The sequence below is a fragment of the Pseudomonas nitroreducens genome (assembly GCF_014204515.1).
Taxonomy (GTDB): domain Bacteria; phylum Pseudomonadota; class Gammaproteobacteria; order Pseudomonadales; family Pseudomonadaceae; genus Pseudomonas; species Pseudomonas nitritireducens_A.
In genome coordinates this window covers 57,175-169,897 of record NZ_JACHLI010000015.1, presented here as the reverse complement: position 1 = coordinate 169,897, position 112,723 = coordinate 57,175, and the positions used below count along the sequence as shown (strand labels likewise).

At 67.4% G+C, this 112,723-nt stretch carries 74 protein-coding genes (1 of these 74 cut by a window edge); 37 read left to right on the top strand and 37 right to left on the bottom strand.

Annotated features, from left to right (window positions below; translation table 11 throughout):
- Positions 1 to 586: 586 nt before the first annotated feature.
- Positions 587 to 1,648, bottom strand: a complete 1,062-nt coding sequence (locus HNP46_RS19070) for an ABC transporter substrate-binding protein (RefSeq protein WP_184591972.1) — start codon at positions 1,646 to 1,648, stop codon at positions 587 to 589.
- 257 nt (positions 1,649 to 1,905) lie between these two features.
- Between HNP46_RS19070 and HNP46_RS19065 the strand changes: the two genes are divergently transcribed.
- The 4 genes from HNP46_RS19065 to katE all read left to right on the top strand — a co-directional run bounded on the left by HNP46_RS19065 (position 1,906) and on the right by katE (position 8,461).
- Positions 1,906 to 3,507, top strand: coding sequence for an ABC transporter permease (locus HNP46_RS19065; protein ID WP_184591970.1), 1,602 nt, complete (start codon positions 1,906 to 1,908; stop codon positions 3,505 to 3,507).
- Positions 3,504 to 4,331, top strand: a complete 828-nt coding sequence (locus HNP46_RS19060; RefSeq protein ID WP_184591968.1) for an ABC transporter ATP-binding protein — start codon at positions 3,504 to 3,506, stop codon at positions 4,329 to 4,331. Before HNP46_RS19065 ends, HNP46_RS19060 begins: the two co-directional genes overlap by 4 nt.
- Before the next feature lie 166 nt (positions 4,332 to 4,497).
- Positions 4,498 to 6,108 carry an arylsulfatase gene (locus HNP46_RS19055; protein ID WP_184591966.1) on the top strand — a complete coding sequence of 537 codons (1,611 nt, stop codon included), beginning with the start codon at positions 4,498 to 4,500 and terminating at the stop codon, positions 6,106 to 6,108.
- A 181-nt stretch (positions 6,109 to 6,289) separates the two neighbouring features.
- On the top strand, positions 6,290 to 8,461 hold the full coding sequence (gene katE, locus HNP46_RS19050) for a catalase HPII (RefSeq protein WP_184591964.1): 2,172 nt from the start codon (positions 6,290 to 6,292) through the stop codon (positions 8,459 to 8,461).
- A gap of 298 nt (positions 8,462 to 8,759) precedes the next feature.
- Here katE and HNP46_RS19045 read toward each other — a convergent pair whose 3' ends face one another.
- Both HNP46_RS19045 and HNP46_RS19040 read right to left on the bottom strand, forming a co-directional pair.
- Positions 8,760 to 8,912, bottom strand: coding sequence for a hypothetical protein (locus HNP46_RS19045; RefSeq protein WP_184591962.1), 153 nt, complete (start codon positions 8,910 to 8,912; stop codon positions 8,760 to 8,762).
- A gap of 16 nt (positions 8,913 to 8,928) precedes the next feature.
- Positions 8,929 to 9,288 carry a DUF3509 domain-containing protein gene (locus tag HNP46_RS19040; protein WP_184591960.1) on the bottom strand — a complete coding sequence of 120 codons (360 nt, stop codon included), beginning with the start codon at positions 9,286 to 9,288 and terminating at the stop codon, positions 8,929 to 8,931.
- Between the two features lie 397 nt (positions 9,289 to 9,685).
- On the opposite strand from HNP46_RS19040, the gene HNP46_RS19035 reads away from it, so the two are divergent.
- Together HNP46_RS19035 and HNP46_RS19030 are read left to right on the top strand one after the other, a co-directional pair.
- On the top strand, positions 9,686 to 9,916 hold the full coding sequence (locus HNP46_RS19035) for a hypothetical protein (RefSeq protein ID WP_184591959.1): 231 nt from the start codon (positions 9,686 to 9,688) through the stop codon (positions 9,914 to 9,916).
- A gap of 225 nt (positions 9,917 to 10,141) precedes the next feature.
- On the top strand, positions 10,142 to 10,522 hold the full coding sequence (locus tag HNP46_RS19030; protein WP_221455037.1) for a phosphotransferase system, HPr-related protein: 381 nt from the start codon (positions 10,142 to 10,144) through the stop codon (positions 10,520 to 10,522).
- A 225-nt stretch (positions 10,523 to 10,747) separates the two neighbouring features.
- On the opposite strand, the gene HNP46_RS19025 is transcribed toward HNP46_RS19030, so the two are convergent.
- Positions 10,748 to 11,074: a DUF883 family protein gene (locus HNP46_RS19025; protein ID WP_184591957.1), complete on the bottom strand. Its 327-nt coding sequence runs from the start codon at positions 11,072 to 11,074 to the stop codon at positions 10,748 to 10,750.
- 43 nt (positions 11,075 to 11,117) lie between these two features.
- Positions 11,118 to 11,495, bottom strand: a complete 378-nt coding sequence (locus tag HNP46_RS19020) for a Rho termination factor N-terminal domain-containing protein (RefSeq protein WP_184591956.1) — start codon at positions 11,493 to 11,495, stop codon at positions 11,118 to 11,120.
- Positions 11,496 to 11,741: 246 nt separating this feature from the next.
- Between HNP46_RS19020 and HNP46_RS19015 the strand changes: the two genes are divergently transcribed.
- Complete coding sequence (locus HNP46_RS19015) at positions 11,742 to 14,201, top strand: glycogen/starch/alpha-glucan phosphorylase (protein ID WP_184591954.1); 2,460 nt, start codon at positions 11,742 to 11,744, stop codon at positions 14,199 to 14,201.
- A gap of 131 nt (positions 14,202 to 14,332) precedes the next feature.
- The gene (locus HNP46_RS19010; RefSeq protein ID WP_221455036.1) at positions 14,333 to 14,779 is read left to right on the top strand and encodes a GNAT family N-acetyltransferase; all 447 of its coding nucleotides are present in this window, start codon (positions 14,333 to 14,335) and stop codon (positions 14,777 to 14,779) included.
- Positions 14,780 to 14,868: 89 nt separating this feature from the next.
- On the opposite strand, the gene HNP46_RS19005 is transcribed toward HNP46_RS19010, so the two are convergent.
- A complete protein-coding gene (locus HNP46_RS19005) occupies positions 14,869 to 15,273 on the bottom strand; it encodes a hypothetical protein (RefSeq protein WP_184591950.1) in 405 nt (134 codons plus the stop codon).
- A 207-nt stretch (positions 15,274 to 15,480) separates the two neighbouring features.
- Here HNP46_RS19005 and HNP46_RS19000 point away from each other — a divergent pair, with 207 nt between their 5' ends.
- From HNP46_RS19000 to glgB, 4 genes are all read left to right on the top strand, one after another.
- The gene (locus HNP46_RS19000) at positions 15,481 to 15,966 is read left to right on the top strand and encodes an MgtC/SapB family protein (protein WP_184591948.1); all 486 of its coding nucleotides are present in this window, start codon (positions 15,481 to 15,483) and stop codon (positions 15,964 to 15,966) included.
- A gap of 104 nt (positions 15,967 to 16,070) precedes the next feature.
- Complete coding sequence (locus HNP46_RS18995; RefSeq protein WP_184591946.1) at positions 16,071 to 18,053, top strand: alpha-1,4-glucan--maltose-1-phosphate maltosyltransferase; 1,983 nt, start codon at positions 16,071 to 16,073, stop codon at positions 18,051 to 18,053.
- Between the two features lie 23 nt (positions 18,054 to 18,076).
- On the top strand, positions 18,077 to 21,403 hold the full coding sequence (gene treS / locus HNP46_RS18990; RefSeq protein WP_184591944.1) for a maltose alpha-D-glucosyltransferase: 3,327 nt from the start codon (positions 18,077 to 18,079) through the stop codon (positions 21,401 to 21,403).
- Positions 21,400 to 23,577, top strand: coding sequence for a 1,4-alpha-glucan branching protein GlgB (gene glgB / locus HNP46_RS18985; RefSeq protein WP_184591941.1), 2,178 nt, complete (start codon positions 21,400 to 21,402; stop codon positions 23,575 to 23,577). The genes treS and glgB overlap by 4 nt, the downstream gene beginning before the upstream one ends.
- A 198-nt stretch (positions 23,578 to 23,775) precedes the next feature.
- Here the strand turns inward: glgB and gstA are convergent, their stop codons facing one another.
- Complete coding sequence (gene gstA, locus HNP46_RS18980) at positions 23,776 to 24,393, bottom strand: glutathione transferase GstA (protein ID WP_184591938.1); 618 nt, start codon at positions 24,391 to 24,393, stop codon at positions 23,776 to 23,778.
- A gap of 106 nt (positions 24,394 to 24,499) precedes the next feature.
- On the opposite strand from gstA, the gene HNP46_RS18975 reads away from it, so the two are divergent.
- Entirely contained in the window at positions 24,500 to 24,832 is a 333-nt protein-coding gene (locus tag HNP46_RS18975) for a winged helix-turn-helix transcriptional regulator (protein WP_184591936.1), read from the top strand.
- Between the two features lie 719 nt (positions 24,833 to 25,551).
- Here the strand turns inward: HNP46_RS18975 and HNP46_RS18970 are convergent.
- From HNP46_RS18970 to HNP46_RS18950, 5 genes are read right to left on the bottom strand one after another with little or no spacing between them, the layout of a single operon-like run.
- On the bottom strand, positions 25,552 to 27,651 hold the full coding sequence (locus HNP46_RS18970; RefSeq protein WP_184591934.1) for an HlyD family efflux transporter periplasmic adaptor subunit: 2,100 nt from the start codon (positions 27,649 to 27,651) through the stop codon (positions 25,552 to 25,554).
- A gap of 18 nt (positions 27,652 to 27,669) precedes the next feature.
- A complete protein-coding gene (locus HNP46_RS18965; RefSeq protein ID WP_184591932.1) occupies positions 27,670 to 29,010 on the bottom strand; it encodes an efflux RND transporter periplasmic adaptor subunit in 1,341 nt (446 codons plus the stop codon).
- Positions 29,003 to 29,797 carry an efflux RND transporter periplasmic adaptor subunit gene (locus HNP46_RS18960; RefSeq protein ID WP_184591930.1) on the bottom strand — a complete coding sequence of 265 codons (795 nt, stop codon included), beginning with the start codon at positions 29,795 to 29,797 and terminating at the stop codon, positions 29,003 to 29,005. Before HNP46_RS18960 ends, HNP46_RS18965 begins: the two co-directional genes overlap by 8 nt.
- Positions 29,781 to 31,364 carry a TolC family protein gene (locus HNP46_RS18955; RefSeq protein ID WP_184591928.1) on the bottom strand — a complete coding sequence of 528 codons (1,584 nt, stop codon included), beginning with the start codon at positions 31,362 to 31,364 and terminating at the stop codon, positions 29,781 to 29,783. The genes HNP46_RS18960 and HNP46_RS18955 overlap by 17 nt, the downstream gene beginning before the upstream one ends.
- Positions 31,365 to 31,402: 38 nt before the next feature.
- Positions 31,403 to 41,962, bottom strand: coding sequence for a VCBS domain-containing protein (locus HNP46_RS18950; protein WP_184591926.1), 10,560 nt, complete (start codon positions 41,960 to 41,962; stop codon positions 31,403 to 31,405).
- Positions 41,963 to 42,310: 348 nt separating this feature from the next.
- On the opposite strand from HNP46_RS18950, the gene HNP46_RS18945 reads away from it, so the two are divergent.
- The 6 genes from HNP46_RS18945 (at position 42,311) to HNP46_RS18920 (ending at position 48,381) form a co-directional block, all read left to right on the top strand.
- Positions 42,311 to 43,960 carry a mechanosensitive ion channel family protein gene (locus tag HNP46_RS18945; protein WP_184591924.1) on the top strand — a complete coding sequence of 550 codons (1,650 nt, stop codon included), beginning with the start codon at positions 42,311 to 42,313 and terminating at the stop codon, positions 43,958 to 43,960.
- Positions 43,961 to 44,105: 145 nt separating this feature from the next.
- Entirely contained in the window at positions 44,106 to 44,702 is a 597-nt protein-coding gene (locus HNP46_RS18940) for a paraquat-inducible protein A (protein WP_184591922.1), read from the top strand.
- Positions 44,699 to 45,343, top strand: coding sequence for a paraquat-inducible protein A (locus HNP46_RS18935; RefSeq protein WP_184591920.1), 645 nt, complete (start codon positions 44,699 to 44,701; stop codon positions 45,341 to 45,343). The genes HNP46_RS18940 and HNP46_RS18935 overlap by 4 nt, the downstream gene beginning before the upstream one ends.
- Positions 45,327 to 46,967, top strand: coding sequence for an intermembrane transport protein PqiB (locus tag HNP46_RS18930; protein ID WP_184591918.1), 1,641 nt, complete (start codon positions 45,327 to 45,329; stop codon positions 46,965 to 46,967). The genes HNP46_RS18935 and HNP46_RS18930 overlap by 17 nt, the downstream gene beginning before the upstream one ends.
- 17 nt (positions 46,968 to 46,984) lie before the next feature.
- Complete coding sequence (locus HNP46_RS18925) at positions 46,985 to 47,509, top strand: PqiC family protein (RefSeq protein ID WP_184591916.1); 525 nt, start codon at positions 46,985 to 46,987, stop codon at positions 47,507 to 47,509.
- A gap of 83 nt (positions 47,510 to 47,592) precedes the next feature.
- Positions 47,593 to 48,381 carry an SDR family NAD(P)-dependent oxidoreductase gene (locus HNP46_RS18920; RefSeq protein WP_184591914.1) on the top strand — a complete coding sequence of 263 codons (789 nt, stop codon included), beginning with the start codon at positions 47,593 to 47,595 and terminating at the stop codon, positions 48,379 to 48,381.
- A gap of 1 nt (position 48,382) precedes the next feature.
- Here the strand turns inward: HNP46_RS18920 and HNP46_RS18915 are convergent, their stop codons facing one another.
- Together HNP46_RS18915 and HNP46_RS18910 are read right to left on the bottom strand one after the other, a co-directional pair.
- Positions 48,383 to 48,673 (bottom strand): putative quinol monooxygenase, encoded by a 291-nt coding sequence (locus HNP46_RS18915; RefSeq protein ID WP_184591912.1) that lies wholly within the window; start codon positions 48,671 to 48,673, stop codon positions 48,383 to 48,385.
- A 279-nt stretch (positions 48,674 to 48,952) separates the two neighbouring features.
- Positions 48,953 to 50,386 (bottom strand): PLP-dependent aminotransferase family protein, encoded by a 1,434-nt coding sequence (locus HNP46_RS18910; RefSeq protein ID WP_184591910.1) that lies wholly within the window; start codon positions 50,384 to 50,386, stop codon positions 48,953 to 48,955.
- Positions 50,387 to 50,535: 149 nt separating this feature from the next.
- Here HNP46_RS18910 and HNP46_RS18905 point away from each other — a divergent pair, with 149 nt between their 5' ends.
- Positions 50,536 to 50,976 carry a carboxymuconolactone decarboxylase family protein gene (locus tag HNP46_RS18905; protein WP_184591908.1) on the top strand — a complete coding sequence of 147 codons (441 nt, stop codon included), beginning with the start codon at positions 50,536 to 50,538 and terminating at the stop codon, positions 50,974 to 50,976.
- Positions 50,977 to 51,108: 132 nt separating this feature from the next.
- Here the strand turns inward: HNP46_RS18905 and HNP46_RS18900 are convergent, their stop codons facing one another.
- Complete coding sequence (locus tag HNP46_RS18900; protein ID WP_184591906.1) at positions 51,109 to 52,314, bottom strand: YbfB/YjiJ family MFS transporter; 1,206 nt, start codon at positions 52,312 to 52,314, stop codon at positions 51,109 to 51,111.
- Entirely contained in the window at positions 52,311 to 53,183 is an 873-nt protein-coding gene (locus HNP46_RS18895) for a LysR substrate-binding domain-containing protein (RefSeq protein ID WP_184591903.1), read from the bottom strand. Before HNP46_RS18895 ends, HNP46_RS18900 begins: the two co-directional genes overlap by 4 nt.
- Positions 53,184 to 53,296: 113 nt before the next feature.
- On the opposite strand from HNP46_RS18895, the gene HNP46_RS18890 reads away from it, so the two are divergent.
- Positions 53,297 to 54,364 (top strand): NAD(P)H-dependent flavin oxidoreductase, encoded by a 1,068-nt coding sequence (locus HNP46_RS18890; RefSeq protein WP_184591901.1) that lies wholly within the window; start codon positions 53,297 to 53,299, stop codon positions 54,362 to 54,364.
- Between the two features lie 245 nt (positions 54,365 to 54,609).
- Here HNP46_RS18890 and HNP46_RS18885 read toward each other — a convergent pair whose 3' ends face one another.
- On the bottom strand, positions 54,610 to 55,503 hold the full coding sequence (locus tag HNP46_RS18885; protein WP_184591899.1) for a DMT family transporter: 894 nt from the start codon (positions 55,501 to 55,503) through the stop codon (positions 54,610 to 54,612).
- 277 nt (positions 55,504 to 55,780) lie between these two features.
- On the opposite strand from HNP46_RS18885, the gene HNP46_RS18880 reads away from it, so the two are divergent.
- Positions 55,781 to 56,578, top strand: coding sequence for an AraC family transcriptional regulator (locus HNP46_RS18880; protein ID WP_184591897.1), 798 nt, complete (start codon positions 55,781 to 55,783; stop codon positions 56,576 to 56,578).
- Between the two features lie 3 nt (positions 56,579 to 56,581).
- Here HNP46_RS18880 and HNP46_RS18875 read toward each other — a convergent pair whose 3' ends face one another.
- A complete protein-coding gene (locus tag HNP46_RS18875) occupies positions 56,582 to 57,118 on the bottom strand; it encodes an RNA polymerase factor sigma-70 (RefSeq protein WP_081516992.1) in 537 nt (178 codons plus the stop codon).
- Positions 57,119 to 57,467: 349 nt separating this feature from the next.
- On the opposite strand from HNP46_RS18875, the gene HNP46_RS18870 reads away from it, so the two are divergent.
- From HNP46_RS18870 to HNP46_RS18845, 6 genes are all read left to right on the top strand, one after another.
- Positions 57,468 to 57,686 (top strand): MbtH family protein, encoded by a 219-nt coding sequence (locus tag HNP46_RS18870; protein WP_184591895.1) that lies wholly within the window; start codon positions 57,468 to 57,470, stop codon positions 57,684 to 57,686.
- A 3-nt stretch (positions 57,687 to 57,689) separates the two neighbouring features.
- Positions 57,690 to 58,412 carry a thioesterase II family protein gene (locus tag HNP46_RS18865; protein ID WP_184591893.1) on the top strand — a complete coding sequence of 241 codons (723 nt, stop codon included), beginning with the start codon at positions 57,690 to 57,692 and terminating at the stop codon, positions 58,410 to 58,412.
- A gap of 22 nt (positions 58,413 to 58,434) precedes the next feature.
- Entirely contained in the window at positions 58,435 to 59,421 is a 987-nt protein-coding gene (locus HNP46_RS18860; RefSeq protein ID WP_184591891.1) for a TauD/TfdA family dioxygenase, read from the top strand.
- A 553-nt stretch (positions 59,422 to 59,974) separates the two neighbouring features.
- Positions 59,975 to 72,742 carry a non-ribosomal peptide synthase/polyketide synthase gene (locus tag HNP46_RS18855; protein ID WP_184591884.1) on the top strand — a complete coding sequence of 4,256 codons (12,768 nt, stop codon included), beginning with the start codon at positions 59,975 to 59,977 and terminating at the stop codon, positions 72,740 to 72,742.
- Positions 72,742 to 80,634, top strand: a complete 7,893-nt coding sequence (locus HNP46_RS18850; RefSeq protein ID WP_184591882.1) for a non-ribosomal peptide synthetase — start codon at positions 72,742 to 72,744, stop codon at positions 80,632 to 80,634. Before HNP46_RS18855 ends, HNP46_RS18850 begins: the two co-directional genes overlap by 1 nt.
- Positions 80,631 to 81,593 (top strand): alpha/beta hydrolase, encoded by a 963-nt coding sequence (locus HNP46_RS18845; protein WP_184591880.1) that lies wholly within the window; start codon positions 80,631 to 80,633, stop codon positions 81,591 to 81,593. Before HNP46_RS18850 ends, HNP46_RS18845 begins: the two co-directional genes overlap by 4 nt.
- 377 nt (positions 81,594 to 81,970) lie before the next feature.
- Here the strand turns inward: HNP46_RS18845 and HNP46_RS18840 are convergent, their stop codons facing one another.
- The 3 genes from HNP46_RS18840 to HNP46_RS18830 form a co-directional block, all read right to left on the bottom strand.
- Complete coding sequence (locus HNP46_RS18840; protein ID WP_184591878.1) at positions 81,971 to 82,303, bottom strand: hypothetical protein; 333 nt, start codon at positions 82,301 to 82,303, stop codon at positions 81,971 to 81,973.
- A 159-nt stretch (positions 82,304 to 82,462) separates the two neighbouring features.
- Positions 82,463 to 83,728, bottom strand: coding sequence for a carbohydrate porin (locus tag HNP46_RS18835; RefSeq protein WP_184591876.1), 1,266 nt, complete (start codon positions 83,726 to 83,728; stop codon positions 82,463 to 82,465).
- A gap of 92 nt (positions 83,729 to 83,820) precedes the next feature.
- Positions 83,821 to 86,256: a glucose/quinate/shikimate family membrane-bound PQQ-dependent dehydrogenase gene (locus tag HNP46_RS18830; protein WP_184591873.1), complete on the bottom strand. Its 2,436-nt coding sequence runs from the start codon at positions 86,254 to 86,256 to the stop codon at positions 83,821 to 83,823.
- A 351-nt stretch (positions 86,257 to 86,607) separates the two neighbouring features.
- Here HNP46_RS18830 and HNP46_RS18825 point away from each other — a divergent pair, with 351 nt between their 5' ends.
- Together HNP46_RS18825 and HNP46_RS18820 are read left to right on the top strand one after the other, a co-directional pair.
- Positions 86,608 to 88,605: a TonB-dependent receptor family protein gene (locus HNP46_RS18825; protein ID WP_184591979.1), complete on the top strand. Its 1,998-nt coding sequence runs from the start codon at positions 86,608 to 86,610 to the stop codon at positions 88,603 to 88,605.
- A 298-nt stretch (positions 88,606 to 88,903) separates the two neighbouring features.
- Positions 88,904 to 89,527: a hypothetical protein gene (locus HNP46_RS18820; RefSeq protein ID WP_184591871.1), complete on the top strand. Its 624-nt coding sequence runs from the start codon at positions 88,904 to 88,906 to the stop codon at positions 89,525 to 89,527.
- Between the two features lie 28 nt (positions 89,528 to 89,555).
- Here the strand turns inward: HNP46_RS18820 and HNP46_RS18815 are convergent, their stop codons facing one another.
- From HNP46_RS18815 to HNP46_RS18795, 5 genes are all read right to left on the bottom strand, one after another.
- Positions 89,556 to 89,822 (bottom strand): YgaP family membrane protein, encoded by a 267-nt coding sequence (locus tag HNP46_RS18815; RefSeq protein ID WP_184591869.1) that lies wholly within the window; start codon positions 89,820 to 89,822, stop codon positions 89,556 to 89,558.
- Between the two features lie 175 nt (positions 89,823 to 89,997).
- Positions 89,998 to 90,927 (bottom strand): sulfonate ABC transporter substrate-binding protein, encoded by a 930-nt coding sequence (locus HNP46_RS18810; protein WP_184591867.1) that lies wholly within the window; start codon positions 90,925 to 90,927, stop codon positions 89,998 to 90,000.
- A gap of 4 nt (positions 90,928 to 90,931) precedes the next feature.
- Positions 90,932 to 91,975 (bottom strand): L-glyceraldehyde 3-phosphate reductase, encoded by a 1,044-nt coding sequence (gene mgrA / locus HNP46_RS18805; RefSeq protein WP_184591865.1) that lies wholly within the window; start codon positions 91,973 to 91,975, stop codon positions 90,932 to 90,934.
- 63 nt (positions 91,976 to 92,038) lie between these two features.
- Positions 92,039 to 93,361 carry an LLM class flavin-dependent oxidoreductase gene (locus HNP46_RS18800; RefSeq protein ID WP_184591863.1) on the bottom strand — a complete coding sequence of 441 codons (1,323 nt, stop codon included), beginning with the start codon at positions 93,359 to 93,361 and terminating at the stop codon, positions 92,039 to 92,041.
- A 104-nt stretch (positions 93,362 to 93,465) separates the two neighbouring features.
- Positions 93,466 to 95,724: a TonB-dependent receptor gene (locus HNP46_RS18795; RefSeq protein WP_184591861.1), complete on the bottom strand. Its 2,259-nt coding sequence runs from the start codon at positions 95,722 to 95,724 to the stop codon at positions 93,466 to 93,468.
- Between the two features lie 233 nt (positions 95,725 to 95,957).
- Here HNP46_RS18795 and HNP46_RS18790 point away from each other — a divergent pair, with 233 nt between their 5' ends.
- Positions 95,958 to 96,998, top strand: coding sequence for a LacI family DNA-binding transcriptional regulator (locus tag HNP46_RS18790; RefSeq protein WP_184591859.1), 1,041 nt, complete (start codon positions 95,958 to 95,960; stop codon positions 96,996 to 96,998).
- 87 nt (positions 96,999 to 97,085) lie between these two features.
- Here the strand turns inward: HNP46_RS18790 and HNP46_RS18785 are convergent, their stop codons facing one another.
- On the bottom strand, positions 97,086 to 97,727 hold the full coding sequence (locus HNP46_RS18785; RefSeq protein ID WP_184591857.1) for a phosphoribosyltransferase: 642 nt from the start codon (positions 97,725 to 97,727) through the stop codon (positions 97,086 to 97,088).
- A 300-nt stretch (positions 97,728 to 98,027) separates the two neighbouring features.
- On the opposite strand from HNP46_RS18785, the gene HNP46_RS18780 reads away from it, so the two are divergent.
- The 4 genes from HNP46_RS18780 (at position 98,028) to HNP46_RS18765 (ending at position 101,810) form a co-directional block, all read left to right on the top strand.
- Positions 98,028 to 100,583 (top strand): bifunctional diguanylate cyclase/phosphodiesterase, encoded by a 2,556-nt coding sequence (locus tag HNP46_RS18780; protein ID WP_184591855.1) that lies wholly within the window; start codon positions 98,028 to 98,030, stop codon positions 100,581 to 100,583.
- Positions 100,584 to 100,845: 262 nt separating this feature from the next.
- Positions 100,846 to 101,052, top strand: coding sequence for a hypothetical protein (locus HNP46_RS18775; RefSeq protein ID WP_184591853.1), 207 nt, complete (start codon positions 100,846 to 100,848; stop codon positions 101,050 to 101,052).
- Positions 101,053 to 101,217: 165 nt separating this feature from the next.
- Positions 101,218 to 101,610 (top strand): response regulator, encoded by a 393-nt coding sequence (locus tag HNP46_RS18770; RefSeq protein ID WP_184591851.1) that lies wholly within the window; start codon positions 101,218 to 101,220, stop codon positions 101,608 to 101,610.
- A gap of 26 nt (positions 101,611 to 101,636) precedes the next feature.
- Positions 101,637 to 101,810, top strand: a complete 174-nt coding sequence (locus HNP46_RS18765) for a hypothetical protein (RefSeq protein WP_184591849.1) — start codon at positions 101,637 to 101,639, stop codon at positions 101,808 to 101,810.
- Between the two features lie 110 nt (positions 101,811 to 101,920).
- On the opposite strand, the gene HNP46_RS18760 is transcribed toward HNP46_RS18765, so the two are convergent.
- Positions 101,921 to 102,088 (bottom strand): general stress protein, encoded by a 168-nt coding sequence (locus HNP46_RS18760; RefSeq protein WP_184591847.1) that lies wholly within the window; start codon positions 102,086 to 102,088, stop codon positions 101,921 to 101,923.
- Positions 102,089 to 102,234: 146 nt separating this feature from the next.
- A complete protein-coding gene (locus HNP46_RS18755; RefSeq protein WP_184591845.1) occupies positions 102,235 to 102,495 on the bottom strand; it encodes a hypothetical protein in 261 nt (86 codons plus the stop codon).
- Between the two features lie 262 nt (positions 102,496 to 102,757).
- Here HNP46_RS18755 and HNP46_RS18750 point away from each other — a divergent pair, with 262 nt between their 5' ends.
- Positions 102,758 to 102,994, top strand: a complete 237-nt coding sequence (locus HNP46_RS18750; protein WP_184591843.1) for a hypothetical protein — start codon at positions 102,758 to 102,760, stop codon at positions 102,992 to 102,994.
- Between the two features lie 779 nt (positions 102,995 to 103,773).
- Positions 103,774 to 104,202, top strand: a complete 429-nt coding sequence (locus HNP46_RS18745) for a hypothetical protein (RefSeq protein WP_184591841.1) — start codon at positions 103,774 to 103,776, stop codon at positions 104,200 to 104,202.
- Positions 104,203 to 104,259: 57 nt separating this feature from the next.
- Here the strand turns inward: HNP46_RS18745 and HNP46_RS18740 are convergent, their stop codons facing one another.
- From HNP46_RS18740 to HNP46_RS18705, 8 genes are all read right to left on the bottom strand, one after another.
- Positions 104,260 to 105,231 (bottom strand): aliphatic sulfonate ABC transporter substrate-binding protein, encoded by a 972-nt coding sequence (locus HNP46_RS18740; protein WP_184591838.1) that lies wholly within the window; start codon positions 105,229 to 105,231, stop codon positions 104,260 to 104,262.
- Positions 105,232 to 105,483: 252 nt separating this feature from the next.
- A complete protein-coding gene (locus tag HNP46_RS18735) occupies positions 105,484 to 106,440 on the bottom strand; it encodes an ABC transporter substrate-binding protein (protein WP_184591836.1) in 957 nt (318 codons plus the stop codon).
- A 10-nt stretch (positions 106,441 to 106,450) separates the two neighbouring features.
- The gene (locus tag HNP46_RS18730; RefSeq protein WP_184591834.1) at positions 106,451 to 107,446 is read right to left on the bottom strand and encodes an aliphatic sulfonate ABC transporter substrate-binding protein; all 996 of its coding nucleotides are present in this window, start codon (positions 107,444 to 107,446) and stop codon (positions 106,451 to 106,453) included.
- Positions 107,447 to 107,558: 112 nt separating this feature from the next.
- Positions 107,559 to 108,707: an acyl-CoA dehydrogenase family protein gene (locus tag HNP46_RS18725; RefSeq protein ID WP_184591832.1), complete on the bottom strand. Its 1,149-nt coding sequence runs from the start codon at positions 108,705 to 108,707 to the stop codon at positions 107,559 to 107,561.
- A 4-nt stretch (positions 108,708 to 108,711) separates the two neighbouring features.
- Positions 108,712 to 109,794 carry an LLM class flavin-dependent oxidoreductase gene (locus HNP46_RS18720; protein WP_184591830.1) on the bottom strand — a complete coding sequence of 361 codons (1,083 nt, stop codon included), beginning with the start codon at positions 109,792 to 109,794 and terminating at the stop codon, positions 108,712 to 108,714.
- 27 nt (positions 109,795 to 109,821) lie between these two features.
- Positions 109,822 to 110,766 (bottom strand): ABC transporter substrate-binding protein, encoded by a 945-nt coding sequence (locus HNP46_RS18715; protein WP_184591828.1) that lies wholly within the window; start codon positions 110,764 to 110,766, stop codon positions 109,822 to 109,824.
- 11 nt (positions 110,767 to 110,777) lie between these two features.
- Positions 110,778 to 111,845 (bottom strand): LLM class flavin-dependent oxidoreductase, encoded by a 1,068-nt coding sequence (locus tag HNP46_RS18710; protein ID WP_184591826.1) that lies wholly within the window; start codon positions 111,843 to 111,845, stop codon positions 110,778 to 110,780.
- Positions 111,846 to 112,301: 456 nt separating this feature from the next.
- Positions 112,302 to 112,723 carry the 3' end of a LysR family transcriptional regulator gene (locus tag HNP46_RS18705; RefSeq protein ID WP_184591824.1) on the bottom strand. It continues 475 nt past the right edge of the window, so the window shows 422 of its 897 coding nt (coding positions 476-897); its start codon lies off the right edge, out of view — the gene reads right to left on this strand; the stop codon is at positions 112,302 to 112,304.

The following is a 112,723-nucleotide window of genomic DNA, read 5'->3' as shown; positions in this document are numbered from 1 at the left end:
GGCGACCTCCTTTGGCAAACGCCCCAAAGGAGGCAAAGGTCTCGCCCCTGCCATCCGGCTTTTCGCTTCGCGAAAAGTACCCTCGGTTCCTCGGACTTCCAGGGGCCCGCCACGAAGGGCCATCCCTGGCCCATCGTGGCTCTCGCGACATCCATGTCGCTCGACCCCTGGAACTCCGATCACCTTCGGCCTCCTGAAAGGGGCACATCGGCGCGTGCGGATGTTTCTCTGGAAGACTTCAAAAGCCAGAGCTAGAGCCAGCGGCAACGGCAACGGCAACGGCAATCTGCGAACGTAGGGCGAATAACCCGGAACGGGTTATCCGCCGATGACACCACGGCGGATAACGCTGACGCGTTATGCGCCCTACGGTCATGAATTCTCATCGACATCAAGATCACGGCGAAGCACGAACGTAGGATGGCGTGGAGCGCAGCGATACCCATCGATTTTCGCGAATCGACAGCATGGGTATCGCTGCGCTCCACCCATCCTACGTAGACATCCGCCGGAGAATGCGGCGTACGGCCAACCCTGTAGGAGCGAGCTTGCTCGCGAACCGCGCCGGGAGGCGCGGCGAGGCAAATCACTGAATCGCCGCCACCGGCTGCGCTGCCACCTGCCGCGTAGCCGCTTCCAGCGGCGCAGGATTCGCCCAGTCGGCAGCCTTGAAATCTCGACGGATCAAGCCGTAGCTCTTCGCCGCATTGATCGAGGCATCCAGGCGGCCGAGGAAGTCGGCATCCAGCTTGGGTGACAGGACTTCCACCAGCGCTCGGTTCTGGAATTCGCTCTTGAAGATCACCGACGGATAGTTGGCCTGCTTCGAGACCAACTCGATGTACGCATCGCGGTTGGCCTCGGCGCTGGCCCACTGCACCGCCTGCAGCTGCACCTTGAGCAGACGCTCGGTGATCTCCGGATGGGCGTCGACGAATTCGCCGTTGCCAACCAGCAGCGCCTGAAGAGTGCCGGCGCCGCCCAGGTCATGGGTGCTCAGCGGGATTTCGGCCAGACCCTTGTCGCGCAGGGCGAACAGCCCAGCCAGGCCCCAGGTGGCGTCGATCTGCCTGGCGGCCAGGGCGGCGAGGGCGGCGCTGAAGTCGAGGTTGATCACCTTCAGGTCCTTCTCGCTCAGGCCGGCGCTGGCCAGGGCGTTGTCGAACGACAGCTGGCTGGCGGTGCCGCGGAAGATGCCGACGCGCTTGCCCTTGAGGTCGGCCAGGGTCTTGATCCCCGAGCCCGGCTGCACGCCCAGGTAATGATTCACGCCACGGGCGGTGGCGGCCAGCACGCGGCTGTCCAGACCGCTGGATTTGCCAATGATCGCCGCCAGGTCGCCGAGGTAGGCGAAGTCCACCTGGCCGTTGGCGAAGGCCTCGTTGACCACCGGGCCGGCGCCCTTGAAGAAGCTCCACTTCACCTGGATGCCGTCCTGGGCGAATTCCTTCTCCAGCAGTTGGCGGGTGTAGAGGATGTCCACCACGCCGCCGCCGGAGTGGTTCTGCCCGGCGCTGACATCCGGCACGGCGATGCGGATTTCCTTCAGCGGCTCGGCGGCCTGGGCCACCAGCGGATAGGCGCCGAGCAGGCCGGCCAGCACGGGCGCGGCGAAGAGGGACAGCAATTGAGTAGTGAGGGCCTTCATGGCGCCTGCCTCCTGCAATGGGGGAGCGCGTGTGGCTCCGGCGCCCGCACTAAAGGCACGGGGCTGTCCATCAACAAAATAATAAAAAGTGATTTTTTAATCATTATTCGAGCTAAGCGAGCAATCACCGGGCTTCGCGGGCAGATGCCCGCAGGGCATAAAAAATATTCGGCGAATGCATTGGATGAGCGCCGGAGCCTTCCCTTAAATGGCCTGTGTTAGCTCATAAATGCATTGATATAACTATTTATATTCCAATGAAGAATATTACGAAGCCGTATCGCCTTGCTCTTCCCGGCCCGCGCCTGACGCCTTCCGCGCTCAGCTGGCGCGGCCTCGAACCGATCCTGCCGTGGCTGGTGCCGCTGGCCATTGCCGTGCTCTGGTGGACGGCCAGCCACCGCCACTGGATGTCCGCGCAGATCCTGCCCACCCCCGAGCTGGTGCTGCAGGCGGGCCGCGAACTGCTTGCCGGCGAGCTCTGGCAGCAGCTGGGCGTCAGCCTGAAACGACTGCTCTGGGGCCTGCTGGCCGGCATCCTCAGCGGGCTTGCACTGGGCGCCTGGCTCGGCTTCAGCCGCCGCGCCGAGCGTCTGGTGCTGCCCACCTTCAGTGCCCTGGCGCAGGTTCCGACCCTGGCCTGGATTCCGCTGTTCATGCTGTTCTTCGGCATCGGCGAGCTGCTCAAGCTGGTGGTGCTGATCAAGGCCATCATCGTACCGGTGACGTTGCATACCCTGGTCGGTGTGCGCGACGCCCAGCCGCGTCTGCGCGAGGCCGCCGCCGTACTGCGCCTGCCGCGCCGGCTGCTGCTGTGGCGGCTGATCCTGCCGGCGGCGCTGCCGGCGTTCCTCACCGGCGTGCGCCTGGCCCTGGCCCAGGGCTGGACCTCGCTGCTGGCGGTAGAGCTGCTGGCCTCCAGCGAAGGCATCGGTTACCTCATGGTGCAGGCGCGCCAGCTGTTCATGCTCGACATCGTGTTCGTCTGCATCCTGGTCATCGGCCTGGTTGGTGCGGCCATGGACCGTGGCATCCAGGCTGTCGACCGGCGCCTGGTGCACTGGCCGCAACAGGCCGCGGGAGAGTTCCGCAGAAGCAGGACGGGGCAGGGCTGGGAGCGCCTGCAACCCTGGCTGCTGTCGCTGGCCCTGTTGGCGATCTGGCAGGCGGCGAGCGCTTTGGAGTGGGTCGATCCGGCAATTCTTGCCAGCCCAGCGTCCGTGGCCGTCGCGCTTTGGGACGGCCTGCTGGACAACAGCCTGACCACCGCGCTGCTGGCCAGCCTGCAGCGCACGCTTGGCGGATTGCTGCTGGGCGGCTCGCTGGGCTTCCTGCTCGGCCTGGGGCTGGGGTTGTGGCGCCCGGCAGAACGACTGCTCGGCCCATCCTTCGCGGCATTGCGCCAGGTAGCGATCTTCGCCTGGGTGCCGCTGCTCACCGCCTGGTTTGGTTTGGGCGAGCTGGCGAAAGTGGTGTTCGTCGCCCTCGCCGCGTTCTTCCCGCTGCTGCTGGCGACCCAGCGCGGCATTGCCAGCCTGCCGGCGCAACTCACTGAAGCGGCCATCGCGCTGCGTCTGTCGCCCTGGCAACGCCTGCGTCGACTGGTACTGCCGGGGGCCGCGCCCTCGGTGTTCGCCGGCGTGCGCCTGGCGCTGATCTACGCCTGGCTCGGCACCATCGGCGCCGAGTACTTCATGCCCTCGGACGGCGGCATCGGCAGCCTGATGATCGGCGCGCAACAACTGTTCCGCATGGACCTGGTCGGCGCCGGCATGTTGCTGGTCGGCCTCACCGGAGCCCTGCTGGCCGCCCTCGGCCAGCGCATCGAAGCGCGGGTAACGCGCTGGAGACACGCATGAACGCTTTCGCATCCCCGGCGCTGGTGAGCTTTCGCCAGGTCGCCAAGAGTTTCCCCGTGGATGGCCGCGAGCTGCAGGCCATCGAACGCTTCGACCTGGAAGTCGCCGACGGCGAGTTCATCGCCATCGTCGGCGCCAGCGGTTGCGGCAAGTCCACGCTGCTGCGCCTGCTGGTAGGGTTGGACCGCGAGTTCCAGGGTGAAATCCGCATCGACGGCGCGCCCATCGATGGCATCGGCGGCGAGCGCGGCATCGTGTTCCAGGAGCACCGCCTGTTCCCCTGGCTGAGCGTGGAGCAGAACGTCGCGCTCGGTCTGGTCAATGAGCCGCTGAGCGACACCGGCAAGGCTGCCAGGGTCGCCGATTACCTGCAGCTGGTGGGCCTGAGCGCCTTCGCCCGTGCCTATCCGCACCAGCTTTCCGGCGGCATGGCGCAGCGCGTGGCGATTGCCCGTGGTCTGGTGGCCAGCCCGCGCATCCTGCTGCTGGACGAGCCCTTCGGCGCGCTGGATGCGCTGACCCGCCAGCAGCTGCAGGAAGAGCTGCTGCGCATCCGCCAGCGCGAACGCATCACCACCGTGCTGGTGACCCACGACGTGGAGGAGGCGCTGTTCCTCGCCGACCGCGTGGTGGTAATGGCGCCGCGGCCGGGGCGGATCAAGCGCATCGTCGCGGTGCCGCTGGCGCACCCGCGCGAACGCGGCGGCTACGACTTCCTGCGCCAGCGCGAGGCGCTGCTGCACGAGCTGACGGGCGAGGGCGACTACGTCGCGCCGCAGCTCAAGCGGGTGGAAGACCTGCCGTTTGAATTCATTGCCTGCTGATGAAGAGCACCCTCACCCTAACCCTCTCCCAGGGGGAGAGGGGACTGATCGGAGCCGGCTGAAACCACGGTTTCAGCCGGCACGGACTGCTCCCTCTCCCTCTGGGAGAGGGCTGGGGTGAGGGTTCGTCGACAACACCGAACCATCCCATCCTGCGAGCCCAATCATGAGCAAACGCCCCAACTTCCTCGTCATCGTCGCCGACGACCTCGGCTTCTCCGACCTCGGCGCCTTCGGTGGCGAGATCGCCACGCCCCACCTCGACGCCCTGGCCCTGGAAGGCCTGCGCCTGACCGACTTCCACACCGCGCCGACCTGCTCGCCGACGCGCTCGATGCTGCTCACCGGCACCGATCACCATATCGCCGGCATTGGCACCATGGCCGAGGCGCTGACGCCGGAGCTGGAAGGCAAGCCCGGCTACGAGGGTTATCTCAACGATCGCGTGGTCGCACTGCCCGAGCTGCTGCGCGAGGCCGGCTACCAGACGTTGCTGTCGGGCAAGTGGCACCTGGGCCTGAAGCTGGAGCAGGCGCCCCATGCCCGCGGCTTCGAGCGCTCCTTCTCGCTGCTGCCGGGCGCGGCCAACCACTACGGCTTCGAGCCGCCCTACGACGAAAGCACGCCGCGCATCCTCAAGAGCACGCCGGCGCTGTATGTGGAGGACGATCAGTTCATTGACGAACTGCCGGCGGATTTCTATTCCTCCGATGCCTTCGGCGACAGGCTGATCCAGTACCTCAAGGAGCGCGACCAGAACCGCCCGTTCTTCGCCTACCTGCCGTTCTCCGCGCCGCACTGGCCGCTGCAGGCACCCAAGGAGGTGGTCGACAAGTACCGCGGCCGCTACGACGCCGGCCCCGAGGCGCTGCGCCTGGAGCGCCTGGAGCGGCTCAAGCAGCTGGGGTTGATCGATGCCGACGTGAAGGCACACCCGGTGCTGGCCATCAGCAAGGAATGGGCGCGCCTGAACGACGAGGAGAAGGCCAAATCCGCGCGGGCCATGGAGGTCTATGCGGCGATGGTCGAGCGCCTGGACTGGAACGTCGGCCGCGTCGTCGAGTACCTGCGCCAGCAGGGCGAGCTGGACAACACGTTCGTCCTGTTCATGTCCGACAACGGCGCCGAGGGCGCGCTGCTGGAAGCCTTCCCGCGCTTCGGCCCGGACCTGCTGAGCTTCCTCGACCAGCACTACGATAACAGCCTGGAGAACATCGGCCGCGCCAACTCCTACATCTGGTACGGCCCGCGCTGGGCCCAGGCGGCCACCGCGCCGTCGCGCCTCTACAAGGCCTTCACCACGCAGGGCGGCATCCGCGTGCCGGCGCTGGTGCGCTACCCGGCGCTGCAGCGCCAGGGCGAGGTCAGCCATGCGTTCTCCACGGTGATGGACATCACCCCGACCATCCTCGACCTCGCCGGCGTGCGCCATCCGGGCACGCAGTGGCAGGGCCGCGAGGTCGCCGAGGTGCGCGGCAAGTCCTGGCTGGGCTGGCTTTCCGGCGAGACCGAACAGGCCCACGACGAGAAGACCGTCACCGGCTGGGAACTGTTCGGCATGCGTGCCATCCGCCAGGGTGACTGGAAGGCGGTGTACCTGCCCGCGCCGGTCGGTCCGGCCACCTGGCAGCTGTACGACCTGGCCAACGATCCGGGGGAAACCCGGGACCTGGCCAAGAGCGAGCCGGCGAAGCTGGAGACGTTGATCGAGCATTACAAGCAGTACGTCAACGAGACCGGCGTGATCGACGCGCCGCCGCCGTTCCTGGCGCGCTGATTCTGCTTCACTGGTGAAACCCCGGCACTCGCTGCCGGGGTTTCGTCGTTCCGTACCGTCGGTAGAAAAGCCTGAACTCCTCAGGACGCTTCTGTCCCAACGGATAGATGCAAGTCCGAGGTTGCCCGCGCAGCGCTAGCGCGCGAGGTGGCCCTTCACCTGTGATGAGGAGTGAAATTTCATGGCCCAGAAACTCGGAAAAGATCAGCCTGGAAAAGAGCAGCAGGGCAAACAGAAAGCCGGCAAGCGCAGCGACCTGGCCGGCACCGACACCACCGACCGCGGCAACAGCAACGCCAAGCTGGAGCAGCTGGAACGCTACCGCGAGGACGCCACCGGCGAGGCGCTGACCACCAATACCAACGTGCGCATCGCCGACAACCAGAACAGCCTGCGCGCCGGTGATCGCGGCCCCTCGCTGCTGGAGGACTTCATCCTGCGGGAGAAGATCACCCACTTCGACCATGAGCGTATTCCCGAACGCATCGTCCACGCCCGTGGTGCGGCGGCCCACGGCTACTTCGAGTCCTACAAGGACTGGAGCGGGCTGACCAAGGCGTCCTTCCTCGGCAAGGCCGGCAAGCAGACCCCCGTGTTCGTGCGCTTCTCCACGGTGCAAGGGCCGCGCGGCTCGGCGGATACCGTGCGCGACGTGCGCGGCTTCGCCGTGAAGTTCTACACCGACGAGGGCAACTACGACCTGGTGGGCAACAACATGCCGGTGTTCTTCATCCAGGACGCCATCAAGTTCCCCGACTTCGTCCACGCGGTAAAACCCGAGCCGCACAACGAGATGCCCACCGGCGGCTCGGCCCACGACACCTTCTGGGACTTCGTCTCGCTTACCCCGGAGTCGGCGCACATGGTCATGTGGGCCATGTCCGACCGTGCCATCCCGATTTCCCTGCGGCACATCCAGGGCTTCGGCGTGCATACCTTCCGCTTGATCAACGCGGCCGGGGAGAGCTCGCTGGTGAAGTTCCACTGGCGGCCGAAGTCCGGCGTCTGTTCGCTGGTCTGGGACGAGGCGCAGAAACTCGCCGGCAAGGACCCGGACTTCCACCGCCGCACCCTGTGGGACGACATCGAGAGCGGTGACTACCCCGAGTGGGAGCTGGGCGTGCAGGTGATCCCCGAGGCTGACGCGGACAAGTTCGACTTCGACCTGCTCGACCCGACCAAGCTGGTCCCCGAGGAACTGGTGCCGGTGCAGCTGCTCGGGCGCATGGTGCTCAACCGCAACCCCGACAACTTCTTCGCCGAGACCGAGCAGGCCGCCTTCCACCCCGGCCACATCGTCCCCGGCATCGACTTCAGCAACGACCCGCTGCTGCAGGGCCGGCTGTTTTCCTACACCGACACCCAGCTGTTGCGCCTGGGCGGGCCGAACTTCAACCAGATCCCGATCAACCAGCCGCTGTGCCCGTTCCACAACAACCAGCGCGACGGCCTGCACCAGCACATGGTGCACAAGGGCCGTGCGGCCTATGAACCGAACTCCATTGATCGCGGCTGGCCGAAGGAAACCCCGGCTGCTGCGCGCCAGGGCGGCTTCAGCAGCTACCCCGAGCCGATGACCGGGACCAAGCTGCGGGTGCGCGCCGAGTCCTTCGCCGACCACTTCACCCAGGCGGCGCTGTTCTACCACAGCCTCAGCGAGGCGGAGCAGGCGCACGTGGCCTCGGCCTATGTGTTCGAACTGTCGAAGGTAGAACGCATGTCGATCCGCGAGCGTGAGGTCAACGAGGTCCTTGCCAATATCTGCCCGACACTGGCGGAGAAGGTCGCCAGCCAGATCGGCGTGAAGGTCAGGAACAAGGCCGCCAGGGTGCCGCAGCCCAAGCCGTCGCCGACGCTCAGCCAGGCCAACCTGCTCGCCGGCGACATCCGCTCGCGCAAGGTGGCGATCCTGATTGCCGATGGGGTGAACGAGGGCGATGTGAACGACCTGCGGGACGCCCTCAAACAAGCCGGCGCCGTCGCCAAGCTGGTCGCGCCGAGCACCTCGCCGGTGAAGGCCAAGGGCGGCGCGAAGCTGACGCCCGATGCCAGCTGGGACGGCCTGCCTTCGGTGGCCTTCGACGCGGTGTTCGTGCCCGGCGGCGCCAAGTCCACCGCGCAGATCGGCGGCGATGGCCGCGCGCTGCACTACCTGCTGGAAGCCTATAAGCACCTCAAACCGCTGGCCTTTGCCGGAGATGCGCAGGCATTGCCGGGGCAGCTTGGCCTGGCGGGAGACGAGGGAGTTGTCCAGGGAGCTTCGGCGGCGGAAGTGTTCGGCGGTTTCGAGAAGGCGCTGAAGCAGCATCGCATCTGGGCGCGGGAGGCCAAGGCCGGGAAGATTCCCGCATAGGTTCGGTTCGGCAGGGCGCATGGCGTATCAGCGTCATGCGCCGCCCGCCGAGGTATCGGCGCATAACCCGTTCCGGGTTATGCGCCCTACGTGGCGGAGCTCCAGGGCACACCGAATCGTTCTGTCGAATTCTCTACCGGGATAGGCATCCGTAGGGCGCATAACGCGCCAACGTTACCCGCCGCGGCAGCATCGTGCACGGAGACTGACAGGGGCGCTGGTCGAGGAAAGAACAGAGCCGGTGGCCGCCCGACTGCTCGGACTGACGGCGGCCACCGGAAAACCTGGAGGTATCGAGTTACGCCGGCCCTTCCTTGAGACCATCCTGGTGGGCGGCGGAGAGGTGCGGCTCCTGCCGGCTGTCATCGGGTTCGATGTCCACCCACGGTTCCAGCGATTCTTCGCTGGTTACCTGCGGATCGGGGTCGGGCATATCCCTGGGCGTTTTCATGTTCATCCTCGCCGGGCTACTTGCCTGACTGCGCGCGCAGCCGGGCGCCGGCCACCACCACCTTGCGCGGTCGGTGGGTCGGGTTGACCGGGACGAAGGTCTGCAACTCGATGCGCTTGAGGAACCAGTCGACGTTCTCCTGCCCCAGCGGGCCCTCGATGGTCATCAGGTCGCGGCGGATGCGTTCGACCAGGTTGTTCAGCAGGACGCTGCTGGCCTGTTCCTCCTGCTGCACGACGCGGGACATCAGACGCTTGCCGCGGGCATTGCGCAGGGTGATCAGCACGGTGCCGTCGGGCCGGTCGCAGAACTGCGGACGGTAGTCGGTGAACAGGTGGCTCAGGTGCTCGATGGCAGTCTCTTGGCTGCTGGACATGGCAATCCCTCCCGAAGTGGGCCAGGCCAGGAAGGCCGTGGCAGAGCAGGTAGCGCTGCATCAGCCGTTCCACTTCGGGCGCAACTGTCTCAACGGCTTAACAGGTTGAAATGCCAGGGAATCGCCAGGTGGGTACTGGCGCATCGACATGTGCAAAGTGCAAGGCCGCCGTGCGGCAGCGCCGGATAATGCACGGCGCAGTGCCAGCGCCGGCAACGGGCTGACCTCCCGTCCGAAACCCCGGCCTGGGCAAATCTTTCCGAGCAACGGTCCGCCTTCCCATGGTCACTGGCTATGCGGGCGCCGCTGCGTTGCGCGGAGGTCCTGCGGGGTAGCGGGCGGTCTTTCGCCGTTGCGTAAACCGGGGCAGGGTGGACGTGGGGGAAGAGAGGTGAGCATGACTCAATTCCGACGCCTGGATGTCGAGGCGGTGCTGCATGAAGCCTATCCGCTGTTCAGTTTTTCCTGCTTCCGCGAAGCCGGCGGGCGCTATTCCATCCGCCTGGGCAGCCAGCTGGCGGCGATGCCGCACACCACCGTGGTGGGCATCCACGGCAGCGAGCTCAGCTCCGCGATCCGCGTGCGCGGCCTGGGGCTGGAGCTGATCAACTGTTTCATCGACCCGTGACGGCGTGCCCCCGGCGCGCCGCCTGCCGGCAGAAAAGCTGAACTCCAGCCCGTGCCCCGGTTCAACCGGCCTGAGTGCACCAGACTGGAGACAGACGCCATGAGCCATTCCGACGCGCGCCGTGATGAAAAGCCTCGTCAAGAAAAGCCCTCTCAGGAAAACCCTGTTCGGGAAACCAGCCGAACCGACCCGCAGAATATCGAGATCGACGATACCGAGGACCGCATGGGCAGCGTGCGCGAACTGGACTTCGAACCATCGCCCCAGGGCCGCATCGGCGATGAGCGCTCGCCCGCGGAAGTCGAACGGGAATTCCCGCCGCAGCGTCGGCGCGAGATGGGCCTGACCGGCGGCGAGACGCTGGGCGACAGTGCCGTCGAGGATGGCGTGAGCATGGATGACCTGGCGCCCGAGACGCTGATCGATGAGGAGGGCACCGAATCGCCGCTGGACCCTTCCGATGGCAGCGCGGCGGACCAGCAACTGCATATCGTGCGCGGCAGCGAGATCGGTGCCGGCACTGGTCTGGACGAAGCCGAGGAGGGCCGGGTGCATCCACTGGATGGCCGTCCCTGGGATGACTCCGATCCCGACGAGGAACAGTGATCCAGCGTCAGGCTCTGTTCGTACGGGGCCTGGCGATGAAACCCGGAGGCTCTGCCTGTCGCCAGGGGTATGGCTACGGCTGCCAAGCCTGCGCCAACGGCCGCCCGGCGGGCGAAAAAAGCCGCACTGCCATAAAGGCGAAAGCAGACTGCCGAAGGGGTGATCGGGTGCAGGTCGGCAGTCTGGCTGCCGACCTGCATGCTATTTCACTGCCTCCCCGTCAGCTCACCGATCGTGCCGGCTCAGGGCGCAAGCCGCGACCAGCAGGCCGGCCGCGGCGGCGAGCACTGCCGCCGTCTGCCAGGGGTGTTCGCCGACGTATTCGCCGCTGGCCTGGATGGCGCGGCGACTGCGTTGCACCAGGTGCTCGCTGGTTTCGCGGCTCTCGTCCACCAGGTGACGCAACCTGGCCTTGAAGGCCGGTAACTGCTCGGCGGTCAGGTCGCGGCCACTCTGCAGCAGGCTTTCCAGATCGTTCACCAGCGCTTGCAGTTCTTCGACGCCACTGTGACGCGAAGGATGGATGGACGGGAACCAACGATAGCTGCCCATGGAATGTCTCCTCGATTGCTTGTAGGGATGGTGACGCTGAGATTCAGGCGGCCTGGCGCAGTGCGTCGATCAGCTGCTGCTTGCGCATGCGGGAACGGCCGCTGATGTGGCGGGTGCGGGCGCGGTTGAGCAGTTCCGCCTTGCTCATCGACTCCAGCGGCTGGTCCGGGCGCGGCACGCCATGTTTGGTGGCGACGGCGCGTTGCGCCGAGCTCCTGCGGGCGGCGGCCTTGGCCGGCGCGCTCTTCTCCTGCCCGGAGCCGCCGCTGCGCTCGCCGCCGCCGGACTGCTTGTTCACCGTGGCCCAGGCACGGGCCTCGGCCTCGTCCTTCGGCACGCCCCGGTTCTCGTAACTCTGCTCGATATGCTCGGCCTTGCGCTTCTGCTTGTCGGTGTACTTGTCTTTGTCGCCGCGTGGCATGGCGGTTCTCCTCTCTCTGCAAAGGCTGCAAGTGACTGCAGCTGCTGCGTGCTGCGGGCGCTGTCGCCCGTTCGACCCGCAAACGCGGGGCACACAGGGGAGAAACCGCTCGTCGCCGAATGTTCGGCGTTTCTGATGAACGGGCCGCGCCGCTGGCAGAAAAGGTCTGAACTACCGGTTTTCCGTGTGGACAGAAGCACTGGGCGCTCTGCGCCGTGCAGTAACCGGCAACCACAGGAGACGGCAATGGCCCTGGACAGCACACCTGATCAGTCGGACGTGGAAATCTTCAAGCACGCCGTGCTCACCCGCCTGCGCTACGCGGTGGGCAAGGACCCCGCCGACGCCTTCGACCACGACTGGTTCGAGGCCGTGGCGCTGGCCGCGCGCAAGTACCAGGTGGACAACTGGGAGGAGACCACCCGCGCCATCGACCGCAGCGACCGCAAGCACGTCTACTACCTCTCCCTGGAGTTCCTCATCGGCCGCCTGCTGGTCGACAACCTGAGCAACCTCGGCCTGCTGGAAGTGGCGCGCCAGGCCCTCGCGGAGCTCGGCGTCGACCTGGAGCGCATCCGCCTGCTGGAGCCGGACGCGGCGCTGGGCAACGGCGGCCTGGGGCGGCTCGCGGCCTGCTTCATGGAAAGCATGGCGACCCTCGACATCCCCGCCCACGGCTACGGCATCCGCTACGAGCACGGCCTGTTCAAGCAGGTCATCGGCGATGGCTGGCAGCAGGAACACACCGAGACCTGGCTGGACTTCGGCAACCCCTGGGAGTTCGAACGGCCCGAGTCCGCCTACAGCGTCGGTTTCGGCGGCAGCGTGCACAGCGAGCCGGACGCCAACGGCGTCGACCGCCAGCGCTGGGAACCGGCGGAGCGCGTGCGCGCGGTGGCCTACGACATGCCCGTGGTCGGCTGGCGCACCGCCAGCGTCAACACCCTGCGCCTGTGGCGCGCGCGCGCCGAGGAGACACTCAAGCTCGACCGCTTCAATGCCGGCGACCACCTCGGCGCGGTCGCCGATACCGTGCGCGCCGAAAGCATCTCCCGCGTGCTCTACCCGGCGGACAGCACCGAGGCCGGCCAGGAGCTGCGCCTGCGCCAGGAATACTTCTTCGTCGCCGCCTCCCTGCAGGACCTGATGCAGCGCCACCTGGGCCAGGGCGAGGATGTCTACGGCCTGCCCGAGCGCGTCGCCATCCAGCTCAACGATACCCACCCGGCCATCGCCGTGGCCGAGCTGATGCGCCTGCTGCTGGACGAACGCGGCCTGGACTGGGACGACGCCTGGGAACTCACCGTGGCGACCCTGTCCTACACCAACCACACGCTGCTGCCCGAGGCGCTGGAGTCCTGGCCGGTGGGGCTGATGGAGCGCCTGCTGCCGCGGCACATGCAGATCATCTACCTGATCAATGCCTTCCACATCGACGCCCTGCGCGCCAAGGACATCCATGACTTCGGCCTGCTGCGCTCGGTGTCGCTGATCGAGGAGGACCACGGCCGCCGCGTGCGCATGGGCAACCTGGCGTTCCTCGGCTCGCACAGTGTCAACGGCGTGTCCGCGCTGCACACCGAGCTGATGCGCGAAACGGTATTCCGCGACCTGCACCGGCTCTACCCGAACCGCATCAGCAACAAGACCAACGGCGTGACCTTCCGCCGCTGGCTGTTCCAGACCAACCCCGAACTCACCGAGCTGCTGGTGGACAGCCTGGGTGAAGACGTGCTCGACAACCCGGAAGGCCGCCTGCGCGACCTCGCCGCCCTTGCCGAGAAGTCCGCGGTGCGCCAGCGCTTCGCGCAGCAGCGGCGCAACGCCAAGCAGCGCCTGGCGGCGCTGATCGAGGAGCGCCTGGGGCTGCGCGTCGACCCGGATGCGTTGTTCGACGTGCACGTCAAGCGCATCCACGAGTACAAGCGCCAGCTGCTCAACCTGCTGCACACCGTGGCGCTGTACCAGGACATCCGCAACGACCCGACCAGCGAGCGCGTGCCACGGGTGAAGATCTTCGCCGGCAAGGCCGCGCCCAGCTACGTACTGGCCAAGCTGATCATCAAGCTGGCCAACGACATCAGCCGCACGGTCAACGCCGACCCAACGGTGCGCGGCCTGCTCAAGGTGGTGTTCATCCCCAACTACAACGTCAGCCTGGCCGAATCGATCATCCCGGCGGCGGACCTCTCCGAGCAGATTTCCACGGCGGGCCTGGAAGCCTCCGGGACCAGCAACATGAAGTTCGCCCTCAACGGCGCGCTGACCATCGGCACCCTGGATGGCGCCAATGTCGAGATGTGCGAGCGCATCGGTCCGGACAACATGTTCATCTTCGGCCTCAAGGCGCAGCAGGTGGAGGCGCGCAAGCGCGCCGGGGAGCTGGCCATGCACCACGAGATCGCCGCCTCGCCCAGGCTGCAGGAAGCCCTGGCGGCGGTCGCCGGCGGGGTCTTCTCGCCGGATGATCCGCAGCGCTACGCCGCCCTGGTGGACAGCCTGCGGCACGACGACCGGTTCATGGTCTGCGCGGATTTCGACGCCTACTGGGACGCCCAGCAGCGCGTCGAGCAGCTGTGGCGCAAACCCACGCGCTGGTGGAAAGCTTCTATGCTCAACACCGCCCGGGTCGGCTGGTTCTCTTCCGACCGGACCATCCGCGAGTACGCCCAGGACATCTGGAAGGTGCCCGCCGGAACGCAATAGACCGCTGGATTACAACAAGAAGGTGCGACGATTGGTGGCAGCGCAGGGGCAAGCGCGGCAGCAGGCGCTTGTGTAGGATGCCGCCCGCCACGCCATGAGCACCACCACGAACCGGGAGATTTCTGCCGATGCTGATCCGTGACCTGCGCGACGACGATATGGAACGGGTGCTGGATATCTGGCTGCGCGCTTCGCAGCAGGCCCACGCCTTCATCGAGGCCGACTTCTGGCAGCGCCGCCTGGGCGACATGCGCGACGTCTACCTGCCTGCCGCGGCCTCGCGGGTGGTCGAGGACGAGGGCCGGGTGATCGGTTTCTACAGCCTGCACGATGGCGCACTGGCGGCGCTGTTCGTCGACCCCGGCCACCAGGGCCGGGGGCTCGGTTCGCGGCTGATGGACGATGCCAAGATTCACCTGCCGATGCTGGAGACGGCGGTCTATTCGGCCAATGCCGGCGCCCTGGCGTTCTACCGGCGCCACGGCTTCGAGGTGCTGGAAGAGCGCCGCGACGAGCACACCGGCCATGCCGAAACGCTGATGGGCTGGAGCACCCGGCCCGTGGCCTGCGGCTGCTGAGGCACGGCGCAATTGCCGTCGCGCTGTTGGCGAGTGCCAGCCAGGCCTGCGCCTTCGCCTGCGCCGACTGAGCCGCGACGACAGCCGGGTTACCAGAACCCTCCGGCATGGCGTTCGGAGGCGTAGTCAAGGTGCAGGGCGAAGGAGCTCTGGAAGAACTCCAGCAGGCGCGTGTCCAGCACCATTTCATTGAGCGAGGCGAGGGAGCCGATCACCTGTTGCACGTCGGCTTCGGTCTCGCCGCAGCGGTTCTCGTGGCACAGCCGCTGGGTCTGCGGGTCGGCGCTGATCCGGCAGATGCATTCGGCGTCGTGGCAGGAGTGGCGCACCTTCAGGCTCAGTTCCGGCAGGTCGCGGCGGCCGTCGAGCAGCTCGACGCTGCATTCCAGTCCGTGTTCGCGGGCGAATTCGCTGGCGCGGGCGAAGGCCGGCAGGGCCACCTCCACCAGGGCGCTCTGGTAGGCGTTGGCGAAATTCTCGGGGTCGTCGCTCATCCATGCTCTCCTGTGCTCGTTGCACGATTCCCGTGCCTGCGGCCGCGGGGGTTCAGTCATGGACCACGGCATTCGCGACTTGCGCGACGCAATGGGGGATTTTCCGCCGAGCGGTTGCGCCGCGCGAATCAGCAAATAGAACAAACCAAACCGTCCCTGCGCAGGTCTTGATCTGTATCGCGGCACCTTGCAGGGGCGGACCAGGCCATGGACATACTCGCGCGTATCTGGACGACGCTGGTGGCGGAGTTCTCCGACCTCAGCGAAGTCGAGCAGATCACTCGGGCCACCCTGCGCCTGAGCCTGGCAGTGCTGCTGGGCGGGCTGGTGGGCTACGAGCGCGAGAGCCAGGGCAAGGCGGCCGGGCTGCGTACCCACATGCTGGTGACCCTGGGCGCGGCGCTGTTCGTCATGGCGATCCGCGAAGGCAGCGGCGAGGCCGATGCGGTCAGCCGGGTGATCCAGGGCATCGCCGCCGGCATCGGCTTCCTCTGCGCCGGCACCATCCTCAAGGGCAACGGCGTCCACGACGTGAAGGGCCTGACCACCGCCGCCGGGCTCTGGCTGAGCACGGCCATCGGTATCAGCGTCGGCCTGGGGCACTCGGCGACGGCGGTACTGGGTACCGTGCTCGCCGTGCTGGTGCTGCATTGCCTGCCGCGCCGCCTGGAGCACAACCGCTCGCGCAATTAGCCTGAACTTGCCTGCCCACTGCCGTTCCGAACCCCTGTAGCCAGCCGATCCACCCCATCAGCCGAGCGCGCGGGTGCGCGCACCGCAGCGAGGAGGGCGCCGCGATGCAACAGGATAATCCGACCAGCCGGGCCGAGGCCGCCGCCAACCAGGCGCGCATCGTCATCGAGGACGTGGAGCCGCGTCTGGAGGGCGGGCGCTTCGCCGCCAAGGCCATTGCCCAGCGGGCATCGCGCATCCACGCGCGAATCTTCAGCGATGGCCACGACAAGCTGGCCGCCGAGGTCGCCTGGCGCGAGAGCCAGGGCCAGCCCTGGCAGAAGACGCCGCTGCAGGCGCTGGGCAACGACCACTGGGAAGCCCACATCACCCCGCGCCAGGTCGGCCGCACCGAGTTCATCGTGCTGGCGTGGATCGACAGCTTCGCCAGTTTCCGCTACGAGCTGGAGAAGAAATACGCCGCCGGGCAGGGGGTGGACCTGGAGTTCCGCGAGGGCATCGAGCTGCTGCAGAGCGTGCTGCAGACAGCGCCCGAAGACTGCGCGGCAGAGCTGGGCGAGATCGTCCGTGGCCTGCAGGACAACGCCGGGCGCGAGGAGCGATTCGCCCTGTTCATGGCGCCACGCACCCTGGAGTTGATGCAGCGTGCCGAACACCGCCCGCACCTGACCCGCAGCCTGACCTTCGAACTGGACGTGGAACGACCGCTGGCGGAGTTCGCCAGTTGGTACGAGCTGTTCCCGCGTTCGGAAAGCACGGTCCCCGGCCAGCACGGCCGCTTCGCCGACGTCCACCGGCGCCTGCCGGAGATCGCCGCCATGGGCTTCGATGTCCTGTATTTCCCGCCCATCCATCCCATCGGTCGCCAGCACCGCAAGGGCCGCAACAACAGCCTGCAGGCCGGCCCGGACGATCCCGGCAGTCCCTATGCGATCGGCAGCGAGGAGGGCGGGCATGACGCCGTGCACCCCGAGCTGGGCACCCTGGAGGATTTCCGCGAGCTGGTCGACGCCGCCCGCGAGCATGGCCTGGAGATCGCCCTGGACTTCGCCATCCAGTGCTCGCCGGACCATCCCTGGCTGCGCGAGCACCCCGGCTGGTTCAGCTGGCGCGCCGACGGGACCATTCGCCATGCGGAGAACCCGCCGAAGAAGTACGAGGACATCGTCAACGTCGACTTCTACGCGCCCGATGCCGTGCCGGACCTCTGGCTTGGCCTGCTGCAGGTGATGCTGGGCTGGGTGGAGCAGGGCGTCAACCTGTTCCGTGTCGACAACCCGCACACCAAGCCGCTGCCGTTCTGGGAATGGCTGATCGCCGAGGTGCGCCGCGAGCATCCGCAGGTGATCTTCCTCGCCGAAGCCTTCACCCGTCCGGCGATGATGGCGCGCCTGGGCAAGGTCGGCTTCAGCCAGAGCTACACCTACTTCACCTGGCGCAACAGCAAGCAGGAACTGGAGGAGTACCTCACCGAACTCAACCAGCCGCCGCTGCGCGACTGCTACCGGCCGAACTTCTTCGTCAACACGCCGGACATCAACCCCTACTTCCTGCAGCGCTCCGGCCGCGCCGGCTTCCTCATCCGCGCAGCGCTGGCGACCATGGGCTCGGGCCTGTGGGGCATGTACTCGGGTTTCGAACTGTGCGAGGCCGACCCGGTACCGGGCAAGGAGGAGTACTTCGACTCGGAGAAGTACCAGCTGCGCCAGCGCGACTACCACGCCGCCGGCAACATCGTCGGCGAGATCACCCGGCTCAATCGCATCCGCCGCGAGAACCCGGCGCTGCACAGCCACCTGGGCTTCCAGGCCTACAACGTCTTCAACGACCACATCCTGCTGTTCGGCAAGCGCACCGCGGACCTGGCCAACTTCATCCTGGTGGCGGTCAGCCTCGACCCGGATAACGCCCAGGAAGCCGACTTCGAACTGCCGCTGTGGGAGTTCGGCCTGCCCGACGATGCGCCCATGGGCGGCGAGGACCTGATGAACGGCCACCGCTGGACCTGGCACGGCAAGCGCCAGTGGCTGCGCATCGAGCCCTGGCACCTGCCGTTCGGCATCTGGCGCCTGCACCCCGAACAGTGACCGTCATGTAGAGGATTGCGACCATGGCCAAGCGCAAGACCCGCGCCTTTCTCGACGACCCGCTCTGGTACAAGGACGCGGTGATCTACCAGTTGCACGTGAAGTCCTTCTTCGACGCCAACAACGACGGCATCGGCGATTTCCGCGGGCTGATCGAGAAGCTCGACTACATCGCCGAGCTGGGGGTGAACACCCTCTGGCTGCTGCCGTTCTACCCCTCGCCGCGGCGCGACGATGGCTACGACATCGCCATGTACAAGGGCGTGCACCCGGACTACGGCACCCTGGCCGACGCCCGCCGCTTCATCGACGCGGCCCACGAGCGCGGCCTGCGGGTGATCACCGAGCTGGTGATCAACCACACCTCCGACCAGCACCCGTGGTTCCAGCGTGCGCGCCGGGCGAAGAAGGGCTCCCAGGCGCGCAACTGGTACGTCTGGTCCGACGATGACACCCGCTACGACCAGACGCGGATCATCTTCATCGACTCCGAGCAATCCAACTGGACCTGGGACCCGGTGGCCGGGCAGTACTTCTGGCACCGCTTCTACTCGCACCAGCCGGACCTCAACTTCGACAACCCGCAGGTGCTGCGTGCCGTACTGGGGGTGATGCGCTACTGGCTGGACATGGGCGTGGACGGCCTGCGCCTGGACGCCATTCCCTACCTGATCGAGCGCGACGGCACCAACAACGAGAACCTGCCCGAGACCCACGTGGTGCTCAAGCGCATCCGCGCCGAGCTGGACGCCCACTACCCGGATCGCATGCTGCTGGCCGAGGCCAACCAGTGGCCGGAAGACACGCGCCCCTATTTCGGTGGAACGGACGGCGGCCCCGGCGACGAATGCCACATGGCCTTCCACTTCCCGCTGATGCCGCGCATGTACATGGCCATCGCCCAGGAAGACCGCTTCCCGATCAGTGACATCCTGCGCCAGACCCCGGCCATCCCGGACAACTGCCAGTGGGCGATCTTCCTGCGCAACCACGATGAGCTGACCCTGGAGATGGTCACCGACGACGAGCGCGACTACCTGTGGAACTACTACGCCGCCGACCGCCGTGCCCGCATCAACCTGGGTATTCGCCGGCGCCTGGCGCCCCTGGTGGAGCGTGACCGGCGGCGCATCGAACTGCTCAACAGCCTGCTGCTGTCCATGCCCGGCACGCCGACCCTGTACTACGGCGACGAGATCGGCATGGGCGACAACATCTACCTAGGCGACCGCGACGGCGTGCGTACGCCGATGCAATGGTCGATGGACCGCAACGGCGGCTTCTCCCGCGCGGACCCGGCCAGCCTGGTGCTGCCGCCGATCCTCGATTCGCTGTATGGCTACCCCAGCGTCAACGTCGAGGCCCAGGCACGCGACCCGCATTCGCTGCTCAACTGGACGCGGCGCATGCTCGGCGTGCGCAAGCAGCAGAAGGCCTTCGGCCGTGGCAGCATCAGCATGCTGGCGCCGCCCAACCGGCGCATCCTCGCCTACCTGCGGCAGTACCGGCCCGAAGGCGAGGGCGCCAGTGAAGAGAGCATCCTCTGCGTGGCCAACCTGTCCAATGCCGCCCAGGCGGTGGAGCTGGACCTCTCGGCGTTCGACGGCCGGGTGCCGGTGGAGATGCTCGGCGGCTCGTCCTTCCCGCCCATCGGCCGGATGACCTACCTGCTGACCCTGCCGCCCTACGGCTTCTACTGGTTCTACCTGGCCGACAGCCAGCAGATGCCGGCCTGGCACGTGCAGCCGGTGGAGCGCATGCCCGAGCTGCCGACCCTGGTGCTGGCCCAGCGCCTGGGCGAAATCATGCACGGCGCACCGCGCGAGCTGCTGGAGAGCGATTCACTGCCGCGCTACCTGCCCAAGCGCCGCTGGTTCGCCGGCGGCCGGGTGGAGGCCGGCAGCGCGCACCTGCTCTACGCCATGCCGCTCACCGGCGATGACGCCGCGCCGATGCTGGCGGAAGTCGAGGTCAGCGGCGCCGAGGGCGCCGAGCATTACCAGCTGCCCCTGGCCGCCGTGCCGGAGAAAGGCAGCGCCGGCAACGACCTGCCGCAGCAACTGGCCCTGGCGCGCCTGCGCCGTGGGCGCAAGGTTGGCCTGCTCACCGACGCCTTTGCCTTGCCGGCCTTCACCCGACTGATCCTCGGCCTGCTGCGCGAAGCGGCGACGATGGCCGGCCCGGCCGGCGAGCTGCAGTTCCTGCCGCAGCCCGGCCTGACGGCCTTCGCCGAAATCGGCGAGGACGCGGAGGTACGCGTGCTCAGCGTCGACCAGTCCAACAGCTCGGCGCTGATCGGCGACCGCCTGCTGCTCAAGCTGCTGCGGCGGGTCTTCCCCGGCGTGCACCCGGAGGTGGAAATGGGCGGCTACCTGAGCCGGCGCGGCTTCGCCAATATCGCGCCGCTGCTGGGCGAGGTGCGGCGGATCGACGCCCAGGGCCAGCCGCATACGCTGATGCTGCTGCAGGGCTACCTGAGCAACCAGGGCGACGCCTGGAGCTGGACGCTGAACCAGCTGGAGCGCGCCATGCGTGACGGCGCGCTGCCCTCGGCCGAACCGGCTTTCGATGCGATGGAGGAACTGCGCCTGTTCGCCGGCAAGCTCGGCCAGCGCCTGGGCGAGATGCACCAGCTGCTGTCCGAAGCCTCCGATGTGCCGGACTTCGGCCTGCACCGCAGTGCGGCGGCCGACAGCTCGGTATGGGCCAGCAGCATCGGCGAGCAGATCGACCAGGCGCTGCAAGCCCTGCAGCACGGACGCCAGCAACTGGATGAACACGGCGCGGTGATGGTCGACTGGCTGCTGGAAAAACGCGGCGAACTGCTGCACGCGGTGGGCAACCTGGCGCAACTGGCCGAAGGCGGGGTGATGATCCGCGTTCACGGTGACCTGCATCTGGGCCAGGTGCTGGTGGTGCAGGGCGATGCCTTCCTCATCGATTTCGAAGGCGAGCCGAACCGCCCGCTGGCCGAACGCCGCCGGCGCCACAGCCCGCTCAAGGACGTCACCGGCGTGCTGCGCTCCTTTGACTACGCGGCCGCCATGGCCTTGCGCAGCGCCCAGGGCACCGAGGCGCCGGCGCAGGTCCTGGCGGCCCGCGCCGAACTGGCCCTGCGCTATCGACGCGAAGCCCGCGATGCCTTCCTCGAAGCCTACCGCGCCGCCGCCGTCGACCTGCCCCACGAATGGCGTGGCCGCGAAGGCGAGGGCGCGGCACTGGCGCTGTTCAGCCTGGAGAAGGCCGCCTACGAAGTGCTGTACGAGGCCGGGCACCGTCCCGACTGGCTGGAAGTCCCGCTGCAGGGACTCTTCGAACTCGCAAGGCATCTGCTGGGAGGAAAGCAATGACACCGCGTAGCGACCTGGACCATCTGCAGCGTGCCGATCACGCCGACCCCTTCGCCTTCCTCGGTCCGCACCGCGATGAGGACGGCGAGCTGGTGCGCGCGTGGCTGCCCGGCGCGCTGGCGGTGGAGCTGCTCTCGCCGCAGGACGAGTTCCTCGTCGCCATGGAGGCCCTGGATGCCAGCGGGCTGTTCCTCGCCCGGCTGCCGCAGAAGACCCCCTACCGCCTGCGTATCCACTGGCCCGAGGATGAACAGGTCAGCGAAGACCCCTACGCCTTCGGTCCGTCCATCAGCGAGCTGGACCTCTACCTGTTCGCCGAGGGCAACCATCGCCAGCTGGGCAAATGCCTCGGCGCCCAGGTGATGGAGATCGACGGCGTGCCCGGCGTGCGCTTCGCCGTCTGGGCGCCCAATGCCCGGCGGGTGTCGGTGGTGGGCGGCTTCAACGGCTGGGACGGCCGCCGCCATGTGATGCGCCTGCGCTACCCGGCCGGAGTCTGGGAGCTGTTCATCCCGCGCCTGCAACCGGGCGAGGTGTACAAGTACGAACTGCTCGGCCAGGACGGCCTGCTGCCGCTCAAGGCCGACCCCATGGCCCTGGCCACCGAAATGCCGCCGGCCACCGGTTCGCGGGTGCCGGACCCGACCCCCTTCGCCTGGAGCGATGACGACTGGATGCTGCAGCGCGGCGAACGCCAGGGCGTCAACCGGCCGCTGTCGATCTACGAACTGCACGCCGGCTCCTGGCAATGGGTGGAGAACCGCGCACCGAGCTGGGACGAGCTGGCCGACCGGCTGATTCCCTACGTCAGCGACCTGGGCTTCAGCCACATCGAGCTGATGCCGATCATGGAGTACCCCTTCGGCGGCTCCTGGGGCTATCAGCCGCTGTCGCTGTTCGCGCCCACCGCGCGCTATGGCAGTCCGGCGGACTTCGCCCGCTTCGTCGACCGCTGCCACCAGGCCGGGATCGGCGTGATCCTCGACTGGGTGCCGGCGCATTTCCCCACCGACGCCCACGGCCTGGCGCACTTCGACGGCACCGCGCTCTACGAGTACGCGCACCCGTTCGAAGGCTTCCACCAGGACTGGGACACCTACATCTACAACCTCGGCCGCAACGAGGTTCACGGCTTCATGCTGGCCTCGGCGCTGCACTGGCTGCGCGAGTACCACATCGACGGGCTGCGGGTGGATGCGGTGGCCTCGATGCTCTACCGCGACTATTCGCGCAAGGACGGCGAGTGGATTCCCAACCGCCACGGCGGCCGTGAGAACCTCGAAGCCATCGAGTTCCTCCGCCACCTCAACAGCGTGGTGCCCAGCGAAGCGCCGGGCGCCCTGGTGATCGCCGAGGAATCCACCGCCTGGCCGGGGGTCAGCAAGCCGACGCAGGAGGGCGGCCTGGGCTTCGCCTACAAGTGGAACATGGGCTGGATGCACGACAGCCTGGCGTACATCCGCGAGGACCCGATCAACCGTGGCCATCACCACCACAAGCTCACCTTCGGCCTGCTCTATGCCTTCTCCGAGCATTTCATCCTGCCCATCTCCCACGACGAGGTGGTGCACGGCAAGGGCTCGCTGCTGGGCAAGATGCCCGGCGATCGCTGGCAGCAGTTCGCCAACCTGCGGCTGTTCCTGGCGATGATGTGGACCCATCCGGGCAAGAAGCTGCTGTTCATGGGCTGCGAGTTCGGCCAGTGGCGCGAGTGGGACCATGACGGCCAGCTGGACTGGTACCTGTTGCGCTACGCCGAGCATTTCGGTGCCCAGGCGCTGGTCCGCGAGCTGAACCAGCTGTTGCGCGAGGAACCTGCGCTGCACGCCTTCGACGACCGCGCCGAGGGCTTCCACTGGCTGATCGGCGATGACCAGAACAACAGCGTCTATGCCTGGCTGCGCCTGGCCGGCGACGGTGCGCCGCTGCTGGTGGTGCACAATTTCACTCCACTGCCGCGCCCCAACTACCGTATCGGCGTGCCGCTGGCGGGGCACTGGCAGGTGCTGCTCAACAGTGATGCCGACAGTTTCGGCGGCTCCGGCGCCGGCAGCCGCGGCTCGCTGGATTGCGATCCGCTGGAGGCCCACGGCCAGGCCCAGTCCCTGGCCCTCGACCTGCCGCCGCTGGGCTGTCTGATCCTGCGGCCGGCGGGGGATGGCCTCGATCTGTAGGGTGAAGCGGTGGCCTGGGAAGCGCCGGCGTTGATGGAGATCGATCGCGGACGGAGTCCGCTCCTACGCTGCCCGTCAGTTCGGCGCTGGGTCGACCGTAGGAGCGGACTCCGTCTGCGATTGTCCCGGAGCCGCTCGGATCGCGAGCAAGCTCGCTCCTACAGGTTCGACTCCTGTGTTGCGTTGCAGGACGAACATTCACGCCACCGCCGCGGACTCGGCCTCCGCACGCAATGCCTCGATGACCGCTGGACGCGCGCCGATCACCTCGCGGAAGCGGCCGATGGCGGGGTAGGCCGACAGGTCCACCCTCAGGTAGTCCGACCAGCCGAGCACGGTGAACAGGTAGGCATCGGCGATGCTGAAAGCGTTGCCGAAACTGTGGCCGTCACGCGCCAGCACCTGCTCCAGGTAGCCCAGCCGCTTCGCCAGCTTGCCGCGCAGCACTGTCTTCACCTCATCCGGAATCTCGCTGCTGAACAGCGGGCTCATCCCCGCATGCAGTTCGCTGCCGATGAAGTTCAGCTGCGCCTGCAGCTGCACGCGGGCGAGTGTGCCATTGGCAGGAGCCAGGCCGGCCTCGGGCCGCAGGTCGGCGAGGTACTGTAGAATCGCCGCGCCCTCGGTCAGCACCGTGCCATCTTCCAGCTGCAGCGCCGCCACGTAGCCCTTCGGGTTGATCTGATGGAAGTCGTGGCCATCGGCGGTGCGCTTGCTCTGGTTGTTCACGCGGATCAGCTCGAAGGGCAGGCCCAGTTCGCGCAGGACGATATGCGGGGCAAGGGAGCAGGCATTGGGGGCGAAATAGAGTTTCATCGGGTCGGGCCCTGGGGAATGGGCGACCAGTATTGCCGACGCGGATGCGCCGCGTAAGAACGCACTTTTTTGTGGCCAGGGCAGGAAAAGGTTACCGGTAGGCAGGATGAAGAAGAACGTGTCGGGCTGTTCGGTGGAAGAAGCCATGCGGGTGATCGGCGGGCGCTGGCGGTTGTTGCTGGTGTCCTATCTGCTCGATGGCAGCAAGCGCTTCAATGAGCTGCGCCGGGACATGCCGGAGATTTCCCAGCGGGTGCTGACGGCGGAGCTGAGGTTGCTGGAGGAGGAGAGGCTGGTGGTACGCACGGTTTACCCGGAGGTGCCGCCGCGGGTGGAGTATTGCCTGAGCGCCGAGGGCGAAAGGCTGCGGCCGGTGGTGCAGGTGGTGAAGGAGTTCGGGTTGTGGCTCAAGGGGCGGGAGGTTCCTTCGCGCGGGTAGAAGTCGGGTTCTTCGAGGGCGTCAAGCCGGGGCTCTTGACCTTGTAGGAGCGGAGCTTCTCCGCGAAGCTTTTGTTTGGTTGTTTGGTTGTTTGGTTGTTTGGTTGTTTGGTTGCCTGGATGTGGGGGTTTCTGCGTCGCTTCGGTGCGCGCGCAGGCTCTGTGTTTCGCCCCCTCGGGCGAGTTACTTTCTCAAACGCCAGAAAGTAACCAAAGGGCTTGCCCCTGCCATCCGGCTTTTCGCTTCGCGAAAAGTACCCTCGGTTCCTCGGAGTTCCAGGGGGCCGCCGCGAAGGGCCATCCCTGGCCAGTCGCGGCTTGCGCGGCATCCATGCCGCTCTCCCCCTGAAACTCCGATCACCTTCGGCCTCCTGAAAGGGGCACTCCGGAGCGTGCGGATGTTTCGCTGGAAGACTTCAAAAGCCAGAGCCAACGGTAACGGCAACGGCAACGGCAATCTGCGAGTGTAGGGCGCATAACCCGGAACGGGTTATCCGCCGCCTGCTTTCCCGGCGGATAACGCTGGCGCGTTATGCGCCCTACGAAGTCGAGGCTTTCCCGTTGGCGTAGGAGCGGACTCCGTCCGCGAAGCTCTCCAGCGGTGGCGGGGCGATCGCGGACGGAGTCCGCTCCTACGAAAGCCTTGGGCTCGGAGCCGTGGGGCCATCCGGGATTGCTGCGGTGGCGGATAACATCCGCCCTGCAAGGGCCCGCTGAACGCTAGAACCCGCTCTCGCGCAGGGCCACTGCCAGCAGGCGGGTGAAGCCTTCGCCCAGCCAACTGCGGCGGGCGCCTTCGATCTGCAGGTGGCCGCGGGTTTCGTGCAGGCCGGGTGGGGCGGCATCGAGCTTCACCAGCACGTGGAACAGCGCCGGGTTGGGTACCAGTGCCTCGCCGTGGGGATTCACGTTGAGCGGGCCGCCATAACGCGAGGCGAGCATCGGTTGTTCCAGCTGACTGATGCGGGTGGTGCCGATCAGCACCACCTGGCCGTCGATGGGGCTCGGCACGCCTTCGGGGTAGAAGCGCACGTGGCCGCCGTCGGTGAGGCGCTGCACCTCGTCCTGCTTGACGTAGGCGTCCACCAGCCAGTGCTGCGGGTCCACCAGCACGCCGATGGGTTCGCGGGTGTTGATCCACTGGCCGGGCTTCCAGTCCGGGTTGACGTCCATCCAGCGGCCGGTGAAGGGCGCCACCAGGTTCAGCCGCGCCATCTCGTTGCGCGCGGCGCGGGCCTGCTGGAACTCCACGCCCAGGCGCTGACGGGTGACGGCATCCTCGGCAAGCCCGGCAGGGTCGGCGAGCATGCCCGCCAGGCGTCCCTCGTAGCCACGGATGCCGGCCTCGCTGCCGGCCACCTTGGCGGCGATGTCCGGTTCCTCCATCACCGCCAGTGCCTCGCCCTGGCGCACTTCGCCGCCGGGGCGCAGGTCACGCAGCAGCGCCGGGAAGGGCGCGTAGACGTGCAACTGCTGCGCCGCCCGGGCCACGCCCATGGCGTGCACCTGGGTGCGCCAGGGAATGGCGAGCAGCAGCACGATGGCGCCGAGCAGCGCGAGGAATACCAGCTTGCGCCGCGGCTTCACTTCCGCGCGGCGCTGCCACCAGACCTTGAGTTCGCGCCACACGGGCTGAACGATGAACCAGCTGATTTCCACGGCGAACAGGAAGATCCCCAGCAGTTTGAAGAAGAAGTAATAGACCGCCACGGCGATGCCGAGGAACAGCAGCAGGCGGTACACCCAGGTGCCGAAGGCGAAGGCCACCAGCAGGCGGCGCTTGCCGGTGGGGAAGTGCTCCGACCAGGGTTCGTCCAGCCCCAGCAGATTGCGCCGCAGCGTGGTGCGGGCGAGGGCGCCGGCGCGCTCGTGCAGGTTGGGGAAGTCCAGCAGGTCGGAGAAGATGAAGTAGCCGTCGAAGCGCATGAACGGGCTGGCGTTCAGCGCCAAGGACAGCGCCCAGCTGGTGGTCGCCAGGTACAGCAGACCGTTGCGGAACGGGCCGGGATCGGCCAGCGCCCAGCCCAGCGTGGAGAGTCCGGCCAGGCCCAGTTCGGTGATGATCCCGGCGCTGGCAATGGCCAGGCGCTGGCGGTTGCTGCGCAGCTTCCAGCTCTCGCCGGTGTCGGTGTAGAGCATCGGCCACATCACCACGAAAGCGATGCCCATGTGCGCGACCTTCAGCCCCAGCCGCGTCGCCACCAGCGCATGGCCCAGCTCGTGCAGCGTCTTGGCCACCACCAGGGCGGCGGCGAAGCTGAGCAGGCCCTCGAAGGAGAAGGACTCCACCACGTCGTGGGTGAAGGTGTCCCACTGGTGCGCCACCAGCACGATGCCGGCCAGGCTGAGCAGCAGCACCAGCATCGCCACGTAGCGGTTGAACAGCCAGTCCAGGCTGCCGGCGATGGCGCGCAGGAAGCGCTGCGGGCGCAACAGCGGAATGCGGAAGAACAGGTAGTGGTGCAACCACCAGTTCCAGGTCATCCACTGCCGGCCTTCGCTGCGTGCCTGCAAGCGGGCCAGCGCCTCGGCGCCGGGACGCAGCAGCTGGTGGTGTTCGAGGAACTGGCGAAAGCCCAGCACCTGCTCGGCGTCGGGCTTGAGGGCGGTCTGTTCGGCGATCTGCTCGCTGATCTGCCGCGGCGTCTGTTCCCAGCGCAGCAGGCATTCGAACTCCAGCCAGCCGATGCGGTAGAAGCGGTTGAGCACGCTGTCCTGGATCACCCACACCGGCTCGCCGTCCGGGCCTGGGGCGGCTTCGTCCAGGCGCAGGTCGTCGCGCAGGGGCGGGGTGGGCAGGTCTTCGGCGGCGATGTCCATCGGTTACCGAAGCCTCCGCTACCAGCCGGTCCAGGCGCGCACGGAGGCCAGCGGCCGGCGCAGCAGGTAGTAGCCGAGCACCACGCGCTCGCCGTAGAGCTTGGCGGTGCCGTGCAGGCCCAGGCGAGCATGGGGTGGCGCATTTTCCACGCTGGCCAGCAGGCGGTAGGAGGCCATGCCTTCGTCGCTGGGCTTGGCCTGGTAGCTGGTGTCGAGGATTTCCCCGTGCAGCGGGTCCAGCGGGTAGGCGGTGAGGAACAGCGCCACTTTCGCCCCCGGCTCCAGGGCGATGGCATCGGCCACCGGTAGCTGGATGCGCATGCCCGGTGCCTTCGGATCGGCGATCTGCAGGATGCGCTCGCCCGTCACCACCGGCTTGCCCAGCCAGTCGTTGGGGTCGCTGTAGACGGCGACACCGGCACGCGGCGCGAGCACGCGGGTGCGCGCCAGTTGCGCCTGCACGGCGGCCAGTTCGGCGCGGCGCTGGCGGGCGCGGCCGTCGAGGACTGACAGCTCGCCCTTGCTCTGCGGGTTGTCGAAGGCGCGCTGGCTGGCGGCCATGAGCTCGGCGTCAGCCACCGCGACTTCCTTGGCCAGCACGTCGGCACGGCTGCGCAGGGTGGTTTCGTCGAGCTCGAACAGCGGCGTACCGACTTCCACGTTCTGGTTGGGCCGCACCAGCATCTTCACGATCACCCCGTCGATGGGCGAGCTGATCACCTGGGCGTTGCGCGAGACGACCTCGGCCGGCGCCAGGGCCGTCTGCCGCACCGGGATCAGCAGCAACGCCGCCAGGGCGATGACGCCGACCAGCACCTGGCGCTTGCTCGGCCGCCAGAAGCGCAGGCGGGTGCGCGGGCCGAAGGCCGCCCAGGCGTGGGCCCAGGTCTGCCAGATGCCCAGCAACAGGGGTTGCAGGTTGCGCGCCGGCGGCTCGTCGAGCAGGAACAGCACCAGCCCCAGGCGCTTGCCGGCGCGGTCGTGCAGCGGCACGCACCAGAGCCCGGCGGGCCACCACTCGCTCCAGCCCTCGGCGATGTCCGCCGGTGGTTCGATGGCGTCGCGGGCCAGCCAGGTCGGCGTGGCGTCGGGCAGTTGCGCGGCGACCCAGCGGCTGGCACGTTCCAGCCAGACCAGATAGGGCGAGTCTTCCGTGGGCTTGGCCAGCCCGGACACCGCCAGCAGCTCGTTGCGCGAGTCGTGGCAGGCGAACACCAGCGTCTGGTGGAAGCGCAGCAGCGGGAACAGGTCATTGGCGATGCTGAAGGCCAGGCCGCCAAGGCTGTCGGCCGCCAGCGCCTTGTCCCGCACATTGGCCAGGCTCAGCAGCAGCTGGGGTGGCGGCAGCAGCTCACTCATGGCTTTCGGGGAAGCGCGCGACCCCGCTCATGCCGGCGATCAGTTCGGGGTAGCTGGCGTCCAGCTTCGCTTCCAGCTCCACGGTCTGCGCCACCGCGTCGACCCGCGCGTTGATCACGCTGACCTTGGCCGGGTAGTGCTTGCCGGTTTCGTGGATGTCCACTTCCAGCGGCATGTCCGGGCGCAGCTTGGGCAGCATGGAGGAGGGCACGTTGAGGCGGACTTTCAGCGCGCCGTCGCTGACCAGGTCGAACAGCGGCGTGCCGGCGGTGACCGTCTGGTACGGCTTGACGTAGACCTTGGCGATACGCCCGGAGAAGGGCGCGTCCACCAGGCAGTAGCCGGCCTGGGCGCGGGCCAGGGTGAGGGCGCCGTCGGCCTTCTGTACCTCGGTGTTGGCCATGGCGACTTCCAGATCACCGACGGCGTCGAGCTTGCGCAGGTTCTGCTTGGCGGCGAGGTTGGAGCGCGCCATGTTCAGCTCGGCGGCGGCGACCTTGGCGCGGGCATTCACTTCGACGCAGTTGAGCTGGGCCAGCTCGGCGTCCTTGGCGACCTTGTCGCCCAGGCTCGCCTTGAGTGCACCGAGGGTGCCGTTCATCTGCGCGGAGAGGGTGGTTTCCAGGTTGGACACCAGCAGCACGCGGATCGCGCCGGGGTCGCTGTCGTTGCTGGCAGCGGGCTGCGGCAGCGGCGGCAGGCCGGTGCTGGCGTCATCGGCCAGCGCCGGCTGGAGGAACATCAGGCACAACGGGAGGAGCAGGTACGGCTTACTGCTGCGCGGCATTGGCGGTTCCTTCTGGCCGGCTGGTGGTGGCGGTGCTGGTGGTAGCGGGCGCGCCGGCGGGGGCGCTGCTGGCCAGCAGGTTGGTGCTGGTCTGCTGCTCCAGGGTGCGCTGGATTTCCCGCGCCAGGGTCTTCACGTCGTGGTTCTCGATTTCCCTGGGCATCACTTCGAAGCCCACCGAGTTGTACAGCCGACCCCAGGCCGCCTGGGCGTCGGAGTAGGCGGCTTCGCGCTGGTAGCGCGAGAGCAGGAAGCGGCCTTCGGCGCGGATCAGCTCCAGCTCGCTGCCCAGGGCGGCGCCACGGGCGGACTGGGCGTAGCTGAGCAGGCTCTGGTCGACGCGCAGGCTCTCGTCGGCGAACTCCACTTCCTGCTTGGCCAGCTGGTAGCGCAGCAGGCCGACGCGAACCTGGGTGAGGATGGCCATGGACAGCGCGGTGCGGCGCATGTCGTCGGTCTTTTCCTGGCTGGCCTCGGCGGCCTTGATGTCCGGGTACTGCGCCAGGCGCAGCAGGTTCATCGAGACGTTGATGCCGGTCTGGTTCCAGTCGTTGTTGTACAGGTACTTGTTGGAGTCGTACTCGTAGCCGTAGTTGAAGCTGACGTTGGGCCATAGCTGGGCCTTGGCGATCTTCAGGTCGTTCATGTCGACGCGCTTGCGGTACCACTCCTCCATGATCTCCGGGCGGCGCTCCAGGGACAGGCGTTCGAGCTGGTCGATGTTGTTGGTCACCAGCGGCAACGGCTGCTCGCCAACGTCGGCCAGGACCATTTTGGTATTCGGCGGCAGCGACATCAGCGCGGCCAGTTCGGCGCGGGCGAACTCCAGGTCCTGGCGGCGCACGGTGAGCATGTACACCGAGTCGAGCAGGGCGCGCTGGTAGGCGAGGATGTCCTGGCGCGGCAGCAGGCCCTTGCCCTCGGCCTCGCGGGCGGAGGTCAGGGCGCGGTGGGTGCGCATCAGCAGGCCGTCCACTTCCGGCAGCAGGCGCTGGGCACCCAGGGCGCGCCAGTAGGCGTTGCGCACGTCCTGCAGGACGTTCTGCGCGACCTTCTCGCGGCGCTCCTCGGCCATCAGCATCTGGTCGTTCTTCTGCTGCGTGCGGTAGTAGGCGACGCCGAAGTCCAGCAGGCTCCAGGACAGGCCGAGGCTGTAGAGCTGGCGGTAGCGCTCCTCGGAGGTGGACGGCCGCAGGCTGACCTGGCGGTCCTCGATGCCGATGGAGGTGCCGCCGGAGTCGTTGTTGCGCCCGGAGTAACCGGCGGAGGCCACCACCCGCGGCAGCATCTCGTGGCTGGTGACGTCGCGCAGGTCGGAGGCCAGCGCGCTTTCCAGCAGCTTGAGGCGGTAGTCGAGGTTGTACTTCAGCGCGCGTGCCGAGGCCTCGTAGAAGGTGATCGGCCCGTTGACCGGCTCCTGTTCCTTGTACATCCGCGCCTGGTCGTCGATCACCCGCTGGCGCATTTCCTCTTCGGTGTAGGGCTTGGGCTCGAACGCCGAGCAGGCGCTGAGGAGGATGCTGACAGTGAGGGTGGCGCTCAGGCATTTCAGTGCATAGGCGGGCATGTTCAGTCCTTGATCGATCCTGGAAGTTCTCGAGTTCCTCATTGGCCGCTCCGACGTTGGGCGGCTTCGCGCAGCTGGGCGCGGAAGCCCGGTGCGGTGTGGTCGTTGCGCGGCACCATGTCGATGTGCGCTGGCGCCCACAGCGACGGGTCGGGCAGCAGGCCGTCGGCGGTGAGGCTGACCACGCCGTGGCGACCCTGGATCCAGTTGGAGTCCAGCTGGCTCAGCTCGCGGCTTTCGGCCACGGCTTCGGCAACGAACTGGTCGTTCACCGCGCCCAGGCCTTCGCCGATGGCGACACGGATTTCCGCCGTGGCGAACAGGCGCATCTCGTTGCCGTCACTGTCCCAGGCGGCCTGTTCCAGCGCGCTGTCGACGCGGCGGACCTCGGGCGTCACATAGACCACCGGGTCGACATCGGGGATGCGGTTTTCCGGGTAGCCATCGTCGCCGTTACGGTCGAAGTGCGGGCCCGGCGGGATGTACGGCGTGGCGATGTCCAGGGTGATGGTCAGCTGGGCATCGTCGGTAGCGCCGGCCAGGTCGCTGATGGTGTAGGTGAAGTAGTCCTTGAGAATCTGCCCCAGGCCCGCTGCCGCCAGCACCTCCTTGTTGCTCAGGTCGATGCTGTAGGTGTAGCTGCCATCGGCATTGAGGATCAGTGTGCCGTAGCGTCCGGCGATGGGCTGGCCGATCACCCCGGCGCTGCCGCTGCCGGTCTCCTGGCCGGTGCGGATGCCGGTGACGGTGAGGGCGTCGCCGCCATCCACGTCGCTGTCGTTGGGCAGCACGTTGCCGCTGGTCTGCGGGGCCGGCACCTGGTCGGTGGCGGTATTGCTGTCGTCGCGCGCCACCGGGTTGTCGTTGGCGCCCTGGATGACCACCGTCAGGCGTGCGTCGGAGGTGGCGCCGGCGGTGTCGCGCATGCGGTAGGTGAAGACTTCCTGCAGCTTCTCGCCAGCGGTGCGCAGCGCCTGCACGGTGGGGTTGGCGTTGTCGACGCGGTACTCGTAGCTGCCGTCGGCGTTGATCACCAGCGTGCCGTAGAGGCCCTGCAGCACGCTGCCGGCGGAGACCGTGCGGCCGCTCTGGCTGGTGTACTGCACGACGGACTTGGTCTCGCCGTACTGCACGCCGTCCACGTCGGTGTCGTTGTCCAGCACGTTGCCGCGCGGGTCGACGCCGGGCGTTCCGTTGTTCACGCCGCCGGCTTCGACGGCGATGGCACCGTCGTCGGTGGCGATCGGCGTGTCGTTGCGGCCGTCGATGGTGATGGTCAGCAGGCCGGGCGTGGCGCCGCCCCAGATGTCGGCGCCCAGGTAGGTGAACTTGTCCTGCAGGGTCTGGCCGCTGGCGCGCAGGGCTTCGACTTCCGGCAGGGAATTGTCCAGCTGGTAGCTCCAGCTGCCATCCAGGTTCAGCGTCAGGGTGCCGTATTGGCCGCGCAGGCTCTGGCCAGGCACGGTAGCGCTGGTGGGCGTCTGGCTGTCGCCGGCCCAGTAGGAGACCACGTGCATCACGTCCTGCGGGATGGTGGTGATGGTGTCGGGGTCGGTGTCATTGTCCAGCACGTTGCCGGACGGGTTGCTGCCCGGCACGTTGTTGTGCAGGCCGCCATCTTCCACGGCGCTGCCGAAGTCCGGCGCGGTGATCGGCGGGTCGTTCTGCCCGCGGATGAGGATGACCAGGGTGGCCTGGTCGCTGAGGCCGCCGTCGTCGGTGATCTGGTAGGTGAACTCCTCGATGGCGAAGGCCAGCGGACCGAGGGCGATGATGGTCGGGTTGTTGCTGTCGACGAAGTACTGGTAGCTGCCGTCGGCGTTGATCACCAGGGTGCCGAAGGCGCCGAGGATGGTCTGCGGGCTGCCCGGCACCACCGGTACGGTGTTCACCTGCGCGCCTTCCGGGCCCTTGGCGATGCTGGTGACGATCATGTGGTCGCCGGCATCGACGTCGGTGTCGGCGCCGATGTTGGTGCCCAGCAGGTCGAGGCCGCTGATCACGTTGCCGGTGGGGTTGCGACCGCCACTGCCATCGAGGTTGGCCACCGCGTAGTTGATGTCGTCGTTGGCCACCGGGGCGTCGTAGCGGCCCTGGATGGTGATGGTCAGCTCGGCTGCCGAACTGGCGGCGGCGGTGTCATGCATGCGGTAGGTGAAGACTTCCGTCAGGGTGTCGCCGGTCTTCAGTGCCTGCACCGCTGGCAGGCTGTCGTTGACCACGTAGGTGTAGCTGCCATCTGCGTTGAGGGTCAGGGTGCCGTAGATGCCGACCACCGTGCGGGTGCCGTTGACCAGGCTGAGGAAGGCGCCGTTGCTGGCCCGCGTGCCGACATAGAGGGCGTCCAGGGTGCGGGTTTCGCCGTAGGGCGCGCCGTCCACGTCGCCGTCGTTGAGCAGGGTATTGCCGATGGCCGGCGCGCCGGGGGTGGCGTTGTCGGTGCCACCGGCCTCGATGGCTGTACCCGTGTCATTTTGCGCGATCGGGGTGTCGTTGCGGCCGTGGATGACCACCGTGAAGGTGGCGGTCACGGACTTGCCGTTGCTGTCGCTGACCGTGTAGCTGAACACATCGCTCAGCGTCTGCTGATTGAGGCGCAGGGCCTCTACTGCCGGATTGCTGTTGTCCAGCACGTAGCGGTAGTTGCCCTGGGCGTCGAGCACCAGGCTGCCATACAGGCCCACCAGGCTCTGGCCCACGGTACCGGCAACGTTGTTGGAGTTGACGATGGCGGTGATGGTGACCGGGTCGCCGTCCGGGTCGCTGTAGGACGAGCGGATGCTGCCGCTGGGGTCCAGGCCGGGAATGCTGTTGTTCAGGCCGCCGGCCTCGATGGCATCGACGCTGACCGGGTTGACCACTGGCGGGTCGTTGACCCCGCGCACGGTGATCACCAGTTGTGCGGTATCGGTCAGGCCACCGGTGTCATGGATGCGGTAGGTGAAGATCACGTCCAGGGTCTGGTTGGCGGTCAGTGCACGGATGGTCGGATCGGCGCTGTTGACCACGAAGGTGTAGCTGCCGTCCTGGTTGAGGGTGAGCTGGCCGAAACTGCCGGTGGCGTTGAACAGCAGCGAACCGTCCGGTGTCCGCGCGACGAAGCCGGCGATCACCCCCGGGGTGCCGCTGCTGACGTTGCCAGGCACGCTGCCGGCGGTTTCCAGACCGGCGCGCACGCCGTCCACCTTGAGCTGGGTGGCGTTGGGTTGGTCGGCGTTGTCGACGTCGGTGTCGGTACCGACGCCGGCATTACCGGTAATCACGTTGCCGGTGGCGTTGACCGGCGCCGGGCTGCCGTCGCTGGCACCGGCGCTGGCGTCGCCGTGGTCATCCACCGCCACCGGTGCGTCGTTGGCGCCCTGGATGGTGATGGTCAGGGTGGTGAGGGATTTCAGCCCGCCGGTGTCGGTCATCTGGTAGGTGAAGTTCTCCGTCAGGATCTGGCCGGGGGAGAGCGCCTGCACCGCCGGCAGGCTATTGTCGATGACGTAGCGGTAGGAACCATCGGCGTTGATGGTCAGGGTGCCGAACACAGCCTGCAGGGTGGCGGGACTGCCAGCGCTGACCGGGAAGATGCGTCCGCCGCCGGGGCCGTCGTAGCGCACCAGGCTGACCGCCTTGGTTTCGCCGTAGAACGTGCCGTCGACGTCGGTGTCGTTGGTCAGCACGTTGCCGGTGGCGTCCTGGCCCGGTGTGCCGTTGTTGGTACCGCCCGCCTCGATGGCGGTGCCGGTGTCGGGTACGGCCACCGGGGTGTCGTTGGCGCCGTGGATGTCCACCAGCAGCACGGCGCTGCTGCCCAGGCCGCCGCTGTCGACGATGTTGTAGCCGAAGAAGTCGCTGATCCGCTGGTTGGCGGTGCGCAGCGCCTGAACTTCGGCGTTGCTGTTGTCGACTATGTACTGGAAGCCGCCATTGGCGGTGATCAGCAGGGTGCCGTAGCGCCCCTGGATGCTGGTGACGCCGTTGGCGGCGACGGCAACTCCGCCAGGCACCACGTTGCTGGCGATGCGGGTGACGGTGAGGAAGTCGTTGTTGGTCTGGATGTCGACGTCGATGTCGTTGGCCAGCACGTTGCCGGTGGGGTCCACGCCCGGGTCGGCGTTGCTCAGGCCGCCGGCCTCCACGGCGATGGCGGTGTCGTTGATGGCGATGGGCGCATCGTTGACCGGGTCGATGACGATATTCATCACGTCGGTGTCGGTCAGTGCGTCGTCCGGGTTCTCGCCGGGGATGCCGTCGCCGTCCTTGTCGCCGAAGTTGCCCTGGTCGTTGGTGACCATGGTCAGGGTCTCGGCGTCGCGGAAGGTGTTGAAGTCCTGGTCGCCCTTGTAATAGATCTGCCCGAGGGCGATGTTGATCTGCTGCAGGGTGCCGGTCAGCACCAGGGTGCGTCCGGCGCCTGCCGGCGGAGCATCGGTCGGGCCGGGGACCGTGGCGCTCTGCCAGATCCTGCCGTGCACCACGGTTAGGGTGACGGTCATGACGCCGTCGGCATTGCCGGCGTTGACGTCGACATCGCTGGTGGCCAGGCCGACGATGTGCAGCACGGTGTCTTCCACGCCATGCTGGTCGGCCACGGTGTTGATCGGCGCTTCGTTGATGTGCACGTAGCCGGCGTCGGCGGTGCCGATGGCGCCTTCGCCCAGGCTCAGGCTGATGCTGCCCAGGCCCACGGTGGCGGCGCCGGTGTCGGTGTCGACGCGCACGTGGAAGCGGTTGTTGGTCGCCAGCTGGAAGTCCTGCGCCACCGCCACCAGGTAGCTGCCCGAGGGCAGGATGGCGAAGCGGTAGGTACCGTCGCTGGCGGTCACGGTGTTGAAGGTGCGGTCGTCGGCGTTGCCGAAGATGCCGTCGTCGCCGGCCCAGGTCAGCGTTACGCCGACACCACCCAGGCCCGGCCCATCGGGCGTCGCGCTGTTGGTGGCGGACTTGGTGTCGTCCCACAGCGTGCCCTGGACCACGCCCATGCCGGCGCCATCGCTGAGGATGTAGTTGTTCAGCCCGGCAGCGCCGTCCTGGCCGGTACGTTCGCCATCGGCGCCGCCCGCGGTGAGGGGCAGGGAACCGCCCCAGCCGGCGTTCTCGAAGTCGGTGGGCAGGCTGGTCCAGGTCAGCACCGCGGAACTTGCGGTGTTATCGGCGATGGCGGTATTGGGCAGGTCGACGCTGTAGAGCACCTGCACCGTGTCGTTGACGTTCAGTTGATCGAAAGTCACCACCACTTGGCCGCCGACGACGCTGGCGGTTACCCCGGCCGGCAGGGTGCCCGTGGTGTAGCTGACGCCGTTGATGCTGATGCTCTGGATCTGGTAGTTGCTGCCGTTGGGGAACTGGTCGCGCAGCTCGACGTTGTAGGCCGGCACGCCGCCGTTCTGGGTGAAGCCGACCGATACCGTGGCGTTGGTGGAACTGGCGCCGGGGGTGATGTCGATCACCGACTTGTCCATGCCGGTGAAGCCCGGTTCCACCACCTGCTCGAACAGCGTGTCGCTCTTGCCGCGATCGACACCGCCGTTGTCGCCGACGTGTTCCACCACGTTCATGCCCAGGCGCGCACCGGCCTGGTTGCTGGCGACGTTGGTGACCCGCACGTTGAACTCGAGGATCACGCCTTCGAGGTCGCCGTCGTTGGCTTCGGTGTTGGTCAGGTTGCCCAGGCTGAAGGTGACGGTCTGGCTGCCATTGGCGTTGGTGACGATCTGCAGGCGGCCGTTGTTGATGTTGAACACGCCGGTGGGCTTGTCGCCGGAGAGGTCCGGGTGGATCGCCTGGGCCACGTCGCTGGACTGGTTGCCGATCATGCCCAGGGTGCCGCTGCTGATCAGGTCGGTGGCGTCGGTGCTCAGGCCGCCAATGGCGCTGGAACCCAGGGCGATGAGGATGTTGTTGAGGTCGGCGGGAATGAACTCCAGTCCGGCCGCCAGCTCGATGCGGATCTGGTAGTTGGGGTTGTCGCCGGTGGGCACCAGCACCGTGACGCGGTAACGGACGATCTCGCCGACCACCACGGTTTCCTGCAACCCGGCGGTGTCGGTGGCGCCGGACGAATTGGTGGCTGGCGGCGTGGCGTCGACCCCGCCGACGCGGGACACCAGGATGCCGTTGGTGACGGGAATCAGCAGGGCATTGAGCGTACGGTAGTCGTTGAGCACGCCGGAGTTGAGCAGCCCGTCGTCGCCGCCGCGTTCGCCGGCAGTGGTGTCGGTGGTGTTGCTGGTGCCGTCCAGGCTGGTCCAGCGCACTTCCACGTTGTTCGGGATGACCGCCAGGCCCGCGGCGCTGGCATTCACCACGCCGGTGAGGTGGATGACGATGCTGCCGCCATTGGCGATATCGATGTTGGCGCCGTTGGCGGTGATCAGCTGGCCGTTCTGGATGATGAAGTCCACACCGCCGTTATTGGTGGCGCCGCCGTTGTAGGTGATGCTGCCGTTGAAGGTCAGACCGTCGATCTGCGTGGGCAGCAGGTCCTGCAGGCTGATGTCGAAGGCATTGGTGCCGGAGTTGTTGGCGATGGTGATGTCGAAGGTGACCGTATCGCCCTGGTCGAAGCCGCCGAAGTCGGGGGTGGTGGTGATCTGCTGGGTCACCGTGAGGGTCGGTTCGACGATGGTCACGCTGGGCTGCTGCGCGCTGACGACGGTGCGATCCACGGCGGTGGCGCCGTTGGGCGTGTCGCCGTCCGGGTCGCTGTAGGTCAGCTGGGCGCCGTTGTTGTGGCCGACACCCTGCTGGTTGCCCAGCACGTTGCTCGCCACCAGCACCAGGCGGATGACGAAGGCGTTGTTGCCGGTGTTGTTGTCTGCCGTGGAGCCGGCCGCGCTGAACACCAGGTTGAGGTCACCGCCGTCGCTGCCGTCGCCGCTGAAGGTGAGGACGTTGACGTTGCCGCCGAAGTCCTGGCCCAGCGCACCGCTGCCGGCGACCGTGGTGATCAGCTGGTAGCCCGCGCCGCCAAAGGCCGTGAGGTCCAGGCGCAGGCCCGGCGGGATCAGGTCGGCGAGGCGCAGGTTGGCAGTGGAGCCTTCGGGCAGGGTGACGACGATGTCGTAGGTCATCTTCTCGCCGATCACCAGGTTGCTGCCGGTGGTGTGGGCGGCACTGGAGTCGTCGTTACTCAGGCTTCCGTTCTGGTAGGTCTTGGTGATGGTGGGCGCTGCCACCTGCTGGTTGGCGGCGTCCACCAGGTCCGTGGGAGTAAAGTCCTGGCCGCCCTCGACACTGGCGTAGTTGGTCAGTGCGGCGCTGGACTGCAGGGTGCGCGAGGCGAGGATGGCGTTGTCGACGGTGACGTCGTAGGTGATCACCACCACGTTGGCGCCGGACAGGTCGTTGGCGGTGCCGGCGCGGCCGGCCAGCAGCCCGGCCTGGCCGTTGCTGTCGATGAAGGTGATGGTATTGCCGCTGACGCTGTAGTCCACGCCTGCCGTCAGCAGGGTGCCGTCGCCGCGATAGATCTGCAGGTTGGCTGCCGACAGGCCGCCACCGACGAAGGCCAGGCCGGCCGGCAGGGTGATGCTGGTGGTGACGTCATAGGCGCCGCCACCGCCGCTGTTCTTGATCGCCGTGGCCAGGCGCAGGGTGTCGGCGCCGTCGATGCCGGTGACATTGCCGTCCACCGCCGCCAAGCTGGTGACGCTGCCAGTGAAGGGCACGCCGCTGGTGCCCGGCTGGGCCCAGGTGCCGGTGGTGCCGGTAACCGTGCCGTTGCTGCTGGAAACCACGCCGTGCTTGATGTCCAGCACCGGCTCGGCCACCGACTCGATCTCCGCCACATCCGAGGAGATCAGCACTTCCTTGTCCACCGTGGTGGTCTGGCTGGATTGCGCGAGCACGTCCAGGGAACGCTGGTCGGCGTAGGGCTGGTCGCCCACCACCATGGTGAAGCGCACCTGCACGGTGCCGCCGTTGAGCCCGCCGGATACGTAGTTGCCGAAGTCGAAGATGATCGAGTTGCCGGCACCGGTGGTGACGCTGTCGGGCACATCGAGGATGGTATTGCCGGCGCCGAAACTCCATTGGCCGACGCCGTTGCCGAAGCTCCAGGCGATGCCATTGGCATCCAGCAGCGGCAGCGGCAGGTAGGCGGTCAGCTTGAAGTTCTCGTAGTCGGCCACCAGCAGGTCGTAGGTGATGGTGAAGGTCACCACGTCACCGGGGCGCAGCTCGCCGTTGCCCGGCGGGGCACCGCCGTTCACTTCGCTCAGGACGATGTCGACGTTGGAGCTCTGGATGGTGCTGGTGGTCGTCGAACCATCGGTCTGCTCGCCGCCGATGTTGACCGAGTCGCGCAGCACCGAGGCGTCCACGGTGGCGTTGTTGCTGATGCTGTCGCCCTCGTTGAGCTGGTCGTGGGGCGGGTGGTCGGAGGTGTAGGTGGTGTCGATGGTGGCGTCGTAGACGATGGTCAGGCGCGTGGCACCGTCCTGCTGGGTGTCGAACCAGAGGTCGCCGAACAGCGCGGCGAGCCCCGGCCCCTGCACGGCGGCGGCGATGGATCTGGCAATGTCGAAGACCAGGGTGGTGCTGCCGTCGGCATTCACCGTCGCGGTATAAATGAGGGCGATGGTCTGTGACTGGCCGTTCTGCGAGATCACCAGGGACGGGGGATTGGCCGGGTCGAAGGTCTGGCCGTCACTGAGCAGGTCGGTGACGGTGAAGCGGCCCTGGCCGAGGATGTTCTGGCCGAAGGCGAAGAAGTCCGAGATGGCGACTTCCATGTTGTAGCGCAGGGTGTCGCCGGGGGTGATACCGGCACTGCCGACGTCGTTCTGCAGGGCCACCGTCTTGAGCAGGGTGATGGACTTGGCGACGAAGGTGGCGCCCTGGCCATTGCCGGTGACGGTGAACGGGTAGCCGTCCGGATCGGTCGGCCGGTCGCGCGGGTCCAGCGGGTTCCACTCGCCGTCCACCGTGGCGGTGCCGAAGGTGATGTTCACCGGGTTGCCGGTGGCCGGGTCGATCACCGGGCGGCCGTTGGCGTCGATCTGCGGGACGTAGAAACCGACCTGGGTGGTGCTCGGGCCGCTCAGGGTGTCGTAGTGGATGCTGTAGCTGGCGACGAAGGCGTTGGGGTTGGCCAGGGCGGCGGCGATCAGTGCCGGGTTGGTCAGTACGGTGCCGTCGTGCAGCGTCACCGAGGCGAGGGTGCCGCCGGCGCCGGGGGTGATCGAGCTGACGTGGACCTGATCGGGCACCGTCTGGGTGACCGTGACGTTGGTCAGGGTCTGGCCGGTGGCCGGGGTCACGGTGACGGTTTCGGTGCGGGTGAAGTTCGGCCCGGTGACCGTCTCGCCCTCGGGCATGTCCACGGTCTGGGTGACCGAGAGCAGGGTGGGCGTGACGATGAAACTGTGCAGCGCGGCCTCGACCAGGGTCGGGTCCTGCGCCGGGTTGTTCAGCGAATCGTTGCCGTACTCGAAGCCGCCACGGGCATTGATGGTCAGATTCGGCGCGCCGTCGGAATAGCTGGTGTCGGCCAGGTTGCTCAGTTGCGCGGTGACCTGGATGTCGATGCTCGGCTGGCCGTTGGTGACGCTGGCATAGGGCAGCTGCAGCACCACCATCTGGTCGCCCGGCTTCATGCCGACGCTGGCGGCGTTGATCACCAGGGCGTTGCCGTTGGCGTCCTTGGCCAGCGGGTGGGTGGCGTTGCCGTTGGCGTCGAAGGTCAGCACGTAGCTCTTCACCGCCTGGCCCAGGTAGGTGGCGGACACGAAGGTGGCGCCATCATCGCCATCGCGGCCGGTAGCCGGCAGGAACAGGTCGATGTAGGGCGCGTAGCCGACCTGGGTGGACGGGTTGCTGAAGCTGACGTCGAAGGTGAACTGGTCGCCCAGGCGCACGGCCGAGCCACCGCTGCCCATGCTCACGGTGGGACTGGCGTCGGCCAGCAGGCCGTGGAAGTCCACCAGGGTCGTGGCGGAGAGGGCGATGGCCTTGTCCACGTCGCCGTTGCGGACTTCCAGATTCCAGTCGCCGCCGGCGCTGGTCGAACCGGTGGCATTGCTGGAGGCACCGACATCGGCGCCGGTCCAGCGCGCCAGTTCGTTGACCAGCGCCTGCCCGGCGCTGCCCGCACCGACGTCGCAGCCGTAGAGCTGGATGTCCGCACCGGCATTGAGTTCGCTGCGCCAGGCACTCAGGCGCTCGCCGAGCTGGTCGACGCTCTGGCTGGTGAAGGTCTGGTTGCCCAGGGTGAACTGGCCAGTGGCGCCGTGGGAGAAGATCTGGATCGAGTCGACCTTGCCCAGTTGCGCCAGGGCATTGCTGATGGCAGAGATGGCGTCCTGGCCGGCATCCACCACCAGCGCCGTGGTGCCCACCGGCAGGTTGGCGGAGAGCTGGTCGCGGTTTTCCAGGCGAGCGTCGATCACCACCAGGTTGCGCGGCGCGGCCTGCGCCGGAGCGGCGGCCTGGGCACGGGCCTCGACGGCGGTGGCCGGCTTGGCCGTGTCCTTCGCCTCGGCGGCGCTGCTGTCGTGGTGTTGCTGATCGACGGCCGCGGCGGCGGCACCGTCGAAGAGAATGCGTTGCTCCAGCGCCAGGGCGTGGGCCGCGGGCTGGAAAATCTTCGAACGATATTTGGCCTGCATTTCCCTAATTCCGGCTGAAAATCCCCAGAGAAAAAGCAGTCCTACGCATATCTGCTTACGGAATTGAAACTAGTCGGCTTTGGAATTTTCGCCAACAGAACAGCGACATAACCTACAGCTGCGATTCACGGCGGCCTTGATTGGTGTCTATTTTTTGACGAATTTTTCGGCGTAGCCCACAGATCATGGGGCTTGTAGCTGAACAGTGGTTCAATTGGACGCGTTCCGCCGAAAATCTGGCGGGCTGGTACGCCAATCTGCTGACGACTGCCAGCGCTCTGTAGGACTTTGGCTACGCTTGAGCGAGGCGAGCGAATCAGCGTCGCAAACGCGGAGCGGGGGAAGGCGATGGGCAAGTTGCGGCGTGGGTCGGCGCGGGGCCCGGTGTGGTGTCTGCTCCTGCTGGGATGGCTGGCCGCCTGGCCTTTTGCGTTGGCCGCCGCTGACGACCCGGGAGCGGCAGCCGTCCAGGCCGCCGAACAGCTGCCGGCCGAGCTGAAGATCGCCAACCGCAGCGTCATCGTGTTTCGCGCCACGTTGCTGGGCGAGGCTCCGGCGATCCGGGTTCATCGGGCGACGGCGGCCATCGAGGATGCCTTGCAGGGTGGCGAGGCGCTGACGGTCAGCATCGACCCGATCCAGAGCAGCTACCTGGTGCTGCTGGGCTACAACCGCGCCTTCATCGTTTCGCCGCTGGACGTCGACCAGCCCGGCACCTCCGTTCGCGCCGCGGCGGAAAAGGCCGCCGCCAACCTGCGCCTGGTGGTGGCGGAAAGCGGCGAGTCGCGCAACCTGCACTTCCTGCTCCGGGCCGCCGGCTACGCGCTGCTGGCCAGCGTGCTCTATGGCTTGCTGCTGCGCGGTGTGGGCTACCTGCGGCGCAAGTCGCTTGGCGTGCTGCCCGGACTCATGCAGCGCCATACCCACCTGTTGCGCCTGGGGCGTACCCCGGTGTTCGACACCCAGTACCTTTATTACCTGCTGGGTCGGCTGATCTGGCTGCTCTACTGGTTGCTGGTGCTGCTGCTGAGCTACCAGTGGCTGAGCTTCGTGCTCTCGCAGTTCCCCTATACCCGGCCCTGGGGCGAAAGCCTCAACGTCCACCTGCTGAACCTGGCGCGCTACCTGGCCAACGGCATGCTCGATGCGCTGCCGGGAATCGTCGTGGCGCTGTGCATCCTGCTCATCGCCCGGGCCTTCAGCGGCTTTGCCCGCAGCCTGCTGCAACGCCTGGCGCGGCCGGGCAACCTGCGCTGGCTGACTGAGGAAACCCTGCAGCCGACCACCCGGCTGACCTCCCTGGCGATCTGGCTGTTCGCCATTGTCATGGCCTATCCGTACCTGCCCGGGTCGGGCACCGAAGCCTTCAAGGGCCTGTCGGTGCTGGTGGGGCTGATGATTTCCCTCGGCGCTTCCAGCGTCATCGGCCAGGCCGCTTCCGGGCTGATCCTCACCTACTCGCGCACCCTGCGGGTCGGCGAGTTCGTCCGGATCGGCGACAACGAGGGTACCGTGACCGAGGTCGGCGTGTTCAACACCACCATCCGTACCGGCCTGGGCGAGGTGCTCACGTTGCCCAACTCGATGATCACCGGCTCGGTGACGCGCAACTATTCGCGCATCGTCCAGGGCCAGGGTTATGTGGTGGATACCGTGGTCACCATCGGCTACGACACCCCCTGGCGGCAGGTCGAGGCCATGCTCATCGAAGCGGCCCGACGCACCGAGGGCATCCTTGAAACCCCGGCGCCGCAGGTGTTCCAGACCGCGCTGTCGGACTTCTACCCCGAGTACCGCCTGGTGGCCCAGGCCATCCCCAGCGAACCGCGCCCGCGCGCAGTGCTGCTGAGCCTGCTGCACGCCAATATCCAGGACGTCTTCAACGAGTACGGCGTGCAGATCATGTCGCCGCATTACCTGGGCGACCCACGGGAGGCCAAGTGGGTGCCGAAGGAGCAGTGGCACGCGGCGCCGGCAAAGGCCCCGGAGCAGCGCTGAGGCTCGCCGGCCCTGTTGGCTGCATGAAGTTGCGCAGCCGGACACGCGCCGACCAACCGGTAAGCACGGCGGCCATGCTGGACTAGGATTGGGGATGCCGTATCAATAGAGTCGCGGTTTTTTCCAGCGGGAAAGGGCGGTCGGCATGGCAAGCGCAACGCGGCTGATCATTTGCGAATACTGCGACGCGGTGTATGAGCGCCTGCCGTTGCTGCGCCATCAGCGGGCGCTCTGCGTGCGCTGCGGCGGCGTGCTGCAGCGGCACAACCCGTTGACCATCCAGCAGCGCCTGGCCCTGGCGATCACCGCGGCGGTGCTGCTGGCCTTCGCCAACCTCTACCCGATCATGAGCATCAGCATGCAGGGCCTGGGCAATGCGGCCACCCTGTGGGATGCGGTGCTGATCCTCAGCCGCGGCCCGATCACCGGCATCGCCCTGGTGCTGGCCCTGGCCGTCATCCTCGCGCCGACCCTGCAGGTGGCCCTGCTGGTCTGGGTACTGGCTTTCGCCCTGGGCGGACGGCGTGCGCCGGCCTTCGCCTTCTGCATGCGCTGGCTGGAAGCGCTGCGGCCCTGGAGCATGCTGGAGGTGTGCCTGCTGGGCACCCTGGTGGCGGTGATCAAGCTCGCCGGCCTGCTGGATGTCATCCCCGGCATCGGCCTGGTGGCGATGGCGGCGCTGAGCGTGCTCATCCTCTATATCGCCGGCAAGGACATCCGCGACCTCTGGGAGCAGGTATGAGCACGCCGCCGCTGGCGACCCAGCTCGACCTCTGCCTGTGCCATGGCTGCGGGCGCACCTGCGACCTGCGCGAGGACGGCCACCGCTGTTCGCGCTGCGGCGCGCCGCTGCACCCGCGCAAGCAGGACGCCATCAACCGCTCCTGGGCCTTCCTGCTGGCCGCGCTGGTGTTCTACGTGCCGGCCAACCTGCTGCCGGTGATGCACACCGAAATGCTCGGCCAGGGCATCGACAGCACCATCGGCGGCGGCGTGCTGGAATTCTGGGAAGCCGGCGAGTGGGACATCGCGCTGATCATCTTCATTGCCAGCATCGGCGTGCCGGCCATCAAGTTCTTCGCCATGGGCATGCTGCTGTTCACCGCCCAGCGTGGCAGCGGCTGGGCGCGCCGGCAGCGTTCGCAGCTGTACCGGGTGGTGGAGCTGATCGGCTACTGGTCGATGCTCGACGTCATCGTGGTGGCGCTGGTCGCCGCCCTGGTGCAGATGCGCGAGCTGGGCACCATCGAGCCGCGCGCCGGCATCCTGTTCTTCGGCCTGGTGGTGGTGTTCACCATGCTCTCGGCCATGAGTTTCGATCCCCGGCATATCTGGGACAACCCGCAGGCACAAGGAGGCCGCATCGATGCAACGCGACACTGAGGACTCGAAGCCGGGCCAGGCGCAGGTCCGCACGCGGCGCTGGAACGTCTCGCTGGTCTGGATCGTGCCGATCGTCGCGCTGGCCATCGGTGCCTCGCTGATCGTGCGCAGCTGGATGGAAAAGGGGCCGGTCATCGAGATTTCCTTCCGCACCGGCGACGGCCTAGTGGCGCACAAGACCCAGGTGAAGTACCGCGCCGTGGTGATCGGCGAGGTGGATACGGTGGAACTGGCGCCGGACAAGCGCGGCGTCATCGCCACGGTAAAGCTGGACAAGGCGGCGGAATCCTTCGCCAGCGAGGGCGCGCAGTTCTGGGTGGTGCGCCCGCGGGTCGGCGCCGGTGGCATCAGCGGCGTCGATACCTTGCTTTCGGGCAGCTTCATCGGCGCCGACGCCGGCGAGTCGACCCGCCCGGCCAGGCACTTCACCGGCCTGGAGGCGCCGCCGCCGGTGACCTACGGCGAGAAGGGCAAGCGCTTCATGCTGCACGCCGATGACCTCGGCTCGCTGGATATCGGCTCCACCGTCTATTACCGCAAGATTCCCGTCGGCCAGGTCATCACCTACAACCTGCGCCAGGATGGCAAGGGCGTGGACATCGGCGTGTTCATCGAGGCGCCCAACGACGCCTTCGTCACCGCCAACAGCCGTTTCTGGAACGCCAGCGGCATCGACCTGGACCTGGGCGCCAACGGCCTGAAGGTGAATACCGAATCGCTGTCCTCGATCCTCATGGGCGGGCTGGCCTTCGGCGTGCCGGAGGGCGCACCGGCCGACGATGCCCTGGCCAAGGACGAGCAGGGTTTCGAGCTGTTCGCCGACCGCGATACCGCCCTGGCGCCTCCCGCCGGCATTGCCCAGAAGCTGCGGATGCGCTTCGACCAGTCGATGCGCGGCCTGGCTGTCGGCGCGCCGGTGGAGTTCATGGGCGTCGCCTTCGGCAAGGTCACTTCGGTGAAGCTGGACTACGACCCGAAGACGCTCAGCTTCCCGGTGATGGTCGAGGCCGTGGTCTACCCGCAGCGCCTGGGGCCGGTGCGTGATCGCATGCTGGCGATCTCCAATACCCAGGCCGGCGACGAGGAAGCCGCCGCCAACCTGATCGCGGCCTTCGTCAAGCACGGCCTGCGCGCCCAGGCGCGCAGCGGCAACCTGCTCACCGGGCAACTGTTCGTCTCGCTGGACTTCTACCCCGATGCCAAGCCGGTGCAGTTCGATGTCGCCGCGCGGCCGTTCGTCATCCCCACCGTGCCCGGCAGCCTCGACAAGCTGCAGGAGCAGTTGCAGGAAGTGGTCGAGCGCATCCGCAAGCTGCCGCTGGAGCGCATTGCCAACAACCTCGACGGCAACCTCAGCGAGCTGCAGAAGAGCCTGAAGCAGTTCAACGGGCAGACGCTGCCCAACGTGACCAGGACCCTGGACGAGGTCAGCGCCACGCTCAAGACCGCCAATGCCGCGCTGGGCGAGAACTCGCCGCAGCGGGAGAAGCTCAGCGACACGCTGGACGAACTGGACCGCATGTCGCGTTCGCTGCGTGATCTGTCCGACTACCTGGGCCGTCACCCCGAATCGTTGATCCGTGGCCGCCCGAAGAATGCCGATGCCGACAACCTGCGGCCCTGATCGAGGAGTGACACCGGATGCTTAAGTCAGTCAAATGGGCCCTGGTCGGGCTGGCCCCGCTGGTCTGGGGCTGCAGCAGCGCGCCGATCCACTACCACACCCTGCTGCCGGCGCAGCCGGGCACTGCCAGCGGCAATGTGCGGGTGGAGCGGGTGAGCATGCCGCCGCAGGTCGATCGCTCGCAGATCGTCGTGCGCCAGGGCGGCAGCGGGCTGTCGATCCTGGAGACGGAGTGGTGGGGCGCCAACCTGCTGGACGAGTTCCAGAACGCCCTGCAGGACCAGCTCGGTACGCCACTGGGCAAGGACGCGGCACTGCTGCGCGTCGATGTACAGCGCTTCGACTCGGTACCCGGCCAGTACGCCCTGCTGGACGCGCGCTGGCGCCTGAACAGCGGCAAGGAGTACTCCCTGACCTGCCGCAGCGTGCTGCAGACCCGCGCCGATGCCAGCGTCGATGCCCTGGTCAACGCCCACCAGAACAACCTGCGGCAACTGGCCGAGGCGGTACGCCAGGCCAGCTCCAGCGGCCGCTGCCCGTAACCTTCGGCTGCACTGGCGGCCGGCTGAAGGCCGCCTATCCTGTGAGGTCTGACGTCTCGTCTGAACCCCCACCGGAGAACCCCATGAACCTGCACCTCACCGACAAACTCGCCCTGGTCAGCGGTTCGACCAAGGGCATCGGCTTCGCCATTGCCCAGGGTCTGGCCCGCGAAGGGGCGAGGGTGATCCTCAATGGCCGCAGCCAGTCCTCCGTGGACGAGGCCATCGGACGGATTCGCCAGGAGCAGGCGGACGCCAGGGTCGAAGGCTTCGCCGGCGACCTGGCCGACCCGCAGCAGATCGACAAGCTGCTGCAGCGCTTTCCGGCGGTGGACGTGCTGGTGAACAACCTGGGCATCTTCGACCCCAAGCCCTTCGAGGACATCCCCGATGAGGACTGGGTGCGCTTCCTCGACGTCAACCTGCTCTCCGGCGTGCGACTGTCCCGCGCCTACCTGCTGGGCATGAAGCAGAAGAACTGGGGCCGCATCGTCTTCATCAGCAGCGAGAGCGGCGTGCAGATTCCCGTGGAGATGATCCACTACGGGGTCACCAAGACGGCCCAACTCGGCCTGTCCCGCGGGCTGGCGGAAAGCTGCGCGGGGACCGGCGTGACGGTCAACGCGGTGCTGCCGGGGCCGACCGCCTCCGAAGGAGTCAACGAGTTCGTCGACAAGCTCTCCGGCGGCCAGCCATTCGCCGAGTTCGAGGCGGAATTCTTCCGCACGGCGCGGCCCAGCTCGCTGATCCAGCGCTTCGCCAGGCCCGAGGAAGTGGCCAACCTGGTGGTCTATGTCTGCTCGGAGGCCTCGTCGGCCACCAACGGCGCGGCCCTGCGGGTGGATGGCGGGGTGGTGCGCTCGGCGTTCTGAGTCAATCGGCGCTGCGGCTCTCGAATTCCAGCCCCAGCGCCAGGTCGCCGCAACCGAGCTGGCCGAGCCACTGCTGGGCCTTCGGGCCGGCCAGGTGCGCATCCAGCTCGGCCTGGCTGCTCCAGCGGGTGAGCACCTGCCAACGGTCGGCCGCCAGCTCCTGCAACTCGCTCCCCTGGCAACCGGGTTGCTGGCGCACCTGCGCAATCAGTCGACTGAGATGCTCGCCCAGCGCAGCTGCCTGGCCGGGGAATGCCTGGACGCGAACGATGGCGATGGCGGACGGGGTCATGGCGAGGCTCCTTCGTGCTGGCCGGGTGAGTGGCCATTGGGCGCTGACGGCGGTCTCCGATAAAGGCCGGAACCGGCTTTCAAACCGATGCTGAAAGGTTACGGCCACGCCGTGTCTACCTGAACCGCCAATTTCCGCGAAAATTTCCAGGCCAATCGTCGTTGCCTAACTGCGATCTTCCCGGAATGCGTAGGAGCGGACTTCGTCCGCGATGACGAAGCCGCAGGCACAGAGCTGCCGGTGGGCGATCGCGGACAGAGTCCGCTCCTACGCTCCTTCTCAGACCAGCTGCTGCAGCAGGTCGCGGAGCTTGTCCAGGGCCGGGTCGATGTCCAGGGTGTCGATGGCGCCAAAGCCCAGCAGCAGGCCGTCGCGTAGCGGTTCCTGCTGGTAGAAGGGCGCCAGGCCGTAGAGGCCGACCTCGACCTTGCGTGCCAGCTCGACGAGCAGCGCCACGTTGACCGGCTCGCGCAGCAGTGCGGTGAGGTGGAAGCCGGCCACCGAGGGCACCGCTTCCAGCCAGGGCGCCAGATCGCCGCCCAGTCGCGCCAGGATGCGTTCGCGACGCCCGGCGTAGATGCCGTGGCAACGACGGATGTGCTTGAGCAGGTAGCCCTCGCTGATGAACTTGGCCAGCGCCCACTGCGGCAGCGTCGAGCTGTGCCAGTCGGATATCTGCCGGGCGCGCACCAGCGCCGGGAACAGGCTTGGCGGCGGGATCAGGTAGCCCAGGCGCAGCTCCGGCAACAGCACCTTGGAGAAGGTACCGATATAGGCCACCACCCCGTGGCGATCAAGACTCTGCAGGGCATCGGTGGGCCGGCCTTCGTAGCGGAACTCGCTGTCGTAGTCGTCCTCGATCACCAGCGCGCCCAGTTCCAGCGCACGGGCCAGCAGGGCTTCGCGGCGTGCCGCACTCATCGGCATGCCCAGCGGGAACTGGTGTGAAGGGGTGGTGTAGATCATCCGCGTGCCGTCGGGAATCTGCTCCACGCAGATGCCTTCGGCGTCCACCGGCACGCTGGCCACTTCGGCGCCCAGGGTCTGGAAGATCAGCCGCGCCGGCGTGTAGCCGGGATCCTCCATGGCCACCTTGTCGCCGGGGCGCAGCATCACGCGGGCGAGCAGGTCCAGGGCCTGTTGTGCGCCATTGCAGACCATCACGTCGTCCAGCTGGCAGTTCACCCCGCGGGCGTAGGAGATGTGCCGGGCGATGCCGTCGCGCAGCGGGGCGATGCCCTCGGGCGCGCTGTAGTGCCCGCGCAGGCCGCTCATCTGGCGCAGCGCGTGGTTCACGCAGCGCCGCCATTCTTCCTGGGGAAACTGCAGCTGGGTGGTGGCGCCGCCGATGAAGTCGGCCTTCGCCGTACCGGTGGCGCCGGGGTGGCGCAGGCGGGTGTCGAGGTTGGCCCAGCGGTCAATGTGGTCCTGGCTGGCGAAGCGCACCCCCTGTTGGCGCCGGTCATGACGCGGCAGGTGGGTGTTGACGAAGGTGCCGCTGCCGATCTTGCCCACCAGCACACCCTCATAGGTGAGCTGGGCGTAGGTGTCGGAGATGGTCTTGCGCGAGATGCCCAGCTGCTCGGCCAGCAGACGGCTGGGCGGCAGGCGGGTGCCGGCGGCGAGGCGGCCGGAATCGATGGCTTCGCGCAGCTGGCGATAGAGTTGCCCGGCGAGGTCCTTCTGGCCGTGGATGATCAGGTGCAGCTCCAAGGGCGGACTCCGGGTGGGCAGGGCGGTTGCGCAAGCGTAGCGCCGCTGCGTAGCCCGGTGAAGTTGCGCAGGCGAAATTCCGCGGATTGGTCACCCGCCGCCGTGACGGCCCGGCGCACAATGGCCCCATCAACTGCTGGAGTGCCGTCATGGAACCGCGTCTGGACTACTACACCGCCTCGCCGGAAGCGCTGAAGGCGGTGCTGGCGCTGGAAGCCGCCATCTTCGAACTGTCGGTGGAGAAGCCGCTGCTGGAGCTGGTGCGCCTGCGCGTGTCGCAGGTGAACAACTGTGCCTTCTGCGCCGACATGCATGCGATGGAGGCGCGCCGCAACGGCGAATCCGAGCGGCGCCTGTTCGCCGTCAGCGTCTGGCGCGAATCACCGTTCTTCACCGAGCGCGAGCGCGCGGCGCTGGCCTGGTGCGAGTCGGTGACGCTGCTGTCCGAATCCAAGGTGCCCCTGGAGGTCTTCGAACTGGCCCGCGAGCAGTTCAGCGAGCGGGAACTGGTGGACCTGACCGTGGCCATCGGCGCGATCAATGTGTGGAACCGCCTGGGCGTATCCTTCCGCCAGCAGCCGCCGGCCTGAGCTGCGCATTTGTAGGGCGGATAACGCGCCAGCGTTATCCGCCGCGCGGTGATCGGCGGATAACCTGTTCCAGGTTATTCGCCCTACGTGCTGCCATGCTTTTCGTAGGAGCGAGCTTGCTCGCGAACGAATTTACCGGCAGCCGCGGTGTTGAGGCTGTTCGCGAGCAATAACGATGGCGTCCCCCTCGCTCCTACAGGATTCGCCTCGGCGAAGGGGGAGGCAGCACAGCGCCCCCACCAGCAAGGCACTGGCCGCCGCCCCCAGTGCCGGAATGAAGCTCCCGGTCAACCCGCGCAGCGCACTGGCCGCCAGCGGCCCGACGATTTGCCCGACCCCATACAGCGCGGTCATCGCCGCCAGCATGTTGAAGCGCACCTGCGCAGCCACCGCTCGGGCTGCGGGCATGGCGATGGTCACCGTGCCCATGAAGCTGCCGCCCACCAGCACCGCGCTGCCCAGGTAGAGCAGGGCCGAGTCGCCCAGCGCCGGCAGCATCACGCCGATGGCCTGCACCAGCAGGTTCAGCGCCAGCGCGCGGCGGCCGCCCAGCTTCAGGTGCAGGCGGTGCCAGAGGAAGCACGACGGTGCGGCACCCAGGCCGAACGCGGCCCACACCTGCAGCGGGTCGATGGCGCCCAGGCCGCTCTTCATCAGCAGCGGCAGGTAGGTGGCGGTGATGATGTAGCCGAAACCGGCCAGCCCGTAGACCAGCAGGATGATCGGCGCGGACAGCTCCGGCGCCGGTCCCGTGCCGGTCGCCGACTGCTGTGCTGCGCTCGGTCCGTCACGGCCCAGCGCGGGCGCGGCCAGCAGCGACAACACCAGCCCGGCCAGCGCAAGAACACACCAGATCGCCGCGCTGCCCAGGCCGAAGGCGTTGCCAGCGGCGATCAGCTCGGCTGAGACCAGGATGCCGACGCCCACGCCAGCGAACATCATCGGCGCTCCATGGCTTTCACCCATGCTCTGCAATAGCCATTGCGCGGCACTGACCAGGGCCATGGCGCTGAGCACGCCGGCCAGCAGGCGCACGCCGATGGCGAACCACGCCGGCGCCGGAACGGCCATGGCGGCCAGGGTGGCGAGCGTGCCGATCAGGGCAATCACACAGATGCGCGCGGCGTGCCGTTCCTGACTGCGCGCCAGCAGCAAGGCGCCGAGCAGGTAGCCGGCATAGTTGGCCGAGGCGGCCAGGGAACCGCCGGTGACGCTGAGCACGCCGTCGCGAACCATCAGCGGATAGAGCCCGGTGAAGGCGAAACGGCCGAAGCCCATACCGACGGCGAGGATCAGTGCCGCTGACAGCGCGGCGGGCAGGCGACGAGTGCGATTCATGGGCGTGCCTCCAGGGTTTCCCGCCAGCGCTGGAAGGCGCCGGTGGCGTAGCCGTCGCGCCAGATCAGCAGGGTGTCCACTTCCAGCAGCGGTACCACCTGCAGGTCGGGCATCTCCCGTTGCAGCTCCAGCACCGAGCGCGGCAGCACGCCGAAGCAGGAACCGGCGTTCACGCAGGCGAGGATGCCGTGGTACGAGCCGACTTCCTGCACGGCCAGCGAGGCGCCCTTGAGCCAGCCTTCGAGCAGTTGGCGATAGGTGCAGCCGCGGGCGAAGCCCACCAGGGTGCGAATCTGTACATCTTCCGGGCGTGTGACCGGCGGGTGGTCGCCCGGCAGCACCAGCAGCAGTTCCTCGCGGAACACCGGCACGGCGCACAGGCCGCGTTCCAGCAGCGCTTCGAAGCCCGGCTCGGCGTGGAGGATGTCCGGGTGGGAGATCAGCGCACAGTCGAGCTGGCGGTTCAGCACCTCATTGATCAGCTTCTGGCTGTGGCCGGTGGTGACGTGCAGTTCCACCTCCGGGTAGGCGCGGTGGTAGCGCGCCAGGAGCTCGGGCAGGCGGCTGGCGGCAGCGGCCTCCATGCTGCCCAGGCGCAGGCTGCCGGTGGCGCTGCTGGGGTGCAACGACTGTCGCGCCTCGCTGGCCAGGGCCAGCAGTTGCTCGGCGTAGCGGAGGAATTCGCGGCCCTGGTCGGTCAGCGACATGCGCTTGCCGTCGCGTAGGAACAGCGCCGCGCCGAGGTCTTCCTCAAGTTGGCGGATGCGCGTGGTGACGTTCGATTGCACGCGTTGCAGGCGGGCCGCGGCGCGGGTGACGCTCTGTTCCTCGGCCACGCAGCGGAAGATTTCCAGGCTGGAGAGATCCATGATTAATCTTCAATAGAGAATATGTTGCGACGAATATTCTCTTCATGAGATGGTAAGTCAAGCGTTAGCAAGCCCCAAGGCGAATCCGCCGGCCCGACGACGAGGACCCCGTCATGCCCATCACCGAACTGCTCGGCATCCAGCACCCCATCATCCAGGCGCCCATGGTCGGCGTGTCCACCCCGGCGCTGGCGGCGGCGGTGTCCAATGCCGGCGGGCTGGGTTCCATCGGTCTGGGCGCGAGCAACGCGATCCAGGCCCGAGCGCTGCTGGAGCAGACTCGCGCACTGACCGACAAACCGCTCAACCTCAATCTGTTCTGCCATCGCCCGGCGGTGGCCGATCCGGCTCGCGAGGCCGCCTGGCTGGAACACCTGCGCCCGCTGTTCGCCGAATTCGGCGCGCAGCCGCCAGCGCAGGTCAGCGAGATCTACCGCAGCTTCCTGGACGATCCCGAGATGCTGGCGTTCCTTATCGAGGCGCGCCCGGCAGTGGTCAGCTTCCACTTCGGCCTGCCGCCGCAGGACTGGATCGATCGCCTGAAAGCTGCCGGCATCCGTCTGCTGGCCACCGCCACCTGCCTGGAAGAAGGCCGCGCCATCGAGGCGGCGGGCATCGATGCCATCGTCGCGCAAGGCTATGAAGCCGGCGGCCATCGAGGCGTGTTCGAGCCGGAGAAGGACGCGCGTATCGGGACCTTTGCGCTGGTCCGCACCCTGGTGAAAGGCACCGGACTGCCGGTGATCGCGGCGGGTGGCATCATGGATGGCCAGGGCATGCGCGCGGTGTTTGCACTGGGTGCCCAGGCCGTGCAGATGGGTACGGCGTTCATCAGCGCCGACGAGTCCTCGGCCAACGCCGCGTTCAAGGCGGCGCTGCGGGGTGAGCGCGGGGAGCGCACCGAAGTGACGGCGGCGATTTCCGGCCGTGCGGCGCGGGGCATGGTCAACCGGCTGTTCACCGATGTGGGCAATGCTGATGCGCCGGCGCTGCCGGATTATCCGATCACCTACGACGCCGCCAAGGCGCTGACCGCTGCGGCGACCGCCAAGGGCAATACGGATTTTGCCGTGCAATGGGCCGGGCAGGGCGCGCCGCTGTCGCGGGAAATGTCGGCGGCGAAGCTGGTGGAGACGCTGATGGCCGAGTTTCGCTCCGGCGCCGATTCCTGCCGCTTGTAGGAGCGAGCTTGCTCGAGAACAGAAACGTAGGGCGCATAACCTGGAACAGGTTATCCGCCAGCCCTTGCACGGCGGATAACGCTGGCGCGTTATCCGCCCTACGAGTCTACGAGACGACAACACCCAGCAGGCACGAAGCGTAGGAGCGGACCCTGTCCGCGAAATCCTTCACCCTGGCAAATAGGGTCGGGCCTTCGCGGACAAGGTCCGCTCCTACAAAAGCAGGTGTGTCCTGGCCCGCTCGATCAGCGGGCGCTCACGGCAGCAGCAGGCTTCTCCCGTGGCCGCCACAGCTCGGCCAGCAGCACGCCGGCCAGGGTCAGCGCGCCGCCCACCAGGTGGTAGCTGGTCAGCTGCTCGCCGAGCACCACGGCGGCGATGGCGGCGGTCAGCACCGGCAGCAGGTTGAAGAACAGCGCCATGCGGCTCGGCCCCATGCGCTGCACGCCCTGCATCCACGCCAGCGCACCGACGATGGAAGCCAGCAGTCCGGCATAGAGGATCAGCGGGATGTTCGCCGCGCTCAGGCCGTAATGCGGCGAGGCCACGTACAGCGGCGCCAGCGCGACAATGGCCACCAGCACCTGCAGGTACAGCATCAGCAAGGGCGGCAGTGGCAGGTTCCATTTCTTCAGCAGTACGCCGTACACGCCGTAGGCGAGGGTGGCGATGATCATCATGCCGTCGCCCAGGTTCACGCCGTGGCTGATCAGCTGGCGCGGGTTGCCCTGGGTGATCACCAGCAGCACGCCGCCCAGCGAGACCAGCGCGCCCAGCACGGCAGCGACGCTCAGCTTGTGGCGCAGCAGCACCGAGGCCAGCGCGAGGGACATCAGCGGCATCAGCGAGAGGATGATGCCCATGTTGGTCGCCGAGGTGAGCGCGGCGGCGTAGTAGGCCAGGCACTGGTAGACGGCCATGCCGAGCAGGCCGAGGGTGATGATCCTGCCCAGGTTGGCGCGAATCACCGGCCAGTGGACGAGGGTGGCGCGCAGCAGGAAGGGCGTGAGCAACGCGCCGGCCAGCAGCCAGCGGAAGAAGCCGATCTCCGCCGGGGCGATCTGGCCCACGGCGAGCTTGTTGACGACGGTGTTGCCGGACCAGATGACCACGGCCAGCAGGGGGAACAGGTAGTTCATGGGGGTTTTTACGTTTCCGGTGGGGCTTTGGAGTGGTGGCTCTCCCTCTCCCTAACCCTCTCCCTGAAGGGAGAGGGGACTGTCCTGAGCTTGCGGACAGTACAGTGCTTGCCGGCTGGCTCCGATATTCCACAACACGCCGAACGGCCCCCTCTCCCTTCGGAGCGGGGCGCGTAGCCAGGGCTGGGGAGAGGGTGTTCCACAGTGGGCACCATTGTCCGTCCGTCCGATTCGAGACGTATAATGAAAACCGGACAATCCACCCCGGCTTTCGGACATGACCCGCATCCTGCCGCTCCCGCTTCCCGATATCGACCGGCTGCCCGCCGATCTCTACTTCCGCTACGACGAGTTCGACGCCGGCAGCCATTCGCCCAGCCACCGCCACGCCTGGGGCCAGCTCAACTATGCGTCCCACGGGGTAATGGAACTCGAAGTCGACGGCCAGCGCTTCCTCTCGCCGCCGCAATACGCGGTATGGGTGCCGCCGGGGCGGGAACACAGCTGCTACAACCGCCAGGCCATCGTTTATCGGTCTCTCTATGTCTGTGCCGAGCTGGCCGGCAAACTGCCGCAGCAACCGTGCACCCTGGCGATCAGCGACATCCTCAAGGCGATCCTCTCCGACTTCGCCGCGCGCCAGGTGCACATCCCGCAGAGCGCCGCCGACCAACGCCTGGCCGAGGTGGTGATCGATCAGCTACAGGCCGCGCAACCCCATGACGACTACCTGCCCTACGCCAGCGGCGGCGCGCTGGGCGAAGTGCTCGCCGCGCTGCAGGCCAAGCCCGGCGACAACCGCACCCTGGCGCAATGGGCCGAGCGCGTGCACAGCACCGAGCGCACCCTGGCGCGGGCCTGTCAGCGGGAGTTGGGGATGTCGTTCGGCGAATGGCGCCAGCGCCTGCGGTTTCTCGCCTCCATCGAGGCACTGGCATCGGGGGAAGGGGTGCAGCAGATCGCTTTCAACCTGGGCTACAGCAGCCCTTCGGCGTTCATCGCGATGTTCCGGCGGCTGTCGGGCACCACGCCGGAGCAGTATCGCTCGACCTTCCGCGCCCTGGCGGAAGGCTGAGTCCTACGGCTTGCCGTCTTCCAGGCCCTTGAGGGTCTTGCGGCAGTGGATCAGCGCGTCGCGCACCATGAAGTTCACCAGGGTCGGGGAAACGCCCAGTTCCTCGGCGATCTCCTTCTGCGTGCGGCCATGCAGGCGATACATCTCGAAGGCGTAGCGGGTGCGCTCGGGCAGGGTCTGCAGGGCACTGGAGATGGCCTCCAGGGTCTGCCGGTCCTCGTGCTCGATCTCCGGTGACGCGGACGGCGTCGCGATGTGCATGCCTTCTTCCTCGCTACCCGAGTAGCGCTTCTCCAGCGCCTGGCGGCGGTACAGGTCGATGGCCAGGTTGCGCACCACGCGCATCAGGTAGCCGCTCTGCGACTGGATGCCGGGGGTGAGGTCGCTCGCATTGAGCTTGATGTACGCATCGTGCACCACGTCTTCGGCATGGCTGCGGCAGCCGAGGATGCGTGCGGCCGCATTGATGAAAGTCTGCCGGTGGGTAGCGAACAGCTCGTGGAGAGCGGGGCGCGACTCGGCGGGCATTGGCTTGGACATGCAAGGGTTTTCCTATGCGGCGGCGGAGGCGGGGACGTCCACATGGGTTGAGGCGGCCAATCTAGATCAAATGATAATTATTATCAATTTATTCGGAAGATTCGGACTATCGCTCTGCGACAGGGTTCCCACACCAGTGTGAAGTTTTTCCATTCGCTCACTTCTGTCAGACGACCGATCACACAGGCGAAGGATGAGGAAGGAAATTTCGCCGGCGCATATCTTATGAGAATTAATCGCATCCGAGAACACTAACTATTTCATCGTCTCCCTCGTCTTCATGGCAGAGCTGGAAAAACATCGGTAATGGCCGATGGCCGGCATCCCCTACGGCTGAAGGAGAAGAGCGATGGCTTTCGATCGCGAAGACGCGGTTTACAAGGTGCTGGTCAACGGTGAAGAGCAGTACTCGCTGTGGCCCGAGTACAAGGAAGTCCCCGCCGGCTGGCGCGAGGCGGGCAAGCAGGGCAACAAGGCCGAGTGCCTGGCCTTCGTCGAAGCCAACTGGACCGACATGCGCCCGCTGAGCCTGCGACAGAAGATGGATGGCCAGGCGGCGGGGCAGTAACCCATGTTGCGTCTGTTCTGCCTGCCGTATTCGGGCGCCAGCGCCATGGTCTATGCGCGCTGGAAGCGCCAGCTGCCGAGCTGGATCGAAGTCTGCCCGGTGGAGCTGCCCGGCCGTGGCCGACGCTTTGCCGAAAGCCTGCAGACCGACCTGCGCGCCCTGGCCGGCCAGTTGGCCGATGAAATCGCCGCGCGCCTGGATCAGCCCTACGCCATCTTCGGCCACAGCCTCGGTGGCCTGCTGGCCTTCGAGCTGGCCCATGCGCTGCGCGAGCGCGGCCTGCCGATGCCGCAGGCGCTGTTCGCTTCGGCGGCTTCGGCGCCGGCCCGGCGCGACAGCCACCGCGAGCTGGCCGAGGAGCAGAGCGACGCCCAGCTGATCGAGCGCATGCGCCGCCTGGGTGGCACTGCGGAAGCGGTGTTCGCCGATGCCGAAATGCTCGCCCTGACCCTGCCCGTCATGCGCGCCGATTTCCTCCTCTGCGGCCTCTACGACTACCGCCGTCGCCCCGCGCTGGCCTGCCCGATCCACGTGTTCGGCGGCAAGGCCGACCGGCTCTCGGTGGATTCGCTTTCGGCCTGGCAGGACGAGACCAGCGCCGGTTTCTCCCTGGAGATGCTCGACGGCGGCCACTTCTTCCTCAACAGCGGCGAGGCGCGCCTGCTCGAGCTGCTGCTCGGCCGCCTCCAGCAGCCAGGCCAGACGCCCAGCTCGGCGCTGGCCTGAACGACTCCTGCGGAGAATCCCGATGTCCAGTTCCTCCCTGTTCGACATTGCTCCCCTGGCTGAAGCCCGCAGCGGCCTGCCGCTGCTGGTGCAGGCCCGTGGCGAGGGCATCGACCTGCTCGACGCCCTGGCCGAGTTGCGCCCGCTGGTGGCTGAACGCCTGCCGGTGTGCGCCGGCATCCTCTTCCGCGGCTTCCAGGTCGGCGCGGCGGAGCGCTTCCGCGAGTTTGCCGCCGGCTTCGGCCACCCGCTGCTCAACTACGAATTCGGCTCCACCCCGCGCAGCAACGTCACCAGCGGCGTGTACACCTCCACCGAATACCCGCCGCACCAGCACATCCCGCTGCACAACGAGCAGGCCTACACCCGCGAGTGGCCGCTGAAGATCTGGTTCTACTGCGTGCAGGCCGCGCAGAGCGGCGGCGAGACGCCCATCGCCGACAGCCGCGAGATCTACCGCAAGGTTGACGAAGGCATCCGCCGTCGCTTCAGCGAGCGCGGCCTGATGTACACCCGCAACTTCGGCAACGGCCTGGACGTGGCCTGGGAGCAGGTGTTCAACAGCGACGATCCGGCCGTGGTCGAGGCCTACTGCAAGGCCCACCAGATCGGCTGGGAGTGGAAGGAAGACGGCGAGCTGCGCACCCGCCAGGTGTGCCAGGCGGTGGCGCAGCACCCGCTCACCCGCGACTGGGTGTGGTTCAACCAGGCGCACCTGTTCCACGTCTCCAACCTGCCGCCGGAAGTGCGCGAGAGCCTGCTGGAAATCGTCGACGAGGAAGACCTGCCGCGCAACGTCTACTACGGCGACGGCAGCCCCATCGAGCCCTCGGTGCTCGATGAAGTCCGCGGCGTGCTGGAGGAAGCCAAGGTGAGCTTCCCCTGGTACAGCGGCGATGTGCTGATGCTCGACAACATGCTCGCCGCCCACGCGCGCTCGCCGTTCAGCGGTCCGCGCAAGGTCGTGGTGGCGATGGCGGAAGGGCATGGGGCTGACGCACAAGGCTGATGGCTAGCACGGATAACTCCCTCTCCCTTCGGAGCGGGGCGCGTAGCCAGGGCTGGGGTGAGGGGTTTTCGCCGAGCATCGAAGTCGTCGGTAGCACCCTCTCCCTAGCCCTCTCCCTGAAGGGAGAGGGGACTGTCCGGAGCAGGCAGATGTATCAGGAGTTAGCCGGGAGAAAGGCCGGCACGGATAGCTCCCTCTCCCTCTGGGAGAGGGCTGGGGTGAGGGAAATGGCCGTGCACCGAGATTGCCGGTAGCGCCCTCACCCTAACCCTCTCCCAGAGGGAGAGGGGACCGTTCGGAGCAGATGGATGTACCAGAACTACGCCGGAGTATCAGCCGGCACGGATAGCTCCCTCTCCCTCTGGGAGAGGGCGGGGGTGAGGGAAATGGCCGAGCAGCGAAGTCGCCGGTAGCGCCCTCACCCTGACCCTCTCCCAGAGGGAGAGGGGACTGATCAGAGCGTGTGATCGATCACGGCGCTCCGCTCAAGCAGCTGAACCCACGAATTTCCACCCGGCGAGTCCCCACGCCCGCCGCCAGAACAGGTGATGTCATGAACGACCGCTACGAAGCCGCAGGAAACCTGGTCGAGGCCCTGCTGCAACGCGCCTGCGAAATGCCGCGCAAGACTGCCCTGCGATTCATCGCCGAGAACCTCGAACAGCCCATCAGCTTCCGCGAGCTGGACGAGCGCGCCCGCGCCATGGCCGCCTGGATGCTGCGCCACGGCCAGCAGGGCGACCGCGCCGTGCTGCTGCTGCCCAGCGGCCCGGAATACGTCACCGCGTTCTTCGCCTGCCTCTACTCGGGGATCATCGCCGTGCCGGCCTATCCGCCGGAATCGGTGCGCCCGCAGCACCTGGCGCGACTGCGCTCGATCCTCGATGACGCAGAACCCAGCCTGGTGCTCACCGACTCCACGCTGATCGAGGCCCTGCGCCCGGCCTGCGCACGGGACAATGGCGACAGCCCGCTGCTGCTGGCGGTCGACCAGGCCGACCCGGCGCTGGCCGTGGAATGGCAGATGCCCGAACTGGCCGACGACGACATCGCCTTCCTGCAGTACACCTCCGGCTCCACCTCGACGCCCAAGGGCGTGCAGGTCAGCCATGGCAACCTGGTGGCCAACGAGCGGCTGATCCGTGGTGGCTTCGGCATCGGCGACGACGACGTGATCGTCAGCTGGCTGCCGCTGTTCCACGACATGGGCCTGATCGGTGGCCTGCTGCAACCGATCTACAGTGGCGTGGAGTGCGTGCTGATGTCGCCGCGCTACTTCCTCGAACGCCCGCGCCGCTGGCTGGAAGCCATCGCCCGCTTCGGCGGCACCGTCAGCGGCGGCCCGGACTTCGCCTACCGCCTGTGCTGCGAGCGGGTCAACGAGGCGGCCCTGGAAGGCCTCGACCTGAGCAAATGGCGCGTGGCCTTCTCCGGCTCCGAGCCGATCCGCCCGGACACCCTGGAGCGCTTCGCTGCCTGGTTCGCCCCGGCGCAGTTCGATGCCTCGTCCTTCTACGCCTGCTATGGCCTCGCCGAAGCGACTCTTTTCGTCACCGGCGGCGTGCGCGGTGACGGCATCGGCCAGCTGGAAGTGGACCTCCAAGCCCTGGGCGAGAACATCGCCCGCCCGGGCCGTGGCACCTCACTGATCAACTGCGGCGGCGCCCAGCCCGACCACGACATCCTGCTGGTCGACCCGGTGAGCGGCGAAAGCCTCGGCCCGGATCGCGTCGGCGAAATCTGGAGCAGCGGCCCCAGCGTCGCGCTGGGCTACTGGCGCAACCCGGAAGCCAGCGCGCGCACCTTCGTCGAGAAGGACGGCCGCACCTGGCTGCGCACCGGCGACCTGGGCTTCCTGCACAACGACGAGCTGTTCGTCACCGGCCGCCTCAAGGACATGCTCATCGTCCGTGGCCAGAACCTCTACCCGCAAGACCTGGAGCGCTGCGTCGAGGAAGAGGTGGACCTGGTGCGCAAGGGCCGCGTCTCGGCCTTTGCCATCGAACATGGCGGCCGCGAGGGCATCGGCATCGCCGCCGAAGTCGGTCGCAGCGTGCGCAAGCTGATCTCCGCCGAAGCGCTGGCCAAGGCCATCTCCGCCGCCGTGGCGGAAACCTTCCAGGAAGCGCCGCTGGTGGTGGCGCTGCTGGAGCCGGGCGCCCTGCCCAAGACTTCCAGCGGCAAGCTGCAACGCTCGGCCTGCCGCGCCCAACTGCTCGACGGCAGCCTGCAGGCCTACGCCATCCAGCGCGCCGGCGAGCCGATCAGCGATGGCGCCAGCGCCAAGCCGGTCGCGCCGCTGTCGGCCGAAGAGCAAGCCATCGCCGCGCTGTGGAGCGAAGTGCTGGAATTGCCGGCGATCCGCCGCGACGACAACTTCTTCGCCCTCGGCGGCAACTCGATCAAGGCCACCCAGCTGATGGCGCGCCTGCGCGAGCGCCTGGGCCGTGCCGTGGAGCTGCGCCTGCTGTTCGAAGCGCCGGAACTGGGCGCTTTCGTCGCGGCGCTGGCGGCAATCCCGACGGTGGCAGCGCAGAGCGTTCCCCAGGTGCCGCGCGACGGCCTGTTGCCGCTGTCGCCCGCCCAGCGCCGCCTGTGGTTCCTCTGGAAGCTGGAGCCGGAAAGCGCCGTGTACCACATCGCCGGGCGCATGAACCTACGTGGCGAACTGCGCCGGCCGGCGGTGGAGCAGGCCTTCGCGATCCTGCTGGAGCGCCATGAAACCCTGCGCAGCCGCTTCATCGAACAGGCCGATGGCGAGGTCGCGCTGAACCTGTCCGACGTGACCCAGGTGGAGCTCAGCGAGAGCGATTTCAGCTCCCTGGGCAACGCCCGCCGCGATATCGCCGCCCGCGAGGATGCCGACGCCTTCGCCGCGCAGCCCTTCGATCTGGCCCAGGGCCCGCTGCTGCGCCTGCGCCTGCAGAACCTCGGCGGCGGCCGCCAGGCATTGCTGCTCTGCGTGCACCACATCATCGCCGACGGCTGGTCGCTGAACCTGCTGCTGGACGAATTCGCCGAGTGCTACCGCGCCATCGTCGAACAACGCGAGCCGGTGCTGCCGATCCTGACGCGCCAGTACCTCGACCTCGCCGCCGCCCAGCAGGGCAAGCTGGAAGCGGGCGAGGGCGCTCGCCTGCTGGACTGGTGGAGCGCACGCCTGGGCAACCAGCATGCGCCGCTGGAGCTGCCATTCACTACCGGTGAAAAGGGCCAGAGCGCCGAGCTGATCGAACGCGACATCGACGCCGAACTGACCGGCAAATTGCGCAGCCTGGCCCAGGCCCACGGCGCGACCCTGCCGATGCTCCTGCTCAGCGCCTACAACCTGCTGCTGCAGCGCTACAGCGGCCAGCACGACCTGCGCATCGGCCTGACCCAGGCCGGCCGCGACCAGCTCGACAGCGAGCGCCTGGTCGGCTTCTTCGTCAACCTGCTGGTGCTGCGCAGCGAGCTGCCCGAAGGCGCCAGCCTGCGCGGCGTGCTCCGCCAGCTGCGCGACGATCTGCTGCAGGCCCAGGCGCACCAGGGCCTGCCCTTCGAACAACTGGTGGAAGCGCTGCAACCCGAGCGCGGCCACGGCCGTCATCCGCTGTGCCAGGTCGCCTTCGACCACCAGTGGCAGCCGCGCGCCGGCAACGGCTTGCCCGGCGTCAGCGTGGAAGCGCTGGAACAGCTCGACCTGGAAACCCCCTTCGACCTGGTGCTGCGCGTTCGCGAAGGCGAGCAGAGCCTGCGCCTGAGCTTCTGCTATGCCCGCGAGCGCTACGCCGCCGCCGGCATGCAACGCCTGGTCGGGCACTTCCTCGACCTGCTGCGCGCACTGCCGCAGCTGAATGCCGACACCGTACTGGACGCCCGCGACTGGCTGCCCGCCAGCGACTGGAGCATCGCCGTGGCCGGCGACGCGCCGGCCTTCGAAGCGCTGAGCGAAACCATCGCCGCCCAGGCCCGCCGTCATCCGGCCAAGGTCGCACTGGTGGATGAGCAGCGCGAAGTGAACTTCGCCGAACTGGAAGACCGCTCCAACCGCCTGGCACAGCGCCTGATCCAGCGCGGCATCGGCGCAGAACGCCGGGTCGCCGTGGCCCTGCCGCGTGGCGTGGACATCCCGCTGGCCCTGCTGGCCGTCATGAAGGCCGGCGGCGCCTACCTGCCGCTGGACGTCGACTACCCCGAGGAACGCCTGGCCTGGCTGATGCAGGACGCCGGTGTCGACCTGCTGCTGACCAACGCCGAGCTGGCCGAGCGCCTGCCACTGCCTGCGGGCGTCGAGCGCCTGGTGCTGGAAGAAGCCGACCTGGCCAACGCCCTGGCGGTGCGCCCGCTGGTGCGCATCCAGGCGCAGAACCTCGCCTACCTGATCTACACCTCCGGCTCCACCGGCCAGCCCAAGGGCGTTGCCGTCGCCCACGGCGAGATCGCCGCGCACTGCCGCGCCATCGGCCAGCGCTATGCGATGAGCGACGCCGACCGCGAACTGATCTTCATGTCCTTCGCCTTCGACGGCGCGCACGAGCGCTGGCTCACTGCGCTGTCCCACGGCGGCAGCCTGCTGATCCGCAATGACGCGCTGTGGACCGCCGAGCAGACCCTGGAACAACTGCGCCGCCATCAAGTGACGGTCGCCGCCTTCCCACCGGCCTACCTGCAACAGCTGGCCGAGCAGGCCTTGCTGAGCGGCCACGCGCCGAGCATGCGCATCTACTGCTTCGGCGGTGACGCGGTGCCGGAAGCGGCCTATCAACTGGCACACCAGGCTCTGGAACCGCAGCACCTGATCAACGGCTACGGCCCCACCGAAACCGTGGTCACCCCGATGCTCTGGAAGGCCGACGCGAAGACCGCGTGCGGCGCGGCCTACGCGCCCATCGGCGAAGTGGTTGGCGAGCGCAGCCTGTACATCCTCGACGACCGCCTGCAGCCGCTGCCGCGCGGCGTGGCCGGCGAGCTGTACATCGGCGGCCACGGCCTGGCCCGCGGCTACCACCAGCGCGCCGGCATGACCGCCGAGCGCTTCGTCGCCGATCCCTTCGCTCAGGGCCTACGTGCCTACCGAAGCGGCGACCGCGTGCGCTGGCGTGAAGACGGCGCGCTGGACTACCTCGGCCGCGTCGACCAGCAGGTGAAGATCCGTGGCTTCCGCATCGAGCCGGGCGAGATCGAAGCCCGCCTGCGTGCGCTGCCCGGCGTGCGCGAGGCGGCGGTGATCGCCCGTGACAGCGAACGCGGCAAGCGCCTGCTGGGCTATGTCGTCGGCGAAGCATTGGCTGAAGACGCCCTCAAGGCCGCGCTGCGTTCGGAGTTACCGGAGTACATGGTGCCGTCGCGCCTCCTCGTGCTGCAGCAGATGCCGCTCAACGCCAACGGCAAGATCGACCGCAAGGCGCTGCCCGAGCCGCAGGAAACCGCCGGCGCTGCCGAAGCCCCGCGTGACGGGCTGGAAACCCGCGTCGCCGCCGTCTGGGCCGAAGTGCTCGGCGTGCCGGCCGTGGGCCGTGCGGACGACTTCTTCGAACTGGGCGGCCACTCGTTGCTGGCGACGCAAGTCATCTCCCGCCTGCGCCGCGACCTCGGCTGCGAAGTGCCGCTACGTGACCTGTTCGAAGCCAGCCGCCTGGACGAATTCGCTGCACGGCTGACGGCTCTAGCGCCCAGCGCTCGCCCGCCGCTGCGCGCCGTAGCTCGCGACGGCGACCTGCCGCTGTCCGCCGCCCAGAGCCGCCTGTGGTTCTTCTGGCAGATGGAGCCGGCCAGCGCCGCCTACAACGTTCCGGGCGCACTGCGCCTGCGCGGCGAACTGGACGAATCCGCGTTGCGCCGAGCCTTCGACGCGCTGGTGGAGCGCCACGAAACCCTGCGCACCACCTTCGATGAAGTGGATGGCCAGGCCTTCCAGCGCATCCAGCCGGCGCGCCCGCTGGACCTGGCGCGTGTCGACCTGTCCGCGGAAAAGGACGCCGAAACGGCTGCCCGCCAGTTGGCCGAGACAGAAGCCCAGAATCCGTTCGACCTGCGCAACGGCCCGCTGCTGCGCCTCACGCTCATCAAGCTGGCCGACGCCGACCACGTGCTGCTGCTGACGATGCACCACATCGTCTCCGATGGCTGGTCGATCCGCGTGCTGGTGGACGAGTTCAGCCGCCTGTATGGCGCCTTCGCTGCTGGCGAGCCGCTGCAACTGCCGGCGCTGCCGGTGCAGTACGCCGACTACGCCCAGTGGCAGCGTGAGCTGCTGACGGGTGAGGAGGGCCAGCGTCAGCTGAACTGGTGGACCGAGCAATTGAGCGCCGAGACGCCGGTGCTGGAACTGGCCGCCGATCGCCCGCGCCCAGCCGTGCAGAGCTATCGCGGCGGCAGCCTCGGCTTCAGCCTGGACACAGGTCTGGGGGCGCGCCTCAAGCAACTGGCCCGCGAGCAGGACGTCACCCTGTTCATGCTGCTGCTCGGCGCCTACGCCGTGCTGATGCAGCGCTACAGCGGCCAGCGCGACTTGCGCGTCGCGGTGCCCATCGCCAACCGCCAGCAGCTGGAAAGCGAAGGGCTGATCGGCTTCTTCGTCAACACCCAGGTGATGCCGTTCGCCCTTGCCGATGAGCAGTCCTTCGCCGCGCTGCTGGCCGATCTCAAGCCCCTGGCCCTGGGCGCCCAGGCGCACCAGGACCTGCCGTTCGAGCAACTGGTGGAAGCCCTGCAACCCGAGCGCAGCCTGGCCTACAACCCGCTGGTGCAGGTGAAGTTCAACTTCGGCTTCGACGTCAGCCGCCTGCCCGATGCCGGCGCGCTGAAGCTGGAACTGTTCAGCGAGGAACAATACGGCGCGCGCTTCGACCTCGCCCTGGACATGGCCGAGGCGCTGGACGCCAGCGGCCAGCCGGGCGACGAGCTGCGCGGCAGCTTCGTCTACGCCCGCGACCTGTTCGACGAGGACGGCGTCGCCGCCATCGCCGGCCAGTTCGAGGCGCTGCTGCGCCAGCTGTGCGCCGAGCCGCAGCGCGCCCTTGGCGAACTGCCGCGCCCGGTCGCCTCGCGCCGCCGTGGCGAGGCGCGCCAGTGGCCGCAGCAGGACGTGCTCGGGCTGTTCGCTGCGCAGGTCGCCGCGCAGCCGGACGCCATCGCCGTGCAGGACGACAGCATTCGCTACAGCTACGCCGAACTGGATACGCGCAGCAACCGCCTCGCTAACGCACTGATCGCCAGTGGCGTGGAGCAGGGCGAGTGTGTCGCCATTTGCCAGGAGCGCAGCGCGCAGTGGGTGCTCCTGCTGCTGGGTGTGCTCAAGGCCGGCGCCACCTACGTACCGCTGGACCCGGCGCAACCCGCCGAGCGCCTGCGCCAGTTGCTCGTCGACAACGGCATCGACCGCGTGCTGGTGAGTGAAGCTGCGCTGCTGGAAACCTTCGGCGCCGCCGCCACGCTGATCCCAGCTGGTGGCCCGGAGCTGGGCAGCGCTGCCGCATCTGCGCGGAGCATCGACCCGCAGCAGGCCGCCTATGTGATCTTCACCTCCGGCTCCACCGGCCAGCCCAAGGGCGTACGCGTCAGCCACGCCGCGCTGGCCAACTACGTGCAGGCGGTGCTGGAGCGCCTGCAACTGGACCAGGGGCGCGCCCAGGGCCTGGGCCTGGCGATGGTTTCCTCGGTGGCCGCCGATCTTGGCCACACCACGCTGTTCGGCGCGCTGTGCGGCGGCGGTCGTCTGCACCTGGCCGATGCCCAGGCGGTGGCCGATGCCGAACGCTTTGCCGCGTTCATGCAGGATGTGGATGTGCTGAAGATCGTCCCCAGCCACCTTGCCGGCCTGCTGGCCGCCGCGCCCAATGCTGCCGCGGTGCTGCCGCGTCGTCTGCTGGTGGTCGGTGGTGAAGCGAGCGACCGCGCGCTGCTGCAACCGATCCGCGACCTTGCGCCCAAGCTGCGCATCGTCAACCACTACGGCCCCAGCGAATCCACCGTCGGCGTGCTGACCCACGAATGGTCGCTGCTGGATGACCTGCCAGCAGGCAGCCTGCCCATCGGCACGCCACTGGCCAACTGCGCCATCCGCGTGCTCGACGAGAACGGCCGCGACCTGCTGCCAGGCGTGCCCGGCGAGCTGTACATCGGCGGCGCCGGCCTGGCGCTGGGCTATCTCGGCCTGCCGGAGATGACCGCCGAACGTTTCGTAGAGATCGAAGGCGAGCGCCTGTACCGCAGTGGCGACCGCGTGCGCCTGAACCGTCGTGGCGCCGTGGAATTCCTCGGCCGGGTCGACGACCAGGTGAAGATCCGCGGTTATCGCGTGGAGCCGGGCGAGCTGGCGCAAGCGCTCAAGCGTCTGCCCGGCGTGCGCGATGCGGTGGCGCTGGCCGAGCGTGACGGCGATGGCCCGATGAAGCTGCTGGCCTGGGCCGTGGCCGAGGGACAGAGCGTGGAAAGCCTGCGCGAAGCCCTGGCCGCCGCCGTTCCGGAATACCTGCTGCCGGCCCAGCTGACACTGCTGGAACGCCTGCCGCTGAACGCCAACGGCAAGGTGGACCGCCAGGCGCTGCCGCGCGCCGAGGCGGTTGCCAAGGTCGTGGACAGCGCGCCGCTGAACGAGCTGGAACAGCGCATCGCCGACATCTGGCAAGCGGTGCTGAAGGTCGAGCACGTCGGCGCCGAGGACAACTTCTTCGAGCTGGGCGGTGACTCCATCCTCAGCCTGCAGATCATCGCGCGCATCCGTAAGCTGGGTTACAAGCTCAGCCCGAAACAGCTGTTCGAGCGGCAGAGCGTGCGCCAACTGGCGCAGTGGCTGGAAAGCCGCGCTCCGGCTGCCGCTGCCGTAGCCACACCGGTCACCGCCGTCACTGGCGAGGTCACCTTGTCGCCGGTGCAGGCGCGCTTCTTCGAGCGTGTACCGAGCGCCCAGCGTCACCACTGGAACCAGGCTCTGTTGCTGCAACCGCGTGAAGCGCTGGACGGCGACGTCCTGGCCCGCGCGCTGCACTGGCTGGTCGGCCAGCACGACGCGCTGCGCCTGCGCTTCGACGGCAGCCGCCAGCGTTACGCCGAGCAAGGCCCACTCGACATGACCCTGCTGTGGCGCCGCCGCGCCGCCGACGCGCAAACCCTGGAACGCCTGTGCGACGACGCCCAGGCCAGCCTGGATATCACCAATGGCCCGCTGCTGCGTGCCATGCAGGTGACTCTGGAGGAGGGGGGCGAACGCCTGCTGCTGGTCATCCATCACCTGGCGGTGGACGGCGTGTCCTGGCGCATCCTGCTAGAAGACCTGCAGTACGCCTACCGCGAACTGCGCGCCGGTCGTACGCCGGCCGCGTTGCCGCGGACCGACAGCTACCAGGCCTGGAGCGCCCGCCAGCAGGCGGCCGCCAATAGCGCTACCGCGGAGCTCGCTTACTGGCAGGCCGAACTGCGTGATGCACCGGCCCTGAACCGTGCCCGCCAGGGTGCCCCGGCCACCTGGAAGGAAGCCGCCCACGCGCGCTTCAGCCTGGACGCCGAGACCACCCGCCAACTGCTCGGTCCGGCGCTGAAGGCGCAGCGCGTGCAGATCAACGACCTGCTGTTGACCGCGCTGGCCCGTGCCCTGTGCGCGTGGACCGGTGAAAGCTCCGCATTGGTGGAGATGGAAGGCCACGGCCGCGATGCCTTCGACGGCGACGCGGCGCTGGACCTGAGCCGCTCCGTAGGTTGGTTCACCGCGCTCTATCCCGTGCGTCTGCAAGCCGGTGGCGAGCCGGGCGCGGACCTGCGCGCCACCCGCGAGCACCTGCGCAACCTGCCGCGCTCCGGCATGGGTTACGGCCAGCTGCGCTATCTCAGCCAGCACGCCGCCAGCCTGCGTGACCTGCCGGCACCGCAGGTGACCTTCAACTACCTCGGCCAGCTCGATCAGGCTTTTGCCGACGCCGACTTCCTGCCGGCCTTCGAAGGCGTGGGGCGCAGCCAGCCACTGAACGCCGCGCTGGGTAATGCGCTGGTCTACGCCGGCCGCGTCCTCGGCGGCGAGCTGAGCCTGGAAGTCACCTACAGCAGCGCCATGTTCGACGCCGCCGATATCGACGAACTCCAGGCCCTGCTGCGCGCCGAGCTGCAGGCGCTGGTCGCCTGGTGCCTGAATACCCCACGCAAGCTGGAGGCCGCCGAGCTGCCGCTGCTTGGCCTCGACCAGCCACAGCTCGACGCACTGCCGCTGCCGGCCGGCGTGGAGGACGTTTATCCGCTGTCGCCGATGCAGCAGGGCATGCTGTTCCACGCCCTCGACGTGCCGGGCTCCTCGCTGTACGTCAACCAGCTGCGGGTCGACCTGGACGGCCTCGACGAGGCGCGCTTCCTCGCTGCCTGGCGCGCGGTCATCGCCCGCCACGGCAACCTGCGCACCGGCTTCCTCGCCAGCGCCGATGCTGCGCCGCTGCAGTTCGTCCTGCGCGACGTGCAGTTGCCCGTGCAGGCCTTCGACTGGCGCGGCCAGCAGGTCAGCGCGCAGCAGCTGGAAAGTGTCGCCGACGCGCAACGCAACCTCGGCTTCGACCTCGCCAAACCACCGCTGCAACGCCTGGCGCTGGTGCGCCTGGGCGAGCGCCGCTACCACCTGATCTGGACCTGCCACCACCTGCTGCTGGACGGCTGGAGCAGCGCGCGGCTGATCGGCGAAGTGCTCGCCCTCTACCGTGGCGAAGCCCTGCCTGCGCCCGCGGCGCAGTACGCCGACTACATCGGCTGGCTGCATGACCAGGATGGCGCGGCGGGCGAGAGCTTCTGGCGCGAGCGCCTGAAAGGCTTCGACGAGCCGACCCTGCTGGCCACCGCCTGCAACGCCGGTTTCCGCGAGGAGCCGCTGCGCGAGCTGCACAGCCGCCTCGACACGGCGCCGCTGCAGCGCTTCGCCCAGGCCCAGCGCCTCACCCTCAACACACTGGTGCAGGGCGCCTGGGCGCTGCTGCTGCAACGCTACTGCGGCCAGCGCAGCGTCACCTTCGGCGCCACTGTCGCCGGGCGCCCGGCCACACTGCCGGGTGCAGAGGAAAGCCTCGGCCTGTTCATCAACACCCTGCCGATCCTGCAATCCCCGGCGGACGCCCAGCGCGTCGGCGACTGGCTGCGCGAGCTGCAGGCGTTCAACCTCGACGTGCGCGAGTTCGAGCACACGCCGCTGTACGACATCCAGCGCTGGGCCGGCCGCGGCGGGCAGACGCTGTTCGACAGCATCATCGTGTTCGAGAACTTCCCCATGGACGCGGCCCTGTCGTCTTCCGCCGATGACGAGCTGCGCATCCTCGGCCACCACCCGGTGGACGGCACCAACTACGCCCTGGCCCTGGTGGCCAGCGCCGGCGAGCAGCTGGACGTGCGCTACACCTACCGCGCCGACCGCTTCAGCGCGAGCCAGATCGAACAGCTGCGCGGCCACTTCGAGCGCCTGCTGCTGGCCCTGGTGGAAGACGCCGAGCGCCCGCTGGGCCGCGTCAGCCAACTGGCCAGCGCGGAGCGCAACGACCTGTTGCAACGCTTCAACGCCACCGAGGCGACGTTCCCGGCCGACGTACAACTGCAGGAACTGATCGAGCGCCAGGTTGCTGCGACCCCGAACGCGCTGGCCCTGCAGTTCGGTGACGCACGGCTGAGCTACGCCCAGCTCAACGCCCGCGCCAACCAGCTCGCGCATTGGCTGCGCGGCCAGGGCGTCGGTCCGGATGTACTGGTCGGCGTGGCCGCCGAGCGTTCGGTGGAGCTGGTGGTGGCCCTGGTGGGTATCGTCAAGGCCGGCGGCGCCTATGTGCCGATGGACCCGGACTACCCGCAGGAGCGCTTGCAGCACATGCTTGCCGACAGCGGCGTAAGCCTGCTGTTGACCCAGCAGCACCTGCTGGAACGCTTGCCCGCCAGCAACGCCGAGATGATCTGCCTGGACAGCCAGTGGAGCGAGATCGCCACGGCCTCCGAGCAGAACCCGGAAGTACAAGGCAGCCGACAGAACCTGGCGTACCTGATCTACACCTCCGGCTCCACCGGCAAGCCCAAGGGCGCCGGCAACAGCCACCGGGCGCTGGTCAACCGCCTGAACTGGATGCAGAAGGCCTACGCGCTGGATGCCTCCGACCGCGTGCTGCAGAAGACCCCGTTCAGCTTCGACGTGTCGGTCTGGGAATTCTTCTGGCCGCTCATGACCGGCGCCGCCCTGGTGGTCGCCGCACCCGGCGCGCACCGCGACCCGGCAGCGCTGCGCCAGGTGATCGAGGCGGCGCAGGTCACCACGCTGCACTTCGTGCCGTCGATGCTGCAGGCCTTCGTCGCTTCCGGTGAGCTGGAGCGCTGCCCGTCGCTGCTCCAGGTGATGTGCTCCGGCGAGGCGCTGCCCTATGAGCTGCAACAGCAGTTCCGCCAGCGCAGCAGCGCGAAGCTGCACAACCTCTACGGCCCGACCGAGGCGGCGATCGACGTCAGCTTCTGGGCCTGCGACGAGGACAATGCACGGCAGGTCGTGCCCATCGGCCGGCCCATCGACAACCTGCGCCTGGTGCTGCTGGACGAACGCCTGGAGCCGGTGCCGCAAGGCGTGGCCGGCGAGCTGTACATCGGCGGTGTCGGTCTGGCGCGGGGCTACCACGCGCGCCCCGGCCTGACTGCCGAGCGCTTCGTCGCCGATCCCTTCGGCAGTGGCGAGCGCCTGTACCGTACCGGCGACCTGGCTCGCCAGCGCGAAGACGGCGCCATCGAGTACCTCGGCCGTCTCGACCACCAGGTGAAGATTCGCGGCCTGCGCATCGAGCTGGGCGAGATCGAGTCGCGCCTGCAGGCCCACCCGCAGGTCAGCGAGGCGGTGGTGGTGGCCAAAGACGGCGTGCTGCTGGCCTACGTGGTCGCCGACGCCGAGCCCGAGGCCCTGCGTCAGGCGCTGCAAGGCGAGCTGCCGGACTACATGGTGCCGTCGCGGATCATCGCGCTGGATGCCATGCCGCTGTCGCCCAACGGCAAGCTGGACCGCAAGGCCCTGCCGGACCCGCAACTGGGTGACAGCCTGCGCCAGTACGTGGCGCCGCGCAGCGACCTGGAAGTCGAGCTGGCCGGCATCTGGCAGCACGTATTGCAGGTGGACCGCGTCGGCCTGCACGACGACTTCTTCGAGCTGGGCGGCCATTCACTGCTGCTCACCCAGGTCGGCCTGACCCTGCGTCAACGCCTGGGGCTGGAGCTGCCGCTGCACCGCCTGTTCGAGCTGAGCAACATCGAAGCCCTGGCCGCCTGGATCGAAACCCAGCGGGCAGATTCTGCCAGCGCGGAAGAGGAACTGGACCTGATGGATGAACTGCTCGGCGAGCTGGAGAATCTGTAATGACACACCCGATGGATGCCCAGCTGAAGCAGGTCGCGGAGCGCCTTGGCGCTCTGCCCGAGGACAAGCAGATCATCTTCCTGCGTCAGCTGCGCGAGAAAGGCGTGAGCCTGGCGCGCCTGCCGATCCTCCGCGAGGGGCGTACCCACGCGCCGCTCTCGGCTGCCCAGGCGCGCCTGTGGTTCCTCTGGCAGATGGAGCCGCATAGCGCGGCCTACAACATCCCGGCCGCCGTGCGCCTGCGCGGTGCGCTGGACGAGGGCGCGCTGAAGTGTGCCTTCGCCGCGCTGATCGAGCGCCATGAAAGCCTGCGCACGGTCTTCCGCAGCGCAGAGGACCGCTCTGGTAGGGCGAATGACGCGCAGCGTCATCCGCCGCAGACTGGGCAGAGTGCGGCGGCGGATAACGCTGGCGCGTTATGCGCCCTACAGGAGCCGGATGGCGAAGTGCTGCAATGCATCCTGCCGCCGGGGCCGGCGCATCTGGAGGCGAAGGATTTCAGTAGCGAAGCCGAGGCGCGGCAATGGCTCAACGAATGCGCCCAGTGCTCCTTCGACCTCGCCGCAGGCCCGCTGCTGCGCCTGCACCTGGCCCGCCTGCCCGGTGAAGCGCTGCTGCTGGTGAACCTGCACCACATCATTGCCGACGGCTGGTCCATCGGTGTGCTGATCGACGAATTCGCTGCGCTGTATAGCGCCGAAGTGCAAGGCGCGAAAGCCAACCTGACCGAGCTGCCGATCCAGTACAGCGACATCGCCCGCTGGCAGCGCCTGTGGCTGGCGGCCGGCGAGGGCGAGCGGCAGCTGGCCTACTGGAAGGAACAGCTGGGCGACGAATCCCTGCTGCTGACCCTGCCGGGTGACCGGCCGCGCCCGCTGGTGCAGAGCTACCGCGGCGCGACCCTGGACTTCGAGCTGCCTCGCGCGCTCAGCGATTCCCTGCGCGAACTGGCGCGGGGGCAGGGCGCCACGCTGTTCATGCTGATCCTCGCCGCCTACCAGCTGCTGCTGTCGCGCTACAGCGGCCAGCGCGAGCTGCGCGTGGGCGTGCCGATCGCCGGCCGTGGCCGCGCGGAGAGCGAAAGGCTGATCGGCTTCTTCGTCAACACCCAGGTGCTGTCCGCGCGCATCGACGGTGACGAATCCTTCAATGCCTTCCTTGCCCGCACCCGCGAAGCCGTGCTGGGCGCCCAGGCCAACCCGGACCTGCCGTTCGAGCAATTGGTGGACGCGCTGCAACCCGAGCGCAGCCTGAGCTACAACCCGCTGTTCCAGGTGGCCTGCAACCACCAGCCGAGCCGCCGCGACGCCCTGCGCGAACTGCCCGGCGGCCTGCAGCTGGAAAGCCTGGAGCTGGACAGCGGCATCGCCAAGTTCGACCTGACCCTGAACACCGAGGAAAGCCGCGACGGCCAGGTGCGCGGGCAGTTCATGTACGCCACCGACCAGTTCGACGCGGCGACCATCGAGCGCCTCGCCGGGCACTTCCTCAACCTGCTGCAAGGCATCGTGAGCGACCCGCAATGCCCGGTGGCGCGCCTGCCGCTGCTGGATGGCAGCGAGCGCGAACAGCTGCTCTACGGCTGGAACGCGACCGACATGGACTACCCGCGCGATGCCTGTCTGCACCAGCTGATCGAGCAGCAGGTGCAGCGTTCGCCGGAGGACATTGCGCTCACCGACGGCCAGCGCAGCCTCAGTTACGCCGAGCTGAACCGCCGCGCCAATCGCCTCGCACACTGGCTTCGCGAGCAGGGCGTCGGCGCGGACAGCCGCGTCGGCGTCGCCCTGGAGCGCTCGGTGGAGCTGCCGGTGGCGCTGCTGGCGGTGCTCAAGGCCGGCGGCGCCTACGTGCCGCTGGACCCGGAATTCCCCGCCGAACGCCTGGCGCACATGCTCGAAGACGGCGGCGTGCGCCTGTTGCTGACCCAGCAGCACCTGCTCGGCGAACTGCCGCAGACCGGCGCCCGCGGGTTCTGCCTGGACCGCGACTGGGCGCAGCTGGATGGTTACGCCGAGAGCGATTTGCCGAATCTCGCCAAGCCCGACGATCTCGCCTACGTCATCTACACCTCCGGCTCCACCGGCAAGCCCAAGGGCGTCGCGGTGCGCCACGGCGGGGTGGTCAACTTCATGCTAAGCATGGCCCGCGAGCCGGGTGTGGGCGCGCAGGACCGCGTGCTCGCGCTGACGTCTCTGTCTTTCGATATCTCCGCACTGGAGCTGTACCTGCCGCTGCTGGTCGGCGGCCGCGTGGTGCTGGTCGACCGCGACGTCGCCCGCGACCCGTCGCGCCTGCTGGGCGTGGCGCTGGAGCAGGGCGTCACGGTGATCCAGGCGACCCCGAGCACCTGGACGCTGCTCAGCGGCCACGAGGACTTCCCGCACCTGACCGGCTGTCGCTTCTTCTGCGGCGGCGAGGCGCTGTCCGCCGAGCTGGCGGACAAACTGACGGCACAAACTGATGCGCTGTGGAACCTCTATGGCCCCACCGAAACCACCATCTGGTCGGCGGCCTGGAAGATCGACAAGGGCGCCCGCGCGCTGCTCGGCAAGCCCATCGCCAACACCCAGCTGTACATCCTCGATGGCGAGCTGCAACCGGCGCCCATCGGCGTGGCCGGCGAGCTGTACATCGCCGGCGACGGCCTGGCGCGCGGCTACCATGGTCGCCCGGAGCTGACCAACGAGCGCTTCGTCGCCGACCCGTTCAGCCCAGCGCGCAATGCCCGCATGTACCGCACCGGCGACCTGGCGCGCTGGCGTGCAGATGGCGTGCTGGAATATCTCGGCCGCCTCGACCACCAGGTGAAGATTCGCGGCTTCCGTATCGAGCTGGGCGAGATCGAGTCGCGTCTGCTCGGCCAGCCTGGCGTGCGCGAGGCGGTGGTCATCGCCCGCGATGCGGGAGCGGTGAAGCAGCTTGTGGGGTATGTCACTGGCCAGATCGACAGTGATCTGCGCGCCGCCTTGCTGGAGGAACTGCCGGACTACATGGTCCCCGCGCAGATCGTCCCGCTCGAACGCATGCCGCTGACGCCCAACGGCAAGCTCGACCGCAAGGCGCTGCCGGAGCCGGACTTCAGCTTGTTGCAGAAGACCTACCGCGCACCCGAGAGCGAGCGCGAGCAGACCCTGGCGGCCATCTGGTGCGCCGTGCTGGGGCTGGAGCGGGTGGGCCTGGACGACAACTTCTTCGAACTGGGCGGCGACTCCATCGTCTCCATTCAGGTGGTCAGCCGTGCCCGCGCCGCCGGCCTGCAGCTGAGCCCGAAGGACCTGTTCCAGCAGCAGACCCTGTATGCACTGGCCCGCGTGGCCGGTGATTTCGTCGCCGTCGAAACTCCAGCAACCGCGGCGGCCATCGACGCGCCGGACGCCGCCCAGCTGGCGGCGCTGGGCCTGGACCCGCAGCAGATCGAAGACCTCTACCCGCTGTCACCCATGCAGCAGGGCATGCTGTTCCATGGCGTGGACGGCAGCGAGGGCGGCGTCTACGTCAACCAGCTGCGCGTGGAAGTGCACGACCTCGACGTGGAGCGCTTCCGCGCCGCCTGGCAGGCCGCGCTGGATGCCCACGACAACCTGCGTGCCGGCGTGCACTGGCAGGGCCTAGACCAACCCGTGCAAGCGGTGCACAAGCACGTCGAGCTGCCGCTGGAAGTGCTCGACTGGCGCGACCGCGAGGACATGGAAGCCGCGCTGGATGAACTGGCCGCCGCCGAGCGCAGCCGCAGCTTCGACCTGGAGCGTCCGCCGCTGCTGCGCCTGGTGCTGGTGCGCAGCGCCGAGGCCAGCCACCAGTTGGTCTACACCCATCATCACATCCTGCTCGACGGCTGGAGCAACGCCCAGTTGTTCGCCGAGGCGCTGCGCCGCTACAACGGCGAGAGCATCGCCGAGCAGGGCCGCTACCGCGACTACATCCACTGGCTGCAGGTGCAGGACCAGCAGCAGGCCCAGGATTTCTGGAGCGCGCGGCTGCAAGGCTTCGCCCAGCCCACCGTGCTCGCCGACAGCCTGGCGCGCCCGGCCGAAGGCAGCGGCCATGGCCTGGAATACAGCCGCTACGACACGGCGGCCACCGAGCGCTTGAAGGCCTTCGCCCGTAGCCAGCGGGTGACGCTCAACACCCTGGTGCAGGCGGCGTGGATTCTCCTGCTGCAGCGCTACACCGGGCAGCAGCGCGTTGCCTTCGGCGCCACCGTGGCTGGGCGTCCTGCGCAACTGGCCGGCGCCGACAGCCTGCTGGGCCTGTTCATCAACACGCTGCCCATCGTCCAGGCGCCGGCCGAGCGCGCCGACCTCGGCGACTGGCTGCGCGAGCTGCAGGCCTACAACCTCGACGTGCGCGAGTTCGAGCACACGCCGCTGTACGACATCCAGCGCTGGGCCGGCCAGGCCGGGCAGGCGCTGTTCGACAGCATCATCGTGTTCGAGAACTACCCGGTCGACGAGGTGCTGCGCAGCGCCCAGGGGCCGCGCTTCGGCGAGCTGAAGTCGAAGGACGAGACCAGTATCCCCATGGACCTCGCCGTACGTGTCGGCGAGCGGCTGGAGATCGAATACCAGTACCTGCGCGCGCATTTCAGCGCGCCCGCCGTGGCGCGCCTGCGTGGCAATATGGAACAGGTGCTGGACAGCCTGCTGCACGGCGCCGGCAAGCGCGTCGGCGAGCTGCAGTGCCTGTCCGCCAATGATCGCGCGGCCCTGGCCGCCTGCCGTGGCCCGCACCAGGCGCTGCCGCCGGCCGAGCCGGTGCATCTGGCCATTGCGCGCCAGGCCGCGCTGCGTGGCGATGAGGTGGCGCTGATCTGCGGTGACGAGGAAGTCGACTTCGCGGCGCTGGAGCGCGACTCCAACCGCCTGGCTCATCGCCTGATGGCGCTCGGTGTTGGCCCGGAAGTCCGGGTCGGCGTGGCGCTGCCGCGCAGCGTGCGCATTCCGTTGGCGCTGCTGGCGGTGCTCAAGGCCGGCGGCGCTTACGTGCCGCTGGACGCCGAGTACCCGCGCGAGCGCCTGGAATTTCAGATGAGCGATGCCGGCATCGCGCTGCTGATCACCAACAGCCGCCTGCGCGAGCGTTTGCCGCTGCCGGCGGGCGTGGCCTGCCTGGAATTGGATGGGCTTGATCTTTCCACCGAGGATAGCGACCTGCCGGTGGTGGCCCTGGAGCCGGAAAACCTCGCCTACCTGATCTACACCTCCGGCTCCACCGGCAAGCCCAAGGGCGTGGCGGTCAGCCATGGCCCGCTGGCCATGCACTGCGCGGCCATCGGCGAGCTGTACCGGATGGATGCAGCGACCCGCGAGCTGCACTTCATGTCCTTCGCTTTCGACGGCGCCCACGAACGCTGGCTGACCACCCTGGTACACGGCGGCAGCCTGGTGCTGCGCGGTGACGAGCTGTGGACGCCGGAGCAGACCTACCGCGTGCTGCACGACAAGCAGGTCAGCGTGGCGGCCTTCCCGCCGGTGTACCTGCAACAGCTGGCCGAGCACGCCTTGCGTGACGGCAACCCGCCGCCGGTGCGCATCTACTGCTTCGGCGGCGACGCGGTGCCCAACGCCAGTTTCGAGCTGGCCAAGCGTGCGCTGCGTGCCGAGCACCTGATCAATGGCTACGGCCCCACGGAAACCGTGGTCACGCCGTTGCTGTGGAAGGCCTACCGCAACACCGCCTGCGATGCCGCCTATGCGCCCATCGGCAAGGGCGTCGGCGCACGCACGCTGTACATCCTCGACGAGCAGCTGCGCCAGGTGCCGCTGGGCGTGGCTGGCGAGCTGTACATCGGCGGCGAAGGCCTGGCGCGCGGCTACCACGAGCGTGCCGGGCTGACGGCCGAGCGCTTCGTGGCCGATCCATTTGGCTTTTCACAAGAGCAGGAAGGGGGCCGCCTGTACCGCAGCGGTGACCTGGTGCGTGGCCGCGCCGATGGCGTCATCGACTACGTCGGGCGCATCGATCACCAGGTGAAGATTCGCGGCTTCCGCATCGAGCTGGGCGAGATCGAGGCGCGCCTGCAGGATCACCCGCAGGTCAGCGAAGCGCTGGTGGTGGCCCGCGACGGCGTCAGCGGCAAGCAACTGGTCGGTTACGTGGTCGGCGAGGCCGAAGGCGACGCGCTGCGCAGCTTCCTCCGCGCGCAGGTACCGGATTACATGGTGCCGGCGCAGATTCTCCGGCTGGAACGCTTCCCGCTGTCGCCCAACGGCAAGATCGACCGCAAGGCGTTGCCCGAGCCGACCTGGCAGGGCGAGGCCTACGAGGCGCCGCGCAACGAGCGCGAACAGGCGCTGGCGACCATCTGGCAGGACGTGCTGCAGGTGGAGCGCGTGGGTATCCGCGACAACTTCTTCGACCTGGGCGGCGACTCCATCCTCAGCCTGCAGATCGTCTCCCGCGCCCGCCAGGCGCTGGGCGAGGGCGTGGAAATCCGCCTGCGCGACCTGCTGCAGTACCAGACCATCGCCGGCCTGCTGGAGCGCGCCGAAAGCGTCGCCGAGGCGGCGCCGACAGCGGTGGCGGAAGTGGCTGACGATGGCGAATCCTTCGGCCTGGTGCCGATCCAGCAATGGATGTTCGAGCAGCAGCTGGAGGAGCCGAATCACTTCAACCAGGCGGTACTGCTGGAATGCCGCCAGCGCCTCGACGCCGAAGCGCTGGAAGCGGCGCTGCAAGGCCTGCTGGCCGAACATGGCAGCCTGCGCCTGTCCTTCGCCCGCGGCGCTGACGGCCAGTGGCGCCAGCGTACTCTTGAGGCGAAGCAGATTACCGGGGCACTGCTCTGGCAGCGCCAGGCGGCCAATGCCGACGAGGCGCTGCTGATCGCCAACCAGGCGCAACGCAGCCTCGATCTGAGCGAAGGGCGTCTGCTGCGTGGCGTGCTCACCGACATGGCCGATGGCACCCAGCGCCTGTTGCTGGTGATCCACCACCTGGGCGTCGACGGTGTGTCCTGGCGCATCCTGCTGGAGGAACTGCAGCAACGTTACGTTGCGCAGCTCTCTGGCGCAGCGGCGCCGCGCTTCGAGCGCACCAGCGCCTACCGCGCCTGGGCCGAAGGCCTGCGCGAGTATGCCGACAGCCAACTGGCGCAAGGCGATCTGCCGTACTGGCTGGAGCAGACCGAGACCGCCGGCCTGGGCGAGCCGCAGCGCGACAACCCGCGCGGTGCCGAGCGCATGGCGCACCTGGAGCAGCTGTTCCTGCGCCTGGACCGCCAGCAGACCCAGCGCCTGCTGAAGGTGGCGCCCGAGGCTTACCGCACGCAGATCAACGACCTGCTGCTGACTGCCCTGGGCCGCACGCTGTGTGAATGGTGCGACAGCGAATCGGTGCTGATCGGCCTGGAAGGCCACGGTCGCGAGGACATCCTCGACAGCGTCGATCACAGCCGCACCCTGGGCTGGTTCACCAGCCTGTTCCCGCTGCGCCTGACGCCGGGGCAGGGCGACTACGCGCTGGCCATCCCGGCGATCCGCCAGCAATTGCGTGCGGTACCGGATAAGGGCATCGGCTACGGTGCGCTGCGTTACCTGGGCGATAGCGCCCTGCGGCGCCAGCTCGCCGCCCGTGCCGAGCCGCGCGTCACCTTCAACTACCTCGGCCAGTTCGACCAGAGCTTCGACGACAAGGCGCTGTTCGTGCCGCTGCAGGAGAAGCCCGGCGACACCTACGCCGCCAGCACGCCGATGAACAACTGGCTGGAGATCGTCGGCCAGGTCTACGACGGCGAGCTGACCTTGCGCTGCATGTTCAGCCGCCGGGTATTCCGCCCGTCGCGCATCGAAGCGCTGATGGCGCAGCTGCGCACGGAACTGGAAGGGGTGATCGGCCATTGCTGCGCCCAGGTGGAAAGCGGCGCACGCCAGGAGCAAGCCACGGTATGAACGCATTGATGAAAGAGGTCGGCATGCTGCACCCGGAGATTTCCGCCTTCCTGGACATGGTCGACGACGGCCGCAGCAGTGGCCGCCCGGCGCTGCACGAGCTGCCGCTGGAGCAGGCGCGGCAGGACTTCGAGGCCGCCTCGGAATCGCTCAAGGCCGGCGCGCCGTCGATGCCGGTCGAGGAGTTGCTGATTCCCGCACGGGAGGGCCGGCAGTTGCCAGTTAGGCTGTACCGGCCTGTAGGTTCCAGCGACGCGGCGATCCTGTATTTCCACGGCGGCGGCTACACGGTGGGCAGCTTGGATTCCCATGACGGGCTGTGCCGGTGGTTGGCGAAGCACTGCGACTGCGCGGTGATCTCGGTGGGTTACCGCTTGGCGCCGGAGGCGCCATTCCCGGCGGCGACCTTCGATGCGCGCGATGCCTGGAACTGGTTGCTGGACTCGGCTGCCAGTCTCGGCCTGAATCCGCGTCGCCTTGCCGTGGCTGGCGACAGTGCGGGAGCCACGCTGGCCACCGTGCTCTGTGCCGAACTGGCGGGCGAGGGCGCGGAGCAGCCTTGCGCGCAACTGTTGTTCTACCCGGCGGCGGATGCCAGTGCGCGCCGTGAATCCCAGGAGCTGTTCGCCGAGGGTTACCTGCTGGAGACGGCGACGCTGGAGTGGTTCTACGACCAGTACGTGCCGAAGCATGAACAGCGCGGCGATTGGCGCTGCTCGCCCGTCCACGCGGGTCAGGCACTGCAAGGCAGTGCGCCGGCATTGCTGTTCGCGGCGGAGTTCGATCCGCTGCTGGACGAGGGTCTGGCCTATGCCCATGCGCTGGTGGAGCAGGGCGTCGAGGTGGAAGCCGAGCGCTGCTGTGGCATGACCCACGACTTCCTGCGCATGGGCAATCTGGTGCCGGAGGTGGAAGGCTACTACCGCCGGGTGGCGGAGTTCCTCGCGGCGCGCTGGTAGGGTGGAGTGTGGGCATGCCAATCGCGGACGGAGTCCGCTCCTACGCGCACTGATGTAGCCGTAGGCAGTAGGGCGCATAACGCGCCAGCGTTATCCGACAATGGTATCGGCGGATAACCCGTTCCGGGTTATGCGCCCTACGAAGCCGGCCTGTAGGAGCGAGCTTGCTCGCAAACCGCACTCTGCCGATGGGACAAGATCGCGCCGCTCTCATGCCGAAACCAGGCAGTAGGGCGCATAACGCGCCAGCGTTATCCGCCAATGGCATCGGCGGATAACCCGTTCCGGGTTATGCGCCCTACGAAGCTGGTGCAACCGTTGTGGCGCGCCCACAAAAAAGCCCCGCATTGCGCGGGGCTTTTTCATGGCTGCGGCACTCAGGCGTGGGCGCGCAGCTCGGTGCTCAGGCCGGCCTGGGCGATCGTTGCGATCGCCTGTTCGCGTGCGGCCTCGGAGTCGTACAGCTTGCTCTTGTGCACTTCTGCGCCGGTGTTGTCGCGGATCACGAAGAAATTCTTGCCACCCGGCGACATCTGGCGCTTGTAGCGCTCGACCGCGGCACAGGAGCTGCGCAGGCTTGCGATGGCCTGCTCGGCTGCCTCCTGTGTGGGATAGGCGTGACTTTCCAGCAGGGTGCCGTGAGCGGTGTTCTTGAGAAGGACACGGCGAGTGCCGCTGCTGAGTTCCTTGATTTCATACCAACCGGGCATGAGGGGCTCCAATAAAACGGTGTCAACGTCCTGGGGGTGGTCCCGCAGGGTGACAGGCCAGTCTAGGAGCACGTACGTGCCATTTGTATAGGAAAAGTCTTATAGAACAGACCGTTACTGTATCAATTTGTCTCAGGACGCTTTTCTGAGCCGTTCGGGTCAGAAGCTGGCCTTCACCTGCAGGCCGAGAAGCAGCGCATTGTCGATGTCCTGGCCGGAGAAGGCGCCGGGCTCGATGACGTACTGCAGGTCCGGGCGCAGGCTCAGCCAGGGCGTGGCCTGGTAGCCGTAGCTCAGTTCGACGAGCTGTTCGCCGCTGTCCAGGCTGGGGTAGTCCTGGCCGCTGGCGAGGGCGTTGTTCTCCTGGACTTCGCGGCTGCGCGGGTTGGGTACGGCGCGGCCGTAACCCAGGGCGAGGCTGTCCTTGGGGCGACCTTCGAAGGGCTTGTAGAGCACCACGCCAGCGCCATACCACTTGGTGAAAGGGGAGGCGGCGCTGCTGGCGGCCGAGGCCTGGCCGAACAGGTGCAGGCTGCGGCCCTTCGAGGCCGGATCATTCCACACGGCCTGGTCCACCAGCAGGTAGTGGCCGCTGCGGCCGGATGCCTGCTTGTCGCTACCGATGCGCTGCACATTGGAGCTGTCGTAGTACCAGCCCAGCTTGTACTCGCCGGGCAGCTCGCCCTGGGGCTTGTAGATCAGCTCGATGGGCACCACGGTGCCGGTGGTGTGCTTGGGTGTGAGGTGCCAGGCGCGGCTGGAGTTGCCGTTGCTGTCCGGGTCGACATTGAAAGCGGCGATGCGCAGCTGCCAGTCCGGCGCGAAGCTGTATTTCACCCGCGCGCCCAGGTGCGCGTTGGGGTAGTTGGTCCAGCCGCTGCCGCCGGACATGTTCAGCGGGTGGCCGCAGAAGCCGGCGTTCATGAAGTTGCAGAGGATGCCGCTGTCCAGCCCGCCGACGTCGTTGCCCATGGCCATGTAGCCGAGCTTGAGGTTCACGTCGCGGCTCAGGTCGCGTTCGTAGCTCAGTTCGGTCAGGCGGGTGTAGAGGCCGCCGTAGTTTTCCTGCACCGGCAGGCGGTTGCCCACCAGGTCTTCCGAGGCGCTGTTGCCGCGCCGGTCATTGATGGTCAGCTGGACCTTGCCGCCATTGTCCCAGCCGTACAGTTTTGCCAGGTCGAACTGCACGCCCAGCTTGAGGTTCTGCGAGTAGCGCGCCGAGCGGTGCAGGCCGCCATGGGCGTTGTAGGCGGTCTCGCCGCTGTAGTCGCCGGTGAATCTGACGCCGTCTGCTTCCAGTTGGTGGCGCAGGCCGCCCCAGTCGCCGGTGAGGGTGGAGCGTTCCAGCAGGTCCTGCTCGGCGAAGGCGGGCAGGGAGATGACGCACAGCAACAGGCCGGGCGTAAGGCGGAGGGTATTGCGCATGGGAAACCTGATCTTGCAGCGAATAAAAAAGGCGCAGTGGTAGGGCCGCGCCGGAAGGAGGCGCCCGCGTGGGAGCGGGCGCGACAGGAGGCTTATTTCCCTGGCGGGGGAGTGGGCAGCGCGTAGGCCATCACGTAGTCGCCACGGTCGGTGGACTGGCGCGCGCCGCCGGCGGTGACGACGACGTACTGCTTGCCGGTCTTCGGCGATACGTAGGTCATCGGGCCGCCCTGGCTGCCGACGGGCAGGCGGGCCTTCCAGATTTCCTCGCCGTTGCTGCTGTCATAGGCGCGCAGGTAGAAGTCCTGGGTACCGGCGATGAACAGCAGGCCGCCCTGGGTGGACAGCGTGCCGCCGAGGGTCGGCAGGCCGATGGGGATCGGCAGGTGCATGCGGATGCCCAGCGGGCCGGTGTCTTCCACGGTGCCCACCGGCACCTGCCAGGCCACCTGGCGGGTCTTCAGGTCGATGGCAGTGAGAGTGCCGAACGGCGGCGCCTGGCAGGGGATGCCGGCCACCGAGAGGAAGCGGTTCTTGTTCACCGCGTAGGGCGTTCCCTTCAGCGGCACGGCGCCCATGCCGGTGTTCAGCGCTTCGCCGCCGCCGGCCGCGGCGCCCTGGTTGGCCGAGGGGATCATCTGGATCCACAGCCCCAGGCGCATGTCGTTGACGAAGATGAAGCCGTGCACCGGGTCGGTGGACAGGCTGCCCCAGTTCATCCCGCCCAGGGAGCCGGGGAAGCTCAGCGACAGGTCGGTGCCGGGCGCGGTGTAGAGGCCGTCGTAGCGCATCTTCTTGAAGTCGATGCGGCACAGCAGCTGGTCATAGGGCGTGGCGCCCCACATGTCCGATTCGCTGAGGGTCTGCGCGCCGATCTGCGGCATGCCGACGGATTTCGGCTGGGTCGGCGAATAGGGCTCGTCGGGGATGTTGCCCGGCTTGACCGGCACATCCTTCACTTCAGTCAGCGGCTTGCCAGTGGCGCGGTCGAGCACGTAGATCTGCCCGGCCTTGGTGCCGATCACCACGGCGGGCACGCTCTTGCCGTCGGCGACGGGGAAGTCCACCAGGCTCGGCTGCATCGGCAGGTCGAAGTCCCAGAGGTCGTTGTGCACGGTCTGGTAGACCCACTTCTCGGCGCCGGTGCTGGCGTCCACGGCAAGGATCGAGGCGCCGTAGGTGTGGTCGAGTTTCGTACGCTCCACGCCATAGATGTCGGTGGAGGAACTGCCCATGGGCAGGAAGACCGTGTTCATCGCCGGGTCGTAGGACATCGGCGCCCAGCTGTTGGGGGTGCTGCGCACGTAGCTCTTGCCGTCGGCCGGGGCCTGCTTGTCCTGAGGGTTGCCCGGATCGAAGGCCCAGCGCATGGCGCCGCTGATGACGTCGAAGCCGCGGATCACGCCGCCGGGCATGTCGGTCTGGACGTTGTCCGCGACGCGGCCGCCGACCACCACGGTGGTGCCGGCCATGAGCGGGGCGGAAGAGAGCTGGTAATAGGAATCGGGCACGTCGCCCAGGCCGGCTTTCAGGTCGACCTGGCCGTTGTGGCCGAAGCCCTGGCAGAACTCGCCGGTGTCGGCGTCCACCGCGATCAGGCGCGCGTCGATGGTGTTGGTCAGCAGGCGCCGCTGGCAGTTGGCGCCGGCCGGAACGCTGGCGGCGATGACCGGCGAGCTGTCGGGCTGGGTCGGCTGGGCGATCTGTTTAGTGGCATCGAAGTAGGCCATGCCACGGCAGCGTTGCCAGACCTTGGACTGGGCGTTGATCTCGTTCTTCCAGAGCTGCTTGCCGGTGTCCGCATCCAGGGCGATCAGGTTGTTGTGCGGGGTGCAGATGAACACCTTGTCGCCGACCTGCAGCGGGGTGAGCTGGTCTTCCGCGCCGTTGCCGTCGCTGATGGCCACATCACCGGTGTGGTAGGTCCAGGCCACCTTGAGCTGGTCGACGTTGCTGCGGTTGATCTGGTCCAGCGCGGCGAAGCGGCTGCCGCCTTCGGTGTTGCCGTAGTGCGCCCAGTCTTTCTGCGCGTGAGCCGGGTCCACCGGCGTCAGGCCCGGACCGTTACCGGTGGGCGCGACGCTGGGGTGGGCGACGAACATGTTGCCGGCGGCAATCGCCACCAGCACCGCCAGAACGCCTGCGATGCCGTAGGCACCGCGGCCAGCCTGTTGGCCAGCGGAGCGGGTCAGCAGCGGATAGACCAGCGCGACTGCCACACCGATGGCGCTGAACATGAACAGCCGCGAGAACAGCGGCCAGAACACCAGCCCGCTGTCGGCCACGGCCCAGATCGCGGTGGTGACCAGGAAGGCAGCGAACAGCCAGGCGCCGGCCGGCTTGCGCAGGGCGATCAGCAGGCCGGAAAGGGCCATGGCCAGACCGCCGATCAGGAAATACCAGGAGCCGCCGAGGCTGACCAGACGGACGCCGCCGGCGGCCAGGGCGAGGCCGAGGAATGTGATGATCACACCCAGGCCGAGGAGGAGGAAAGTGCCCGCACGGGAGGCACGCTGTACCGGTTTCATACAGAAGGTTCTCACTGTTGGATGCGCTGATTATACGCTTAGCATGCTAATTAACTAGATAGTACAATCGTCGAAGATGCGCCCTTTGTCAGAAAGCCGTGACGAATGAAATAGCCTCTGCACGTTCGATCACCTGCAACACTCCGATCCACGAAAGCCCTGTGCAGCGCCTGCCGAGACTGGCAGCATCGCTGTTCGGTCCTACAGAAGAATCTAGCCGCCGTGCCTGCTTCCCGCTCCGTTGTGCCCGTCCGACTCAAACTGCTGCCGCTGCTGATCTGCGGCTTCGCCCACGGCCAACTGGCCCGTGCCGATGCACCGAAGAGTGCCGAAGAGGCCCTGGCCGAGCCCATGGTCGTCACGGGCGCTTATGCGCCGGTGTCGAGCTTTGACCTGCCGTTCTCCATCGATACCGTGCGGCAACCGCAGCTCAGCGATGGCCAGCTGGGCGTCAATGTCTCCGAAGTGCTGCAGCGGGTGCCCGGCCTGGTGGTGCAGAACCGCCAGAACTACGCCCAGGACCTGCAGATTTCCTCCCGCGGCTACGGCGCGCGCTCGCCCTTCGGCATCCGCGGGCTGAAGCTGCTCAGCGATGACATCCCGGCCAGCACGCCGGATGGCCAGGGCCAGGCGGCGACGCTGAACCTGGATGTCGCGGATCGCATCGAGGTGCTGCGTGGCCCGGCCTCGACGCTCTATGGCAGCAACAGTGGCGGGGTGATCCAGATGTTCTCCCGTGACGGCTACGGCCCGCCCACGATCGGCGCCGAAACCACTTTTGGCAGCGACGGCTTCAACAAGAACCACCTGTATGCCGAAGGCGGCACCGAGCAGGCCGGCTTCCTCCTCGACGCCTCGCGGCTGGACACCGACGGCTACCGCGACCACAGCGCCGCGCGCCGCGACCAGACCTTCGCCAAGCTCAACTTCAAGCCCGACGAAGACAGCCGGATGGCGCTGATCTACAGCAGCCTGGAACAGAACAACACGCAGGACCCGCTGGGCCAGACCTGGGACGCCTACCAGCACGATCCGCGTTCCGTCGCCCCGGCTGCCGAGCTGTACAACACGCGCAAGAGCATCGACCACCAGCAACTGGGCATGAACTACGAGCGCTACTTCGGCGACGCGACCCTGCAGTTCAATCTCTACGCCGGCCAGCGCAGCGTGGTGCAGTACCTGTCGATCCTCAAGCGCATTGCCTCGAACGCCGAGCGCGGCGGTGGCGTGGTCGACTTCGACCGCGAGTTCCACGGCGGCACCTTGCGCTGGATCCAGCCGGTGCAGGGCGTGCCGGGCGAGCTGACCGTCACCACCGGGGTCGACTACGACCGCAGCGAGGATGACCGCAAGGGCTTCCAGAACTTCAGCGGCGACCAGCTCGGTGTGAAGGGCGAGCTACGGCGCAACGAGAACGACATCGCCACCAGCCTCGACCCCTACGTGCAGGCGCGCTGGGAGCTGGGCAACTGGACCTTCGATGCCGGCCTGCGCCACAGCACCATGAAGATGGAAGTGGACGACCACTACCTGAGCAACGGCGACTCCAGCGGCTCGAAGAAGTACCAGCAGAACAACCCGTCGCTCTCGGTGATGTATGCCTTCACTCCCGAGCTGCACGGCTACATCAGCGCCGGCAAGGGCTTCGAGACCCCGACCCAGGCCGAGATGGCCTACGCGCCGGGCCTGGCGGAAAGCTTCAACTTCGGCCTCGACCCGGCCACCAGCACCCAGTACGAGATCGGCCTGAAGGCCAAGGTCGCCGGCAGCACGCGCATCAACGCGGCGATCTTCGAAATCCGCACCGACGACGAGATCGTCGTCGCCAGTTCCACCGACGGCCGCACCAGCTACCAGAATGCCGGCAGGACCCTGCGCCGCGGCTTCGAGCTGGGCATGCAGAGTGACCTGTCCGAGCAGTGGCAGGCCAACCTGGCCTACACCCGCCTGGATGCCACCTACGACGAGGACTTCGTCGAGAGCGGCAGCACCATCGAGAAGGGCAACCACCTGCCCGGCGTGCCCGGCAGCAGCCTGTTCGGCGAGCTGGTGTGGAAGCCGCAGGACGGCATCAGCATGGGCTTCGAAGGTCAGTACCGCAGCAAGGTCTACGTCGAGGACAGCAACGAAGACAAGCCGGCGCCCAGCTATGCAGTGTTCAACTGGCGCACCCGCTTCGAGCAGCACGTCGGCCCCTGGACCTTCCACCAGTTGGTGCGCCTGGACAACCTGCTGGACCGCCAGTACGTCGGCTCGGTGATAGTCGGCGACAGCAATGGCCGCTACTACGAGGCGGCACCGGGGCGTTCGTGGTACGCCGGGGCGGGGCTGGAGTACCGGTTCGACTGAGAGTCCCGACCGAGGCTTTGCGTAGGGCGCATAACGCGACAGCGTTATCCGCCGCAAGCCGGTCGGCGGATAACCTGTTCCAGGTTATGCGCCCTACGGTTCTGGAGTACCGGTTCGAGTGATGGTGCCGCGCGGGTTCGCGAGCAAGCTCGCTCCTACAAGGGCAGCGCGAGCTCTGTAGGAGCGAGCTTGCTCGCGAACCCGCATTCTTCGATGCCCGATCATCGTCATCAGGGCGCCACAACGGCACCGAATCCTCTATCCTCGCGTGCTTTGCATCGAGTGGAACGAAATCGTGATGGGCAGATGGGCAATCGGAGCACTGTTGATGTGCGTGGCGGGCTGGGCTTCGGCGGCTGATCCGCTGTTCGGCAAGTACAACCACGGCGCGGCGCTCAAGGGCATCGGTGAAAAGCAGGGCTTCGCGCCGTGCCTGGTATCCACCGGCGTCACCGCGCGCTGCAAGGAAAACGTCGAGTACGCCGGCGGGCGCTTCCGCCTCGCGCTGACCTTCGAGAAGCAGAAGCTCGAAGATGCGGCGCTCTACGGCGAATACAGCGACGCCGCGTACCGGCGCGTGCTGCAGCAGGTGGCGAAGGGTTACATGCTGGTGGCGATCGCCGACGACAAGAACGTCGTCGACGTCCTGGCCCACACCCTGAACCCCAACCGCTCTGCGGAAGACGCCAAGGCCATCGGCGATTTCGAGACCCACGCGCTGCGCAGCGGCAATATCACCTACCGCCTCTACGAACAGCTCGACCAGTACGTCAAGCCCGGCCTGAGCGCCAAGCAGGTGCTGGCCTCGCTGCCGACGAACATCCGCGTGGCCGAGGTCACGGTCAAGCGCGAGCAGAGCGGCAGCCTGCTGATCGTCAAGTTCGCCCGGCCGGGCCTGGATGCGAAGAAGAGCAAGCGCTGAGTCGCGCCCCGCGCGCCTGGGCTGTTGTTCAGCCGCTGGCGCGCGAACGCGCCGGCCGACGGCGCGGTGACGGTTCGGGTAGCGGGTGTATCTCGGCGACGACCGAGCGATCCCGGCCGCTGAAGGCGTCCTTCACCGCGCAGTGTCCGGTCAGGCCACGCTTGACCACCAGGACTGCCGCGGCCACTTCCAGCCAGCCGGAGACGCCGCCACGGCGAATCCCCTTGCCGACGCCGGCCAGGCCGATCGCCACGGAAAGCGCGCGTTCCCATCCACCGAGATTCTGTCCATTCATGTCCAGGGCCTCCTGTTCAGCGGGGACATGGCGGTACGGACAATCCCGCACCGCTCAGCTATTGGGAGCGGCGTGGGGCGCCCAGGTTCCGTCGAAGCTATCAACGGCGTGCAGTCAACGGTGCGCAGTTCGCGTAGGCCGGCGCCCGCAGTGTGGCGCTCCATCGGCTTGCGGGTCAGGGCTGCCAGCGCGCGGCGCTGATGTCCACGGCGCGGGGCAGGATGCGTTCGGCGAGGAACAGGTCGGCGGTGCGCTGCTGGGCGGCGATGTCGGCGTCGCTGACGGCTTGCACCGGTGAGGCCGGACGGTGCCTGAAGGTTTCCTCGATCACCGCCGCAGATAGCCCGGTCACGCGCGCCATGATCGCCACGCTGCCGGCTTCGTCGCTGCGGGTCAGGGCTTCGGCCTGGTTCAACGTGTCCAGCACCTGGTGGATGAAGGCTGGATGGGCCCCCGCATACTCGCGGCTGGACAGGTAGAACGGCCCGCTCAGGCCGACCGCCGAACCATCCGCCAGCAAACGCGCATGGCCGTCCAGCAGCAATGCCGAGTACCACGGGTCCCAGATCGCCCAGGCATCCACGCGGCCGCTTTCGAAGGCGGCGCGGGCGTCGGCCGGGGTCAGGTACAGCGGCTGGATATCCTTCAGGCTCAGGCCTTCCTTCTGCAGCAGACGCAGCAGCAGGTTGTGCGAGCTGGAGCCCTTCTGGAAGGCCACGCGCTTGCCCTTGAGCTGGGCGACGCTGTGGATCGGGCTGTCCTTGGGTACGACGACGGTTTCCGCCTGCGGCTTGGGCGGCTCGACGCCGACGTAGAGCAGGTCGGCGCCGGCGGCCTGGGCGAAGATCGGCGGGATGTCGCCGGTGGAGCCCAGGTCCAGGCTGCCGACGTTCAGCGCTTCGAGCATCTGCGGCCCGGCGGGGAATTCGATCCACTGCACCTGCGTCTGCGGGAAGCGCTTCTCCAGCAGGCCGTGCTCCTTGGCCAGCACCAGGCTCACCGAGGCCTTCTGGTAGCCGATGCGCAGTTGCGCCGGGTCCTGCGCTTGCGCGGTGCCCGCCACGATCAACAGCAGACCGGCGAGCAGTCGATTGAGCAGATTCACCGGCTTACTCCTTCCAGTCGTGGGAGGGTTTCTCCCATAGGTTGATGCCGCCTTCCACCGCGTGGCGATCGATCTCCGCCAGCTCGTCGGCGCTGAAGACGAGGTTGTCCAGGGCGGCGACGTTCTCGACGATCTGTTCCGGCCGGCTCGCGCCGATCAGTGCGGAGGTCACCCGCGAATCACGCAGCACCCAGGCCAGCGCCAGTTGCGCCAGGCTCTGGCCACGACGCTGGGCGATTTCGTGCAGTGCGCGGGCGCGGCGCAGGTTGTCCTCGGACAGGTGCTCCGGCCGCAGCGAGGCACCGCCCGGCTGGTTGACCCGCGCATCGGCCGGCACGCCGTGCAGGTAGCGGTCGGTGAGCAGCCCCTGGGCCAGCGGGGTGAAGGCGATGACACCGGCGCCCAGTTCGTCGGTGGTAGCCAGCAGGTCCTTCTCCACCCAGCGGTTGAACAGGTTGTAGGCCGGCTGGTGGATCAGCAGCGGCACCTTCCATTCCTTCAGCAGCGCGGCCAGCTCGGCGGTCTTGCCGGCGGAGTAGGACGAAATGCCCACGTACAGCGCCTTGCCCTGCTGCACGGCGCTGGCCAGCGCGCCGGCGGTTTCCTCCAGCGGCGTGTGCGGGTCGAAGCGGTGCGAGTAGAAGATGTCCACGTAGTCCACGCCCAGGCGCTTGAGGCTCTGGTCGAGGCTGGAGAGCAGGTACTTGCGCGAGCTGCCGCCCTGGCCGTAGGGGCCGGGCCACATGTCCCAGCCGGCCTTGGTGGAGATCACCAGCTCGTCGCGGTAGGCGGCGAAGTCTTCGCGCAGCAGGCGGCCGAAGTTGATCTCGGCGCTGCCGTAGGGCGGGCCGTAGTTGTTGGCCAGGTCGAAGTGGTTGATGCCCAGGTCGAAGGCGGTGCGCAGCAGGGCGCGCTGGCGCTCCAGCGGCACGCTGTCGCCGAAGTTGTGCCACAGGCCCAGGGAGAGGGCGGGCAGCACCAGTCCGCTGCGGCCAACGCGGCGGTAGGGGACGCGCTGGTAGCGGTCGGGGTGGGCGAGGTAGGTCATGGGAGTTCCTTTGCAAACGAGCCGCTGTTGAAACGGGCCGCAGCGGATGCGGCCCGTGAGTCGTCAAAGTGTGTAGCGATTGGCCGGGCGCTTGAGCCCGAGGTGATCGCGCAGGGTGTGGCCGCTGTACTCGCGGCGGAACAGCCCGCGTCGCTGCAGTTCGGGCACGACGTGATTGGCCACGTCTTCCAGCCCGCCGGGCAGGTGCGGCACCAGCACGTTGAAGCCGTCGGCGGCGCCGCCCTCGAACCAGGCCTGCAGCTCGTCAGCGATCTGCGTCGGCGTGCCGATCAGGCTGTAGTGCCCGCGTCCGCCAGCGATGCGCCGGCCCAGCTGGGCGAGGGTGAGGTTCTCGCGCCCGGCCAGTTCGGTGAGCAGCAGCTGGCGACTGCGCTGGCCGCTGTCGGTGAGCGGCAGCTCGGGTAGCGGGCCGTCCAGCGGGTAGGCGGAGAGGTCGAAATTGCCGAGCATGCGCGACAGCAGCGCGACGCCCACCTGCGGCTCCACCAGCTCCTGGAACTCCTCGAATTTCTCCTGCGCCTCGGCCTGGCTCTGGCCGACCACCACGAACACGCCGGGCATGATGCGCAGGTCGTCCGCGCTGCGGCCGAAGCTTGGCAGGCGACCTTTCAGGTCGTTGTAGAAGTCGCGTGCGGCGGCCAGGGAGGTCTGCGCGGTGAACACCACTTCGGCCGTCTGCGCGGCCAGTTCGCGACCGGTTTCGGAGCTGCCGGCCTGGACGATGACTGGGCGGCCCTGGGGCGAGCGCGCCACGTTCAGTGGGCCCTGCACACGGAAGTGCTCGCCCTCGTGGTGCAGCACATGCAGCTTGGCCGGGTCGTAGTACTGGCCGCTGATCTTGTCGCGGGTGAAGGCGTCGTCTTCCCAGCTGTCCCACAGGCCGGTCACCACTTCATGGAATTCCCGTGCGCGGGCATAGCGCTCGGCGTGGCCGAAGTGCTCCTGGCGGTTGAAGTTCAGCGCTTCGGCGGCGGCGTCGGAGGTCACCAGGTTCCAGCCGGCACGGCCTGCGGAAAGGTGATCGAGGGAGGCGAACTTGCGCGCCACGTGGTACGGCTCGTTGTAACTGGTGGTCACCGTACCGATCAGGCCGATGCGCTCGGTCACCGCTGCCAGTGCCGAGAGCAGGGTCAGCGGCTCGAAGTGGTCGGAGCGCGCCATGCGGCTGGCGATCTCGCTCGTGGGCGCGGCAACGCTGTCGGCGACGAAGACGGCGTCGAACTTGGCCGCTTCGGCCACCTGCGCCAGGCGTTTGTACAGCCGGAAATCCAGGCCGCCGTCGGCCGGTACCTCCGGGTGGCGCCACGCCGAGACGTGGTGCCCGGTAGCCATGAGGAAGGCGCCAAGGGAAAGGGTGCGTGTCATGTCGGTTTTCCTGTGTGTCCGTCGGGTTGGACGCAAGGCGGCGTGGGTGTTGTTGTCGGCGGCGCCGGGGCGAGCCGGCGCCGCGTGTGGCTGGGTAAAAAGGCTCAGAAGTCCTTGCGCAGCTCGACGCCGAAGTAGCGGCCATCGTCGCGCGGCACCATGCGGTAGATGTAGCTGCCGCCGCTGGCCAGCAGGGGCGAATAGGACTTGTCGGTGAGGTTCTTGCCCAACAGGGCGACGCGCCAGCCGTCGTTGTAGTCGGCCAGGGCGATGCTGGCGTTCCACAGGCCGTAGGCGCCCTGGATGGTGTCGGGGTTCTGGCTGAGGTCGTACTGCACCTTGTCCTGCCAGCTGTAGTCGGTGGCCAGTTCGACATCCAGGCCGTTGTCCAGCGGGATGCTGTAGTCGGCGCGTACGTAGCTCTTCCAGTCCGGCGTGAAGGGCAGCGGCTTGCCGTCGACGTTGCAACTGGACGCAGCGCCCGCCGGGCAGGCGAAGCTGTCGACCCGTGCCTTGGTGTAGGCAACGGCGCCGGAGAATTTCAGCTGGCGGGTGGCCTGGTAGCTGAAGTCCAGCTCGGCGCCCTCGGTCTTGACCTTGCCGGCGTTGATCAGGCGGGTCACCACCTGACCGGCGACGGTGTCGTAGAAGTTCGCCTGGTAGTTGTCATAGACGGTGTGGAACACCGCGAGGTTGGCGCTCAGGCGGTTGTCCAGCGCGGTGGCCTTGAGGCCCGCTTCCCAGGAGTTGGAGGTCTCCGGCTTGAGCGCCTCGGTGTCGCGCGGCTGCATGTTGAAGAACACGTTGTACGCCGGACCCTTGTAGCCGCGCGAGTAGGTGAGGTAGCTGGTGAGCTGCTCGTTGAGGTCGTACTGCAGGCCGAGGCGGCCGGACCAGCCGTCCTCGTCGGTGGAGCCGGAGCTGGAGGTGGACGGCTGGATGCCGGTCACTGCGGTGGCCGAGGTGGAACGGCGGCGGTGGTCGTACTCCAGGTCGTCGTGGGTGTAGCGCAGGCCGGCGATGCCACGGAAGTCGTCGGTGAAATTCAGCGTGCTCTCGCCGAACACCGCGTAGGTGTCGCTGCGTGTGCTGTAGTCGGCCACGCCGGTGTTCTGCGCGGTGGTGGAGGTCACGACGCGGCGGTAGGTCTCGTCGTCCACGGCGTGCATGTAGTAAAGGCCGCCGACGTATTCGAGGAACTCGCCCCTGGGCGAGGCCAGGCGCAGCTCCTGGGAGTACTGGTCGTAGTTCAGCTCGCCCTTGTCGTGGGAGCTGGGGAGGCTCGCGGTGACCTGCGAAAGGCGGTCGCCATCCTGCCACTGGGTGTTGTCCCAGCCGCGCCAGGCGCTGATGGAGGTCAGGGTGTAGTCGCCCAGGTTCCAGTCCAGCTGCGCCGACAGGCCCTTGTTGGTGTCGTCGACGTGGGTGCGGTAGTCGCTGTTGATCTTGCGGTTGTCGCTGTCCGGCGTCACCGGGCGCAGGGCGTTGGCGAAGGCCGCGCTGGAGGTGCTGGTGATGACGCCGCTGGGGCCGTCGTCGTTGCCCTTCATGTAGTCGGCGATCAGGGTGACCTTGAGGTCGTCGTTGGGGGTGATCTCGAACTTGGTGCGCGCGCCCGCGCGGTTGTAGCCGTTCACCTCGTGGCCGTTGTAGACGTTGTCCACGTTGCCATCGTAACTGCCCACCAGGGTGGTGACGCTGGCCTTGAGCTTGCCGGGGATCAGCGTGCCGCCGATGCCGAAGCGGGTGCGGTTCTCGTTGCCGCCGCCGAAGTGCGAATAGTCGATGTAGCCGGTGGTTTCGTCCGGCACTGCTCGGGTGACCACGTTGAGCACGCCGGCCGAGGCGTTCTTGCCGAACAGCGTGCCCTGCGGGCCGCGCAGCACTTCGATGCGCTCGACGTCGAGCAGGTCCAGGGTGGCCTGGCCGGGACGGCCGAGTACCACGCCATCGATCACCGTCGATACGCTGGGCTCGACGCCGGGGGAGGTGGAGATGGTGCCCACGCCGCGGACGAACAGCGAAGTGTCCTTGTTCGAGGCGCCGGTGCGGAAGTTCAGGGTCGGCACCTGCTGGACGATGCTCGACACGTTGTTGCGGTTGTCGCGTTCCAGCTGCTCGCCGTCCACCACCGAGACGGCCACCGGCACCTTCTGCAGCGATTCCTCGCGGCGGGTGGCGGTGACGGTCACGGCCTTGAGGGTGGGCGCCGAATCGGCGGACTGGCTGGTGCCAGCGGTGGTCTCGGCGGCCTGCGCGCTGCAGGCCAGTGCGCCGATCACGCTGGCGATGCCCAGGGCCAGCGCGCTGCGCCGACCAGTGAATGACGGACGGCCGAGCGTCCCCCGTTGTTGCGATTGCATAGCCACTCCTTCGTGCCCTGGTCCGCCCTCGGTACTCTTTGCCGGGGCGCCTTTTCTCTACGGGATTGTCACGAGCGCTCGCTCGTGCGAGTGGCTGGTTCGGTACGGACAGTTTGTGTTGTTAGCGCTAACATCGACGAGTATCCTGAATCGCCAGATAGATCGTCAAATAATTAAAAATTACGTTTATATTCCTGAATAAGCAGATCGGAACCCAGGAGCAGGAGAGCCCCGTGGCCAACCAGACACCCCGCAAACGCCGTGGCGCAGGGCGCGTGACCTTGACAGCGGTCGCCGAGCGGGCGGGCGTTTCGGCTATCAGTGTGTCGCGCTTCTTCAACCAGCCGGCACAGCTGTCGGAGGATCTGCGCGAGCGTATCGGCGCGGCGGTGGAGGAGCTGGGCTACGTGCCCAACCAGGTGGCGGGCGGGCTGGCATCGGCGCGGGGCAGGGTAGTGGGGATGGTGGTGCCGAACATCTCCGGGCCGATCTTCGCCGATACCATCCAGGCCTTCAGCGACACCCTGGCTGCCCATGGTTACCAGTTGCTATTGGCCTCCAGCTATTTCTCCGAGGACAAGGAAGAAAGCGCCGTGCGCGCCTTCCTCGGCTGGAACCCGGCGGCGCTGGTGCTGACCAGCCACTTCCACACGGCTGCCACCGAAAAATTGATCGCGGGCGCAGATATGCCGGTGGTAGAGGTCTGGGACTACCAGCCCGAGCGCGCGCCGATCCAGGTGGGGTTCTCGCACTACCAGGTCGGCGTCGATGCCGTGCGTTATCTGCATGGCAAGGGCTACCGGCGCATCGCCTTCGTGCAGAACAGCGCGCCCGGCGACTTCAGCGCGCTGGACCGCCGCGACGGCTACGCCGACACCCTGCGCGAGCTGGGTGGCGAGCCGTGGATGTTCGTGCCCACCGAGATCGCGCCTTTCGAGGCAGGTCGCCAAGCCATGGAAGCGCTGATGGCGCGGGGAACGCAGCGGCCGGAGGCGATCATCTTCGCCAACGACAACCTCGCCGCCGGCGGACTGCTCGCCGGTCAGCGCGCCGGACTGAAGGTTCCCGCGGAGTGCGCGGTGCTGGGCTTTGGCGACTATCCGTTCGCGCCGATGCTGTTGCCGAGCCTGACCACCATCAAGCCTCCAGCCCGCGAGATCGGCGAGATCGCCGCGCTGCGGGTGTTGCAGGCCATTGGCGTGGCGCCTCTGGAAGGCGCCGTGGAGCGGCTGAACTTGCTCAGTTGCCGGGTGCTCGAACGCGAGAGCGCCTGACTTCCCTGTAGGAGCGAGCTTGCTCGCGAACCGCCTGGCACAGGTTCTGTTCGCGAGCAAGCTCGCTCCTACAAAGGCAGGGGAAGATCACTTCGCCAGCAGATCGATCACTTCCTGGTCGCTGAGTGGGTGAAAGTCTCGGTAATGATCGCCTACCGCGCGAAACGGCGTGGGCGTGTCCAGGCAGACCAGCGCGTCCACTTCCTCGCGCAGCTTCTCCACGGTTTCCGCCGGACCGATGGGGACGGCAAGGATCACCTTGTGCGGATGGTGCTCGCGCAGCGCCTTGAGCGCCGCGCGCACACTGCTGCCGGTGGCCAGGCCGTCGTCGACGACGATCAGGTCGCGATCCTCCAGCTTCGCCGGCGCCCTGGCGCCGCGGTACAGCACGCGCCGGCGCTCCAGTTCGCGAATCTGCTCCAGCACCTGCTGCTCGAACCACTCCGGCGGAGGGTCGAAGCGTTCGAGCATCTGCTCGTCCACCACCCAGTTGGGCTCGGGGCCATCGACGATGGCGCCCAGGGCGAGCTCCTCGTGGCCCGGCGCGCCGATCCTGCGCACCAGCAGCACGTCCAGCGGGGCGTTCAGGGCGCGGGCGATTTCCTTGGCCACCGGCACCCCGCCGCGGGGCAGGGCGAGGACCAGCGGGTCCTCCAGTGGCATGTCGCGCAGGGCCATGGCCAGTGCTACGCCAGCATGGCGGCGATTGGTGTATTGCACAGAGGGCATCTGAACCTCCTTTCGCGAGTCACAGCAGCTTGTCCAGGGTAAAGGGCCGCTCGCGGATGCGTTTCCCGCTTGCAGGTTAGACGGCCTTTGCGCCGATCGCGACCTGCCGGGAGCCATCGCATCGACCGGCTACGGCCGGGCCAGACGCGCGCGGGTCTGCCGTGGGCTGTGAGCCGCACCCCTATCGAAGGTTCAGGAAATGCGGCCGAGCGGTCGCCGGCGCATTCCGCCCACGTCCTTGGGTTGAACATCGGCACGCCACGTCACTCCTAGTGTTAAGTCCTCCCAGAAGAGACGCTGATGAATACCCACGTCACCCGGCTCGCCGCGCCTCGCGAGATATCCGCCCAGCGCACCGTCACCTGGCACCTGACGCTGTTCATCCTGATCCTGATCGGGGCGCTGGTGGTGAGCGGCGCGGTGATGGGACACATCGCCTCCCTGCAGGACCAGATGGCCCGCGAGCAGACCAGTTTCTACGCCGACAAGGCCCTGCAGAACCGCATCGCCGAGTCCGAGTCGCTGATCCGCACCTACGCCTTCTGGAACGACGCCTACCGCTACCTCAATGCGCCGCTGAACAGCGACTGGGCCTACCGCGAAGGCAATGTCGGGTCGCTGCTCTACAGCGATAACGGCTACGAAATGGTCTGCGTGCTCAACCAGGCGGGGGAGGAGTATGTGATGCGCGACGGCCAGCCGGTGCGCAGCCACTGCACCGGCGAGATGCCGGTGAACCTCGACGAGTTGCGCGATGCCGCCACCGTTGCAGCACGACACAGTGGCGCGGTAACGCGTTACGTGACCTTCGCCGACCAGCCGGCCATCGCCACCGCCGCGCTGGTCCGGCCGACCCGCGACAACCCGCCGCTGGACGGCCCGCTGATGATCTTCGTCGACCGCCTGACCCCCGCCAAACTGCAGAAGATGGCACGGGACTTCGGCCTCAGCGGCCTGCAGGTGCGCGCCGAAGACACCCGGATCAGCGATGGTAACGCCGTCGACCTGGGGGATTCCGGCTTCGAGATGACCTGGCGCACGCCCACCCCGGGCAGCGACATGCTGCGTCGGCTGGTGGGCGCCTGGGCTGCCGTGGTGGTGCTGGTATTCGTCTTCCTGGTCTGGCTGATCCGCGCCTCGCTGGCCAACGCGCGGGTGGTGGATCACTACCAGCGCAGCCTGAAGACCTCCAATCAGGCGCTGGAAACCAGCGAACAGCGCTTCAAGGCGGTGGCCGAGGCCAGCTCCGACTGGATCTGGGAGACCGACGACAATCATCGGCTGACCTACCTCTCGGCGCGCTTCGAATCCCTCACCGGTTATCGCATCGCCGACTGGCTGGGGCGGCGCATCGACGACCTGATCAGCTGCGACACCACCAGCCTGATCGCCTGGCTGGAGAAGATCCCCCAGGAAGGCCATTCCACCACCCTGACCTGCGGCTTCCGCGACGCCCACGGCCTGCGCCGCATCTGCAAGTTCACCGCCTCCGGCGCCGGCGGGCGCGGCTATCGTGGCACCAGTGCGGACATCACCCAGGAAGTCGAGGCCCACGCACGCATCCAGCACCTGTCGCTGCATGACGCCCTCACCGGGCTGCCCAACCGCACCAAGCTCGCCAGCTTCATGGACGACCTGCTGGGCAGCGCGCGCGAGCAGCAGATGGCCGTGCTGATGCTCGACCTCGACCGCTTCAAGCCGATCAACGACACCCTGGGCCACCCGGTCGGCGACGCCGTGCTGCAGATAGTCGCTGAGCGCCTGCGCGATTCGATCCGTGGCGAGGACCTGGTGGCGCGCCTGGGCGGCGACGAGTTCGTCATCGTCGACAGCCAGTCCCAGGGCCGCGAGGACGCCGAAGCTTTTTGCCGGCGCCTGGTGGGGCTGATCAACCAGCCCATCGAGTACAACGGCAACCTGCTCAACGTCGGCACCAGCATCGGCATCGTGCTGTCCGGCGATGCCAGCGGCGATGCGCAGAACCTGCTGCGCTGCGCCGACGTGGCCATGTACGAAGCCAAGACCGCCGGGCGCAACGCCTGGCGCTTCTACACCGACAGCATGGATCGCCAGCTGCTGGCGAAGAAGCAAAGCGAGACCGAATTGCGCAGCGCGCTGCGCCAGGGGCAGCTGGAACTGTACTACCAGCCACGTTACCGGGTCGGCGACCTGGCCATCGTCTCCGCCGAGGCGCTGCTGCGCTGGAACCATCCGACCCGCGGGCTGGTGGGGCCCAGCGAGTTCATCAAGCTGGCGGAGGAGAGCGACCTGATCGTCGATATCGGCGAATGGGTGCTGCGTGCAGCCTGCCGGGAGGCGGCGGGATGGCCGCAAAGCATGCTGGTATCGGTGAACATCTCGCCGACCCAGTTCGCCCACGCCGACATCGTCGGGCAAGTGAAACAGGCGCTGATGGAGTCCGGCCTGGCGGCGGAGCGGCTGGAGCTGGAGGTCACCGAGAACACCATGCTGCACGACGTCGAATGCGCGCTGCTGACCATGCAGGCGCTCAAGGACCTGGGCGTGAAGCTGAACATGGACGACTTCGGCACCGGTTACTCGTCCCTGGGCTACCTGCGTTCCTACCCATTCGACAGCATCAAGATCGACCGCCGCTTCGTCGCCACCCTCGACACCACCGGCCGCGATCGCTCCATCGTCCAGGCCATCATCGGCCTGGGCAAGGCGCTGAACCTGGCGGTCACCGCCGAGGGCGTGGAGACGGAAGGGCAGTTGCGCATCCTCGAAGACGAGCAGTGTGGCGAGGTGCAGGGTTTCCTGTTCAGCGAGGCGGTGGATCGGGACCGCCTCGCGCGGCTGATCGAGCAGGCGGGGAGCCCCTGGAAGCCTGCCTGACCGGCGGCCTGGGCAGATTCAGGCGTTACGCGGACAAAAAGAAGGCCCCGTCGGATAGGGGCCAGGGGAAAACAGGAACACCCTCACCCTAACAGCCTGAGGATTTCTGCCAAGCAACTTGTCGGACTAGGCCGCTTCGCCTGATGGCATATGAAGTGATATATGAGCCGTCCTATAAAGAAAAAGGAATTTGCCTGCAGCTATAAGCGAGAAGGTCATTGAGTATCTCCTGCTCTTCATCAGCTTATGCGGGAGACTTCCCATGCAAATCCATCAAGGCAAGTGCAAGGTCGGTGATGTTCTGTCCCTCAATATCCTCCAGGGCGAGGCAGGCCAGCGCACGATGCAGCTCTTGCTGACCCAGGGTATCGAAGTCGAAGTGAAGGCCGTTGCAGAGAGCGAGGTCACGCTCGTCGTAAGGGCGCCAGGGGGCATGCTGATCGTCGAGGAGATTGCCGCCATCGCCTGAGTATCGGGCATCCTGCACCGCGGAAATCCGCCCTTCGGGCAATCTGCTCACAGTAATCTGCCAGCATCGCCTGAGCCGGCCGCTCTGCCACGGGCATGCAGTGCTGCCGCCCAGTGAGGCTTGAATCTTGCTGCTCTCCCGGCCTCAACACGGGAGATGGAAGACATGCAGACACTCAACAACAAGATGGTGCTGGTTCTCGAGGAAACACCCGAACAACTCCAGCGCCTGGAGCACCACCTGCTTGGCCAGGGACATGCTGTACTCAGCGCGCTGAGCGAAGAAGAGGCCATCGAACACCTGGTGTCATCGTCGGTGATCGATCTGTTCCTCATCGACGAGCAACTCACCGGCCCCTTGACCGGCGCCGCCCTGATCGAGGCCTGCCTGCCATTGCGCCCGCGTATGCGTGTGCTGGTGCTGTCGCCCTGGGCGGAGGCGGGGGAGGAGGACGCCCCGTATCCGATCCTGCCCAAGTCGGCCGATCTGGAGGAGCTGGACGGAGCGATCCAGCGCACGCTGATCAGCCCGCCGGTGCAGCCCTGGCTGCTCAACTGAGCGCCTACTGAACAGGAGACCGTCCCATGCATGCCTATCTGATCCGCTACCGCCGCGACGGACAGCCGATGAGCACCGTCCTGCTGCAGGAAAACCTCAGCCGGGCCCAGGCCCAGGCATTCGTCCGCGCCTTGCACGGCCCCGTGGGACGTGACTCGCGGGCCGATATACAGGTCAGCGAAGTGCTTTGCACCCTGTAGAAGCGGCTCAGCGGTCAACGGAAAACGGCGCCGATCACTCGGCGCCGTTCGTCCATGCAGCATTGGCTAGACGGGCTGTATTGGCTGAAAGGGCTGCGCCGATCCGCCGGTCAGTGGCTGCCGTGGCTGCGCTGGCCACCCTTGCGCCCCGCTGAGGAGGCGCGTGCCGGATCGTTCTTGAAGTTCCCGCTGCTGCGCTGACCTCCCTTTCTGCCTGCCTCGGCAGCACGTTGCGGGTCTTCTGCGAAATTACCTTTGCCACCTCTGTGTTCGGCCATGGTGATTTCCTCCGGATAGATTGAAGGGGTGAATGCCCTGCATTCCCTTCATCCGAAAGGCAGCATCCGGCGGTGTTCGACTAGTTTTCAGAACGATGGGGCATGCCGGATGAAAATTCCCGTTATATGGGAATCCCGCCCGCGCCTCAGATCACACGCTTGCGCAGTCGGGTAATCAGCTTCTGCCGCTGCTCGGCGTCGGCCTCCCAGACCTTGCCATCCAGCGCATGGCAGATCAGCCAGATTTCCTCGTTGTTGAGCATTACCGCGCCACCACCGGCTTCCGCCCGACGCTTGCGGTACGCAGCCTGCTTCTCGGCATTGCTCAGGGCGCCTTCCTTACGCGGACGCCCCTTTGCCGGTGCCTCGAAGGCATCCCGGGTAGCTCGGTCCTTGAGGTCTTTCATGATGACTCCTGACTGGTAACGCGTTACTGAAATGCAGTGCAGTCAATGGTAACGCGTTACCGTAATATCGCCTATGGTCGCGTGAAAGAATCGTCGCAAGCCAGGCACAGCAAGGCATTACGCCTGGAAACCGGCGCAGAGGAGGGCAGTACAGCACCCCCTTGGTACGCCTGTCGGGCAAGCGCGCGTCAGTCGTCGGGTAGCCACGCGTGGAGACCAAACAAGGACTATTCCTCCATAGCCCAATGGGCAGGAGGCAGAAATGGAAAGACTACGGAAGGTCCTGCTGGCCTCGGCGTTGAACGAGACCTGCGTCGTCCAAGTGCTCCGCGAAGCAGCCCTGGAAATCTCCTCGCCAGGCACCGCCACGGCATTGCTGGCAGCAGCGCACATCCTTGAAAACGACGCCGAGTTACTCCTGCATGCAGCCCATCGTATCGACCTGGCGCTGCATCACGCACCGGCTGGCGGCGGTGATCCGCTGGTGGTGATGGACTGAAGCGTTAGCGCGCGACTTGCGTGGACGATGGACAGGGACGCCTTGTGCACAGTAACGCGTTACCGTAAGCAAGCCGAGTTATTAGTAACGCGTTACGCGACCGATCACAGGCATCCACCGATTCCGAGCAATGCGCCGGGTAAAACCCGTGGCAGCGGCAACATTGCACTGCACGGAGCTCGCGTGGACCTGCGCGACGGAAACCTGTCAGACATGCACCGGAAGAAATCGAATCTAGCGCGGCGAGCTGTGGTGGATGAATTCGCTACAGATTGAAATGCCACGAAGGTTTGGCCAGAACCCATCCAGCGAAGATTCAGCAGCGGAAATCCAGCCATTGAGCCGTGAAATCCGCGACACTCGATCCTGGCTTCGTTATAGGTAACTTCGCATAATGTATATTATGTTAAATTACATAGATGGGTAAGGTAGAGTCCCTGCTTGGCTATCTGTATGAATCGCCCCTGCCCGATTCTTAGCAATGAATGATAGAAAGCAGCCAGCTGCTCCAGAGAGATTATGGGAAACAACAATCCACATGCTCTCGTCATGGAACGCTCACGCTGGCTTCCGCAGTTTGTCGCTGGACTGTTCTGTCGCGCTCAAGCCTGATCGTCTGCACCGTGCAGCGCACGGTTGATGGTTACCGCGAATGGCGGTTCTGCTGTCGTCAGGCCAGGATACCGAGCGCCATGGCATTGCATGTGCCCTGGAGCGAGTCGCCGTTCTCTTGCCGGCTCGTACTGCCGTGGCCAACCTAGCCGGATGACTGAGCCGTGATGAAGACTGCCTTCGACCACTCGTACCTGGGTGTTGGAATTCAGGATGCCCATTCTCTGGAACACGTCGCGAAGCGAATTTCCCTGGCGCTGGGCGTCAGGCTCGAACGCGCCGGGAAATTCAATGAGTTTCCAGCCTTCCGCGTCGCGCAGAAGGATATCGAGTACGTGCTCTGGGGAAGGCCCGAGGACGAATCGCCAGAGGAGGCTGCCCATGATCCTTGCGACTACGCGCTGACCATCTACATCAACCCTCCCGAAGCGATCCAGTCCTCCCCTCCTCTGCTTAATCGCCTGCTGGCTCCTGGTCGTAATGCCGGCGACAACGAGCTGTCCCTGGCGCTTGCCTGCGAGCTGCAGAAGCTCGGCTTCAATGCCGAAAGCCTGTTCACCGCGCACAGGCAGCCGCGCCAGGGCGCCGCATTCTGATTGGATAGAAGACCCGCTGCCGGCTGGCGACCTGCACCAGGCGACAGCGCGAGATGATCAGTTGCTCGCCACGTCCGGCTGCCAGACCGGCACCGCGCGGGCGTCCACCGGCTTGGGCAGCAACCCCTGTGCATAGAAGGCATCGGCGATGCGTTGCTGCTCGTCCAGCCCATCAGCGCGCACCGGCTGCACGTCGTAGCTGCGGCGGGCGTTGGCCTGTTCGACGGTAGCGACGTCCAGGTTGCCCCACAGCGGGCCGAGCACCTTGGCAGCGTCGGTGGGATGTTCCTTTACCCAGCGGCCGGTTTTCTGCAACTCGGCGAAGACCTGCTTGAGCACTTCCGGATGGGCCTTGGCGTAGGCGGTGGAAGCCAGGTAATAGCGCTGGTAGCTGGCCAGCCCCTTGCCGTCGGCGAGCACGCGGGCATTCTGTTGGCGCTGGGCGCTGGCGACGTACGGATCCCAGGTGACCCAGGCATCGATCTTGTGGTTCTCGAAGGCGGCGCGGCCGTCGGCCGGCGTCAGGTACGCCGGCTGGATGTCGGAGAATTTCAGCCCGGCCTTCTGCAGCGCGGCGATCAGCAGGTAATGACTACCGGCAGCCTTGGTCACGGCCACGCGCTTGCCCTTCAGATCGGCCAGCGATTTGAGCGGCGAATCCTGCGGCACCAGGATCGATTGCGCAGTGGGCGACGGCGTTTCCCGGGCGAAATAGGTCAGTTGCGCGCCGGCAGCCTGGGCGAACACCGGGACGGTGTCGGCAACATCGGCAGACAGGTCGACGTTGCCGACGTTGAGTGATTCGAGCAGCGGCAGGCCGCTGGGGAACTCGTGCCAGGTGACCTTGATACCCTGCTTGGCCAACTCGCGATCCAGGCTGCCTTGCGCCTTGACGATGGTGAGCAGCGTGGACGACTTCTGGAAGCCGATGCGCAGGGTCTCTTCGGCTTGCGCAGACAGTGCGCCGAACAGGGCGACGGAGGCGCTCAGGCCAACGGCGAACCGGCGCAGGAACAGGTGGCGGGACATGGGTACGGCTCCTCGGAAACGGGTTGGCCGCCCGCAGAGCGAGGGCGGACCAGGGGACAGTTCGGGTGGTCTGAATGAGTCCGGTTGTCCGGCCAATCAGAGATTACAGATATAAAAAAACTAAAATAAATAATCTTTAGTTCTTAATTAATACCTGACGGAGGGGCCGTCTCGCCGTGCTCTGCGGAGCGTTCAACCCTCTCCTCCGCCCTGAGCCGGTTTCCGGCCTGCCCTGGCGGAGGGCTTTCCAGGCTACCGCGCGCCCACTGTCGGCCCCTGCTCCACGGCGAAGCCGCTGACGAAGGTCGGAGCCACGTCGAGGCGTTTGGGAATCAGGCCGTGGGCCTGGTAGAAGTCCGCGGTGTCCTGCTGCTGGGCTCGGGTTTGCGCATCCAGCGCCTGCCAGCGCAGTTGTCGGCGCTCGAACTGCAGGCGTGCAGCCTGCTCGGGGAAACCGATGATCTTCGCCAGGCTGCGCGAATACTCATCCAGGTGCTCGTAGGCCCAGCGCTGGGCGCCGGCCAGGCGCTGCAGATAATCCTGCAGGGCCTCGCGCCGAGCGGGATCGTCCAGTGCCTGGTCGGTGGCGGCAAGGAAACTGTTGCCCGCCCACAGCCCGCGACCGTTGGCCAGCACGCGCGCCTTGTCAGCGGTCTCGGCCAGCGCGGTATAGGGCTCCCAGGTGGCCCAGGCATCTACCGAGCCATTGGCCAGCGCCATCTTCGCGTCTACCGGGCCGAGGAAGCGGAACTCCACGTCTTTTTCACTCAGCCCGGCCGCCGCCAGCGCCTTGAGCGCGACGAAGTGACCGATGGAACCGCGCCCGGTGGCGATGCGCTTGCCCTTGAGGTCGGCGGCCGAGCGCAGGGCCGAGTCTTCGCGGACGATCACGGCGGTGCCGTAGGGATCGGACTTGTCCACGGCAATGGCTTTCACCTGCGCACCGGCGGCCAGGGCGAACAGCAGGGGCGCGTCGCCGATGATCCCGGCGTCCACGGCGCCCGCGTTGAGTGCCTCGGCCAACGGTGCGGCGGCGGGGAATTCGAACCACTGGATGTCGTAGTCCAGGTCCTTCAAGGCGCCGGCCGCTTCCAGTTGGGCACGCATGTTGCCCTTCTGGTCGGCCAGGCGAAGGGTGACGCGCTCGGCGGCGAAGGCATTGCCGGTCGCGAGGGAAAACAGCAGGAACAGGCTCAGGAAAGTGCGCATGCAAAGCTCCTCAACGCTGGCCGACGGCAAGGTCGGCGGTCAGGGTCCGGGCCACCTCGGCGGCGCCGTGCGACAAGCTGAAATCGAAAGCCGGCGAGACGTTCAACGCCTTGGGCAGCACGCCTTCGCTATGGAAGAAGTCGGCGGCCTTCTGCAGGGTCGCGGCGATGCGCTCGTCGAATACGATGGGGCTGATGCGCGCCTCGCCGACCCAACGCCGGGTGACCGCTTGCGGCATGTTCAGGTCCTTGGTCAGGGCGGCGGCGAATGCATCCGGGTGCTGCAGCGCCCAGACCTGGGCGCGCGCCAGGCGGGTCATCAGGTCGGTGATCGCGGCCTTCTTGCCGGCGATGGCGGCGTTGCTGGCCAGCGCATAGGAGTAACCGGTCATGATCCCGTCGCCGTCGGCGATCACCCGCGCCCCGTCCAGCAGCACGGCGCTGGAGGTATAGGGCTCCCAGGGCACCCAGGCGTCCACCGAGCCGCGCACCAGAGCGGCGCGACCATCGACCGGGCCGAGGAAGGAAAAGGTCACGTCTTCGGGCTTGAGTCCGGCGCGACGCAACGCCCCGAGCGCCATGAAGTGCCCCCAGCCACCACGGTTGACAGCGATGCGCTTGCCCTTGAGGTCAGCCACCGAGTGGATCGGCGAGTCCTTGCCGACCACCAGCGCCACCGTCGCCGGGTTGAAGTGCCAGGCTCCCACGGCCTTGAGCGGCGCGCCCGCGGCATACACGAAGAGGAACGGGATGTCGCCGGTGAAGCCGATGTCCAGGGCTCCGGCATTCAGCGCTTCGAGCACCGGGGCGCCGGAGGGAAAGGCGGACAGCTCCAGCTTGTAGGGCAGGTTCTCCAGCTCGCCGGAGGCGCGCAGCGAGGCGTAGCGGTCGCCCTTCACGTCCCCCAGGCGCAGGGTTACGGGGTCGTCGGCGCTGGCGGTACCGGCGGCACCGGCCAGCAGGGTCGCGGCCAACAGGCCGGCGAGAACTCGCAAGGATCGTTTCATGGGGCAATCTCCATAGGGCTGCGCACGCAAGCCGGGATGGTCTCTTGGGGCTATCCGTTCCGCCGGTGCGGTCGCCGATATGGCCGTCGTTTCTTTCCAGTGTTCGAACCCGTCAGGGAGACAGTGCCGCCCTCCCCGCCGCAATCCAGACGCTGTCCTTCTGCGGGGTGTGCACGCGTCCGCAGAGCACGTCGCGGTAATGCCGTTGCAGCGGGTTGTGGCGGCTCAGGCCGTGGTTGCCTGCCAGCTCCAGGGCCTTCTCGGCCACCGCTATCGCGTTGTCGGTGACGGACACCTTGATCAACCCCGACTCGCTGGCGCTGAGCCAGTCGCGGCAGGCGGAATCCAGCAACAGGCGGTTCTGCAGCAGCAGGCCTTCGATACCGCCGAGCGCTTCCTGCATACGTGGCAGGCTCGCCAGCGGCGCGCCGAGGCTGGCCGGCACGCGTTCGCGCAGCCAGTGCACGAGCCAATCGCGGGCCGCGCGGGCAACGCCGTCGTACAAGGCGCCCAGCAGCGCCGCGCTGGCCTGGGCGAAGTCGCGGGTCACGGCCTCGTCCGGCGCTGGCGGGCGGTCATGGGGATACAGGCCGATGGCATGCTCCAGCGGCACCGGAACGTCCTCGAATATCACCTCGTGGCTGCCGGTGGCGCGCATGCCCAGGTGGTCCCAGCTTTCCACGATGCGGATGCCGGGGCTGTCGCGGCGCACCAGCCAGCTGCCCACGCGCGGCGTCGGCTCATCGCTGCGCGCCCAGACCGCCAGCCAGGTCAGGCCGGGAATGCCCGTGGTGTAGAGCTTGTGGCCGGACAGCCGCCAACCGTCGCCCTCACGCCGCGCGATGGTCTGTGGCAGACCACCGCGCGCGGGCGAACCCAGTTCGGGTTCGACGCGCAGGCTGTTGATCAGCGCGCCCTGCTCCAGCGCTTCGCGAGCGACCCGCCGCTTGAGGGCTTCGGGCCAGTCGGGGTTATCCGCCAGCCGGCGCAGATGCAGGTACTGCATGCACAGCACCAGCGCGGTGGACGGCTCGCCACGGGCCACCGCCGCCACCGCCTGGCGCAGCTCACCCAGACTCGCACCAGGGCCACCCAGCGCAGGCGGCAAAGCCAGGCCGAGCAGGCCATGACGCTGCAGGAGGGCGAGATTGGCGTGGGGGAATTCGCCGTTGCGGTCCAGGGCTTCGGCGCCTTCGGCCAACTGTCGGGTCAATTCCGGAAGCTGGGCCAGTGCCACGGGAAGGCTCTGCAGGATGGTCATCCCGTCAGGCCGTGGCACGCCGGCGCTCGCGCTCGGCGACCTTGGCGCGGGTCAGCGGGATCAGTTCGCGGCCGTACTCCACGGCGTCATTCAGCGGATCGAAGCCACGGATCAGGATGCTGCGCACACCCAGGTCGTAGTAAGCCAGCAGCGCATCGGCGACCTGCTCGGGGGTCCCCACCAGTGCGGTGGAATTGTGCCCACCGCCCACCAGCCTGGCGATGCCGGTCCACAGGCGCTCGTCGACCCGGTCGCCCTGCTCCACCGCCCTGAGCAGGCGCTGCGCGCCCACGCTCTGCGGCTTGCCCTTGGGGAAACCGGCTTCGCCCAGGCGCTCGCCGGCGGTGGCGCGGATCTCCTCGGCCTTGGCCCAGGCCTCTTCTTCGGTGCGCCCGATAATCGGCCGGAACGACAGGCTGAACTCCACCTCGCGGCCGTTCAGGCGTGCCTGCGCGCGCACTGCGGCAATGGTTTCAGCGGCTTGTGCCAGGGGTTCGCCCCACAGCATGAACACGTCGGCCTGCTTGCCGGCGACCTTCAGCGCCGCCTCGGAGGAGCCGCCGAAATACACCGGGATGTGCGGCTTCTGCTGCGGGCGGATGGCAGCGAAGGCCTGCTCCACACGGTAGTGCTCACCGTGGAAGTCGAAGGGCTTGTCGGCGGTCCAGGTGCGCTTGAGCACCTCGATGAATTCCTCGCTGCGGGCATAGCGCTGGTCGTGGCCGAGGTAGTCGCCGTCCTTGCGCTGGTCGGCGTCGCTGCCGCCGCTGATGATGTGCACTGCCAGGCGCCCGTCGAGCAGGTGCTCCAGGGTCGCCAGCTTGCGCGCGGCCAGGGTCGGGGCGACGAAACCGGGTCGGTGCGCCAGCAGGAAATGGATCTTCGAGGTGGCCAGCCCAGCGGTGGCCGCCACCAGGAAGCCATCGGGCTGGTCCGACCAGTAGCCGACCAGGATGCGATCGAAACCGGCCTCCTCGTGGGCGCGGGCGAAGGCGGCGATGTACTGCTTGTCGAGGATCGGCCCTGCCGGGGCGATGGTTTCCGAGGCCAGGCGATGGCCGATCATGCCGAGGAACTGGATGCTCATGGTGGCGCTCCGTGCTCAGTCAGTGACTCAGTGGAAGGAAGTGGCGAAGGAGGTGTCGATCACGCTGGAGGCATCGAAAGCCTTGGGCAAAGCACCGGTCTGCAGAAGGAAATCGGCGGTGCCCTGGTAATCGGCGGCGGCCTGCTGGTCCACCGGACCGACGCTCATCGCGGCCTGGCCGATCCAGTGGCGGGAAACGGACTGATCGAGGTTGGCCTTCTTCGCCCAGATGTCGGCGTATTGCTCCTTGTGCGCTTCGACCCAGGTGCGCGCCTTCTGCAGGCGGCCGAGGAAGTCGGCGATCTGTGCGCGCTTGGGGTCGATGGAGTCGGCGTTGGCGGCGATGCTCGACAGCCCCGGCATCAGGTCGCGGGCGGTAAGGATCGGCCGGGCGCCGGAGAACACGATCTGCTGCGAGATGTAGGGCTCCCACACCGGGAAGGCGTCGATGCTGCCGCGCGGCAGTGCAGCGGCGGCATCGATGGGCATCAGTTTGACGAACTCCACGTAGTCGCTGGGCAAGCCTGCTTTCTCCAGCGCGCGCAGGGTCAGTTGCTGGCTCCAGGCGCCGGGCCAGTAGGCGACCTTCTTGCCCTTGAGGTCGGCGATGGTCTTCACCGGCGAATCCTTGGGCACCAGCAACGCGATGGTGTCGGGGTTCTGCCGCGAAATGCCGATCAGCTTCACCGGAGCGCCCTTGGCGGCCAGGAAGATGAAGCCCGAATCACCCAGGAAGCCGAGGTCCAGGGCGCCGGCCTGCAGCCCTTCGGCCACTGGCGCTGCGGACTGGAAATGCTTCCAGTCGACGGTATAGGGCGCGCCTTCGAGCACGCCGGAGGCTTCCATGGAAGCGCGCACGTTGTAGTAGTTCTGGTCGCCCACCCGCAGGGTCGGCAGGTCGGCGGCCTGGGCCAGCGGAGCACTCAGCAGCAGCGCAGCCAGGGAGGCACGCAGACGGTTTCTCAGGGTCATCGAAAAGCTCCTCAGCCGGCACGCCGCAGCTGCGGCAGGCGGGCGATCTGTTCATGGATGGCGGGAATCAGGCCCTGGCCGTAGCGCACGGCATCGCCGAGCGGGTCGAAGCCACGGATCAGGAAGGTGGAGACGCCGAGGCGGTAGTACTCACCCAGCGCGGCGGCGACCTGCTCGGGCGTGCCGACCAGTGCGGTGGAGTTCCAGCGCGCACCGGTCAGCCGGGCGACGCCGGTCCACAGGCGGGTATCGAGCACCTCGCCCTGCTGTGCAGCGGCGAGCAGACGTTGCGAGCCGACGTTTTCCGGCTGGTGGTCGTTTAGCGGCAGGCCCAGGCGCGTGCGGTTCTCGCGCACCTGTTCGAGGATGTCCGCGGCGCGCTTCCAGGCAGCCTCTTCGGTATCTGCGACGATCGGGCGGAAGGACACCGAGAAACGCGGATCGCGGCCTTGCGCCTGGGCGGCAGCTCGCACGCGACGGATGTGCCCGTCGACGGCCGCCAGCGGCTCGCCCCAGAGCATGTAGGTATCGGCGTGGCGGGCAGCGACCTCGATGGCCGCCTCGGAGGAGCCGCTGAAATAGATCGGGATGTGCGGTTTCTGCCGTGGACGCACGGCCGGCGAAGCGCCCTGGAAGCGGTAGAACTCACCGGCGAAGTCCACCGGGGACTCGGCGGTCCAGATCTGCCGCAGGGCCTGCAGGTATTCGTCGGTGCGGGCGTAGCGGCGGTCGTGGTCGAGGTAGTCGCCGTCACGCGCCAGGTCTTCATCGTTGCCGCCGCTGACCACATTGAGGGCCAGGCGGCCGTCACTGAACTGATCGAGCGTGGCAAGCTGGCGGGCGGCCAGCGGCGGCGCGATCACACCCGGCCGGTAGGCCAGCAGGATGCCCAGCCGGCGGGTAGCAGCGGCGACAAAGGAGCTGACCACCGCGCCCTCGGCGGCATTGCTGAAGTAGCCCACCAGCACGCGGTCGAAGCCGGCGTCCTCATGGGCCTGGGCGAATCGCCGGACGAAGCCGGCATCCACCGCGTCCCCCAACGGCTGATCTACCTCGGAACTCGGGGTGGCGGTGATCATGCCGAGAATTTCCACGCTCACTGTGTTGCCCTCGCCTGGGCCGCTGACGGAGTCCGGCGGCTTTCGTTATAAGAAAAACGTCTTGTCTGACGTCGTTCTTAGAAGCTATAGGCAAGCACTTCATGATGGAAATTCATTTTTGTCATATCCTAATATGCAAATGTCGCATATTTAGGCGTGACCAAGTTGCGCGCTGGGCTTTCCGCTTTTCATAGGAGCGAACTAGCTCGCGAACAGAGCCACGACGGCACCATCCGGCTGACACATGAGTGAAGGGGGGGCGCGACAAGCTCGCTCCTACAGGGCCACTCCCTGCGTCACATTTGACCGTAGGGCGCATAACGCGCCAGCGTTATCCGCCGTTGTGGCATCGGCGGATAACCCGTTCCGGGTTATGCGCCCTACGGGGATTTGTGATGTCGGGGAGATTCGCGAGCAAGCTCGCGCCTGTAGGGGTCAGGCTGCAGAGATATCCAGCCCCTTGGCCACCGCGCCGCCGAACAGTCGTGCCGGTGTTTCCAGGTTGCCCAACAACCGCGGGCGCACCAGCCAGAGCTGAATCAGCGGCTGGAAGTCTTCCAGCTCCAATATCCGCAACTGCTCGCGATAACGGCTACGCGCCAGGGCCGGCGCCGGCACCAGACCCAGCCCCCTGCCCTGCGCCACCAGTCCCAGCTGCAATTCGCTGCCGAAGGTCTCCAGGTTCAGTTGCAGCCCAAGGCCCTGATCGGCCAGGGCGCGCTGCAGGCCGGCGCGGAAGCCGCAGCCATCCGGGTTGAGCACCCAGCCCTGTTGGTAGCAATCGAGCAGCCGGCGGGCCTGCACGTCGCTGTCTTTCGCCGCCACCACGCAGAGCTCGACGCGCCCCAGCGGCGTGG

What these genes read in the sequence shown, in the direction of transcription:
- HNP46_RS19070 (WP_184591972.1), bottom strand. Translation starts at nt 1,648, where the DNA reads ATGAAGGCCCTCACTACTCAATTGCTGTCCCTCTTCGCCGCGCCCGTG.
- HNP46_RS19065 (WP_184591970.1), top strand. Translation starts at nt 1,906, where the DNA reads ATGAAGAATATTACGAAGCCGTATCGCCTTGCTCTTCCCGGCCCGCGC.
- HNP46_RS19060 (WP_184591968.1), top strand. Translation starts at nt 3,504, where the DNA reads ATGAACGCTTTCGCATCCCCGGCGCTGGTGAGCTTTCGCCAGGTCGCC.
- HNP46_RS19055 (WP_184591966.1), top strand. Translation starts at nt 4,498, where the DNA reads ATGAGCAAACGCCCCAACTTCCTCGTCATCGTCGCCGACGACCTCGGC.
- katE (WP_184591964.1), top strand. Translation starts at nt 6,290, where the DNA reads ATGGCCCAGAAACTCGGAAAAGATCAGCCTGGAAAAGAGCAGCAGGGC.
- HNP46_RS19045 (WP_184591962.1), bottom strand. Translation starts at nt 8,912, where the DNA reads ATGAAAACGCCCAGGGATATGCCCGACCCCGATCCGCAGGTAACCAGC.
- HNP46_RS19040 (WP_184591960.1), bottom strand. Translation starts at nt 9,288, where the DNA reads ATGTCCAGCAGCCAAGAGACTGCCATCGAGCACCTGAGCCACCTGTTC.
- HNP46_RS19035 (WP_184591959.1), top strand. Translation starts at nt 9,686, where the DNA reads ATGACTCAATTCCGACGCCTGGATGTCGAGGCGGTGCTGCATGAAGCC.
- HNP46_RS19030 (WP_221455037.1), top strand. Translation starts at nt 10,142, where the DNA reads ATGGGCAGCGTGCGCGAACTGGACTTCGAACCATCGCCCCAGGGCCGC.
- HNP46_RS19025 (WP_184591957.1), bottom strand. Translation starts at nt 11,074, where the DNA reads ATGGGCAGCTATCGTTGGTTCCCGTCCATCCATCCTTCGCGTCACAGT.
- HNP46_RS19020 (WP_184591956.1), bottom strand. Translation starts at nt 11,495, where the DNA reads ATGCCACGCGGCGACAAAGACAAGTACACCGACAAGCAGAAGCGCAAG.
- HNP46_RS19015 (WP_184591954.1), top strand. Translation starts at nt 11,742, where the DNA reads ATGGCCCTGGACAGCACACCTGATCAGTCGGACGTGGAAATCTTCAAG.
- HNP46_RS19005 (WP_184591950.1), bottom strand. Translation starts at nt 15,273, where the DNA reads ATGAGCGACGACCCCGAGAATTTCGCCAACGCCTACCAGAGCGCCCTG.
- HNP46_RS19000 (WP_184591948.1), top strand. Translation starts at nt 15,481, where the DNA reads ATGGACATACTCGCGCGTATCTGGACGACGCTGGTGGCGGAGTTCTCC.
- HNP46_RS18995 (WP_184591946.1), top strand. Translation starts at nt 16,071, where the DNA reads ATGCAACAGGATAATCCGACCAGCCGGGCCGAGGCCGCCGCCAACCAG.
- treS (WP_184591944.1), top strand. Translation starts at nt 18,077, where the DNA reads ATGGCCAAGCGCAAGACCCGCGCCTTTCTCGACGACCCGCTCTGGTAC.
- glgB (WP_184591941.1), top strand. Translation starts at nt 21,400, where the DNA reads ATGACACCGCGTAGCGACCTGGACCATCTGCAGCGTGCCGATCACGCC.
- gstA (WP_184591938.1), bottom strand. Translation starts at nt 24,393, where the DNA reads ATGAAACTCTATTTCGCCCCCAATGCCTGCTCCCTTGCCCCGCATATC.
- HNP46_RS18975 (WP_184591936.1), top strand. Translation starts at nt 24,500, where the DNA reads ATGAAGAAGAACGTGTCGGGCTGTTCGGTGGAAGAAGCCATGCGGGTG.
- HNP46_RS18970 (WP_184591934.1), bottom strand. Translation starts at nt 27,651, where the DNA reads ATGGACATCGCCGCCGAAGACCTGCCCACCCCGCCCCTGCGCGACGAC.
- HNP46_RS18965 (WP_184591932.1), bottom strand. Translation starts at nt 29,010, where the DNA reads ATGAGTGAGCTGCTGCCGCCACCCCAGCTGCTGCTGAGCCTGGCCAAT.
- HNP46_RS18960 (WP_184591930.1), bottom strand. Translation starts at nt 29,797, where the DNA reads ATGCCGCGCAGCAGTAAGCCGTACCTGCTCCTCCCGTTGTGCCTGATG.
- HNP46_RS18955 (WP_184591928.1), bottom strand. Translation starts at nt 31,364, where the DNA reads ATGCCCGCCTATGCACTGAAATGCCTGAGCGCCACCCTCACTGTCAGC.
- HNP46_RS18950 (WP_184591926.1), bottom strand. Translation starts at nt 41,962, where the DNA reads ATGCAGGCCAAATATCGTTCGAAGATTTTCCAGCCCGCGGCCCACGCC.
- HNP46_RS18945 (WP_184591924.1), top strand. Translation starts at nt 42,311, where the DNA reads ATGGGCAAGTTGCGGCGTGGGTCGGCGCGGGGCCCGGTGTGGTGTCTG.
- HNP46_RS18940 (WP_184591922.1), top strand. Translation starts at nt 44,106, where the DNA reads ATGGCAAGCGCAACGCGGCTGATCATTTGCGAATACTGCGACGCGGTG.
- HNP46_RS18935 (WP_184591920.1), top strand. Translation starts at nt 44,699, where the DNA reads ATGAGCACGCCGCCGCTGGCGACCCAGCTCGACCTCTGCCTGTGCCAT.
- HNP46_RS18930 (WP_184591918.1), top strand. Translation starts at nt 45,327, where the DNA reads ATGCAACGCGACACTGAGGACTCGAAGCCGGGCCAGGCGCAGGTCCGC.
- HNP46_RS18925 (WP_184591916.1), top strand. Translation starts at nt 46,985, where the DNA reads ATGCTTAAGTCAGTCAAATGGGCCCTGGTCGGGCTGGCCCCGCTGGTC.
- HNP46_RS18920 (WP_184591914.1), top strand. Translation starts at nt 47,593, where the DNA reads ATGAACCTGCACCTCACCGACAAACTCGCCCTGGTCAGCGGTTCGACC.
- HNP46_RS18915 (WP_184591912.1), bottom strand. Translation starts at nt 48,673, where the DNA reads ATGACCCCGTCCGCCATCGCCATCGTTCGCGTCCAGGCATTCCCCGGC.
- HNP46_RS18905 (WP_184591908.1), top strand. Translation starts at nt 50,536, where the DNA reads ATGGAACCGCGTCTGGACTACTACACCGCCTCGCCGGAAGCGCTGAAG.
- HNP46_RS18900 (WP_184591906.1), bottom strand. Translation starts at nt 52,314, where the DNA reads ATGAATCGCACTCGTCGCCTGCCCGCCGCGCTGTCAGCGGCACTGATC.
- HNP46_RS18895 (WP_184591903.1), bottom strand. Translation starts at nt 53,183, where the DNA reads ATGGATCTCTCCAGCCTGGAAATCTTCCGCTGCGTGGCCGAGGAACAG.
- HNP46_RS18890 (WP_184591901.1), top strand. Translation starts at nt 53,297, where the DNA reads ATGCCCATCACCGAACTGCTCGGCATCCAGCACCCCATCATCCAGGCG.
- HNP46_RS18885 (WP_184591899.1), bottom strand. Translation starts at nt 55,503, where the DNA reads ATGAACTACCTGTTCCCCCTGCTGGCCGTGGTCATCTGGTCCGGCAAC.
- HNP46_RS18880 (WP_184591897.1), top strand. Translation starts at nt 55,781, where the DNA reads ATGACCCGCATCCTGCCGCTCCCGCTTCCCGATATCGACCGGCTGCCC.
- HNP46_RS18875 (WP_081516992.1), bottom strand. Translation starts at nt 57,118, where the DNA reads ATGTCCAAGCCAATGCCCGCCGAGTCGCGCCCCGCTCTCCACGAGCTG.
- HNP46_RS18870 (WP_184591895.1), top strand. Translation starts at nt 57,468, where the DNA reads ATGGCTTTCGATCGCGAAGACGCGGTTTACAAGGTGCTGGTCAACGGT.
- HNP46_RS18865 (WP_184591893.1), top strand. Translation starts at nt 57,690, where the DNA reads ATGTTGCGTCTGTTCTGCCTGCCGTATTCGGGCGCCAGCGCCATGGTC.
- HNP46_RS18860 (WP_184591891.1), top strand. Translation starts at nt 58,435, where the DNA reads ATGTCCAGTTCCTCCCTGTTCGACATTGCTCCCCTGGCTGAAGCCCGC.
- HNP46_RS18855 (WP_184591884.1), top strand. Translation starts at nt 59,975, where the DNA reads ATGAACGACCGCTACGAAGCCGCAGGAAACCTGGTCGAGGCCCTGCTG.
- HNP46_RS18850 (WP_184591882.1), top strand. Translation starts at nt 72,742, where the DNA reads ATGACACACCCGATGGATGCCCAGCTGAAGCAGGTCGCGGAGCGCCTT.
- HNP46_RS18845 (WP_184591880.1), top strand. Translation starts at nt 80,631, where the DNA reads ATGAACGCATTGATGAAAGAGGTCGGCATGCTGCACCCGGAGATTTCC.
- HNP46_RS18840 (WP_184591878.1), bottom strand. Translation starts at nt 82,303, where the DNA reads ATGCCCGGTTGGTATGAAATCAAGGAACTCAGCAGCGGCACTCGCCGT.
- HNP46_RS18835 (WP_184591876.1), bottom strand. Translation starts at nt 83,728, where the DNA reads ATGCGCAATACCCTCCGCCTTACGCCCGGCCTGTTGCTGTGCGTCATC.
- HNP46_RS18830 (WP_184591873.1), bottom strand. Translation starts at nt 86,256, where the DNA reads ATGAAACCGGTACAGCGTGCCTCCCGTGCGGGCACTTTCCTCCTCCTC.
- HNP46_RS18825 (WP_184591979.1), top strand. Translation starts at nt 86,608, where the DNA reads ATGGTCGTCACGGGCGCTTATGCGCCGGTGTCGAGCTTTGACCTGCCG.
- HNP46_RS18820 (WP_184591871.1), top strand. Translation starts at nt 88,904, where the DNA reads ATGGGCAGATGGGCAATCGGAGCACTGTTGATGTGCGTGGCGGGCTGG.
- HNP46_RS18815 (WP_184591869.1), bottom strand. Translation starts at nt 89,822, where the DNA reads ATGAATGGACAGAATCTCGGTGGATGGGAACGCGCGCTTTCCGTGGCG.
- mgrA (WP_184591865.1), bottom strand. Translation starts at nt 91,975, where the DNA reads ATGACCTACCTCGCCCACCCCGACCGCTACCAGCGCGTCCCCTACCGC.
- HNP46_RS18800 (WP_184591863.1), bottom strand. Translation starts at nt 93,361, where the DNA reads ATGACACGCACCCTTTCCCTTGGCGCCTTCCTCATGGCTACCGGGCAC.
- HNP46_RS18795 (WP_184591861.1), bottom strand. Translation starts at nt 95,724, where the DNA reads ATGCAATCGCAACAACGGGGGACGCTCGGCCGTCCGTCATTCACTGGT.
- HNP46_RS18785 (WP_184591857.1), bottom strand. Translation starts at nt 97,727, where the DNA reads ATGCCCTCTGTGCAATACACCAATCGCCGCCATGCTGGCGTAGCACTG.
- HNP46_RS18780 (WP_184591855.1), top strand. Translation starts at nt 98,028, where the DNA reads ATGAATACCCACGTCACCCGGCTCGCCGCGCCTCGCGAGATATCCGCC.
- HNP46_RS18775 (WP_184591853.1), top strand. Translation starts at nt 100,846, where the DNA reads ATGCAAATCCATCAAGGCAAGTGCAAGGTCGGTGATGTTCTGTCCCTC.
- HNP46_RS18770 (WP_184591851.1), top strand. Translation starts at nt 101,218, where the DNA reads ATGCAGACACTCAACAACAAGATGGTGCTGGTTCTCGAGGAAACACCC.
- HNP46_RS18765 (WP_184591849.1), top strand. Translation starts at nt 101,637, where the DNA reads ATGCATGCCTATCTGATCCGCTACCGCCGCGACGGACAGCCGATGAGC.
- HNP46_RS18760 (WP_184591847.1), bottom strand. Translation starts at nt 102,088, where the DNA reads ATGGCCGAACACAGAGGTGGCAAAGGTAATTTCGCAGAAGACCCGCAA.
- HNP46_RS18755 (WP_184591845.1), bottom strand. Translation starts at nt 102,495, where the DNA reads ATGAAAGACCTCAAGGACCGAGCTACCCGGGATGCCTTCGAGGCACCG.
- HNP46_RS18750 (WP_184591843.1), top strand. Translation starts at nt 102,758, where the DNA reads ATGGAAAGACTACGGAAGGTCCTGCTGGCCTCGGCGTTGAACGAGACC.
- HNP46_RS18745 (WP_184591841.1), top strand. Translation starts at nt 103,774, where the DNA reads ATGAAGACTGCCTTCGACCACTCGTACCTGGGTGTTGGAATTCAGGAT.
- HNP46_RS18740 (WP_184591838.1), bottom strand. Translation starts at nt 105,231, where the DNA reads ATGTCCCGCCACCTGTTCCTGCGCCGGTTCGCCGTTGGCCTGAGCGCC.
- HNP46_RS18735 (WP_184591836.1), bottom strand. Translation starts at nt 106,440, where the DNA reads ATGCGCACTTTCCTGAGCCTGTTCCTGCTGTTTTCCCTCGCGACCGGC.
- HNP46_RS18730 (WP_184591834.1), bottom strand. Translation starts at nt 107,446, where the DNA reads ATGAAACGATCCTTGCGAGTTCTCGCCGGCCTGTTGGCCGCGACCCTG.
- HNP46_RS18725 (WP_184591832.1), bottom strand. Translation starts at nt 108,707, where the DNA reads ATGACCATCCTGCAGAGCCTTCCCGTGGCACTGGCCCAGCTTCCGGAA.
- HNP46_RS18720 (WP_184591830.1), bottom strand. Translation starts at nt 109,794, where the DNA reads ATGAGCATCCAGTTCCTCGGCATGATCGGCCATCGCCTGGCCTCGGAA.
- HNP46_RS18715 (WP_184591828.1), bottom strand. Translation starts at nt 110,766, where the DNA reads ATGACCCTGAGAAACCGTCTGCGTGCCTCCCTGGCTGCGCTGCTGCTG.
- HNP46_RS18710 (WP_184591826.1), bottom strand. Translation starts at nt 111,845, where the DNA reads ATGATCACCGCCACCCCGAGTTCCGAGGTAGATCAGCCGTTGGGGGAC.